The sequence below is a fragment of the Cupriavidus sp. GW821-FHT07C08 genome (assembly GCF_059419025.1).
This window is the reverse complement of the sequence record NZ_JBWKQZ010000016.1, coordinates 1-109669: the sequence shown is the minus strand read 5'-3', so window position 1 is coordinate 109669 and position 109669 is coordinate 1. Positions and strand designations below refer to the sequence as shown.

The 109669-nt window shown below is 66.3% G+C and carries 112 protein-coding genes and 1 tRNA gene; 74 read left to right on the top strand and 39 right to left on the bottom strand.

Going from position 1 to position 109669, the window contains the following annotated elements; all coding sequences use genetic code 11:
- Positions 1-162: 162 nt before the first annotated feature.
- From AC07UK_RS20525 to AC07UK_RS20430, 20 genes are all read left to right on the top strand, one after another.
- Positions 163-1113: an ABC transporter ATP-binding protein gene (locus AC07UK_RS20525; protein WP_114132219.1), complete on the top strand. Its 951-nt coding sequence runs from the start codon at positions 163-165 to the stop codon at positions 1111-1113.
- Positions 1110-1931, top strand: coding sequence for an ABC transporter permease (locus tag AC07UK_RS20520; protein ID WP_371827378.1), 822 nt, complete (start codon positions 1110-1112; stop codon positions 1929-1931). Before AC07UK_RS20525 ends, AC07UK_RS20520 begins: the two co-directional genes overlap by 4 nt.
- Before the next feature lie 40 nt (positions 1932-1971).
- On the top strand, positions 1972-2220 hold the full coding sequence (locus AC07UK_RS20515; RefSeq protein WP_010812335.1) for a BolA family protein: 249 nt from the start codon (positions 1972-1974) through the stop codon (positions 2218-2220).
- 81 nt (positions 2221-2301) lie between these two features.
- On the top strand, positions 2302-3552 hold the full coding sequence (gene murA / locus AC07UK_RS20510) for a UDP-N-acetylglucosamine 1-carboxyvinyltransferase (protein WP_494687189.1): 1251 nt from the start codon (positions 2302-2304) through the stop codon (positions 3550-3552).
- A 9-nt stretch (positions 3553-3561) separates the two neighbouring features.
- Positions 3562-4236, top strand: a complete 675-nt coding sequence (gene hisG / locus AC07UK_RS20505) for an ATP phosphoribosyltransferase (RefSeq protein ID WP_494687190.1) — start codon at positions 3562-3564, stop codon at positions 4234-4236.
- 39 nt (positions 4237-4275) lie between these two features.
- On the top strand, positions 4276-5616 hold the full coding sequence (gene hisD / locus AC07UK_RS20500; protein ID WP_035826019.1) for a histidinol dehydrogenase: 1341 nt from the start codon (positions 4276-4278) through the stop codon (positions 5614-5616).
- Between the two features lie 36 nt (positions 5617-5652).
- A complete protein-coding gene (gene hisC / locus AC07UK_RS20495) occupies positions 5653-6753 on the top strand; it encodes a histidinol-phosphate transaminase (RefSeq protein ID WP_494687191.1) in 1101 nt (366 codons plus the stop codon).
- Between the two features lie 4 nt (positions 6754-6757).
- The gene (hisB, locus tag AC07UK_RS20490) at positions 6758-7345 is read left to right on the top strand and encodes an imidazoleglycerol-phosphate dehydratase HisB (RefSeq protein WP_010812330.1); all 588 of its coding nucleotides are present in this window, start codon (positions 6758-6760) and stop codon (positions 7343-7345) included.
- Between the two features lie 91 nt (positions 7346-7436).
- The gene (locus AC07UK_RS20485; protein ID WP_010812329.1) at positions 7437-8060 is read left to right on the top strand and encodes a YchE family NAAT transporter; all 624 of its coding nucleotides are present in this window, start codon (positions 7437-7439) and stop codon (positions 8058-8060) included.
- Positions 8057-8710: an imidazole glycerol phosphate synthase subunit HisH gene (gene hisH / locus AC07UK_RS20480; RefSeq protein ID WP_316151705.1), complete on the top strand. Its 654-nt coding sequence runs from the start codon at positions 8057-8059 to the stop codon at positions 8708-8710. Before AC07UK_RS20485 ends, hisH begins: the two co-directional genes overlap by 4 nt.
- Positions 8711-8848: 138 nt before the next feature.
- Positions 8849-9595: a 1-(5-phosphoribosyl)-5-[(5-phosphoribosylamino)methylideneamino]imidazole-4-carboxamide isomerase gene (gene hisA / locus AC07UK_RS20475; RefSeq protein WP_494687192.1), complete on the top strand. Its 747-nt coding sequence runs from the start codon at positions 8849-8851 to the stop codon at positions 9593-9595.
- A 60-nt stretch (positions 9596-9655) separates the two neighbouring features.
- On the top strand, positions 9656-10426 hold the full coding sequence (gene hisF, locus AC07UK_RS20470; protein WP_013958201.1) for an imidazole glycerol phosphate synthase subunit HisF: 771 nt from the start codon (positions 9656-9658) through the stop codon (positions 10424-10426).
- Between the two features lie 2 nt (positions 10427-10428).
- Complete coding sequence (hisI, locus tag AC07UK_RS20465) at positions 10429-10833, top strand: phosphoribosyl-AMP cyclohydrolase (RefSeq protein ID WP_013958200.1); 405 nt, start codon at positions 10429-10431, stop codon at positions 10831-10833.
- Positions 10830-11201 carry a phosphoribosyl-ATP diphosphatase gene (locus AC07UK_RS20460; protein WP_494687193.1) on the top strand — a complete coding sequence of 124 codons (372 nt, stop codon included), beginning with the start codon at positions 10830-10832 and terminating at the stop codon, positions 11199-11201. Before hisI ends, AC07UK_RS20460 begins: the two co-directional genes overlap by 4 nt.
- Positions 11202-11261: 60 nt before the next feature.
- Complete coding sequence (locus AC07UK_RS20455) at positions 11262-11654, top strand: DUF4870 family protein (protein ID WP_041228198.1); 393 nt, start codon at positions 11262-11264, stop codon at positions 11652-11654.
- 63 nt (positions 11655-11717) lie between these two features.
- Positions 11718-12074, top strand: coding sequence for a histidine triad nucleotide-binding protein (locus AC07UK_RS20450; RefSeq protein ID WP_494687194.1), 357 nt, complete (start codon positions 11718-11720; stop codon positions 12072-12074).
- A gap of 148 nt (positions 12075-12222) precedes the next feature.
- Complete coding sequence (gene tatA / locus AC07UK_RS20445) at positions 12223-12456, top strand: Sec-independent protein translocase subunit TatA (RefSeq protein ID WP_436222819.1); 234 nt, start codon at positions 12223-12225, stop codon at positions 12454-12456.
- Between the two features lie 95 nt (positions 12457-12551).
- A complete protein-coding gene (tatB, locus tag AC07UK_RS20440) occupies positions 12552-13061 on the top strand; it encodes a Sec-independent protein translocase protein TatB (protein WP_436222818.1) in 510 nt (169 codons plus the stop codon).
- A 140-nt stretch (positions 13062-13201) separates the two neighbouring features.
- A complete protein-coding gene (gene tatC / locus AC07UK_RS20435) occupies positions 13202-13999 on the top strand; it encodes a twin-arginine translocase subunit TatC (protein WP_436222817.1) in 798 nt (265 codons plus the stop codon).
- 244 nt (positions 14000-14243) lie between these two features.
- Complete coding sequence (locus tag AC07UK_RS20430; RefSeq protein WP_436222816.1) at positions 14244-15362, top strand: porin; 1119 nt, start codon at positions 14244-14246, stop codon at positions 15360-15362.
- A 451-nt stretch (positions 15363-15813) separates the two neighbouring features.
- On the opposite strand, the gene AC07UK_RS20425 is transcribed toward AC07UK_RS20430, so the two are convergent.
- Positions 15814-17007, bottom strand: coding sequence for a Do family serine endopeptidase (locus tag AC07UK_RS20425; RefSeq protein ID WP_494687195.1), 1194 nt, complete (start codon positions 17005-17007; stop codon positions 15814-15816).
- 20 nt (positions 17008-17027) lie between these two features.
- On the opposite strand from AC07UK_RS20425, the gene AC07UK_RS20420 reads away from it, so the two are divergent.
- Positions 17028-17774, top strand: a complete 747-nt coding sequence (locus AC07UK_RS20420; protein ID WP_026201232.1) for a Nif3-like dinuclear metal center hexameric protein — start codon at positions 17028-17030, stop codon at positions 17772-17774.
- 72 nt (positions 17775-17846) lie between these two features.
- Here AC07UK_RS20420 and mscL read toward each other — a convergent pair whose 3' ends face one another.
- Positions 17847-18272, bottom strand: a complete 426-nt coding sequence (gene mscL / locus AC07UK_RS20415; RefSeq protein ID WP_436222814.1) for a large conductance mechanosensitive channel protein MscL — start codon at positions 18270-18272, stop codon at positions 17847-17849.
- A gap of 214 nt (positions 18273-18486) precedes the next feature.
- Between mscL and petA the strand changes: the two genes are divergently transcribed.
- The 6 genes from petA to AC07UK_RS20385 all read left to right on the top strand — a co-directional run bounded on the left by petA (position 18487) and on the right by AC07UK_RS20385 (position 22795).
- Positions 18487-19104: a ubiquinol-cytochrome c reductase iron-sulfur subunit gene (gene petA, locus AC07UK_RS20410; protein WP_436222813.1), complete on the top strand. Its 618-nt coding sequence runs from the start codon at positions 18487-18489 to the stop codon at positions 19102-19104.
- Positions 19105-19106: 2 nt separating this feature from the next.
- Complete coding sequence (locus AC07UK_RS20405) at positions 19107-20510, top strand: cytochrome b (RefSeq protein ID WP_436222812.1); 1404 nt, start codon at positions 19107-19109, stop codon at positions 20508-20510.
- A gap of 36 nt (positions 20511-20546) precedes the next feature.
- Positions 20547-21290, top strand: coding sequence for a cytochrome c1 (locus AC07UK_RS20400; protein ID WP_013958187.1), 744 nt, complete (start codon positions 20547-20549; stop codon positions 21288-21290).
- Between the two features lie 219 nt (positions 21291-21509).
- Positions 21510-22121, top strand: a complete 612-nt coding sequence (locus AC07UK_RS20395; protein WP_010812311.1) for a glutathione S-transferase N-terminal domain-containing protein — start codon at positions 21510-21512, stop codon at positions 22119-22121.
- A gap of 57 nt (positions 22122-22178) precedes the next feature.
- Positions 22179-22667 carry a ClpXP protease specificity-enhancing factor gene (locus AC07UK_RS20390; RefSeq protein ID WP_114132232.1) on the top strand — a complete coding sequence of 163 codons (489 nt, stop codon included), beginning with the start codon at positions 22179-22181 and terminating at the stop codon, positions 22665-22667.
- A 52-nt stretch (positions 22668-22719) separates the two neighbouring features.
- Positions 22720-22795 (top strand) — tRNA-Thr (locus AC07UK_RS20385).
- A gap of 129 nt (positions 22796-22924) precedes the next feature.
- On the opposite strand, the gene AC07UK_RS20380 is transcribed toward AC07UK_RS20385, so the two are convergent.
- On the bottom strand, positions 22925-23872 hold the full coding sequence (locus AC07UK_RS20380) for an AraC family transcriptional regulator (RefSeq protein ID WP_494693889.1): 948 nt from the start codon (positions 23870-23872) through the stop codon (positions 22925-22927).
- 418 nt (positions 23873-24290) lie between these two features.
- Here AC07UK_RS20380 and andAc point away from each other — a divergent pair, with 418 nt between their 5' ends.
- The 7 genes from andAc to AC07UK_RS20345 all read left to right on the top strand — a co-directional run bounded on the left by andAc (position 24291) and on the right by AC07UK_RS20345 (position 31920).
- A complete protein-coding gene (gene andAc, locus AC07UK_RS20375) occupies positions 24291-25568 on the top strand; it encodes an anthranilate 1,2-dioxygenase large subunit AndAc (protein WP_494687197.1) in 1278 nt (425 codons plus the stop codon).
- 1 nt (position 25569) lies between these two features.
- Positions 25570-26046: an anthranilate 1,2-dioxygenase small subunit AndAd gene (gene andAd / locus AC07UK_RS20370; protein ID WP_494687198.1), complete on the top strand. Its 477-nt coding sequence runs from the start codon at positions 25570-25572 to the stop codon at positions 26044-26046.
- 11 nt (positions 26047-26057) lie between these two features.
- Positions 26058-26390 (top strand): anthranilate 1,2-dioxygenase ferredoxin subunit AndAb, encoded by a 333-nt coding sequence (gene andAb / locus AC07UK_RS20365; RefSeq protein ID WP_494687199.1) that lies wholly within the window; start codon positions 26058-26060, stop codon positions 26388-26390.
- 15 nt (positions 26391-26405) lie between these two features.
- Positions 26406-27629 carry an NAD(P)/FAD-dependent oxidoreductase gene (locus tag AC07UK_RS20360; RefSeq protein WP_494687200.1) on the top strand — a complete coding sequence of 408 codons (1224 nt, stop codon included), beginning with the start codon at positions 26406-26408 and terminating at the stop codon, positions 27627-27629.
- A 65-nt stretch (positions 27630-27694) separates the two neighbouring features.
- On the top strand, positions 27695-29080 hold the full coding sequence (locus AC07UK_RS20355) for an MFS transporter (protein ID WP_494687201.1): 1386 nt from the start codon (positions 27695-27697) through the stop codon (positions 29078-29080).
- A gap of 14 nt (positions 29081-29094) precedes the next feature.
- Positions 29095-30012: a dioxygenase family protein gene (locus AC07UK_RS20350; protein WP_494687202.1), complete on the top strand. Its 918-nt coding sequence runs from the start codon at positions 29095-29097 to the stop codon at positions 30010-30012.
- A 210-nt stretch (positions 30013-30222) separates the two neighbouring features.
- A complete protein-coding gene (locus AC07UK_RS20345; protein ID WP_494687203.1) occupies positions 30223-31920 on the top strand; it encodes an amidohydrolase in 1698 nt (565 codons plus the stop codon).
- A gap of 310 nt (positions 31921-32230) precedes the next feature.
- Here AC07UK_RS20345 and AC07UK_RS20340 read toward each other — a convergent pair whose 3' ends face one another.
- Positions 32231-34063 (bottom strand): DEAD/DEAH box helicase, encoded by a 1833-nt coding sequence (locus AC07UK_RS20340; protein ID WP_494687204.1) that lies wholly within the window; start codon positions 34061-34063, stop codon positions 32231-32233.
- Between the two features lie 309 nt (positions 34064-34372).
- Here AC07UK_RS20340 and AC07UK_RS20335 point away from each other — a divergent pair, with 309 nt between their 5' ends.
- On the top strand, positions 34373-35287 hold the full coding sequence (locus tag AC07UK_RS20335; RefSeq protein ID WP_494687205.1) for a sensor histidine kinase: 915 nt from the start codon (positions 34373-34375) through the stop codon (positions 35285-35287).
- Between the two features lie 13 nt (positions 35288-35300).
- Entirely contained in the window at positions 35301-36062 is a 762-nt protein-coding gene (locus AC07UK_RS20330) for a LytR/AlgR family response regulator transcription factor (protein WP_494687206.1), read from the top strand.
- Positions 36063-36100: 38 nt separating this feature from the next.
- Here AC07UK_RS20330 and AC07UK_RS20325 read toward each other — a convergent pair whose 3' ends face one another.
- A complete protein-coding gene (locus AC07UK_RS20325; protein ID WP_013958161.1) occupies positions 36101-36424 on the bottom strand; it encodes a 2TM domain-containing protein in 324 nt (107 codons plus the stop codon).
- A gap of 302 nt (positions 36425-36726) precedes the next feature.
- Here AC07UK_RS20325 and AC07UK_RS20320 point away from each other — a divergent pair, with 302 nt between their 5' ends.
- The 7 genes from AC07UK_RS20320 (at position 36727) to AC07UK_RS20290 (ending at position 42019) form a co-directional block, all read left to right on the top strand.
- Complete coding sequence (locus AC07UK_RS20320) at positions 36727-37461, top strand: FadR/GntR family transcriptional regulator (RefSeq protein WP_436222769.1); 735 nt, start codon at positions 36727-36729, stop codon at positions 37459-37461.
- A gap of 107 nt (positions 37462-37568) precedes the next feature.
- The gene (locus AC07UK_RS20315) at positions 37569-38990 is read left to right on the top strand and encodes an amidase family protein (protein ID WP_494687207.1); all 1422 of its coding nucleotides are present in this window, start codon (positions 37569-37571) and stop codon (positions 38988-38990) included.
- 15 nt (positions 38991-39005) lie between these two features.
- Positions 39006-40010 carry a Bug family tripartite tricarboxylate transporter substrate binding protein gene (locus AC07UK_RS20310; RefSeq protein ID WP_494687208.1) on the top strand — a complete coding sequence of 335 codons (1005 nt, stop codon included), beginning with the start codon at positions 39006-39008 and terminating at the stop codon, positions 40008-40010.
- Positions 40011-40273: 263 nt separating this feature from the next.
- A complete protein-coding gene (locus AC07UK_RS20305; protein WP_436222766.1) occupies positions 40274-40681 on the top strand; it encodes a hypothetical protein in 408 nt (135 codons plus the stop codon).
- Positions 40678-41136, top strand: coding sequence for a DUF2846 domain-containing protein (locus tag AC07UK_RS20300; protein WP_436222765.1), 459 nt, complete (start codon positions 40678-40680; stop codon positions 41134-41136). Before AC07UK_RS20305 ends, AC07UK_RS20300 begins: the two co-directional genes overlap by 4 nt.
- A gap of 209 nt (positions 41137-41345) precedes the next feature.
- Positions 41346-41600 (top strand): type II toxin-antitoxin system Phd/YefM family antitoxin, encoded by a 255-nt coding sequence (locus AC07UK_RS20295; protein ID WP_078198072.1) that lies wholly within the window; start codon positions 41346-41348, stop codon positions 41598-41600.
- Entirely contained in the window at positions 41597-42019 is a 423-nt protein-coding gene (locus AC07UK_RS20290; RefSeq protein ID WP_494687209.1) for a type II toxin-antitoxin system VapC family toxin, read from the top strand. The genes AC07UK_RS20295 and AC07UK_RS20290 overlap by 4 nt, the downstream gene beginning before the upstream one ends.
- A gap of 76 nt (positions 42020-42095) precedes the next feature.
- On the opposite strand, the gene AC07UK_RS20285 is transcribed toward AC07UK_RS20290, so the two are convergent.
- The 3 genes from AC07UK_RS20285 to AC07UK_RS20275 all read right to left on the bottom strand — a co-directional run bounded on the left by AC07UK_RS20285 (position 42096) and on the right by AC07UK_RS20275 (position 44978).
- Positions 42096-42284, bottom strand: a complete 189-nt coding sequence (locus tag AC07UK_RS20285) for a hypothetical protein (protein ID WP_494687210.1) — start codon at positions 42282-42284, stop codon at positions 42096-42098.
- Positions 42285-42755: 471 nt separating this feature from the next.
- Positions 42756-43946, bottom strand: a complete 1191-nt coding sequence (locus AC07UK_RS20280; protein ID WP_494687211.1) for a CaiB/BaiF CoA transferase family protein — start codon at positions 43944-43946, stop codon at positions 42756-42758.
- A 129-nt stretch (positions 43947-44075) separates the two neighbouring features.
- Entirely contained in the window at positions 44076-44978 is a 903-nt protein-coding gene (locus tag AC07UK_RS20275) for a LysR family transcriptional regulator (protein ID WP_494687212.1), read from the bottom strand.
- A 156-nt stretch (positions 44979-45134) separates the two neighbouring features.
- Between AC07UK_RS20275 and AC07UK_RS20270 the strand changes: the two genes are divergently transcribed.
- The 3 genes from AC07UK_RS20270 to AC07UK_RS20260 all read left to right on the top strand — a co-directional run bounded on the left by AC07UK_RS20270 (position 45135) and on the right by AC07UK_RS20260 (position 47932).
- On the top strand, positions 45135-46118 hold the full coding sequence (locus tag AC07UK_RS20270; RefSeq protein ID WP_494687213.1) for a tripartite tricarboxylate transporter substrate binding protein: 984 nt from the start codon (positions 45135-45137) through the stop codon (positions 46116-46118).
- Between the two features lie 54 nt (positions 46119-46172).
- Positions 46173-46661 (top strand): MaoC family dehydratase, encoded by a 489-nt coding sequence (locus AC07UK_RS20265; RefSeq protein WP_436222761.1) that lies wholly within the window; start codon positions 46173-46175, stop codon positions 46659-46661.
- A gap of 374 nt (positions 46662-47035) precedes the next feature.
- Positions 47036-47932, top strand: a complete 897-nt coding sequence (locus tag AC07UK_RS20260; RefSeq protein WP_436222760.1) for an endo alpha-1,4 polygalactosaminidase — start codon at positions 47036-47038, stop codon at positions 47930-47932.
- Here AC07UK_RS20260 and AC07UK_RS20255 read toward each other — a convergent pair.
- Together AC07UK_RS20255 and AC07UK_RS20250 are read right to left on the bottom strand one after the other, a co-directional pair.
- On the bottom strand, positions 47917-48450 hold the full coding sequence (locus AC07UK_RS20255; protein WP_436223119.1) for a YgjP-like metallopeptidase domain-containing protein: 534 nt from the start codon (positions 48448-48450) through the stop codon (positions 47917-47919). The genes AC07UK_RS20260 and AC07UK_RS20255 overlap by 16 nt on opposite strands.
- Positions 48451-48499: 49 nt before the next feature.
- Complete coding sequence (locus AC07UK_RS20250) at positions 48500-48724, bottom strand: hypothetical protein (protein WP_010812270.1); 225 nt, start codon at positions 48722-48724, stop codon at positions 48500-48502.
- Positions 48725-48862: 138 nt separating this feature from the next.
- Here AC07UK_RS20250 and ettA point away from each other — a divergent pair, with 138 nt between their 5' ends.
- A complete protein-coding gene (gene ettA, locus AC07UK_RS20245) occupies positions 48863-50530 on the top strand; it encodes an energy-dependent translational throttle protein EttA (protein ID WP_494687801.1) in 1668 nt (555 codons plus the stop codon).
- A gap of 96 nt (positions 50531-50626) precedes the next feature.
- On the opposite strand, the gene AC07UK_RS20240 is transcribed toward ettA, so the two are convergent.
- Complete coding sequence (locus AC07UK_RS20240; protein ID WP_436222759.1) at positions 50627-50917, bottom strand: hypothetical protein; 291 nt, start codon at positions 50915-50917, stop codon at positions 50627-50629.
- 138 nt (positions 50918-51055) lie between these two features.
- On the bottom strand, positions 51056-52204 hold the full coding sequence (locus AC07UK_RS20235; RefSeq protein ID WP_436222758.1) for a metallophosphoesterase: 1149 nt from the start codon (positions 52202-52204) through the stop codon (positions 51056-51058).
- Between the two features lie 349 nt (positions 52205-52553).
- Between AC07UK_RS20235 and AC07UK_RS20230 the strand changes: the two genes are divergently transcribed.
- The 4 genes from AC07UK_RS20230 to AC07UK_RS20215 all read left to right on the top strand — a co-directional run bounded on the left by AC07UK_RS20230 (position 52554) and on the right by AC07UK_RS20215 (position 61005).
- Positions 52554-54950, top strand: a complete 2397-nt coding sequence (locus AC07UK_RS20230) for a carbohydrate-binding family V/XII (protein ID WP_494687802.1) — start codon at positions 52554-52556, stop codon at positions 54948-54950.
- Between the two features lie 219 nt (positions 54951-55169).
- The gene (locus AC07UK_RS20225; protein WP_494687803.1) at positions 55170-56405 is read left to right on the top strand and encodes an efflux RND transporter periplasmic adaptor subunit; all 1236 of its coding nucleotides are present in this window, start codon (positions 55170-55172) and stop codon (positions 56403-56405) included.
- Positions 56402-59560: an efflux RND transporter permease subunit gene (locus AC07UK_RS20220; protein WP_494687804.1), complete on the top strand. Its 3159-nt coding sequence runs from the start codon at positions 56402-56404 to the stop codon at positions 59558-59560. The genes AC07UK_RS20225 and AC07UK_RS20220 overlap by 4 nt, the downstream gene beginning before the upstream one ends.
- The gene (locus tag AC07UK_RS20215) at positions 59557-61005 is read left to right on the top strand and encodes an efflux transporter outer membrane subunit (RefSeq protein WP_494687805.1); all 1449 of its coding nucleotides are present in this window, start codon (positions 59557-59559) and stop codon (positions 61003-61005) included. Before AC07UK_RS20220 ends, AC07UK_RS20215 begins: the two co-directional genes overlap by 4 nt.
- A 34-nt stretch (positions 61006-61039) precedes the next feature.
- On the opposite strand, the gene AC07UK_RS20210 is transcribed toward AC07UK_RS20215, so the two are convergent.
- The 3 genes from AC07UK_RS20210 to AC07UK_RS20200 form a co-directional block, all read right to left on the bottom strand.
- Positions 61040-62398 (bottom strand): MATE family efflux transporter, encoded by a 1359-nt coding sequence (locus AC07UK_RS20210; protein ID WP_494687806.1) that lies wholly within the window; start codon positions 62396-62398, stop codon positions 61040-61042.
- Complete coding sequence (locus AC07UK_RS20205) at positions 62391-62906, bottom strand: winged helix-turn-helix transcriptional regulator (protein ID WP_494687807.1); 516 nt, start codon at positions 62904-62906, stop codon at positions 62391-62393. The genes AC07UK_RS20210 and AC07UK_RS20205 overlap by 8 nt, the downstream gene beginning before the upstream one ends.
- Positions 62907-63043: 137 nt before the next feature.
- Positions 63044-63958: a LysR family transcriptional regulator gene (locus AC07UK_RS20200; protein WP_494687808.1), complete on the bottom strand. Its 915-nt coding sequence runs from the start codon at positions 63956-63958 to the stop codon at positions 63044-63046.
- Positions 63959-64085: 127 nt separating this feature from the next.
- Between AC07UK_RS20200 and AC07UK_RS20195 the strand changes: the two genes are divergently transcribed.
- From AC07UK_RS20195 to AC07UK_RS20185, 3 genes are all read left to right on the top strand, one after another.
- Positions 64086-65579: an acyl-CoA synthetase gene (locus AC07UK_RS20195; RefSeq protein WP_494687809.1), complete on the top strand. Its 1494-nt coding sequence runs from the start codon at positions 64086-64088 to the stop codon at positions 65577-65579.
- A 52-nt stretch (positions 65580-65631) separates the two neighbouring features.
- Positions 65632-66630: a Bug family tripartite tricarboxylate transporter substrate binding protein gene (locus AC07UK_RS20190; protein WP_436222749.1), complete on the top strand. Its 999-nt coding sequence runs from the start codon at positions 65632-65634 to the stop codon at positions 66628-66630.
- A gap of 154 nt (positions 66631-66784) precedes the next feature.
- Positions 66785-67561, top strand: coding sequence for a hypothetical protein (locus AC07UK_RS20185; protein WP_494687810.1), 777 nt, complete (start codon positions 66785-66787; stop codon positions 67559-67561).
- A 40-nt stretch (positions 67562-67601) separates the two neighbouring features.
- On the opposite strand, the gene dapB is transcribed toward AC07UK_RS20185, so the two are convergent.
- Positions 67602-68411, bottom strand: a complete 810-nt coding sequence (gene dapB, locus AC07UK_RS20180) for a 4-hydroxy-tetrahydrodipicolinate reductase (protein WP_013958141.1) — start codon at positions 68409-68411, stop codon at positions 67602-67604.
- A gap of 44 nt (positions 68412-68455) precedes the next feature.
- The gene (locus AC07UK_RS20175; protein ID WP_010809873.1) at positions 68456-68905 is read right to left on the bottom strand and encodes an Lrp/AsnC family transcriptional regulator; all 450 of its coding nucleotides are present in this window, start codon (positions 68903-68905) and stop codon (positions 68456-68458) included.
- 128 nt (positions 68906-69033) lie between these two features.
- Between AC07UK_RS20175 and AC07UK_RS20170 the strand changes: the two genes are divergently transcribed.
- The 3 genes from AC07UK_RS20170 (at position 69034) to AC07UK_RS20160 (ending at position 72065) form a co-directional block, all read left to right on the top strand.
- A complete protein-coding gene (locus AC07UK_RS20170; protein WP_013958140.1) occupies positions 69034-70215 on the top strand; it encodes a saccharopine dehydrogenase family protein in 1182 nt (393 codons plus the stop codon).
- Positions 70212-71729 carry an L-piperidine-6-carboxylate dehydrogenase gene (amaB, locus tag AC07UK_RS20165; protein ID WP_494687811.1) on the top strand — a complete coding sequence of 506 codons (1518 nt, stop codon included), beginning with the start codon at positions 70212-70214 and terminating at the stop codon, positions 71727-71729. Before AC07UK_RS20170 ends, amaB begins: the two co-directional genes overlap by 4 nt.
- Before the next feature lie 141 nt (positions 71730-71870).
- The gene (locus AC07UK_RS20160) at positions 71871-72065 is read left to right on the top strand and encodes a hypothetical protein (RefSeq protein WP_013958138.1); all 195 of its coding nucleotides are present in this window, start codon (positions 71871-71873) and stop codon (positions 72063-72065) included.
- A gap of 69 nt (positions 72066-72134) precedes the next feature.
- On the opposite strand, the gene AC07UK_RS20155 is transcribed toward AC07UK_RS20160, so the two are convergent.
- The 6 genes from AC07UK_RS20155 to hemA form a co-directional block, all read right to left on the bottom strand.
- A complete protein-coding gene (locus AC07UK_RS20155; protein WP_494687812.1) occupies positions 72135-72758 on the bottom strand; it encodes a UbiX family flavin prenyltransferase in 624 nt (207 codons plus the stop codon).
- A gap of 8 nt (positions 72759-72766) precedes the next feature.
- On the bottom strand, positions 72767-73078 hold the full coding sequence (grxD, locus tag AC07UK_RS20150; RefSeq protein WP_041228169.1) for a Grx4 family monothiol glutaredoxin: 312 nt from the start codon (positions 73076-73078) through the stop codon (positions 72767-72769).
- 120 nt (positions 73079-73198) lie between these two features.
- Positions 73199-74092: a peptide chain release factor N(5)-glutamine methyltransferase gene (prmC, locus tag AC07UK_RS20145; protein WP_494687813.1), complete on the bottom strand. Its 894-nt coding sequence runs from the start codon at positions 74090-74092 to the stop codon at positions 73199-73201.
- Between the two features lie 144 nt (positions 74093-74236).
- Positions 74237-74566 carry a hypothetical protein gene (locus AC07UK_RS20140; protein WP_436222745.1) on the bottom strand — a complete coding sequence of 110 codons (330 nt, stop codon included), beginning with the start codon at positions 74564-74566 and terminating at the stop codon, positions 74237-74239.
- 191 nt (positions 74567-74757) lie between these two features.
- On the bottom strand, positions 74758-75840 hold the full coding sequence (prfA, locus tag AC07UK_RS20135) for a peptide chain release factor 1 (RefSeq protein ID WP_013958133.1): 1083 nt from the start codon (positions 75838-75840) through the stop codon (positions 74758-74760).
- Positions 75841-75938: 98 nt separating this feature from the next.
- Positions 75939-77243 (bottom strand): glutamyl-tRNA reductase, encoded by a 1305-nt coding sequence (gene hemA / locus AC07UK_RS20130; RefSeq protein ID WP_010809882.1) that lies wholly within the window; start codon positions 77241-77243, stop codon positions 75939-75941.
- A gap of 146 nt (positions 77244-77389) precedes the next feature.
- Between hemA and AC07UK_RS20125 the strand changes: the two genes are divergently transcribed.
- The gene (locus AC07UK_RS20125; protein ID WP_494687814.1) at positions 77390-77635 is read left to right on the top strand and encodes a hypothetical protein; all 246 of its coding nucleotides are present in this window, start codon (positions 77390-77392) and stop codon (positions 77633-77635) included.
- A gap of 49 nt (positions 77636-77684) precedes the next feature.
- On the opposite strand, the gene AC07UK_RS20120 is transcribed toward AC07UK_RS20125, so the two are convergent.
- Positions 77685-78485, bottom strand: a complete 801-nt coding sequence (locus AC07UK_RS20120) for a 5'-methylthioadenosine/adenosylhomocysteine nucleosidase (protein WP_436222743.1) — start codon at positions 78483-78485, stop codon at positions 77685-77687.
- 161 nt (positions 78486-78646) lie between these two features.
- Between AC07UK_RS20120 and AC07UK_RS20115 the strand changes: the two genes are divergently transcribed.
- Genes AC07UK_RS20115 through AC07UK_RS20105 form a run of 3 tightly spaced genes read left to right on the top strand, consistent with a single transcriptional unit; the run spans position 78647 to position 81284 of the window.
- Positions 78647-79672, top strand: coding sequence for a DUF2157 domain-containing protein (locus AC07UK_RS20115; protein WP_494687815.1), 1026 nt, complete (start codon positions 78647-78649; stop codon positions 79670-79672).
- Complete coding sequence (locus AC07UK_RS20110; RefSeq protein ID WP_436222741.1) at positions 79669-80784, top strand: DUF4401 domain-containing protein; 1116 nt, start codon at positions 79669-79671, stop codon at positions 80782-80784. Before AC07UK_RS20115 ends, AC07UK_RS20110 begins: the two co-directional genes overlap by 4 nt.
- A complete protein-coding gene (locus AC07UK_RS20105) occupies positions 80781-81284 on the top strand; it encodes a GDYXXLXY domain-containing protein (protein ID WP_436222740.1) in 504 nt (167 codons plus the stop codon). Before AC07UK_RS20110 ends, AC07UK_RS20105 begins: the two co-directional genes overlap by 4 nt.
- A 73-nt stretch (positions 81285-81357) precedes the next feature.
- Here the strand turns inward: AC07UK_RS20105 and ychF are convergent, their stop codons facing one another.
- Positions 81358-82449 (bottom strand): redox-regulated ATPase YchF, encoded by a 1092-nt coding sequence (ychF, locus tag AC07UK_RS20100; RefSeq protein WP_436222739.1) that lies wholly within the window; start codon positions 82447-82449, stop codon positions 81358-81360.
- A gap of 112 nt (positions 82450-82561) precedes the next feature.
- Between ychF and AC07UK_RS20095 the strand changes: the two genes are divergently transcribed.
- The 5 genes from AC07UK_RS20095 (at position 82562) to AC07UK_RS20075 (ending at position 90113) form a co-directional block, all read left to right on the top strand.
- Complete coding sequence (locus tag AC07UK_RS20095) at positions 82562-83857, top strand: UbiH/UbiF family hydroxylase (protein WP_494687816.1); 1296 nt, start codon at positions 82562-82564, stop codon at positions 83855-83857.
- 51 nt (positions 83858-83908) lie between these two features.
- Positions 83909-84667: a DsbC family protein gene (locus AC07UK_RS20090; protein WP_436222737.1), complete on the top strand. Its 759-nt coding sequence runs from the start codon at positions 83909-83911 to the stop codon at positions 84665-84667.
- Between the two features lie 112 nt (positions 84668-84779).
- Entirely contained in the window at positions 84780-85784 is a 1005-nt protein-coding gene (gene acuI, locus AC07UK_RS20085) for an acrylyl-CoA reductase (NADPH) (protein ID WP_436222736.1), read from the top strand.
- A 76-nt stretch (positions 85785-85860) separates the two neighbouring features.
- Positions 85861-87675, top strand: a complete 1815-nt coding sequence (locus AC07UK_RS20080) for a M61 family metallopeptidase (RefSeq protein ID WP_436222735.1) — start codon at positions 85861-85863, stop codon at positions 87673-87675.
- Positions 87676-87716: 41 nt separating this feature from the next.
- Entirely contained in the window at positions 87717-90113 is a 2397-nt protein-coding gene (locus tag AC07UK_RS20075; protein WP_436222734.1) for an FUSC family protein, read from the top strand.
- A 40-nt stretch (positions 90114-90153) separates the two neighbouring features.
- On the opposite strand, the gene AC07UK_RS20070 is transcribed toward AC07UK_RS20075, so the two are convergent.
- Entirely contained in the window at positions 90154-91491 is a 1338-nt protein-coding gene (locus AC07UK_RS20070; RefSeq protein ID WP_436222733.1) for an ABC transporter ATP-binding protein, read from the bottom strand.
- A gap of 7 nt (positions 91492-91498) precedes the next feature.
- Positions 91499-93250: an ABC transporter permease gene (locus tag AC07UK_RS20065; RefSeq protein ID WP_494687817.1), complete on the bottom strand. Its 1752-nt coding sequence runs from the start codon at positions 93248-93250 to the stop codon at positions 91499-91501.
- Positions 93251-93461: 211 nt separating this feature from the next.
- Between AC07UK_RS20065 and AC07UK_RS20060 the strand changes: the two genes are divergently transcribed.
- A complete protein-coding gene (locus tag AC07UK_RS20060; protein WP_436222731.1) occupies positions 93462-93740 on the top strand; it encodes an acylphosphatase in 279 nt (92 codons plus the stop codon).
- A 4-nt stretch (positions 93741-93744) separates the two neighbouring features.
- Here AC07UK_RS20060 and AC07UK_RS20055 read toward each other — a convergent pair whose 3' ends face one another.
- The 8 genes from AC07UK_RS20055 to rpe all read right to left on the bottom strand — a co-directional run bounded on the left by AC07UK_RS20055 (position 93745) and on the right by rpe (position 101059).
- Positions 93745-94521: a uracil-DNA glycosylase gene (locus AC07UK_RS20055; RefSeq protein WP_494687818.1), complete on the bottom strand. Its 777-nt coding sequence runs from the start codon at positions 94519-94521 to the stop codon at positions 93745-93747.
- 31 nt (positions 94522-94552) lie between these two features.
- Positions 94553-95182, bottom strand: coding sequence for a CYTH domain-containing protein (locus AC07UK_RS20050; RefSeq protein ID WP_436222729.1), 630 nt, complete (start codon positions 95180-95182; stop codon positions 94553-94555).
- A gap of 3 nt (positions 95183-95185) precedes the next feature.
- The gene (trpC, locus tag AC07UK_RS20045; RefSeq protein ID WP_494687819.1) at positions 95186-95989 is read right to left on the bottom strand and encodes an indole-3-glycerol phosphate synthase TrpC; all 804 of its coding nucleotides are present in this window, start codon (positions 95987-95989) and stop codon (positions 95186-95188) included.
- Positions 95990-96000: 11 nt separating this feature from the next.
- On the bottom strand, positions 96001-97026 hold the full coding sequence (gene trpD, locus AC07UK_RS20040) for an anthranilate phosphoribosyltransferase (protein ID WP_436223118.1): 1026 nt from the start codon (positions 97024-97026) through the stop codon (positions 96001-96003).
- A gap of 62 nt (positions 97027-97088) precedes the next feature.
- The gene (locus AC07UK_RS20035) at positions 97089-97658 is read right to left on the bottom strand and encodes an aminodeoxychorismate/anthranilate synthase component II (protein ID WP_035819767.1); all 570 of its coding nucleotides are present in this window, start codon (positions 97656-97658) and stop codon (positions 97089-97091) included.
- A 20-nt stretch (positions 97659-97678) separates the two neighbouring features.
- The gene (gene trpE, locus AC07UK_RS20030; protein ID WP_494687820.1) at positions 97679-99196 is read right to left on the bottom strand and encodes an anthranilate synthase component I; all 1518 of its coding nucleotides are present in this window, start codon (positions 99194-99196) and stop codon (positions 97679-97681) included.
- A 421-nt stretch (positions 99197-99617) separates the two neighbouring features.
- Entirely contained in the window at positions 99618-100361 is a 744-nt protein-coding gene (gph, locus tag AC07UK_RS20025; RefSeq protein ID WP_494687821.1) for a phosphoglycolate phosphatase, read from the bottom strand.
- A complete protein-coding gene (gene rpe / locus AC07UK_RS20020; protein ID WP_010809904.1) occupies positions 100358-101059 on the bottom strand; it encodes a ribulose-phosphate 3-epimerase in 702 nt (233 codons plus the stop codon). The genes gph and rpe overlap by 4 nt, the downstream gene beginning before the upstream one ends.
- Before the next feature lie 237 nt (positions 101060-101296).
- Between rpe and apaG the strand changes: the two genes are divergently transcribed.
- A complete protein-coding gene (apaG, locus tag AC07UK_RS20015) occupies positions 101297-101671 on the top strand; it encodes a Co2+/Mg2+ efflux facilitator ApaG/CorD (protein WP_010809905.1) in 375 nt (124 codons plus the stop codon).
- A gap of 13 nt (positions 101672-101684) precedes the next feature.
- On the opposite strand, the gene AC07UK_RS20010 is transcribed toward apaG, so the two are convergent.
- Complete coding sequence (locus tag AC07UK_RS20010; protein WP_041228161.1) at positions 101685-101900, bottom strand: hypothetical protein; 216 nt, start codon at positions 101898-101900, stop codon at positions 101685-101687.
- Positions 101901-102014: 114 nt separating this feature from the next.
- Here AC07UK_RS20010 and mltA point away from each other — a divergent pair, with 114 nt between their 5' ends.
- Entirely contained in the window at positions 102015-103145 is a 1131-nt protein-coding gene (gene mltA, locus AC07UK_RS20005) for a murein transglycosylase A (RefSeq protein WP_436222725.1), read from the top strand.
- Between the two features lie 63 nt (positions 103146-103208).
- Here the strand turns inward: mltA and paaK are convergent, their stop codons facing one another.
- The 3 genes from paaK to paaG are packed head-to-tail and all read right to left on the bottom strand — an operon-like array spanning position 103209 to position 105880.
- Complete coding sequence (paaK, locus tag AC07UK_RS20000; protein WP_436222724.1) at positions 103209-104513, bottom strand: phenylacetate--CoA ligase PaaK; 1305 nt, start codon at positions 104511-104513, stop codon at positions 103209-103211.
- Between the two features lie 49 nt (positions 104514-104562).
- Positions 104563-105015, bottom strand: a complete 453-nt coding sequence (paaI, locus tag AC07UK_RS19995; RefSeq protein ID WP_436222723.1) for a hydroxyphenylacetyl-CoA thioesterase PaaI — start codon at positions 105013-105015, stop codon at positions 104563-104565.
- Positions 105016-105055: 40 nt separating this feature from the next.
- Entirely contained in the window at positions 105056-105880 is an 825-nt protein-coding gene (gene paaG, locus AC07UK_RS19990) for a 2-(1,2-epoxy-1,2-dihydrophenyl)acetyl-CoA isomerase PaaG (protein ID WP_494687822.1), read from the bottom strand.
- Positions 105881-106145: 265 nt separating this feature from the next.
- On the opposite strand from paaG, the gene AC07UK_RS19985 reads away from it, so the two are divergent.
- The 5 genes from AC07UK_RS19985 to AC07UK_RS19965 all read left to right on the top strand — a co-directional run.
- Positions 106146-106931 (top strand): amino acid ABC transporter substrate-binding protein, encoded by a 786-nt coding sequence (locus tag AC07UK_RS19985; protein WP_494687823.1) that lies wholly within the window; start codon positions 106146-106148, stop codon positions 106929-106931.
- Between the two features lie 110 nt (positions 106932-107041).
- Positions 107042-107695: an amino acid ABC transporter permease gene (locus tag AC07UK_RS19980; RefSeq protein WP_013958103.1), complete on the top strand. Its 654-nt coding sequence runs from the start codon at positions 107042-107044 to the stop codon at positions 107693-107695.
- Between the two features lie 37 nt (positions 107696-107732).
- Entirely contained in the window at positions 107733-108485 is a 753-nt protein-coding gene (locus AC07UK_RS19975; protein ID WP_494687826.1) for an amino acid ABC transporter ATP-binding protein, read from the top strand.
- Positions 108486-108578: 93 nt separating this feature from the next.
- The gene (locus AC07UK_RS19970) at positions 108579-109355 is read left to right on the top strand and encodes an enoyl-CoA hydratase (RefSeq protein WP_494687824.1); all 777 of its coding nucleotides are present in this window, start codon (positions 108579-108581) and stop codon (positions 109353-109355) included.
- A gap of 128 nt (positions 109356-109483) precedes the next feature.
- Positions 109484-109669, top strand: a 186-nt coding sequence (locus AC07UK_RS19965) for a hypothetical protein (protein ID WP_494687825.1), incomplete at its 3' end; no start/stop codon positions are given.

Sequence of the window (109669 nt, the reverse complement as noted above, 5' to 3'; positions counted from 1 at the left end):
GCGGGACCCTCCCCGCATCCCCTATAATTCCGGGTTGTTCGCCCATCCCCCCGCCTGTTACCGGTTCATGCCACGCCGGGCCAGGAAGTCCGGGCACGCAGTTGCTCCCCAATTCCCGGCGGCCGGCCCCGAAAAAGCCGGACCCGCCACAAACAATCGGCCATGAAAGCCATTGAAATCCACGACGTTCGCAAGCGCTACCGCAACCTGCAGGCGCTCAAGGGCGTCAGCTTTACCGTCGAACGCGGCGAATTCTTCGGCCTGCTCGGGCCCAACGGCGCCGGCAAGACCACGCTGATCTCGATCCTCGCCGGCCTGAACCGCGCCGATTCCGGCCGCGTCAGTGTGCTGGGTCACGATGTCGTCGCCGACTACCGAATGGCCCGGCGTATGCTGGGCGTGGTGCCGCAGGAGCTGGTGTTCGATCCGTTCTTCACGGTGCGCGAGACGCTGCGGCTGCAGTCGGGCTACTTTGGCCTGACCCGCAACGACGACTGGATCGACGAGATCATGGCCAACCTGGACCTGACCGGGAAAGCCGACGCCAATATGCGCCAGCTCTCGGGCGGCATGAAGCGGCGCGTGCTGGTGGCGCAGGCGCTGGTGCACCGCCCGCCGGTGATCGTGCTGGACGAGCCCACCGCCGGTGTGGACGTGGAACTGCGCCAGACGCTGTGGAAATTCATCTCGCGCCTGAACCGGGAAGGGCACACCATCATCCTGACCACGCACTATCTGGAAGAGGCCGAGGCCCTGTGCGACCGCATCGCCATGCTCAAGTTCGGCGAAGTGGTGACGCTGGACCGCACCAGCAACCTGCTGACGCAGTTTGCCGGCCTGCAGCTGGTGCTGACCTTTGCGCGCGGCAGCCTGCCGCCGGCGCTGGAGGCGCTGCGCATGCCGGACAACCCCGGCGAGCGCGCGGTGCGCCTGCGGTTGTCGGGCTACCAGGCGGTTGAACCGATCCTGGCCGCCTGCCGCGAAGCGGGCTGTGACATCGAAGACATGGAAATCAACAAGGCCGACCTCGAGGACGTATTTGTGCAGATCATGCGCCGCGAGGGGCATATGCCCGGTGCGCTGCCCGATCCGGCGATGGAGGCCGTGGCATGAAGCAGCCTGGCGATATCGAGGTCCTGGACGACACCGGCCTTGGGCCGATGGCCGTGGGCGGCCTGGTGGGTTTCCGCACCCTGCTGTACAAGGAAGTGCTGCGTTTCTGGAAGGTGAGCTTCCAGACCGTGGCCGCGCCGGTGCTGACCGCGGTGCTGTACCTGCTGATCTTCGGCCATGTGCTGGAAGACCGGGTCAAGGTCTATGACCAGATCAGCTACACCGCCTTCCTGGTGCCCGGCCTGGTGATGATGAGCGTGCTGCAGAACGCGTTTGCCAACAGCTCGTCATCGCTGATCCAGTCCAAGATCACCGGCAACCTGGTGTTCGTGCTGCTGCCGCCCTTGTCGCACTGGGAGATGTTCGGCGCCTATGTGGTGGCCTCGGTGATCCGCGGGCTGACCGTGGGCCTGGGCGTGTTGCTGGTGACGGCGTGGTTTGCCAATCTGCATTTTGCCTATGTGGCCTGGATCCTCGTCTTTGCACTGCTGGGTGCGGGCATCCTCGGCACACTGGGCCTGATCGCCGGCATCTGGGCCGAGAAATTCGACCAGCTGGCCGCGTTCCAGAACTTCCTGATCATGCCGGCGACCTTCCTGTCCGGTGTGTTCTATTCGATCCATTCGCTGCCCGCCTTCTGGCAGGCGGTGTCCCATGCCAATCCGTTCTTCTACATGATCGACGGCTTCCGCTATGGCTTCTTCGGCGTCTCGGACGTGTCGCCGCTGTTCAGCCTGGCAGTGGTCGGATCGGCGTTCGTGGTGCTGGCCGCGCTGGCGCTGCGCTTGCTGAAGTCCGGATACAAGCTGCGCCACTGAACTGTGGCCGGCCATACTGAATCACGCTGAAGAGAACCCCATGCTGCCTACACCGGAACAAGTCAGGGATTACATTGCCCAAGGACTGCCCTGCGAACATCTGCAAGTCGAGGGCGATGGCCAGCACTTCTTTGCCACCATCGTCAGCGCCGAATTTGAAGGCAAGCGGCTGATCCAGCGCCACCAGCGCGTCTATGCCGCGCTGGGCGACCGCATGCGTGCCGAGATCCACGCGCTGTCGATGAAGACGCTGACGCCTGCCGAGTGGCAGGCGGGCGAAGGCAAGTAAGCCCCGCCAATATGCGCCGCGCCACCCGCGCGGCCCCAGAACCATGACGCCGGGCGCGTGCCCGGCTCCAGACGACAGAACATGGACAAATTCCAGATCCACGGCAACGGCCCGCTGAAGGGCGAAATCCGCGTGTCGGGCGCCAAGAACGCCGCCCTCCCGATCCTGTGCGCGGGCCTGCTGACGGCGGATACCGTCTCGCTGGACAACGTGCCGAACCTGCAGGACGTGCGCACCACCCTCAAGCTGCTGCGCCAGATGGGCATGCAGGCCGAGCTGGACGGCGCCCGCGTGACCCTGAACGGCGCCGACGTCAACGTGCTCGAGGCCCCGTATGAGCTGGTCAAGACCATGCGCGCCTCGATCCTGGTGCTGGGCCCGCTGGTGGCCCGCTTCGGCGAGGCCCGCGTGTCGCTGCCCGGCGGCTGCGGCATCGGCGCGCGCCCGGTCGACCAGCACATCAAGGGCCTGCAGGCGATGGGCGCCGAGATCAGCATCGAACACGGCTTTATCCATGCCCGCGCCAAGCGCCTGAAGGGCGCGCGCGTGGTCACCGACATGATCACCGTGACCGGCACCGAGAACCTGCTGATGGCCGCCACGCTGGCCGAAGGCGAGACCGTGCTGGAAAATGCCGCGCGCGAGCCCGAGGTGACCGACCTGGCCCACCTGCTGGTCAAGATGGGCGCGAAGATCGAAGGCATCGGCACCGACCGCCTGGTGGTGCAGGGCGTTGAGCGCCTGCATGGCGCCAGCCACAGCGTGATCGCCGACCGCATCGAGGCCGGCACCTTCCTGTGCGCCGCCGCCGCGACGCTGGGCGACCTGGTGCTGCGCAACGTGCAGCCGGACATCCTCGACACCGTGCTCGACAAGCTGCGCGAAGCCGGCGCAAAGCTCGAGACCGGCGCCGACTGGATCCGCCTGGCGATGCCGCAGCGCGCGAAGGCCGTGAGCTTCCGCACCTCGGAGTACCCGGCCTTCCCGACCGACATGCAGGCCCAGTTCATGGCCCTCAATGCCGTGGCCGAAGGCACCGCGCGCGTGACCGAGACCATCTTCGAAAACCGCTTCATGCACGTGCAGGAACTGAACCGCCTGGGCGCGGACATCGCGGTCGAAGGCAATACCGCGGTGGTCAACGGCGTGCCGCGCCTGTCGGGCGCCAACGTGATGGCGACCGACCTGCGCGCCTCGGCCAGCCTGGTGATCGCCGGCCTGGTGGCCGATGGCGAGACCGTGATCGACCGCATCTACCACCTGGACCGCGGCTACGACCGCATGGAAGACAAGCTGTCGGCAGTGGGCGCGAAGATCCGCCGCATTGCCTGAGGAAGTCCGATGAGCCCCACTTTCAACGCATCGCCCAACCAGCTGACGCTGGCGCTGTCCAAGGGCCGCATCTTCACCGAGACGCTGCCGCTCCTGGAAGCCGCCGGCATCCGCGTCACCGAGGACCCCGAGACCTCGCGCAAGCTGATCCTGCCGACCTCTGACCCGGCAGTGCGCGTGGTGATCGTGCGCGCCTCGGACGTGCCGACCTACGTCCAATATGGCGCCGCCGACTTCGGCGTTGCCGGCAAGGACGTGCTGATGGAAAGCGGCATGGCCGGCCTGTACGCGCCGATCGACCTGAACATCGCGCGCTGCCGCATGTCGGTGGCGGTGCCGGCCGGGTTTGACTATGCCAACGCGGTGCGCCAGGGCGCGCGCCTGGCCGTGGCCACCAAGTACGTGCAGACCGCGCGCGAGCATTTTGCGAAAAAGGGCGTTCACGTCGACCTGATCAAGCTGTACGGTTCGATGGAGCTGGCCCCGCTGGTGGGCCTGTCCGACGCCATCGTCGACCTGGTCAGCACTGGCAGCACGCTGCGCGCCAACAACCTGGTCGAAGTCGAAGAGATCGTGCAGATCTCGTCGCGGCTGGTGGTGAACCAGGCCGCGCTCAAACTCAAGCGCGAGCGGCTTGCGCCGATTCTCGACGCATTCGAACGAGCTTCGGCGGCGCTGGCGTAAGGCCACACCAGGCCCGCGCCGACTGAGAGGAAAGTAGTCATGAACGCAACCGAAATGGAAAACCTGCCGATCCGCCGGCTCGATTCCAGCAAGCCTGGCTTTGCCGAGGCGCTGCGCCAGGTGCTGGCCTTCGAGGCTGGCGAGGACGAGGCCATCGATCGCGCTGCGGCGCAGATCCTGGCCGACGTGAAGGCGCGCGGGGATGCCGCGGTGCTGGAATACACCAAGCGCTTCGACCGCGTGGAAGCGTCGTCGATGGGCGCGCTGGAGGTGTCGCAGCAGCAGCTCGAAGCCGCGCTCGAAGACCTCGAGCCCAAGCGCCGCGCCGCGCTGGAGGCCGCCGCCGCGCGCGTGCGCGCCTACCACGAGAAGCAGAAGATCGAATGCGGCAGCCACAGCTGGGAATACACCGAGGCCGACGGCACCATGCTCGGCCAGAAGGTGACGCCGCTGGACCGCGTCGGCATCTACGTGCCGGGCGGCAAGGCCGCGTATCCGTCGTCGGTGCTGATGAACGCGATCCCGGCGCGCGTGGCGGGCGTGAAGGAAATCATCATGGTCGTGCCCACGCCGGGTGGCGTGCGCAATGAGCTGGTGCTGGCCGCCGCGCAGATCGCCGGCGTGGACCGCGTGTTCACCATCGGCGGCGCCCAGGCGATTGGCGCGCTGGCCTACGGCACGGCGACGCTGCCGCAGGTCGACAAGATCGTCGGCCCGGGCAATGCCTATGTGGCCGCGGCCAAGCGGCGCGTGTTCGGCACCGTCGGCATCGACATGATTGCCGGCCCGTCCGAGATCCTGGTGATCTGCGACGGCACCACCGACCCCGACTGGGTGGCGATGGACCTGTTCTCGCAGGCCGAGCACGACGAACTCGCGCAGTCGATCCTGCTGTGCCCGGACGCTGGCTATATCGCCCGCGTCGAAGCCAGCATCCAGCGCCAGCTCGGCACCATGCCGCGGCGCGAGGTGATTGCCGCGTCGATCTCCGGCCGTGGCGCGCTGATCAAGGTGCGCGACATGGAAGAGGCCTGCGAGATCGCCAACGCGATCGCGCCCGAGCACCTGGAGATCTCCGCCGAGAACCCGCGCCAGTGGAGCGAGAAGATCCGCCACGCCGGCGCCATCTTCCTGGGCCCCTATACCAGCGAGTCGCTCGGCGATTACTGCGCGGGCCCGAACCACGTGCTGCCGACCTCGCGCACCGCGCGCTTCTCTTCGCCGCTGGGCGTCTATGACTTCCAGAAGCGTTCGAGCCTGATCGAAGTGAGCGAGGGCGGGGCGCAGATGCTCGGCCAGATCGCCGCCGAGCTGGCCTATGGCGAAGGCCTGCAGGCCCACGCCCGCAGCGCGGAATATCGTTTCACCAAACGCAGTTGATCCACTGAACCCACGCAAGCCCAAACTGGAGTTTCCATGTCAGCCGTAGAGCCCTCCCTGATCGAACGCATCATCCGTGACGACGTGCGCGCCATGGGCGCTTACCACGTGCCGGACTCGCACGGTCTGGTCAAGCTCGACGCCATGGAGAACCCGTACCAGCTGCCGCCCGCGCTGCGCCAGGAACTGGCCGCGCGGCTGGGCGAAGTCGCGTTGAACCGCTACCCCGTGCCCAGCAGCGAGGCGCTGCGCGCCAAGCTGAAGGCCGTGATGCAGGTGCCCGCCGGCATGGACGTGCTGCTGGGGAACGGCTCGGACGAGATCATCAGCATGCTGGCGCTGGCTGCGGCCAAGCCCGGTGCGAAGGTGATGGCGCCGGTGCCGGGCTTTGTCATGTACGCGATGTCGGCGCAGTTTGCCGGCCTGCAGTTCGTGGGCGTGCCGCTGCGCGCCGACTTCACGCTGGACCGTGCCGCCATGCTGGCCGCGATGGCCGAGCAGCAGCCCGCCATCATCTACCTGGCCTATCCCAACAACCCGACCGGCAACCTGTTCGATGCCGCCGACATGGAGGCCATCATCCGCGCCGCCCAGGGCGAGGTCTGCAACAGCCTGGTGGTGGTCGACGAGGCTTACCAGCCGTTCGCGCAGCACAGCTGGATGCCGCGCCTGACGGACTTCGGCAACCTTTTGGTGATGCGCACCGTGTCCAAGCTGGGCCTGGCCGGCATCCGCCTGGGTTACCTGGCCGGCGCGCCGGAATGGCTGTCGCAGCTCGACAAGGTGCGCCCGCCATACAACGTCAACGTGCTGACCGAAGCCGCCGCGCTGTTCGCGCTGGAGCACGTGTCGGTGCTGGACGAGCAGGCCGCGCAACTGCGCGCCGAACGCAGCCGCGTGGCCGACGGCATGGCGGCGCAGGCCGGGGTCACGGTGTTCCCCAGCGCCGCCAACTTCCTGCTGGTGCGCGTGCCGGATGCCGCACAGACGTTCGACCGGCTGCTGGCCCGCAAGGTATTGATCAAGAACGTGAGTAAAATGCACCCGTTGCTGGCCAATTGTCTGCGCGTCACGGTCAGCACCCCCGAAGAAAACGCGCAGTTCCTTGAGGCATTCGCAGCGTCGCTGCAGGATTAACACCATGCGTGTTGCAGAGGTCACCCGCAATACTTCGGAAACGCAAATTCGCGTTTCCCTGAATCTCGACGGCAGCGGCCGCCAGAAACTGGCGTCCGGCGTGCCGTTCCTTGACCACATGCTGGACCAGATCGCCCGGCATGGCATGTTCGACCTGGAGGTCGAAGCCACCGGCGACACGCATATCGACGACCACCACACGGTGGAAGACGTGGGCATCACGCTCGGCCAGGCGGTTGCCAGGGCCATCGGCGACAAGAAGGGCATCACCCGCTACGGCCACAGCTATGTGCCGCTGGACGAATGCCTGTCGCGCGTGGTGATCGACTTCTCCGGCCGCCCCGGCCTGGAATTCCACGTGCCGTTCACGCGTGCGCGCGTGGGCAGCTTCGATGTGGACCTGACCATCGAGTTCTTCCGCGGCTTCGTCAACCATGCGGGCGTGACCCTGCATATCGACAACCTGCGCGGCATCAATGCCCACCATCAGTGCGAAACCGTGTTCAAGGCCTTTGGCCGGGCATTGCGCATGGCGGTGGAGCTGGACCCGCGCGCGGCGAACACGATCCCGTCGACCAAGGGTACGCTCTGACCTTTCCACCACGGTAGGCGTGCCGGCTGGTTGCGGCGCCCGCTGACCTTCCAAGCCTGAACCTGGCCAGCGATGCTGGCGACCGCAACCGATGGATACGCTCAAGTCGTTTATTTCGCTGCTGGCGCTGATCAACCCGATCGGGGCGATCCCGTTCTTCATCAGCCTGACCAGCCTGCAGACGGAAGCGGAAAAGCTGCGTACCATCAAGATTGCATCGGTTTCAGTGGCGATCGTGGTGGCGGTGTCGGCCTTGCTGGGGCAGCAGATCATCGAGTTCTTCAATATCTCGGTGGCGTCGCTGCAGGTGGGCGGCGGGCTCATCATGATCATGATGGCCATGAACATGCTGAACGCGCAGACCAGCCGCACCAAGGCCACGCCGGAAGAAGAGGACGAGGCCGAGGTAAAGTCCAGCATTGCGGTGGTGCCGCTGGCGCTGCCGCTGCTGACCGGGCCGGGCTCGATCAGCACGGTGATCGTCTATGCCGGCAAGACCCAGCACTGGTACCAGTTGCTGATCCTGGTCGGCCTGGGCGTGGTGATCGGTGCGGTGGTGTACCTGGTGTTTCGCGCGGCCGACCCGATCGCCCGGGTCATCGGCCGCACCGGCATCAATATCGGCACGCGCCTGATGGGGCTGATCCTGTCGGCGCTGGCCGTGGAATTCATTGTGGACGGGCTGAAGACATTGTTGCCTGTTTTGAAATCATGACTACCATAGCAATTGTGGATTACGGCATGGGCAACCTGCGCTCGGTGGCGCAGGCGCTGCGTGCCGCGGCGCCGGAAGCGGATGTGCGCGTAGTGGATGCCCCCGAAGGCATCCGCTCGGCCGACCGCGTGGTGCTGCCCGGCCAGGGCGCGATGCCCGACTGCATGTCGGCGCTGGGTGCGTCCGGGCTGCAGGAGGCGGTGGTGCAGGCCGCCGCCAGCAAGCCGATGCTGGGCGTGTGCGTGGGCGAGCAGATGCTGTTCCAGTTCAGCACCGAAAGCCGGGCCGGCGCGGATCGTACGCCGGCGCTGGGCCTGATGCCCGGCCAGGTGGTGCGCTTTGCGCTGGACGGCATGACGCAGCCCGACGGCTCGCGCTACAAGGTGCCGCAGATGGGTTGGAACCGGGTGCGCCAGGCCAGGCCTCACCCGCTGTGGGACGGTATCCCGGACGACAGCTGGTTCTATTTCGTCCACAGTTACTATGTGCAGGCGCAGGACCCGGCCCATGTTGCCGGTGAAACGGAATACGGAGTCGTATTTACCAGCGCGGTAGCGCGCGATAATATTTTCGCGACGCAGTTCCACCCCGAGAAGAGCGCGGCCCTGGGCCTGCAGCTGTACCGGAACTTCGTCCACTGGAATCCCTGACCCGATTCGTTTTTTTACCGATCATCGACCGCTAACTCGACCCGTCACCCGACCTGTTTCCGATCGACTATCGACCCGACCTGACCGGCAGCGCCGGTCTCGCTCAATCTCTATCACTCAACCACGCTCGTCACGCATATGTTGCTCATTCCGGCCATCGACCTGAAGGACGGTCAGTGTGTACGCCTCAAACAAGGCGACATGGACCAGGCCACCGTCTTTTCCGAAGATCCCGCCGCCATGGCACGGCACTGGGTGGAGCAGGGCGCCCGCCGCCTGCACCTGGTGGACCTGAACGGCGCGTTCGTGGGCAAGCCCCGCAACGAGGAGGCCATCAAGGCCATCATCGCCGAGGTCGGCGACGAGGTCCCGGTGCAGCTGGGGGGCGGCATCCGCGACCTGAACACCATTGAACGCTGGCTGGATGACGGGCTGTCGTACGTCATCATCGGCACGGCCGCGGTGAAAAACCCCGGTTTCCTGAAAGACGCCTGCTCGGCCTTCGGCGGCCATATCATCGTCGGCCTGGATGCCAGGGACGGCAAGGTGGCGACCGACGGCTGGAGCAAGCTGACCGGCCACGAGGTGGCGGACCTGGCACGCAAGTATGAAGACTACGGCGTTGAGGCCATCATCTACACGGATATCGGCCGCGACGGCATGCTGCAGGGGATCAATATCGATGCCACCGTCAAGCTGGCGCAATCGATGTCGATCCCGGTGATCGCCAGCGGCGGGCTGTCCAACCTGGCCGACATCGACAACCTCTGCGCGGTCGAGGGCGAAGGTGTCGAAGGCGTCATTTGCGGCCGCGCGATTTACTCCGGGGATCTCAACTTTGCCGCTGCGCAGGCACTGGCGGACAAGCTGCGCGACGGGCAATAAGGCAACGCGCCGCGGGCGCAGCCGCCGCCAGGCCGGAACTGGCGGCGGACAAGGAATCTCATGCTAGCCAAACGTATCATCCCCTGCCTGGACGTGACCAACGGGCGGGTGGTCAAGGGCGTCAACTTTGTCGAGCTGCGCGACGCGGGCGATCCCGTGGAAATCGCGCGCCGCTACGATGAGCAGGGCGCCGATGAAATCACATTCCTGGACATCACCGCGACCAGCGACGGGCGTGACCTGATGCTGCACATCATCGAGGATGTGGCGTCGCAGGTCTTTATCCCGCTGACGGTGGGCGGCGGCGTGCGCACGGTCGAAGACGTGCGGCGCCTGCTCAATGCCGGCGCGGACAAGATCAGCGTCAACTCGTCAGCCATCGCCAATCCGCAGCTCGTGTCGGACGCGACCGCAAAGTACGGCTCGCAGTGCATCGTGGTGGCGATCGACGCCAAGCGCAGCTCCGCCCCGGGCGAAGCGCCGCGCTGGGAAGTCTTCACCCACGGCGGGCGCAAGGCCACCGGCCTGGACGCGGTTGAATGGGCGCGAGAGATGGCCGCGCGCGGCGCCGGCGAGATCCTGCTGACCAGCATGGACCGCGACGGTACCAAGAGTGGTTTCGACCTGGAACTGACCCGCGCCGTCAGCGACGCCGTGCCGGTGCCGGTGATCGCCTCGGGCGGCGTCGGCGGCCTGCAAGACCTGGCCGACGGCATCACCCAGGGCCGCGCCGACGCGGTGCTGGCCGCGAGCATCTTCCACTACGGGCAACATACCGTGGGCGAAGCCAAGGCATTCATGGCCCGCGAGGGCATTCCCGTGCGGATCTGATCATGGCAAAGAAGTGGCTCAACAAGGTCAAATGGGACGATAACGGCCTGGTGCCGGTGATCGTGCAGGAAGTCGGCTCGAACGACGTGCTGATGTTCGCCTTTATGAACCGCGACGCGCTCCAGCGCACCGTGGAGCTGGGCGAGGCCGTATTCTGGTCGCGCTCGCGCAAGCGTCTGTGGCACAAGGGCGAAGAGTCCGGCCACGTGCAGAAAGTGCATGAGATCCGCCTGGACTGCGATGAGGACGTGGTGCTGCTCAAGGTGACCCAGATCGACAATATCGCCTGCCATACCGGACGCCATTCCTGCTTCTTCCAGAAGTTCGAGGGCGATGTGGAAGCCGGCGACTGGCACACGGTCGAGCCGGTGCTGAAGGACCCTGCCCAGATCTACACCAAGCCATGAGCGACACCCAACTCAGCAGCAATGATGTCCTGGCGCACCTGGCCGAAGTGCTGGAATCGCGCAAGCCCGCCAACGGCGGCGACCCTGACAAGTCCTACGTGGCGCGCCTGTTCAGCAAGGGCGACGATGCCATCCTGAAGAAGATCGGCGAGGAAGCCACCGAGACCGTGATGGCCGCCAAGGACGCGCGCGCCGCCGGGCAGAGCGGCGCCGAGGCCGGCAAGGTGGTCTATGAAGTGGCCGACCTGTGGTTCCACAGCATGGTATTGCTGGCCAGCTTCGGCCTGACCCCGGCGGATGTGGTCAACGAGCTCGCGCGGCGCGAGGGGCTGTCCGGCCTCGAGGAAAAGGCCCGGCGCAAGGACTAGCTGGCGCAGGCGCCGGCCGGTCTTCCGCCTGCCCGCAAGGCAGGTTTCCAACCAAGGGCAATGATGGCGAACGACTACACCGGGCAAGTCACCACTCCAAGCGGCGAGCAGTTGAGCAGCCTGCGCAAGCTGCTACACATCCTGTATGCCCTGTATGCGATCTTCTGGCTGACCGGCGGCATCACCGCGCTGATCGCCATCGTGATCGACTACGTCAAGCGCGACGACGCGCGCGGTTCGCTCTATGCCTCGCACTTCGCCTGGCAGATCCGCTCGTTCTGGTGGTCGGTGGTGTGGGGCGTGCTGGGCGGGGTGCTGTTTGCGACAGTCGTGCTGATACCGCTGGCCTTTGCGGTCTGGGGCGTGCTGTCGCTGTGGATGCTGTATCGTATCGTCAAGGGCTGGCTGTACCTGAATGACAGCAAGCCGATGTACCCGGATCAGCAGTTCTGATGCCGGGCAGGCCGGGCCCGCGAAGGTTACAGCGGGTGCCGCGGCCGTCGCAATGAAATCTTCATGAACGCTCAGGATAATTGCATCTTCTGCAAGATCGTGGTCGGCCAGCTACCGTCGCGCAAGGTCTATGAAGACGACGACATGGTGGCCTTCCACGATATCCATCCCAAGGCCCCGGTACACTTTCTGGTCATTCCCAGGTTGCATGTCGACTCGCTGGCCGATTGCGGCGCCGGCGAAGGGGCGGTGCTTGCTAGAATGATGCTGAAGGTGCCTGAACTGGCGCGCGCGGCAGGCTGTGCCAACGGATTCCGGACGGTGATCAATACCGGCCCGGACGGTGGGCAAGAGGTCTACCACCTGCACCTGCATGTGCTGGGTGGGCCGCGCCACGCGTGGAAGGCACCGCTGCCCTGACCGGGCAGCCTTGGCATGGGAGCGCCCGCGGCGGCAACGCCCCGGGCAGAAGCTACGCCGGCAACCGTCGCCCGGCGCGGCCATAACGGGACGGAACAACGGGTCCGGGCATATCTGATTGCGCCCGCGGCTTCATCAGGAGCAAGAAATGGGTTCGTTTAGCATTTGGCACTGGCTGATCGTGCTGGTGATCGTCATGCTCGTGTTCGGCACCAAGAAACTGCGCAATATCGGCCAGGACCTGGGCGGCGCGGTCAAGGGCTTCAAGGATGGCATGAAGGAAGGCGAAAATAAGGCGGCCGCCGATCCTGCCCAGTCCAAGGAATTGCGCGACTCCACCACCATCGACGTCGAAGCCAAGGAAAAGACCCGCCAGCAGTAATCCGGCGGTGTGCCATTCCTTCTACGCAAACCTCGCTGCCTGCGTGTCGTCCCGCGCCTGCGCTTTTCCGCATGTTGTCCGCATGATGTGTCCGCATGATTGATCTCGGCATTTCCAAGCTGGCGCTGATCGGCGCCGTGGCACTGATCGTGATCGGTCCCGAACGGCTGCCCAAGGTTGCACGCACGGTGGGCGCCCTGGTCGGCCGGGCGCAGCGCTACATCAACGACGTCAAGGCCGAAGTCAGCCGCGAGGTTGAACTGGAAGAACTGCGCAAGATGCGCACGGAATTCGAGGACGCCGCGCGCGATGTCGAGCGCACCATCCACAAGGAAGTCAGCGAGCAGACCCAGGCGCTGAACGAAGCCCTGGGCGGTGCCGAGGGAACCAGCGGCGGCACCGCCGACGCCAGTGGCGGCTTCGTGCCAAGCTGGGATGCGGCCCACAAGGCGCACAACGGGCGCAAGAGCTGGCGCGTCAAGCAGGGCGCCCGCCCGCTCTGGTTCAAGCGCCAGCACAATGTCCGCGTCTGGGTGCAGTCAGGCGCGGCGCGCGTCAAGCGCCACCGGCCGGTCACCCGGCCATCCCGATCCTTCTTCGAGTGAGCATGCGCCGCGGCAACACCTTGCCGGCCGTCGTTCCGGCCGCTGCCGTCGTGGCCGCAGTCCTGGTCGCACTCGCGCGCCGCCGCGTTGCGGCCCCATCGATCCACCTTGCCAGCCCCCGCGGCTGAGCGGTTCACGCCATGAGCGACACCCGGTCCCCAGATCCCCAAGACCCGCAAGACGAGTCGCAGCAGGAAACCTTTATTTCCCACCTGGTCGAGCTGCGCCAACGCCTGGTCAAGGCGGTGGCCGGCATCATCCTGGTCTTCGTCAGCCTGGTCTACTGGGCGCCGCTCATCTTCAACCTGTTTGCCGCGCCGCTGATGGAGTCGCTGCCCAAGGGCGGCAAGATGATCGTGACTGACGTCACCGGCTCGTTCTTCGTGCCGATGAAAGTCACCTTGCTAGTGGCCTTCCTGATCGCGCTGCCGTGGGTGCTGTACCAGATCTGGCAGTTTGTCGCACCCGGCCTGTACCAGCATGAGAAGCGCCTGATCCTGCCGCTGGTATCGAGCAGCTATTTCCTGTTCCTGTGCGGCGTGGCGTTCGCGTATTTCCTGGTGTTCCCCACGGTGTTCCATTTCATGGCGCACTACAACGCCCCGCTGGGGGCGGAGATGTCGACCGACATCGACAAGTACCTCAGCTTTGCCATGACCACTTTCCTGGCCTTCGGCATTACCTTCGAAGTGCCGGTGGTGGTGATCGTGCTGGTGCGCTTTGGCGTGGTGGAACTGGATAAGCTCAAGCAGATCCGCCCCTATGTGATCGTGGGGGCGTTCATCATCGCGGCCATCGTGACCCCGCCCGATGTGCTGTCGCAGCTGCTGCTGGCCGTGCCGCTGGTGGCGCTTTATGAACTGGGGCTACTGCTGGCGCGCTTTGTGGGCCGCCCGGCACCTGAAGCCACCGCTTCCGGGGAAACGCAGCCGGACTAATTCGGCTGAGGTAGGAGATCTTGTCGGCCTGCCATCCCTGTTTTGCACCAAAACGGGGATTTTTCTACCCATTCCTGTTGCTCCCCGACAACAAAAACCGCCAGTGGGCATGGTTTACGCCGAAAAAGCCTTCTGACGGCCGGGGGGGCTGGCACATAATACGCAACAGACGTGAACGTTAATGCGTCGCCCAAGTACTTGGGCAACCAAGATTTCCCAATCAGTTGACAAGGAAAGTGTCGATATGAAGATGAAACTGTTTGCTGCTGCCGTCGCCGCTCTGGCCGCTGGTGGCGCCTATGCCCAATCGAGCGTAACCCTGTACGGCGTGGTCGATGCCGGTATTGAATACCAGCAAAACCAACCGAATGGCCACGACGTGGTTCGCATGACCTCGGGTAACCTGTCGGGCAGCCGTTGGGGCCTGCGTGGCGTGGAAGACCTGGGCGGCGGCCTGAAGGGCGTCTTCGTGCTGGAAAGCGGTTTCAACCTGGACGACGGCAAGTCGGGTAACGACAACCGCCTGTTCGGCCGCCAAGCCTACGTCGGTCTGGCTAGCCAATATGGCCAGCTGAGCCTGGGTCGTCACCAGACCCCGTTCTATGACTTCGGTCTGCAGTTCGACCCGATGGCCATTTCGAACAAGTACTCGATCACCGCTCAGGACGCCGCTTTCGCCAGCCGTGCTGACAACTCGGTCAAGTACATCGGCACGTTCGGTGGCCTGACCGCCAGCGCCCTGTACAGCGCTGGTGCAAACACCGGCGCCGGCGCCCTGGGCGAAGTCCCGGGTTCGGCCAAGCTCGGCCGTGAATTCGGCGCGAACCTGACCTACGCTGCCGGTCCGTTCGCGGTCGGTGCTGCCTATGACGAAGTCAACCTGGCTTCGGCAAACGCCGTGGGCACGGTCGTGAACCCGGACGCTACGATCCGCCGCGCTTCGGTGGCTGGCTCGTACGGCTTCGGCCCGGCCAAGGTCTACGCTGGCTACCGTTGGGCAAAGGGTGTGGATCTGGGCGCGCTGCCGTTCCAGGGCCAGAACATCCAGGCTATCACCGGTGCCAAGGCATCGTCGAACCTGTACTGGCTGGGCGTTGGCTACCAAGTGACCCCGGCTCTGTCGCTGACCGGCGCTGCTTACTACCAAGACTTCCGCGGCCAGAAGGGCGATCCGTGGAGCTTCGTGGCTTCGGCTGACTACGCTTTCTCGAAGCGTACCGACGCCTACCTGAGCCTGGGTTATGTTCTGAACAAGAACAACTCCAACCTGGGCCTGGACGGCTTCGGCAAGGTTAGCACCAACGCCAACGGCGAAGGTGACAACCAGTTCGGCGCCGTGGTTGGTCTGCGCCACAAGTTCTAATCTGACGCGAGCGTAAGCTCGCTTAGGATTGGCTTGAACCAAGAGGCCGGCATCCGTAAGGATGCCGGCCTCTTGTCTTGTGGGGCCGCCAAGAGCAGGCACAGGCCGGGTTGTGCTTGTTGCCGTGCTTCACCTGTCATGTTGCGCATCGGCAGCCGGGCAGGGCGGGTGGCTCGCGGCGCGCAGGGACTTCTGCTTCGCGATGCCGACGATAGGGATGGCGTTGTGGCGGCCCACCAACATGTTGGACAAGGATCGAGGCGCTGCCCCCTGCCCACGACCGCCGCGGGCATTGCCGTGGGCCGCCATGCCATCGAGGCGCGGTGTCTGCCGCTCAGGTCCGTTGTTTCCTGTCGCATCACCGTGACGCGGCGGGCTGCCTGGCCCACCGGGCACAAAAAAACCCCGCCTAAGGCGGGGTTCTTTCTTCAGGGCCGTGTCGCGCCGCCCCTCATTCTTCCTCTTCAAACGGCAGCGCGCGGCGCGGCGGCGGAGGCCGTTTGCCGATCGTCACCGTCAGGTCCGTTGCCTTGCCGCGGCGGATCACCGTCATCTTGATGTCCACGCCTGGCTTGAGCTGGGCAATCGCATTGAGCAGCGCGGTCGTGTCCGTGATCGATGAGCCATCCACCTTGGCCAGCACATCGCCGGGCTTCACGCCCGCCTTGTCGGCCGGCCCACCCTGGACCACCGCGGCGATCAGTGCGCCTTCCTTGGCATCGAGGCCGAACGATTCGGCGATCTCGGGCGTCATGTCCTGCGGCTCGACCCCGATCCAGCCGCGCGTCACGCTGCCGGTGGAGATGATCGATTCCATCACCTGCTTGGCGGTCGACACGGGAATGGCAAAGCCGATCCCCAGCGAGCCGCCCGAACGCGAGTAGATCGCCGTATTGATGCCCAGCAGGTTGCCCTGCGCATCCACCAGCGCTCCGCCCGAGTTGCCAGGGTTGATGGCCGCGTCGGTCTGGATGAAGTTCTCGAAGGTGTTGATGCCCAGGTGGCTGCGGCCCAGCGCCGAGACAATGCCCATCGTCACCGTCTGGCCGACGCCGAACGGGTTGCCGATGGCCAGCACCACGTCGCCGACCTTCACGTTCTCAAGCCGGCCCAGCGTGATCGCGGGCAGGTCCTTGAGCGTCACCTTGAGCACGGCCAGGTCGGTTTCCGGGTCGGAGCCCACCACCTTGGCGTTGGCCTTGCGGCCGTCGGTCAGCGCGATCTCGATTTCATCGGCGCCGTCGACTACGTGGTGGTTGGTTAGAATGTAACCCTCGGCGCTGACAATGACGCCAGACCCCAGGCTGGAGACCGGCTCCTGCCGCTCAGGCAGGCGGTCGCCAAAGAAGAAGCGGAACCACGGATCCTCGGCCTGCGGGTTGGGCGAGCGCTTGTTGCCGTTCTTGCTGGTAAAGATATTGACCACCGCCGGCATGGCCACCTGGGCGGCTTCGCTGTAAGACCCTTCGGCCGCAGGACCGGACACGTTGGGCACGACTTCCTTGAGCGCCACGATGGGCGAACCAGACTGGACCGCGACGCGCCCCCTCTGCAGCCAATCAGGCTTGAGCGTTGCCACGACGAACCAGACCGCCAGTACGACGGTGACAGCCTGGGCAAAGAACAGCCAAAAGCGCCGCAACATATTGGAGTTTTGAGCAGAAAATGAAAACAAAAGAGCTTGAATTGTACTTGAACGACCTGTTGGAAGTTTCCCGCTACAAGGACTATTGTCCCAACGGGCTGCAAGTGCAAGGTCGCCCGGAGGTCACACACGTCGTGACGGGAGTGACGGCAAGCCTGGCATTGGTCGATGCCGCGATCGAAGCGGGGGCCGACGCCATCCTCGTCCATCACGGCTACTTCTGGAAAAACGAAGATGCGCGCGTGGTCGGGCAGAAGCACGCGCGTCTGAAGCGCCTGCTTGGCGCGGACGTCAACCTGTTCGCCTTCCACCTGCCCCTGGACAACCACCCGGAGTTCGGCAACAACGCCCAACTCGGCCTGCAGCTCGGCTTTACCCCGACCGGCCGCTTCAGCGACGACCAGCTCGGCTGGACCGGCACGCTGCCCGCGCCGATGCCGCTCTCTGCGCTGGCCGCGCACGTTGGTGGCGTGCTGGGGCGCGAGCCGCTGGCTATCGGTGAGCCGGACCAGATGATCCGTACCGTCGGCTGGTGCACGGGCGGGGCACAAGGTTATTTCGATGCCGCGGTGGCCGCGGGTGTCGATGCTTATTTGAGCGGCGAAGTCTCGGAGCAGACCACGCATCTGGCGCGCGAAAGCGGCGTGGCGTATCTTGCCGCCGGCCATCACGCCACCGAGCGTTACGGTATCCGCTCGCTGGGCGAGCATGTGGCCGAACGCTTTGGCCTGCGCCATACGTTTATCGATATTCCTAATCCCGTCTGATCTGACGAAAAACAAAACGGCCCCATCGGGGCCGTTTTATCTTCCGGGGTCGGCGCGCATATGGCGCACCAGTCAGCGGGTCTTCAGGCTGTCGCGGATTTCACGCAGCAGCATGACTTCCTCAGGCGGTGCGGCGGGCGCTGCTTCCGGTTCCGCGGCGCGCATCCTGTTAAAGGCACGCACCATCAGGAAGATGATGAAGGCCAGGATCAGGAAGTTGACAACGATGGTCAGGAAATTGCCGTAGGCAAACACGGGCACGCCGGCCTTTTTCAAGGCATCGAGCGTAGTGGGTGTTCCCGGTGGGGGATCCGCCAGCACGATGAACATGCTGGAGAAGTCCAGCTTGCCGATAACTCGGCCTACCAACGGCATGATGAGGTCGTTGACCACTGAATCCACGATCTTGCCGAATGCCGCGCCGATGATCACACCGACCGCGAGGTCGATGACGTTGCCGCGTACGGCGAAGGTTCTGAATTCCGAGATCATGCCCATGGGGGGTTCTCCTTCTTGTCACTAGCGATGAACGGTTTCAAGCTCGAAGCCTGCCGCATCACTCACCGGAAAGCAAGCACCGAAGCCGCTTTCCGGGTTGCACGTCCGATAATCGCGCATGGCCGTGGCATTTTCTGCCTATCTAGTGCGCTGGTGTCTAAGGTACACTTTATGGTTGACGCAAAATCTAAATTGACTTCCCCTGGGGTTTGGAATGAGTGACCAGCAAGACGTGAAGAGCGTGGATAAAGGTCGCCGCAATTGGTTGATCGCGACATCCGTCGCTGGCGGCGTCGGAGGCGTAGCGGTAGCGGTTCCTTTCGTCAGTACTTTTGCACCATCGGAGAAGGCCAAAGCCGCGGGTGCTCCAGTCGAGGCGGATATTGGCGCGCTGAAGCCAGGCGAGATGATGACTGTCGAATGGCGCGGCAAGCCGGTCTGGATCATGCGGCGCACGGACGAACAACTGGCGTCGCTGAAGAAGACGGATGGCGAGGTGGCTGATCCCACTTCCGATGTGCCATTCACCATGCAGACGCCTGAGTACTGCAAGAACGAAACCCGTTCGCGCGCAGACCACAAGGACGTCCTGGTCGTGGTGGGTATCTGTTCCCACCTGGGCTGCTCGCCGTCGGGCCCCTTCGCCCCCGGCGCCAATTCTCAGCTCGGCACCGATCCCGGTTTCCTTTGCCCCTGCCACGGGTCGACCTTTGACCTCGCCGGGCGCGTCTTCAAGAACAAGCCGGCTCCGCAGAATCTCGATGTTCCCCCCTACCAGTTCCTGACCGACAGCAAGATCGTGATCGGCAAGGACGAGAAAGGAGAAGCCTGATCATGGCGGCCGAAAAACAAGTCAAGACGACCGGCCTGCTGGGCTGGATCGACGCCCGCTTCCCCGCAACCCAACTGTGGGAAGACCACCTCTCCAAGTACTACGCGCCGAAGAACTTCAACTTCTGGTACTTCTTCGGTTCGCTGGCGCTGCTGGTGCTGGTGATCCAGATCGTCACCGGCATCTTCCTGGTGATGAACTACAAGCCCGACGCCACGCTGAACGCGGCCGGCATTCCCGTGGCCTTCGCCAGCGTGGAATACATCATGCGCGAAGTCCCCTGGGGCTGGCTGGTGCGCTACATGCACTCGACCGGCGCCTCGGCCTTCTTCGTGGTGGTCTACCTGCATATGTTCCGGGGCCTGCTGTACGGTTCGTACCGCAAGCCGCGCGAGCTGGTCTGGATCTTCGGCTGCCTGATCTTCCTGTGCCTGATGGCGGAAGCCTTCATGGGCTACCTGTTGCCATGGGGCCAGATGTCATACTGGGGCGCCCAGGTGATCGTGAACCTGTTCTCGGCGATTCCCGTGATCGGCCAGGACCTGTCGCTGTTCATCCGCGGTGACTACGTGGTGAGCGACGCCACGCTGAACCGCTTCTTCTCGTTCCACGTCATCGCCGTGCCGCTGGTGCTGCTGGCGCTGGTCATCGCCCACATCATCGCGCTGCACGAAGTGGGTTCGAACAACCCGGACGGCGTCGAGATCAAGGCCAAGAAGGATGAGAATGGCGTCCCGCTGGACGGCATCCCGTTCCACCCCTACTACTCGGTGCACGACACGCTGGGCGTTGCCGGCTTCCTGCTGCTCTTCTCGGCCGTGATCTTCTTCTTCCCGGAAGTGGGCGGCTATTTCCTGGAGCACAACAACTTCTTCCCGGCTGACCCGCTGAAGACGCCGCCGCATATCGCGCCGGTGTGGTACTTCACGCCGTTTTACTCGATGCTGCGCGCCACCACGTCGAACTTCCTGCCGATCCTGTGGGTGTTCTTCGCGCTGCTGCTCGGCATGGTGTTCCTGCGCAGCAAGGATGCGCGAGTGAAGGTCGGCGCCATCGCCATCGCGGTGATCCTGGCCGTGGGCTTCTACTTCATCGACGCCAAGTTCTGGGGCGTGCTGGTGATGGGCGGCTCGGTGGTGATCCTGTTCTTCATGCCGTGGCTGGACTGCTCGCCGGTCAAGTCCATCCGCTATCGTCCTGCCTTCCACAAGACCATCCTGACCGTCTTCGTGGTGGTGTTCCTGGTGCTCGGCTATCTTGGCGTGCAACCGCCGTCGCCGGTCGGTGAGAAGGTGTCGCAGCTCGGTACGCTGCTGTACTTCGCCTTCTTCCTGACCATGCCGCTGTGGAGCCGTGTCGGCGAGTTCAAGCCGGTCCCGGAGCGTGTCACGTTCCACCCGCACTGAGCGAAGCGAACCCCGACAAGAGCACAAGGACACAAGATGAAAAAGCTGCTTTCGATCCTCGCGCTGGCCGGCGCCTGCTTTGCCGGCGCGCCTGCCATGGCATCCGAGGGGGGCTTCCCCCTTGAGCCGGCACCGGTGAACACCGCTGACCTGTCGTCGCTGCAGCGCGGCGCCAAGGTGTTCGTCAACTACTGCCTGAACTGTCACGGCGCATCGATGATGCGTTACAACCGGCTCAAGGACATCGGCCTGACCGACGACCAGATCCGCGAAAACCTGCTGTTCAGCGCGGACAAGGTTGGCGAGACCATGACCATCGCCATGCAGCCGAAGGAAGCCAAGGCCTTCTTCGGTGCGCAGCCGCCGGACCTGTCGGTGATCGCCCGCGCCCGCGGCGACGACTGGCTCTACACCTACCTGCGCACGTTCTACCGTGACGACAGCCGCGCCACCGGCTGGAACAACCTGGTGTTCCCGAGCGTCGGCATGCCGCACGTGCTGTGGGAACTGCAGGGCCAGCGCGCCGCCAAGTTCACGGAAGTGGAAGAGCACGGCGAGAAGGTGCACAAGTTCGCCGGCTTCGAGCAGCTGAGCCAGGGCAAGCTGAGCAAGGTCGAGTACGACCAGGCCACCGCCGACCTGGTAGGCTTCCTGGACTGGATGGCCGAGCCCGCGCAGAACCACCGCAAGCGCCTCGGTGTCTGGGTGCTGCTGTTCCTGGGTGTGTTCACCGTCTTTGCCTGGCGCCTCAACGCCGCGTACTGGAAAGACGTGAAGTAAGGCATGCCAGGGGCCCGAATCCGGGCCCGGACAGGACAAAGGCCAGGGGTGGCCGCTGCGAAAGCAGCACCGCCCCTGGCCTTTTCTCTTGGAAAGCCTGCAGAAGCGCACCAGCAAAGTGCGCCATTTGCCACTAATTTGCTTTCTGGTGGCCGACTTTGGCAGAATGTCAGACCTTACTGTCCGACCCTGCTTCGGCTAAGCCCAAGGAATCCAACCATGATGGTGTTGTATTCGGGTACGACTTGCCCGTTTTCCCAACGTTGCCGCCTTGTCCTGTTTGAAAAGGGCATGGATTTTGAAATCCGCGACGTCGACCTGTTCAACAAGCCCGAAGATATTTCGGTGATGAACCCGTACGGCCAGGTGCCCATCCTGGTCGAGCGCGACCTCATTCTGTATGAGTCGAACATCATCAACGAATACATCGACGAGCGCTTCCCGCACCCGCAGCTGATGCCGGCTGACCCGGTGCAGCGTGCCCGCGCCCGCCTGTTCCTCTTCAACTTCGAAAAGGAACTGTTCACCCACGTCTACACGCTGGAGAACGAAAAGGGCAAGGCCGCGGAGAAGAACCACGAACGCGCCCGCGCCGCGATCCGCGACCGCCTGACGCAGCTTGCGCCGATCTTCGTCAAGAACAAGTACATGCTGGGCGAAGAGTTCTCGATGCTCGACGTCGCCATCGCGCCGCTGCTGTGGCGCCTGGATCACTACGGCATTGAGCTGTCGAAGAACGCCGCGCCGCTGCTGAAGTATGCTGAACGCATTTTCAGCCGTCCCGCGTACATCGAAGCGCTCACCCCGTCCGAAAAGGTGATGCGCCGCTAACCGGCACCGGCCCGAAGGCATCCGCCCTCGGGCCACCACGGCGCCATTGGAAGCACAATGCCTGAAACCTCCACCAAGCCCTACCTGATCCGCGCCATCTATGAATGGTGCACGGATAACGGCTTCACGCCGTATATCGCCGTCTTCGTCGACGCCAACACCAGCGTGCCGCGCGAGTTCGTCAAGAACAACGAGATCGTGCTCAACGTCAGCTTCGACGCCACCAGCGGCCTGGACATGGGCAACGAGTGGATCACCTTCAGCGCACGCTTCGGCGGCGTTTCGCGCAAGATCGACGTCCCGGTCGAGAACGTGCTGGCTATCTACGCCCGTGAGAACGGGCAGGGCATGGCCTTCCCGGTCGAACGCAGCGTGCCGGAAACCCAGGCCGCCACCGAGCGCGAAAACAACCCGCCGCCCAAGCTGGCCCCGGTGGAAGCCGAGACCTCGGCAACTACCGCCGACACCGGCCCCGGCGACGACGACACGCCGCCCCCGGTGCCCCGCATCGGCAGCAAGAAGCCCGCACTGAAAGTGGTGAAGTAAGCCATCCCAAAGCGGACCGCAATGCAGTAGAATCGCGGTCTGCACCAGACATGCCGGCTTAGCTCATCAGGTAGAGCAGTTGATTTGTAATCATCAGGTGGCGGGTTCGAGTCCTGCAGCCGGCACCAGCATTTGAAAACGGGCTACGCAATCTTGCGTAGCCCGTTTTGCTTTTGGGGGCGAGGAAATTACCGCTTGGCCCGGTCAACTCCCTACGCGGATGGGAGCCATCGCTCCATCCCAGGGGATCCGGTCAACTAAGTCCGCCGCTTCTGCGTGTCACTGGGCAACTCATTGAAGCGTGCCGCGTAATAGGCGGCGAAGCGGCCAAGATGGCCGAAGCCGAGTGCCAGCGCGGTTTCAGTAATGCTGGCGCCGGGGTCGAGCAGCAGGCGAGTGCGTACCGCGTCCAGGCGGATATTGCGCAGCAGTTCCATCGGCGAGATGCCATGGTGGCGGTGGCAAACCGCATTCAGCGTGCGGAAGCTGACGCCCGCGGCGCGCGCCAGGTCCTCGAGCGAGACCGGCGCGCAAAGATGGGACTCGATGTAGGCCATCACGGCGTCCATCTGCCGCATGCCCCGGCCGGCGGGTGTGGCTGCGGCTTGCCCCGGCACCGAAGCAAGCTGCAGCGGCAAGGGCAGGGTGGCAGTACCCACGGGCTGGTGCAAGAACAGAAACAGGGCCAGGCTCCGCTCCAGATGATCGACCCAATTGGCATGCACTGCAGAGTCGTGCGAGCACGACAGCACATTCAATAGCGATTGCGCGATCAGGTCCCATTGCGGCTCGAGCACGCGAGGCAGCAGGACACCGGGGGCGAGGTCGACGTGGTCCATGCCTTCGCGCCCCATGGCCTCGTGCAGCAGCGTGTGCGGCACCCTGACGATCATCTGCTGGTTGCCGGGGCACCAGCGCAGGCGAATCCGTTCCTTCGGCGCGAGCACCGCAGTGCGGCCCTCGGCTACCCACAGTCGGTGGCCGTCACATTCGATCTCGGCGCCGCCTCCAAGCGATGTATGGACGAGGGAAAAGTCCTCGAATGGGCGAGCGGATATCTCGACTTCGGCGCCATAGCGCAGCGCATAGATCTTCAGGCGATTGAGCTCGCCCTTGAACATCGCCGCATCGGGCGCGCCAGGCTTCCAGCGCAGTACATGGTCGGTGAGTTCACGAGCGACGTGATCATGCGCCTCCACGCGCACATCGGATCGGAACAGCGGATTGCTATAGAGCGCGGAGAGGGCGGGGGTCCGCGGAGAAAGTGGCATTTATTGTCCCCGTTTCTGGCCTAGCGGTGGTTTCACTGCGCCGCTGCACTGAAACTGCCTGGAAAGGCACGGACTGATCTGCGGGAGGGCTGATTGCCCTTTTTCTTTTTCTGCGATCCATCTTGCCATAGTGCGCGCGGCATGAGTAGCGCCGCACGGCTGTCGCAACACCTGTCTTGCCGAAAGCGGATAGCAAATCGGGGAGGCCTTGCCATTTCCGGATAGCCCCCGCCTGAGCGGCAAAAAACGGATCGCTGCGCGGCGCGGGTTCGCCAGTTTCGGATAGTGCGGCTGGCAGTGAATTCCTACACTCAGCCCATTCCCCTACCCACATAATTTCGCGGAGACAGCGATGTCAGACTCCCCACGGATGGCCGGGAGCGCCAGCGACCGGAAAGTGTTCTTTCCCCAGGCCGACGGCTCATGCGTTCCCTACAGTGTGTTCAGCTCGCAAGAGGTCTACGACCGGGAGCAGGAGCGCATCCATCGCGGGCCATATTGGAGCTTCGTAGCCCTCGCCTGCGAGATTCCCAATCTCAACGATTTCAAGAGCACGTTCGTCGGCGACACCCCGGTGGTGGTAACGCGCACGGCCAACGGCTTTGCCTGCTGGGTCAACCGCTGCGCGCACCGCGGCGCGATGGTGTGCCGCGAGAAATATGGCAATGCGGAGTCGCATACCTGCGTGTACCACCAGTGGAATTACTCTTGCGAAGGTGACCTGCAGGGTGTGCCGTTCCGTCGCGGACAAAAGCAGGGCACCATCACCCTGACCGGGATGGCCAAGGCCTTCGATCCGTCGCAGCACGGACTGCAGAAGCTGCGCGTGCAGGAGTACAAGGGGCTGCTGTTTGCCACCTTCAGCGACGAGGCGCCGCCGCTGGCCGACTACATCGGCCCCGAGATGCGCCCCTGGGTGGACCGCGTCTTCCACAAGCCGATCGTCTATCTGGGCTGCACCCGCCAGTACTCGAAATCGAACTGGAAGCTCTACTTCGAGAACGTGAAGGATCCCTATCACGCCAGCCTGCTGCACCTGTTCCATACCACCTTCAACATCTTCCGCGTCGGCATGAGCGCGCGCTCCGTCCCGGATGCCACCCATGGCCTGCACAGCCTCATCACGGTGACCAAGCCGAAGCAGGACACCAACACCGCAGCGGCCTACACGGACCAGAAGATCCGCTCGATGCAGGACGGCTTCGCGCTGGAGGATCCCTACGTGCTGGGGCAGATTTCCGAGTTCGAGGAGGATTGCACCAACCACATCCAGCCAATCTTCCCGCAACTGGTCATCCAGCAGATCCACAACACCCTGGTGGCGCGCCAGTTGCTGCCCAAGGGGCCGAACAACTTCGAACTGGTGTTCCACTTCTTCGGCTACGAGGACGACACTCCGGAGCTGCGCGAGCTGCGCCTGCTGCAGGCCAACCTGGTGGGACCGGCCGGCTACATCTCGATGGAAGACACCGAGGCCACCGAGCTGGTGCAGCGCGGCACCGTGCGCGACGGCGACAAGACGTCCTACATGGGCATGGGCCTGGATGCGCCCGAGCAGACCAACAGCAATATCACCGAAAACCTGATTCGCCGCTTCTGGGCCGGATATCAGCACGCGATGGGGTACTGAGATGAAGAATGACCTGCAGCTCTGGATGGAGCTGAGTGCGCTGCAAAACCGCTATGTGCACGCCATCGACAACAACCTGCTCGAGACCTGGCCGGCCTTCTTCACCGAGGACGGCACGTACACCATCATTTCGCGTGAGAACGCCGAGCGTGGCCTGCCTGCGCCGATCATCCACTGCCGCAACCAGAAGATGATGCGCGACCGCATCGTCGCGCTGCGCCACGCCAACATCTATGAAGCGCACGGCTATCGCCATGCACTCGGTGGGCTGGTGATCGAAGCAGCAACGGACGAAGAAGTGCGCACGGTGTCGAGCTATATCGTGGTCAACACCGGCGCGGCGGGGGACTCCGTCGTGTACCAGGCCGGCGTGTACCGCGACACCGTTGTCAGGCAGGACGGCGCATGGCGCTACAAGGAAAAGCGGGTCGTCTACGACACCTCTCGGGTCCAGACCCTTCTCGCCACGCCGATCTAGGAACGCATCAAATGAGTACATGGCATGACGTCGGCGCCGCCGACGAATTCATCGAAGACGAACCGCGCGCCGTCGAGGCGGCTGGGGTATCGATTGCTGTTTTCCGCGTGGGCGATGAGCTGTTCGCGCTGCATGACTTGTGCACGCATGAGCGCGTGCCGTTGTCCGAGGGCTTCGTCGAAGATGGCTGCGTTGAGTGTCCGCTGCACCAGGGCTTGTTCGACCTTCGCACCGGCGCGGCGCGCAAGGCGCCTTGCGTGACGCCGGTCCAGACCTATCCGGTGCAGGTGGCAGAGGGCCGCGTGCGGATCCAGGTGCTGCCGCAAGTGGTCGCATTGTCTTGAACGCAGGGAGCTGTCATGAGTACGGATCCAAGGACGATCGTCATCATCGGCGCCGGCCAGGCCGGCGGCTGGGCCGCACGCACGCTGCGCAATGAGGGCTTCGACGGCAGGGTAGTGCTGATCGGCGACGAGGCTCACCCGCCGTATGAACGCCCGCCGCTCTCCAAAGCGGTGCTGGCTGGCGAGGCGGCGCCTGAAAGCGTGCATCTGCTCGACGCAGCGACGCTGGCGTCCATGTCTGTTGAATGGCTGGCGAGCGCGCGCGTGGCGCGGCTCGACCGCGCGGGCAGGCATGTTCAGCTCGCCGGCGGCGACGCGATCGCTTACGACAAGTTGATCCTCTGCACAGGCGGGCGCGCACGCATGCTCGACGTGCCGGGGGCTGACCTGCCCGGCGTGCACACGTTGCGCACCATCGACGACGCGCAGCGCCTGGGCCCGGCGTTGCGGCCCGGCGCGCGCGTGGCGGTGGTGGGCGGGGGCTGGATCGGCCTGGAAGTGGCAGCCACCGCGCGCAAGCGCGGCGCCGAGGTCACGGTGATCGAGGCCATGCGCAGGCTGTGCGAGCGCAGCGTACCGGCAGCGCTGTCCGCGCACCTGCTCGAACTGCATGCCGCCCGAGGCACCGAGGTGCTGCTCGAGACCGGCGTGGCGAGCATTGCAGCCACCGCGTCAGGCGGACTCGGCATGGTGCTGGCCAATGGCCGCGAGATTGCCTGCGACGCAGCGGTAGTGGGCATTGGCCTCGTACCGAACGACGAACTGGCGCGTGCGGCGGGGCTGGATTGCGATGGTGGCGTGCTGGTCGACGCGCAGTGCCGCACGTCCGATCCGGACATCTTCGCTGCCGGCGACGTGGCGGTCGCGCGCAATGGCTGGGCCGGGCGCCGCATGCGGCTCGAGTCGTGGCAGAACGCGCAGGAGCAGGGCATTGCCGCGGCAAAGTCCGCGCTCGGACGCGAGGTCCATTACGACCCGCTGCCGTGGTTCTGGTCCGACCAGCACGGCACGAACCTGCAGATCTACGGCGTGCCACAGCCATCCCAACAGATGGTGGCGCGCGGCGATCCGGCAAGCGGCAGCTTTGTCTTCTTCTACCTCGAAGGCGAATGCGTAACGGCCGCACTGGGCGGCAATGCCGCGCGCGAGCTGCGCTTCGCGCGCCGCCTGATCGAGAACCGCACGCCGGTCAGGCCGCAAGACCTGGCCGACCCAGGCATATCGCTGGCCAAGCTTTAGTGGCCCGCACCACGTAGCCAATGCCACAAAGACGGCATTCAAGACATAGAGAAACGGAGGAGACCATGCGGCAAATCGACATCCAGAGAATGGCCGGCGAGGCCAGGCTCAATGCCTTCCACTACCGCGTGCTGATCTGGTGCGCACTGATTATCATCTTCGATGGCTACGACCTGGCCGTGGCCGGCATCGCGCTGCCGTCGATCATCAAGGAGATGGGGGTCGGCCCGACGCAGGCCGGGTTCCTGGTCAGCACCGCGCTGTTCGGCATGATGTTCGGCAACATTGTGCTGGGCACCATTGCCGACAAGATCGGCCGGCGCCGGGCCATTGCGGCCTGCATCGCACTGTTCAGCGTATTTACCGCCGCCGCGGGGCTATGCAAGGACCCGCTGCTGTTCGGTGCGGCGCGCTTCCTGGCCGGGATCGGTATCGGCGGCGTGATGCCAAACGTCATCGCGCAGATGACCGAATATGCGCCGCAGCGCGTGCGCAGCACGATGGTGACGCTGATGTTCAGTGGCTACTCGGTTGGCGGCATGCTGGCGGCCATGCTGGGCAAGAGTCTGATCGAGAGCTACGGCTGGCAATCGGTGTTTATCGCCGCGGGCCTGCCGCTGCTGCTGATCCCGCTGGTCCTGAAGTCGATGCCGGAATCCGTGCCGTTCCTGATCCGGCGCGGCCGCACCGACGAACTCAAGCGCCTGGCGGGCAGCATTGATCCGGCCTACCGGCCGGGCGCCGACGACCGCTTCGTAATCGCCGGCGCCAGCGGTTCTGCGAGCGCGCCGTTCCGCCAGCTGTTCCAGCAAGGCCGTGGCCTGAGCACGCTGATGTTCTGGCTGTCGTGCTTCATGTGCCTGTTCATGGTCTACGCGCTCAGCTCCTGGCTGGCCAAGCTGATGGCCAGCGCCGGCTACAGCCTGGGCTCGGCGCTGACCTTCGTGCTGGTGCTCAACCTCGGCGGCATGATCGGGGCCATCGGCGGCGGCTGGCTGGCGGACAAGCTGCATATCAAGTACGTGCTGATCGGCATGTACCTGATGGCCGCGGTGTCGATCACCCTGCTGGGCCATCCCATGCCGACCGGCTGGCTGTACCTGCTGGTCGGCCTCGCCGGCGCCTCCACCATTGGCACGCAGATCGTCGGCTGTGCCTATGCAGGGCAATTCTACCCCATCGGCATCCGCGCCGCTGGCATCGGCTGGACCCTGGGCATGGGCCGTGGCGGTGCCATCCTGGCACCGATCGTGATCGGGGTGCTGGTCGGCATGGGATTGCCGCTCGAGCAGAACTTCATGGCCATCGCGGTGCCCGGGATGGCAGCGGCGCTGGCTGTGCTGATGATCCAGCACGCACGCTCGGCCTCGGTCGCGGCTGACCCGCGCAAGGCCACGACCAGCGGCGAGATGATCGATATTCCGCAACGTCCCGCAAATTCCAACACTTAAGGAGACCACTCATCATGGCCGAATACACCCCTTCTGAACTCCTCGCGCTGGTAAACGCCAGCCAGGTCAGCGCAGGCGATGAGCGCGTGCGCGCCATCACCGCGCGCATCGTTGCCGATCTGTTCCACACCATTGAGGCGTTCCAGGTCACGCCGAATGAATTCTGGTCGACCATGCAATGGCTGACGCGCCTGGGCCAGGCCGATATGGTTGGCCTGGTCACAGCTGGTCTTGGCTTCGACCGCCTGCTCGATATCCTCGAAGAAGAGGCCGACCAGTCCGCCGCACGCGCCCAAGGCACGCCGCGTGCCATTGAAGGCCCGCTCTACGTCGCAGGCGCGCCGTCGGCCCAGCGCGAAGTGCGCCTGGATGAAGGCAATGAGGGCAAGGGTGAAGTACTGGTGATGGAAGGCCGCGTGCTGGACCTGGACGGCAAGCCGGTGCCGCACGCGAGCGTCGACGTCTGGCATTGCAACGAACTGGGCCGCTACTCGCACTTCGACCCGGCGCAGCCCGACTACAACCTGCGCCGCCGCATCGAGACGGACGCCGATGGCAACTACCGCTTCCGCAGCTTCCTGCCGCCGGGCTATGCGATTCCGCCCGACAGCCCGGTGTCGGAACTGTTTGCGCTGCTGGGGCGCCACGGCAACCGCCCGGCCCACATCCACTTCCTGGTATCGGGCAGCGGAAAGCGTGCGCTGACCACGCAAGTTAACATCCCGGGCGACACCTTCCTGGACGACGATTTCGCCTTCGCCACTCGCGATGGCCTGATCGTGTCGCTGGAAAAGGTGGAGCGCTCGACCGAGTATGCCTCGCTCGGAGTGACTGGCCCGTTCACCCATGTGCGCTTCGACTTCGTGCTCCAGGATGCGCTGAACGAAGCAGAAGCGGTCGCCGCCAGCCGCTACGCCACAGCGGCGGCCTGAGCGCGCATCAAGCGAGGCGATGCCACGAGCCCGGTCCAACTAGCCGCGGAAATATTTGAAATATAAATAATCGTAACCTAAATTAGCCAACAAAGGGCTATCCCACGGGACGGCCCTTTGTACCGGCTGTTCCATGGCGCCGCCGGAATTGCACACACCAACAAGAAAGAAATGAGGGAGCAAATAATGAGAATCAACAGGAGCAGGGGCGTGTCAGCCTGGCTCGGTCTTGCGGCCGTCGTGCTGCCGCTTGCAGGATGCGGGGGCTCATCCGACCCCGTCGCCGACACGGTCTACACCAACGCGAAAGTCCTGACCGTCGATGCCGGCAACGCCGTTGAGCAGGGATTTGCCGTCAAGGACGGAAAATTCCTGGCGATCGGAACGGCAAGTGCATTGGGCAAGCATATCGGGCCGGCCACGCGTGTCGTCGACATGGGCGGGCGCACCATTGTTCCTGGTCTCAGCGACGGCCACCTGCACGGCGCGGGCGGCGGCCCTGGTGTCGACCTGTCGCGCACGCGCAGGATCGAAGATGTCCTGGCTGCAATTCGCAATGCCGTTGCCAGTCATGCACCGGGCGAACTGCTGCAGAGCAACTCCGACTGGCATGAGGCCCAACTGAAAGAGGTCCGCCTGCCTACCCGGGCCGAGCTGGATGCGGTGGCGCCGAACAATCCGCTGGTGCTGCATCGCGGCGGCCTGACGGCGATGCTCAACAGCGCGGCGCTGGCCAACTGGAATATCACCGAGAGCACAGTGTCGCCCGCGGGCGGCATTATCCAGAAAGACAGCAACGGTCAGTTGACCGGTGTTCTGATCAATAACGCGCGCTCGCTGATGACGCTACCCGCGCCGCCCAGGTTTGACGCCGCGTCCCTGGAAGAAATGCAGCGCAAGCTCAATGCGCTGGGGCTGACCAGCGTGCGTGTGCCGGGCATGTTCACCGGCACCGACGTGCCGTCGGCCTATGCCGTCATCCGGCAACTTCAGGCTGCAGGCAAGCTGAGCCTGCGTTTTCAGCTGCTACTCAACGCGATGGCGCCCGTTAGCACCGCAGAGCAGGTCAAGGCCATTATTGGCTCGGCCCAGCTGCCGCCAGGCACTGGCGACGAATGGGTGCGCATCTGGGGTGCGAAGACCTCGGTCGATGGCGGGTTTGAAGGCGGCTATATGAGCCAGCCTTACAACGAGCCCTTCGGCAAGGGCGGCACGTTCTACGGGCTGCCGCTGGTTTCCGGCCAGGCGTACCAGGATGTTGTCGCGGAGCTGGCCCGCAATAAGTACCGCGTGGCCGTGCACGTGGTTGGCGATGCGGCACTGGACCAGGTCCTGGCGGCGTGGGAGAGTCTCGACAAGGCCAGCCCGGGCGCCGTCAAGGGCTGGACCATCGAGCATGCATTCGTGGTCCGCAAAGAGCAGCTAGAGCGCGTGCGTGCCCTGGGCGCCAGGCTGTCCGTGCAGTCCCACCTCTACGTTGCGGCACCTGTGCTGTCCAGGTACTGGGGGCACGACCGGGCCGAACACGTGACACCCGTGAAGACCTTCATGGATTTTGGCTTCCAGCTGGTAGGCGGCACCGATTCGGCAAACATGCCGGTCAATCCGTTCTGGGCGATGTATCACTTCATTACCCGCGACACGATTACCGACGGCGTATATGGGCCGGACGAGCGCGTGGGACGCAACGACGTGCTGCGCATGTTCACCATCAACTATGCCGACCTGAACGGCGAGGCCGATACCAAGGGCTCGATCGAGAAGGGCAAGCTGGCCGACTTCGTGGTCTTGTCGGGAGACTATCTGACGGTGCCTGAAGTCGACATCCAGAATCTCCATGCCGTTGCCACCTATGTCGGAGGCCGGCAGGTCTACCGCGACGCGGCCACTTCGGTTCCGGCTCTCTGACCTTTGTCCCGGATCGGCTAGTCTCGGTTGTTCTGCCACGCCGCCGGTATGGGAGCGAAGGTGGCGGGTTCGAGTCCTGCAGCCGGCACCAAGAGAATCAAGGGGGGTACGCGATTTTTGCGTGGCCCCTTTTTGCTTTTGTGGGAACAGTCGCCTCGCGCCAGGAGGCAGAGCAAGCGGGGCAGGGCCACTGCGACCCGGGCTATGTCATCCGCTCATTGTCACGGATCATGGCAAGCCCAGACTCGAGGTGAGTCCCTATCGCGGGCTGGAGCGTGACCCCATGAAGACGCCTCGCTTGTGTGACAAGCTACTGCTGCGGGCGCCCAACCGCGTCCCGCAGCTTCCCGGCCAGCCTCGACCTGTCCCCAAACGTCATCACCAATTGCCGCGTAGCCCGCGTCATCGCCACATACATCAGCCGCGCTTCGTCTTCATCCGCCTCATCATGCTTATGCGGCATCCCCGTGGCCGGAATGCACACCAGCGGAAACTCAAGCCCCTTGCTGCTATGCATGGTGATCACCTTGACGCTGTCCGCGCCGGGCGTAAATCGCTTGGTGATTTGGGGACATTCGAACGGAATGCCCTTGCGCGTCAGCGCGCTGGTGACGTGTCCGACAGTGTCCCAATGGCGATAGAGCACCGCCATCTCTGACCAGGGCGTACCAGCCCGGTTCTCATCAGTCAGGATCTGCGCAATGCGCTCAGCTTCCGCCTCTACGTTTGGCAATTCGATCAGCAGCGGCTTGTTGCCGCGGCGGCCAGCACCGACAGGTTGCACGGTAGGCGCTTCGTCTTCGGCTGCCTCAGTCGGCCGCAGCAACTCATCCGCAAAGCTGCGTGCGACGGCCAGTATCTCCTGCGTATTGCGGTAGTTCAGCTTGAGGATGGTCGTACGGCCCCGGGCCTGGATGCCCACGCTGGCAAAGGTCATCCCGCGCTTCCTGGCGCCGCCGTAAATGGACTGCGCATCGTCGTAGAGCACCAACAGGGAATTGCTCTCCGGATTCACCATCTGCACGACCAGCTTGAACCACCCCGGCCGGAAGTCATGCCCCTCATCGATCAGTACGGCGTCGTATTGGCCGGCCGGGATCGCTTTTCGGTCCACACCCTGGATGACCCGATTCACCATTTCCTCAAACAGCGCATCACTGGGGCGGCCCTTGGGGCGGTCAATGTTGTAAGTCTCCAACTGCCGCGAGCACCACGCGTGGAAGTTATAGACGTGGACCTTCTCTTCGATGCCTTTCTCGATCATCGTCGCCGCGAGCTTGGCGGCGAGGGTCTTGTTGTAGCAAAGCACGAGGACCGGCCGTGTGACGATCTTTGCCAGATGCTCAGCGCGGTAGCCGAGGATCATCGTCTTGCCAGAGCCGGCGACGCCATGAATGACCCGGTGGCCTTCGCCGAGACTGCGTGCCAGCTGCTCCTGCTGGAGATCCATGACGCGAAGGATGTCAGGCATATCCAACGGCTCAGCGGCATCCTCCGGAAAGAGCGCGCGTTGCTCCGGCATGCGGATCTGCGGGAACAGGTGCCAGCGAATCCGCTCGATCTGCGGCAGGGAAAGCTTGAAGGTGAACTTGACCGGGAACATCTCCCACAGGCGCTGCTGGAAGTGTTCTGCGTCGACCGTCTCATACATCTCGTCCTGGCAGATCACCAGGTGCGGCGGCAGGACGTCCCCGAGGTTGGTCTTGTCGAACTGGGCACGCGTGATGTTGGACAGGACGACGCCGCAGCCATAGGGAAAGAAGGGCTTGCCTTTCAGTGAGCCGCTGGGCCAGACCAGTTGCGGATCACGCTGCAGCAGGTTGGTGACATAGAACATGTACTGCCGGGCTTGCTCGAGGGGATTCATCTCCCGCACCAGCCCGCGATCCGTCAGCAGCGTGACATCGCGCTGGTCGATTTCCCGGATGGTATCCAGCCGCCAGTCCTTGACCTCCAGCACCAGCAGACCCCGGCTGGGATGGAGGACGATGAAATCCGGATGCCTGGTCTTTTCGCCGATGGCGACGTCATACCAGCACAGGTAGTCGTCCTCCAGCTTTGTCTCCAGACGCTCGGCGAAGCGTCTCTCTCCACTGGTCATGCGCGAAGTGACCGAACCCAGCGCGGGAATCAGCGTGGCCATGCGTTGTTGCTCTTCTTATTGCCCGTTCAGGAACTGCGCTGACCACGGATTGTGTCGCGGACCCGGTGCGACGGTGGTCAGGCAGGTTTCTTATGGGGTAATTGTAGGCACAAAACGGTAACGGTGGCTATTTCGGTAGTTTTGGTGATTTTCTGGTTGGCGAGCCGGCGGCTCCGGCGGGGCAGCCAAGCGGTCTGCGCCTGCTTTCCGGCGATCCGCGCCGCCGTTCCGTCGATTCCCGCCACCCCCATATCAGAGCCCGGATCGCAGTGGTAACCTCCCGCTATCTCCGCCCCCCACCACCCGCCCGTGCATACCCCAGACTCCCGCATCTGGCGATCCGCCCCCGAGCAGCGCGCCTACGAAGACGCCCGCCGCCGCGTCCGCGCGCTGCGCTTCTTCTATATGCACGCCATGGTCTACGTGGCGGTCAATGCATTGATGATCGGCTTCCATCTGGTGGGATCGCCGCATCGCCCATGGTCCGGCGGACCGCTCATGGGCTGGGGCATTGGCCTGGCGATACACGGCGTGATGACCTGGGGTCGCGTCGGCCTGCTCGGGCGGCAGTGGGAAGAACGCAAGATCGCGGAATACATGGCGCAGGAACAGGTGCGCACGCTGTCGACGGAGAAGCAGCTGGTCGAAGCCCGCATGCGCCTGCTGCAGGCCCAGATCGAACCGCACTTCCTCTTCAACACGCTGGCCAACGTGGTCAGCCTGATCGAGCCCGCGCCGCAGAAGGCCACGCTGATGCTGGAGCATTTCATCGCCTACCTGCGTGCATCGCTCGCAGCCAGCCGCGCCACGCAAGGCACCGTGGCGCAGGAGGCGAAGCTGCTGCGCGACTATCTGGCGCTGATCCGCATCCGCATGGGGGACCGGCTGCACTACTCGGTCGATGTCGACCCCGAACTCGAATCGATGCCGCTGGCGCCGATGCTGCTGCAACCCGTGGTCGAGAATGCGATCAAGCATGGGCTTGAGCCGAAGATCGAAGGCGGGCGGCTGTTAGTCCGGCTGGAGCGGCGCGGCCCGCGCATGCTGGCGACCATCGAGGATGATGGCATGGGCTTTCGCCCCTCGGCCGGCGCCGGCGTCGGGCTTTCGAACCTGCGTGAACGGCTGGCTGTGCTGTATGACGGCGACGCCCACGTACGGATTGAAGAACGCTCGCCCGGCACCGCCGTGCTGATCGAAATCCCGCTGCCGCGTGCATCCTGAAACGGAGACGCCCATGACGCCCACCGCCCTGATTGCCGACGACGAAGAGCACCTGCGCGGATACCTGCGCAGCAAGCTGGAACGCCTTTGGCCGGAACTGCAGATCGTTGCCGAGGCGACCAACGGCATCGAAGCTGCCGACGCCATCGCACGGTTGTCGCCTAGCGTAGCCTTCCTCGACATCAAGATGCCCGGCCTGTCCGGCCTGGAGGTGGCGCAAGGGATTGAAACCGATACGCGGCTGGTGTTCGTCACGGCCTATGACGAATTCGTGCTCGATGCGTTCGAGCGCGCGGCCGTTGATTACCTGGTCAAGCCGGTCAGCGAGGAACGGCTCGGCCGCACCATCGAGCGGCTGCGCAAGGCGTTGCAGGAATCGGCGCCTTTGCCGGAACTGGCACAGCTACTGAACCAGCTCACACGCGCCCAGCCGCGCGCGGAAAGCGGCGGCCAGTTGCGCTGGGTACGCGCCAGCCGCGGCAACACCACCAGCCACGTGCCGATCCAGGAGGTGATGTACTTCCAGAGCGACGACAAGTACGTGGTCGTGCATACCCGCGATGGCGAGCACCTGATCCGCACGCCGCTGGCGGAGTTGATTGCCGGCCTCGATCCCGAGGTGTTCTGGCAGATCCACCGCTCGTCCATCGTCAACATGGAATACGTGGCCGGCACGCGCCGCGATGAGGCTGGGCGGCTTTTTGTCCGGATGCGCGACAGCGAAGCCGAACTGCCGGTATCGCGCGCCTACATGCACCGGTTCCGGCAGATGTAGGGCGGCCGGCGGCGCCACTGCGCCGCCGGCTGCGGGATTCACTGGCGATCCATGAATTCCTGGATCTTGCGCTGTTCCCAGTCACGTCCGCGGCGCGACAGCCGCGTCCAGACCAGCAACCCATGCACCGCCAGCGCCAGGCCCCAGGCCAGGGTGGTGGTCAGCGGCCACGGCCAGCCGGTGCTGGCGTAGTGCGACCACCGCGGCGAGGGAAAGTAGAAGAAGCGGAACCACAGCCAGCCATTGACGACAGCGTAGACCAGCAGGTGGATATACCAGCCGCGCAGGGCGCGCACCATGCGGCGCGCGCGCCAGTAGGCCATGGCGTTGGGGTCGTCGTTGGGCGGGAGGGCGTGGTGCATGGGATACCTCATGATCAAGATGTTGGCTTGCCTCAGGTATAGGCCACTGTAAAGCGCCGCTCCAGGCCCATGGGCCGAATCGACGGATTTCGTTCGCCGGTGCGCGCGCGGATAGCGCGAATGTCGGCGGGTCCGACCCCTCCATGACCCCGACATGTTGCGACCTGATCAGCTTTTCGCCCTGCCGCCGGGAATACCCGCATAGGAAAAGCCCAGCCCTTCACCATAATCATAGTAATTATGATCATAAATACGAAGCGATGGACTTCAAGCCCACTCCTCAGATAGAGGGCAGCAGACGCGTGAAGCGTTCGGACCAGGTGGTCAACGATATCAAGCGCTGGATAGTGCAGACGCACCAGAAGGTCGGAGACAAGCTGCCGCAGGAAGCAGCGTTGATCGAACAGATGGGCGTCGCACGCGGGACGGTGCGTGAGGCGCTTGCATCGCTGCAGGCACAGGGGCTGATCAAGGTCAGCACGGGGCCGAACGGCGGCGCCACGCTGACGCAGCCGCCTTATGAGCGATGTCTGGAGGCAGTGTCCAACTTCCTGTACTTCCAGTCGGTCGACATCGTCACGCTGTACGCCCTGCGCCGCGCGGTTGAGCCGGAACTGGCCGCCAACGCCGCCTTGCGCCTGACCGATGCCGATATCGCCGATCTCGAAGCCCTGGTCGGGCTGAGCCACCCGGAACATGGCGGCAGCACGGACTGGAACGAGCGGCGCGAAGCCGACCTGCTGTTCCACGACCGCCTGGCCGACGCCTGCAGCAGCCCGATGCTGGCGTTGTTCTGCCGCCTGCTCAACGACATCATTCGCCGCGTTATCGTGGTCCGTAATGCGCAGGATGATTTCGACGACTTTGATGAAGAGATCTTCCACAGCCACAACGCGCTGATCGAAGCCTTCCGGTCGCGCGACCCGGAGCGTGCGCGTGCCCTGATGCAGGAGCACATGGAGCATGCCGAATCCCTGGCCCTGGAGGCCGAATCCCGGGTGGACCGTGGGAGCTTGCTGATGAGCCCGGTCGACTGATCCCCTGACGCGCTAGCGTCCCCCCTTTTTTCTGCACACCCAACCGCCATCGTCGCATCCGACACGGCGGGTGGGATTCCTATTGCCTGAATCCTGGGAGCCTTGACGTGAAACCTGCTGAATTGCTTTGGCGCTGGAGCGCTGTCGATATTGCCGATGCCGTGCGGCGGCGCGAGATTTCCTGCCGCGAGGTCACGGCCAGCGTGCTGGCGCGCATCGACGCCCTTAACCCTCGTCTGAATGCATTGCCGGAGGTGCTGGCAGAAGAGGCACTGGCCAGTGCGGATGCCGCGGACCGCCAGGTTGCCGAGGGCGCAGAGCTGGGGCCGCTCCATGGTGTGCCGGTCACGATCAAGATCAATGTCGACCAGGCGGGCCATGCCACCACCAACGGCGTGATCCCGCTGAAGCACAACATCGCGCGTGAGGACGCCCCCGTGGTCGCGAACTTGCGCAGTGCCGGGGCCATCATCGTCGGGCGCAGCAATACGGCTACCTATTCCTCGCGCTGGTTTACCGACAACGGCCTGCACGGGCGCACGCTGAACCCGTGGGATGCGGATATCACCCCCGGCGGCTCCAGCGGCGGTGCCGCGTCCGCGGTCGCTTCCGGCATGGGGGCGCTGGCGCATGGCAATGACATCGGCGGCTCCATTCGCTATCCGGCCTATGCCTGCGGTGTCGCCGGCTTGCGGCCGACGACGGGGCGGGTGCCCGCATACAACCCGTCGGCCACTGCCGAGCGCAGCATCACGCCACAGCTCATGTCCGTGCAGGGGCCGCTTGCGCGCAGCATTGCCGACCTGCGGCTCGGCTACCACGCCATGGCCCGTTATGACGGGCGCGACCCGGCCTGGGTGCCGGTGCCGCTGGAACTGCCGCTGCCGCCGGGGCCGATACGCGTGGCGCTGTTCCGGCGTTGTCCGGGCATTCCCGTCGACCCCGCGGTCAGCGCAGCGCTGGACAGTGCCGCGCAATGGTTGCAGCAAGCGGGCTACGCCGTCGAGGAAGCCAGCCTGCCTGACTTCCTGGAAGCGGCAGCGCTGTGGCGCACGCTGACGGTCGACGACAGCCGCCGCAACATCATCGCAGGCGTTGACCAGCATGGCGACGAGGCCATGCGGCAAAGCCAGCGCAACATGCTGGACGGGATGCAGGAGACCGATCGCGATGGCTTTCTCGATGCCCTGGCACGACGCCAGGCGATCGCACGCAACTGGTCGCTGTTCATGCAAACGTATCCGCTGGTGCTGATGCCGGTGTCGTGGCAACGCCCGAGCGTGCAAGACGCGGATATCCGCACGCCAGAAGAGAACCGGGCCTTGCTGGACGCACAGAGCCCCATGCTGGCAACGGCGATGCTCGGCATGCCGGGGCTGTCCGTGCCGACGGGCATGGCCGGCGGCGTGCCGGTCGGCGTGCAGCTGATGGCATGGCGCTTCCGGGAAGACCTGTTGCTGCGCGCCGGCCAGGCCATTGAAGACGCGGCGCGCTTTACCCCTTACACCGACGTGCAAACCGGCATCTAGACCCAGGAGCTTCCCATGAACGATCGCAAACCTGCTTACGCCCCACGGCTCTCCCGCCGCGCCATGCTGGCCGGCACCGCCGCCGCCCTGTGTACCGGTGGCCTGCTCTCCAGGGCCGCATGGGGGCAGACCGTATCGCGCATCATCGTGCCGTTCCCGCCGGGAGGGCCGGCCGATTACATGGGCCGCCTGCTGTCCGAGAAGCTGAAAGACACAATGGGCCGCACCGTCATCGTCGACAACCGGCCCGGTGCCGGGACGCGCGTGGCGGCCGAACTCCTGAAGAACGCCCCGGCCGACGGCAATACCGTGCTGTTGGCACCGGTCGATCCGATGTTCATCGGGCCGCTGATCTACAGCAATATGCGCTTCAACCCTGCCACCGATTTCACGGCGATCACCGATGTGACGGGCGTCCAGTTCGGTATCGCGGTCAGCGCCAGCTCACCCATCAAGACACTGGCCGACTTCGTCAAGGCCGCCAGGGCCAAGCCGGCCGACTATTCGATCGGCATCAGCACGGTTGGCTCGCTGCTGCATTTCCTTGCCGTGGAGTTCGTCAGCCAGTCCCGCACCGGCAGCACGCTGGTGCCGTATCGCGGTGGCGCGGCGATGGTGACGGAAATAATGGGTAACCAGGTCGCCGCGGGAATGGACGCCATCACGACCTTCACCGAGCTGCATCGCGGCGGCAAGCTCCGCGTGCTGGCCGTGGCAGGGGAAAAGCGCGCCGATGCCTTGCCAGATGTGCCTACTTTTGCGGAGTCTGGTTTCCCCAACCTGGTGACGTCGTCGCGCTACCTGCTTTATGTCCGCGCCAACACGCCGCCCGACGTGACCACGCAGTGGTATCAGGCCGTGCGCAAGGTGCTGGCCATGCCGGACGTGCGCGAGAAGCTCGCGCGCGCTGGCTATGACATCTTGCCGGGCGGCACTTCTGATGAGGTTGCCAGGTATGCGAGCGCGCTCTCGGCACGGTGGACCCCGGTGATCAAGGCGTCGGCTTTCAAGGGGGATTGAGAGGAATTTCGTAGCCGCGGCCAAACTCGGCTGGAGACGATCTCTATTTGTGTCAGCTTGCTGGAGAATTCCCGCGGCACCCTCCTCCTGTAGGGTGCCGCGTTGTATTAAGGATGACCGCCCCAGTGTCGTAATTAGCCTCAGAAGACAACCTGGGCGGCGCCAAGGGAAAGTGCCAATGGCGCCGCATCGTGCCGCCTGGCGCAATTGCTGTGGGGCGCAGCCACACAGGCTGCGAGCCATACACCCGAGGGTATCCAGCCATGACCTCCTTCTCTTTCCGCGCCCGCCGCCTGTGGCTCGCCACAGGCTTTAGCCTGGCACTCTCCGCCTGCGCCCCAATGATCGCGACCACCCCGGCAACGGTGGAGCTCATGCAGCCAGCCGCCACGGCCAAGCGCGTTCAGCTTCTGGCGCCAGCCCAGGTCAAGCTCGACACCGGCTATTCCCGAGACCTCGCCGCCAGGTCGACCTGGTCGCAGGTCGGGCGCCTTCCGCAAGGCGATGTCTACCGCCCCGTCGGCACCATTCTCACAATCGAGGGCCGCCACGTTCACGAGGCCTACCTGGTCGTTCGCAACAAGACGCTGGTGGGCTTCTATCTGCCTGGGGAGCAGAACTACTCCCCGCTAACGACAGCAGTACCTTTGAACTTGGGAGAATCGGAATGAAACGGATTGCGCGCATGCTGATCGCCGGACTGGCAGTGTCGTCGCTGCTGGCGGGATGCGCTTCGGGCGTGAAGCACGCCGAGATGGCGGCATCGATGCCCACGCTGAAGCCGGGCGAGGGTCGGATTTATTTCCTGCGTTCGGCGTCGATGTTCGGGGCGGCTATCCAGCCGGATATTCGCCTGAATAGCCAGGTTGTTGGCGAATCCAAGCCCGGCGGTTTCTTCTTCGTGGACCGCACGGCTGGCAAGTATGTCGCGGCGGCCTCGACCGAAACCGAGAAGACGCTCAGCTTCATGCTGGATGCCGGCGAGACGAAGTACGTGCGCAGCTCCCCGTCGCTGGGGCTGATGGTGGGCCGCGTGGTGCTGGAGCTGGAAACGCCGGAGAAGGCGAAGGAAGAGCTGGCGTCGCTGAGCTATACCGGGGAACAGGTGAAGGCTGCGGCGAAGTAAGTGGATTGCCCCAGCCACGTTACAGGCTGAGTCGCGTTGACGACGCCGGTGCGTCGTCAATTGACGCATCGGAATTCCGCATGGCTTGCGGCTCAGCGCGGGCACATCAACGTAGGCGGGGCACCTCCTCGTGATGTTGGCAAAGCAGGGTTGCGCCACCCTTTTCAATGTAGTAACGTAACTACATTGAAGTTGATGGGAGTGCCATCATGACGATCACAACCCTATCGAGCCGAGAACTCAATCAGGACGTGACAAGAGCCAAGAAGGCGACGAAGGACGGTCCGGTCTTCATCACGGACCGCGGCAAACCGGCGCATGTGCTGTTGAGCTTCGAGGAATATCAGAGGCTCACCCAGCAGCGTCGCAATATTGCAGACGCACTCGCGATGCCCGGCGTTGAGGACATCGAGTTCAATCCGCCACGTGCCAACATCAAATTCCGCCCCGCTGATCTCACATGATGTTCGTGCTCGATACCAATGTCGTTTCCGAACTGCGCAAGGTCCGAGCCGATAAGGCTGATGCAAACGTTGCAGCGTGGTCTGCCAGCGTTGATGCAGCTTGGCTCTTTGTGTCGGCCGTCACCATCATGGAACTGGAAACCGGTGTCTTGCAAATCGAGCGGCGGGATGCCCGCCAGGGCGCGCTGCTGCGGGCGTGGCTGGACCACCATGTATTGCCCGAATTCGCAGGCCGCGTTTTGCCCATTGATACCGCCGTGGCCCTGCGTTGCGCTCGGCTGCACGTACCAGACCGGCAATCGGAGCGGGATGCGTTGATTGCCGCCACAGCAATCGTGCACGGTATGACCGTCGTTACACGAAATGTCGCCGACTTCATGGCAACTGGCGTCAGCATCCTGAACCCTTGGGACGCCTGATCGTGAGCCGCCGTCTTTTCCCAAGTGGCTTCCCGACGTCACAGTCATCCATGCCTTTGCCGGGAAGCCGTACCTGTTAATACGCAGGCAACTCATCTGCCAACACACTCTCCAGCTGCGCCTTCACCAACCCCAACAAACAAAACGCACTAAAGCAGGCCTCCGACTGCTCGCTATGCTGTTCCAGCAGCACAAGCACCCCTTCCATACCTGCTGCCACCGTCTCAATACTGTACCGCGCCGTGGATAGATCAATTTCCGACATAGGACCTCCTACCGTTGGATGAAGGTCCGCCGCGCGACATAAGAGGAGGGCGGCGGGCCTGACGGCGAGGGTGGAAAACCGGTGCCAAAGCCAATGCCGGTCAGCCTTGCGGCTACCTCGCCCGGCCCGCCATGGCAGGATGGCTTGCTCGTATGGGCGGGACCGATCGTCAAGTACGACCGGTCCGGCTTTGGCATTCGAGTTTCCACACTCGGTCACCGTTGTTCGATGACAGCCCCAGTCTCCCGCGTCACGGCGCTCGACTCGATAGGACACTTCGCATTCCCACACGGACGCCGCATCCTGCCCGACCTCCGCCCGCCAGCAAATAGCCAAACGCCGAAACCCTCCCTCAATCCACCAGCATTGCCAATGCCTCCCGCGCCTCCCAGCGCAGTTTCTCCAGATCCAGCCCTCCGTTGCCCAGAACCCTCAGGCTGCCGGCGCCACCAGCAGGCAGACCTTCAGCTCTCAGATCGTGCCCGCGGCCGCCAGGGCTTCGATCTCTGCCTCGCTCATGCCGAGTGACTTCAGGACAGAAGCAGAGTGCTCGCCGACTGCCGGCACATTCCCCATGGAAGCCGGTACGCCCGACAGCGTAGCCGGCGGCAGAAGTGCCTGGATGGCGCCACCCGGCGTCTGGACTTCCCGCCAGCGATTGCGTGCGGCGAATTGCGCGTGCTGCCACACATCATGCATGTCGTTCAGGGGCGAGTTGGCAATGCCCCCACGATCGAGCCGCTTGACCAGTTGCTCCCGGGTCATGGAGCGGAGATGACTGGCGATCTCCCGGTCCAACGCCGCGCGATTGGCGACGCGTTGGAGATTGGAGTTGAAGCGGGCATCCGCCGCCAGCGCCGGGTCCTCCAGCACCTCAGTGCAGAAGCGCTGCCATTCCCGTTCGTTTTGCAGCCCGAAGATGACGCTGGCCCCATCGCCGGTCTGGTACTGGCCATAGGGGGCGATACCCGGATGCGCAACGCCGTTGCGTGCCGGCGGCGTGCCGCCATAGTGAGCGAAGTTCAGGGGATATGACATCCATTCGCTCAACGCCTCGAGCATGGTGACTTCAACCCGGAGGCCGGTGCCAGTCCGTGCGCGTTGCAGCAAGGCGGACAGGATGCCGGTATAGGCGTACATGCCAGCGGCAATGTCCGCGATGGAAATGCCGGTGCGCGACGGCGCAGCTTCCGTACCGCTTACCGAGATCAGGCCCGCAGCGGCCTGGATCAACAGGTCATAGGCCTTCTTGTCGCGGTATGGCCCGCTGTCACCATACCCTGAGATATCGCAGACGATCAGCTCAGGATAGTCAGCATGCAATGACTCGAAGTCCAGTCCCATGCGTTGGGCGGCTCCCGGCGCCAGGTTCTGGATGAACACGTCCGCTTCGGCGAGCAGCTTGTGCACGATCGCCTTGGCCTCGGGCTTCTTGAGATCCAGCGTGAGGCTTTCCTTGCCGCGATTTGCCCAGACAAAGAAAGACGACTGGCCGTGGACCGAATGGTCATAGTCGCGGGCGAAATCGCCGACGACCGGGCGTTCCACCTTGATGACGCGGGCGCCAAGATCGGCGAGCTGGCGGCTGGCAAAGGGCGCCGCTACAGCGTGCTCAAGCGCCAGAACGGTGGTGCCATCAAGGGGGCGTAGGCTGGGTTTCATGGAGGGGGAGTGAAGGACCTGGCGGCACGCGGGCCGGACGACAAAGTATAGGAACGGTCCTCTTCCCCCGAACAGTCGAGAATTCCTAAGGCGGCTTCGAAGTCTTCGAAACTGGCCGCATGCCTGCCCTTACTGCGCAGCGTCCGGCGCACCCCATTCCGCGACATACCGGATAAAGTCCCGCGTATAGGCCGGGAGCGCCTTCTGGCTCCGCACGACTATCCGCTGCTCGCGCTGGGCCCATGGCTCATCCAGGGTGACCCCTTCCACCACCCCTTGCTCAATCAGGGGACCCGCTACGGAACGTGGCACGAGCGAGATACCGGCGCCTTCCTGTACGCAACGCATGGCCGCGGCAAAGTCGGGGGCATGCACGCGAACGCGTGGCTTGATGCCGGCACGCGCGGCCATGTCATTGAGGAAGAGGAAATTACTGCTCTTGCTGCCGACGGATACCAGGTCGTACGCCAACGCCTGTGCAAGGGACATCTTGTCGAGCAACCCTGACGGGTGGCGTGCCGGCACCACGAACATCAGCTCATCGACGCCATATCGAATGAACTCCAGGCCCCGCATGTCGATCGCGCCGGCCACCAGTCCGACGTCGGCACGGTCCTCGATCACGGCCCGCACGCTGTCCTCGCTGAGGTGCTCCTCCAGGTCGACATTGACATTCGGGTACGCCGCCAGGAACCTGCTAAGCGCCGCGGGCAGGCTGGCCATGGTGCTGCTGTTCGCGTAGACGCGGATATGCCCTTCAATACCGTCGGTATGGCGCCGCATCTCCAGCTGCAAGCGTTCGACGTTCTCCATGATCGCCTCGGCATAGTGCTGTACGGTCTCGCCCGCCGACGTCAGGGCCATGCCCTTCTGCGTCCTGTTGAACAACGGGACGCCCATCGCCTGTTCGAGGTTCTTGAGACGGTAGCTGGCCGATGGAGCCGTCAAATGCATATCCGACGCTCCTGCCGTCACGCTCTTGGCCTGCGCAATGGCGAGGAATACTCGCAGATCGGTGAGTTCGAAACGCACGCTTGTCTCCGTTGGCCGACCGTTCCCGGGGGTGTTTAGAAGAATTCTAACGACACCCCAGGAGCTTTCGACTGGTGTCCTTGTAGGGTCCGATTCTATATTTCGGCTCGTCACCGCAGCTACCGCTGTGCTACGCAAAAAAAATCGGAGACCAACATGACCATACTCTTGCGCAAGATCGCCAGCGCGCTGGGCAGCGCCGCGACACTCCTGGCCTGCGCGTCCCCGTCAGTGGCGCAGACAGACTACCCTGTGCGGCCTGTTCGACTTATCGTTCCGTATGCCGCTGGCGGGCCGACGGACACGTTCGCCCGATCGCTGGCTGCAAGCTGGGGCCGCAAGCTGAACACCTCGATGGTCGTCGAGAACAAGTCGGGGGCCGGCACGATAGTTGGCACCGAGGTCGCCGCGAAGGCCGCACCGGACGGTTACACCTTGCTGCTGACCACTGTCGCGCATGCCGTGAACCCAAGCATTCACGCCAGCCTGCCGTATCGCACGATCGAGGACTTTGCGCCAGTCGGGCTGGCGGCTCGTGCGCCCCTGGTGCTGGTCGTGAACAAGGGCGTTCCGGCGAAGACACTGCCGGAATTCATCGCTTATCTGAAGTCGCGTCCCGGTCAGGTCAACTATGGCTCAGCCGGAGTTGGCAGTGCCCCGCATCTCGCCGGGGAACTGCTGAACTACACGGCAGGAACGAAAGCGGTCCATGTCCCGTATCGGGGGAGCGCGCCTGCCATGGCCGATCTGATCGGTGGCCATGTCGAATTCATGATCGACAGCGCACCGACAGGGCTCGCGCAGGTGCGGGCAGGAGCGGTGCGATTGCTGGGAACGTCGATGGAAAAACGCCTGCCGCAGACCAAGGAGACGCCGGCGATTGCGGAAGCCGTGTCAGGCTATGAGGCGTACACCTGGAATGCGGTATTCGTGCCAGCCCGAACACCGTCGGCAGTTGTCCAGAAGCTGGTCTCGACCCTTGGCGATGCACTCAGCGATCCCGCCCTGCAAAGCAAAGCCTTCGAACTCGGATTGCAGCTGGAGACCCAGCCTACACCAGCTGGGCTCGACAAATTCCTGCGGGCGGAACTGGAGAAGTGGAAGCGGGTGGCCGTCGCCACGAATATGAAAGCCGACTGAGCGAAACCCGCGCAGGCCAGCGCCGGAACCAACTATCAGGAACACGGAGTAGCCATGAACGCCTATCAACTTTGCCCGCAACGCTACTTTGAGGATTTCGAACTCGGAGAGCACTTCAATCTGCCGTCCCGCACCATGACCGACGCGCTGTTCGCGGCGTTCCAGCTGGCAAGCGGGGACAATCATCCGGTTCACTACGACGTTGAGTACTGCCGTGCTCACGGCATGCCGCACATGCTGGCACACGGCTTCCAGGTCGTGATACAGACTGCCGCGGGGGCAGGCCTGTTCCCCCATATGGTCGAGGAGTCCCTGAAAGGCTTTATCGAGCAGAGCAGCCGCTTCCTCGCGCCTGTCTATGTCGGAGATACGTTGTACTGCCGCCTCACCGTCACCGAGCTGGTTCCCGGTCGTACGACCGGCGTGCTGGCGATGCGGTCGGAGGTGCGAAACCAGAACGACGTTTGCGTCATGGAGGGTACGCAAAAGTATTTGCTGCGCAAGCGCGTGCCGGCGCCAGTCGAACACGTCCGATCATCGTAGCCCATGGCTACGTGGACAACTGAGCCGGGCAGCAGCGGGGGCTGACGGGAAGTCAGCCCCCGCTGCTGTCAGGACAGTCAGACTGCCTGGGCCACGGGCAGGCAGACCTTCAGCAGCGTCTGCAAGCGCAGCTTATCGGTGCCAGCCGATAAACACGAATTTGCTTTGCGCGGCTTCCGATCCCTAGGCGTCGGCGGGATGGAAATCCATCAGCCCATGTGTTGCGCCGCACGAACAGCGGGCGCACGTGCATTCCAACCATGGTACGAATCCGCTACATTGCATAAACCGCGGTGGCAGGCCAGCCGGCGCGGGGCAGGGAGAACTCGGGCCGATTGCTTTGAACGGGGTTTATCACGGGGAAGGGGGAAATCATGCACGGCAAATATGCAGCCATGGCGGGGGCCATGCTGTCTGTTGCGCTGTCAATGGCGCTGGGCGGCTGCGGCGGTGACGGAGACGCGACGGAGATGGCGTCGCCGGCCGCAGCAACGGCAACGGAAGCCACAAAGTACGGCACCACGGCTACCACTGTCACCAGCACAACCACGCGCTGGATGCCCGCGATCACCGACACCTGGCAGATCCAGCTCACCGGCAAGCTCAATACCAGCTACCCGGTCGCGATGTACAACTTCGACCTGTTCGACACGCCGCAGGCCACCATCGACGCGCTGCACGCCAAGGGCCAGCGCGTGGTCTGCTATTTCTCGGCCGGCAGCGCGGAAGACTGGCGTCCGGACTACAGCCAGTTCACCGCGAGCGATCTGGGCAGCCCGCTGTCGGGCTGGGCCGGCGAGCGCTGGGTGGATACGCGCTCGGCCAACGTGCGCCGGATCATGCAGGCGCGCATGAACCTGGCCATGTCCAAGCGCTGCGATGGCGTGGATGCGGACAATGTCGACGGCTATACCAACAGCACGGGTCTGCCACTGACGGCCGACACGCAGCTGGACTACAACCGCTTCCTGGCGACCGAGGCGCATGCGCGCGGCCTTGCCATCGGCCTGAAAAACGATATCGACCAGGTCGGGCAGCTGGCGGCGGACTTTGATTTCGCCGTCAACGAGCAGTGTTTCCAGTACCAGGAGTGCGGCGCCTATTCGGCGTTCACCGGCCAGGGCAAGGCGGTCTTCAACATCGAGTACAAGTCGAGGTACAAGACCGTGTCCCAGCGCAATGCGCTGTGTGCCGCGGCCAGGGCAGCGAACCTGCGCACGCTGGTGATGCCGGCCAACCTGGACGGCAGCTCGCGCTACGCCTGCGACTGAGTAATTGCCGGGGCGGAGGCGGGCGCCGTCCCCGCCTTGTCTAGTTCGCGCCACGCCAGCCACAGGCGGGTGTCGAACTCCAGCTGGTGGTAGCGCGGCTCCATGTGTTCACAGAGCCGGTAGAAGGCCTTGTCGTGATCGCTCTCCTTCAGGTGGGAGAGCTCGTGCACGACGATCATGCGCAGGAATTCCGGCGGCGCTTCCTTGAACAGCGACGCCACGCGGATTTCCTTCTTGGCCTTGAGCTTGCCGCCCTGCACGCGCGAGATCGCGGTGTGCAGGCCCAGCGCACGCTGGGCCGAATCGAGGCGCGCATCGAAGCCGACCTTGTGCAGCGGCGGCGCGCTGCGCAGGTATTCCTGCTTGATATCCGTGGTGTACTCGTACAGCGCGCGGTCGGTCTGCACGGTATGGCGCCCGGGGTAGCGCCGGGCGATATGGTCCCCGAGCCGGCCGGCGGCGATCAGCTCGCGCACCTGCTCCAGCACGCCGGGCGGGTAGCCGCCCAGGAAGCGCATCGGGTCCTTGCCGGCGGGGCGCCAGGTTTCAATCACGGCAGTGGCCTGCTCAGTGGTGGTGGTGATGGTGGTGCATCCAGCTGTTGTCCAGCGAGTTGACGAAGGACTCGACCGCGTCCTTGTCGCCGGTGGCGTGGCGCATCATCTCGCCGCACTTGCAGAAGCCCTGGTACGGGGTGATGTGCGAGCAGGCCGACGTCTTCTGCAGGTACAGCGTGACGGGTTTGGTGCACTTCTTGCACTTGAACTTCAGGGTCAGGGCGGGTTTGCTCATGGCGATGGCTCGGGAAATCGGCGAAAAATCGAACCTGTCATTGTACCGGCCAGGGCGGCATCGAGCAGGAGCGCCTCAGCGCGCCGCGCCTGCCTGATACACTCCCGCCATTCCCGAACAACCCTCCAACACGCACCCATGGCACAGTACGTTTTCACCATGAACCGCGTGGGCAAGATCGTCCCGCCCAAGCGTCACATCCTGAAGGACATCTCGCTGTCGTTCTTTCCCGGCGCCAAGATCGGCGTGCTGGGCCTGAACGGCTCGGGCAAGTCCACGGTACTCAAGATCATGGCCGGCCTCGACAAGGAAATCGAGGGCGAAGCCACGCCGATGCCGAACCTGAACATCGGCTACCTGCCGCAGGAACCGCAGCTCAATCCCGAGCAGACCGTGCGCGAATCGGTGGAAGAGGCGCTGGGCGGCGTGTTCGAGGCGCGCAAGAAGCTCGACGAGATCTACGCGGCCTATGCCGAGCCGGACGCCGACTTCGACGCACTGGCCGCCGACCAGGCCAAGTACGAAGCCATCCTGGCGGCCAGCGACGGCAACAACGTCGAACTGCAGCTGGAAATCGCCGCCGACGCGCTGCGCCTGCCGCCGTGGGACGCCAAGATCGAGCATCTCTCCGGCGGTGAAAAGCGCCGCGTGGCGCTGTGCCGCCTGCTGCTGTCGCGTCCCGACATGCTGCTGCTGGACGAGCCGACCAACCACCTGGATGCGGAATCGGTGGAATGGCTGGAACAATTCCTGACGCGCTTCCCGGGCACCGTGGTGGCCGTGACCCACGACCGCTACTTCCTCGACAACGCCGCCGAATGGATCCTGGAACTGGACCGCGGCCAGGGCATCCCCTGGAAGGGCAACTACAGCTCGTGGCTGGACCAGAAGGAAGCGCGCCTGAAGCAGGAAGAGGCCAGCGAATCGGCCCGCCAGAAGGCGCTGCACAAGGAACTGGAGTGGGTGCGCCAGAACCCCAAGGGCCGCCAGGCCAAGTCCAAGGCGCGTCTGGCGCGCTTTGACGAGCTCAACAGCCAGGACTACCAGAAGCGTAACGAAACCCAGGAAATCTTCATCCCCGTGGGTGAGCGCCTGGGCAACGAGGTGATCGAGTTCGACGGCGTGAGCAAGGGCTACGGCGACCGCCTGCTGATTGACAACCTCAGCTTCAAGGTGCCGCCGGGCGCCATCGTCGGCATCATCGGCCCGAACGGCGCCGGCAAGTCGACCTTCTTCCGCATGCTGACCGGCAAGGAACAGCCCGACAGCGGCGAGATCAAGATCGGGCCGACCGTGAAGATGGCCTTTGTCGACCAGAGCCGCGACGCGCTCGATGGCGCCAAGACCGTGTTCGAAGAGATCTCGGGCGGCTCCGACATCCTGACGGTGGGCAGGTACGAAACGCCGTCGCGCGCCTATATCGGCCGCTTCAACTTCAAGGGCGGCGACCAGCAGAAGCAGGTCGGCACGCTGTCGGGCGGCGAACGCGGGCGCCTGCACATGGCCAAGACCCTGATCGCCGGCGGCAATGTGCTGCTGCTGGATGAGCCTTCCAACGACCTTGACGTGGAAACGCTGCGGGCGCTGGAAGATGCGCTGCTGGAATTCGCTGGCTGCGTGATGGTGATCTCGCACGATCGCTGGTTCCTGGATCGGATTGCTACGCACATCCTGGCGTTCGAGGGCGACTCGCATGTGGAGTTCTTCCCGGGCAACTACCAGGAGTACGAGGCGGACAAGAAGCGCCGTCTGGGTGAGGAAGGGGCCAAGCCCAAGCGGATTCGGTATAAGCCGATTGTGCGGTGATGGGTTGTTGCGTGAGATAGAGAACCAGGTCTTCGGGCCTGGTTTTTTTATGGGCCTCTCAAACGACCACCACCTACAATCCCGCGAGGAACTTATTTATGGGGTGCTGTAGCGTAAGGAAATGGTTGGCGTAATCGTGCTGGTAAGCGCGCCACTCTGGTAAATTGATGTCCCGGTAAGGCAATACATCCGCTGGAAAGGAGGCATGGTGATGAAGTCCGCAAGATCTTCGGCATTGCCACCAACGTCCTCACCGCGGATGAAGCGGGTTGCCTCATCGGTTTCCGTATATCTGACGAAATCCGAAGTCGCCGAGCTAAGGCGGAACAAGAAACGCATCTCAGACTTGGCTCGAAAGGCATTCAGCTCGATGAACTTGAAGGGCAAGTAAAGCCCAAAGGCCCCGAGCGGCGCCGGCGGTGAGCAGACAGCATTCGTGCCATGAGCAAAAGCCCCGACTCAAATGAGCGGGGCTTTTTGCTGCGCAATCCCTGCGACTATTCTTCGGCCTTCTACGGCAATCTCCTAGCCCGCTTTCACCAGCCTAACCCGCGTAATTTCCGACGGCGCTCCAAACCGCTTCGGCGGCCCCCAATACCCGGTGCCACGGCTGATATAGATCCACAGCGAGCCATGCCGAACCAGTCCGGCGGTGTACGGCTGCTGCATCGGCACGAACAGGTTCCACGGCCAGAACTGGCCGCCGTGGGTATGGCCGGACAACTGCAGGTCGAAACCGGCTTCCGCCGCGGCGGAAGCGGTGCGTGGCTGGTGCGCCAGCAGCACGCGCGCCCCGGCGTGTGCCGGGGCGCCGGCGATGGCGCGGTGCGGGTCGCTGCGGTGGCTTTCGTGGAAGCGGCCGGCGGAGTAGTCGGTCACGCCGCCGAGTACCAGCGCGTCGCCGTCGTGCTGCAGCACCACGTGTTCGTTCATCAGCACGCGCACGCCCAGCCGGCGCAGCTCATTGATCCACGGTTCCGCGCCGGAGTAGTACTCATGGTTGCCGGTGACGAAGTAGGTGCCGTGGCGCGCCTGCAGCCGGGCCAGCGGCGCGGTGTGGGCGGACAGTTCGCGCACGGTGCCGTCGACCAGGTCGCCGGTGATGGCGACGGCGTCGGCCTGCAGGCTGTTGACGCGGTCGACGATGCGGTCGAGGTAGGGCCGCTTGATGGTGGGCCCGACATGGATGTCACTGATCTGGGCGATGGTGAAACCATGCAGGGCGTCAGGCAGGCCGGCCACGGGCACGTCGACTTCGACCACGCGCGCCAGCCGGCGGGCATTGATATAGCCGGCCAGCGTGACCAGCAGCGCCAGCAGCGGCACTGCCGCGGCACTGCCCGCGGACAGGCCGGGCGCGTGCCAGCCGAGGAGCCGTTCCGCCAGCCAGGCGGCGGCCAGTGCCACGTCGCGTACCAGCGTCAGCACCAGCAGGGATGAGAAGAATCCCATTGCCAGCATGCCGATCCAGGAAACCAGGTCCGACCAGGGCTGGCTGACGCGCCGCGCCAGCAGCCCGGCCGGCAGCAGGGCGCAGGACAGGGCCAGCCAGGCGACGGCCAATGCCTTGACCGCCATCGGCACCGGCATCGCCGGCAGCAGGCGCAGCCCGATATAGCCGTGCAGCAGGGCTGTCACGAGGGCGGCGGTCAGGATGGTGGTGCGTGGAGGCATGGGGGCGGGGCCAGGGGGGAGTCTTTGAAGATGAGGCCGCGGGGGGCGGCTTCAAGGGGCGATGGGGTGGCATTAGGCCAAGCAAGATGCACACCCGCCGCGCCTGCGCGCGTCGCAACGGCGCATTGCGGCTTGACATGGCGGCCCGCCGCCCCGACTCCTTTCTTGTACGAAGGCCGCTGTCGAGGCCGGCTGATCTGTCTTTTTTCTGGCAGATCCTGAATGTTTTCGAATCAGATTGTTCGCCTTTGCGGCCTAATTTAGATTCGCGGGATGGGCCGCCTGTTGTGCAGCATCGTGCCCGCGGTGCCGGCCCGACGGCGCAGGCGGCTTCCTCCCGGAGAAACCCATGTCTTTTCGCCTGAAGCAGACCAGCGCCCTGATCGCCGCGGCGTGGCTTGCATTCGCCCCGCTCAGCCCGCAGGCCGCCACGCCGCCCACGCCAACCGCGGCTGCCCTGGGCTGGCCGCGCAATTTTGACGCCGCCACCGATCATGTGGAGCTGTACCAGCCCCAGATCGAGACCTGGGACGGCAACCGGCTGTCCGGGCGCGCGGCGGTGGCGGTGGGCGAGAAGTCGGGTTCGCCGACCTACGGCGTGGTGCATTTCTCGGCCACCGGCGATATCGACAAGCCTTCCGGGCTGGTGCAGCTGACCCGGATCACGGTGGACAGCGTTGAAGTCCCGACCCGGCCCGACGCCGCCGACCGGGTGCGCCAGGCGCTGGTGTCGCGCCTGCCGGCCAACGGGCTGACGGTGCCGCTGGACCAGCTGCAGGCCAGCTACGCGGTATCGCAGCAACTGGCCAGGGCTGGCCGCGTGGCGGTGCGCAATGATGTGCCCCAGATCCTTTTTTCCACCACGCCGACGCTGCTGGTGCTGGTCGACGGCGACCCGGCCTGGCGCGCCGTGCCGGCCACGCAGTACGAACGGGCGCTGAACAGCCGCGCCCTGCTGCTGCGCGAATCCGGTGGCGAGCTGCACCTGAAGGCGGCCGGCTACTGGTATCGCTCCGAATCGGCCGGCGGCGCCTGGGAAGTGATGACAACGGTGCCCAAGGCGCTGGAGAGCGCGGCCACCAAGGCGGCGGCCGGCATGAAGCCCGATACGATGCTGCCGGCCGACGGCAAGCGGCCGGCCAGGGCGCCGGCGATCCTCTTTGCCACGCAGCCGACCGAGCTGGTCATGACCAGCGGCGCGCCACAGATGACGCCGGTCAGCGGCGTCGGCCTGCTGACCATGTCCAATGCCGACCATGCGGTCTTTGTCGATCCGGCCGCCAACCAGTATTACGTGCTGGTCTCGGGCCGCTGGTTCCGCGCGCCGATGCTGACCGGGCCGTGGGAGTACGTGCCCGGCAGCCAGCTGCCGGCGGATTTCGCCAAAATCCCGGCGACCGACCCCAAGGCCAATGTGCTGGTCTCGGTGCCCGGCACGCCGCAGGCACGCGAGGCTGAGATCGCCGCGGCCATCCCGCAGACCGCCACGGTGTCGCGCAGCAAGGCCAGCCTGGCAGTGGCGTATGACGGCGCGCCGCGCTTCACGCCGATCACCGGCACTTCGCTCAGCTACGCGGTCAACAGCGGCACCCCGGTGATCGAGGTCGACAGCAGCCACTACTACGCGGTCGCCAACGGCGTCTGGTTCACGGCGCCGGCGCCGTCCGGCCCGTGGCATGTGGCCACCGAGGTGCCGTCGGCGATCTACACCATCCCGCCGACTTCGCCGGTCTACTACGTGACCTACGTGCGCATCTACTCGGTCACGCCGGAGACCGTGGTGGTGGGCTACACCCCTGGCTATATGGGCGTGGTGGTCAGCGCCGACGGCACGGTCGTGTACGGCACCGGCTATGTCTATCCGCCCTATGTGGGCGCGGTCTACTACGGCTACCCGGCCACCTATGGCTACGGCGCCGGCTTTGGCCTCGGCATGGCCGAGGGCTTTGCCTTCGGCTTCGCCGCGGGCGCGTTCTGGGGGGCGGCGTCGCCGTACTGGGGCCCTTATTGGTGGGGCGGGGCGTACAACTGGAACTACGTCAACGTCAACCAGGCCAATTTCTACGGCCGCTGGGGCCAGGGCACCGTGACCCACGCCCAGGGCTGGAACGCCTGGACCGGCACCGAATGGCGCGGCACCGCCGGCGCCGGCTATAACCCGGCCACCGGGGCGCGCTACCAGGGCAGCCGCGGTGCGGCGTTCAATCCCTATTCCGGCAACTATGCGGCGGGCCGCCAGGGCTCGTTCGCCAATCCATCGACCGGGCGCGAGGGCGCGGCGCGCGGCGGCGCGGCCGGCAACACCTACACCGGCAACTATGCCGCCGGCCGCCAGGCGGCGGGCTACAACGCGCAGACCGGCCGCGTCGGCGCGGCCGAGGCGGGCATTGCCGGGAATACTCAGACCGGCCAGCACACCGCCGGCAGCCGTGGCTTTGTCGCCAATCCGGACAAGAACAATGCGGTGGTGTGGAACAACGGCAACGTGTATGCCGGCCACGACGGCTCGGTGTACCAGCACACCGACGACGGCTGGCAGAAGCACACCCCCAGTGGCTGGCAGCCGGTGCAGGCCAGCAACGACGCCACCGCACGCCTGGAGCAGCAGCGCCAGGCGCGCGAGGTAGGCCAGCAGCGCTTCCAGGGCACGGCCCAGCAGTGGCAGGGGCGCGGCGGTGGTGGCGGCTTTGGCGGCCGTGCCGGTGGTTTCCGCGGGGGCGGCTTCCATGGCGGCTTCCGCCGCTGAGCCTGGGCCCTTGCAGCCCGTGCAGGCAACTGCGCGGGTGCGGTCGAAAGCAAGTCGAAAGCAGTAAAGACGCCTACAAAAGAATTGAATTGGCGCCTGCAGGGCCGAGCCTTACCCTGCCGGTAAAGAGGCGAGTGCGGCCACCGGTCCGGCGCGACGGAAGGTCGCCGGCGTGCGCGCGCGGTAATCGCGTGCATAACCATGGCGGGAGAGGGATCCGTGAACACTGCATTCCATTGGCGCGGCGCGCTCTGGCTGGTCTGCGCGATGACGCTGGCCGCCTGCGGCAAGGACAAACCGGCGCCCAGTGCACCGCCCGCGGCCGAGGTCGGCACGATGACGGTGACGCTGCGCGATGTGCCGATCGTCTATGACTTCGTCGGCCAGACCCAGAGCTCGCAGCAGGTAGAGATCCGCGCGCGCGTCAATGGCTTCCTGGACCGGCGCGTCTATACCGAGGGCGCGGTGGTCAAGGCCGGCGAGACCATGTTCCTGATGGATCCCAAGCCGTTCGCTGCGGCGCTGGATGCGGCCAATGCCGAAATGGCGCAGCAGGTGGCGCGGCTCAAGACCGCCAATGCCGACCTGGCGCGGGTGCGCCCGCTGGCCGAGCGCAACGCGCTGAGCCAGCGCGACCTGGACGACGCCGTTGGCAAGCAGCAGGCCGCCGCGGCCGCGGTCGAGGGGGCCCGGGCCAATGTCACCAATGCCAGGCTGAACCTGGGCTATACCACGATCAAGTCACCGGTCACCGGCGTGTCGAGCTTTGCCAAGAAGCAGGCCGGCAGCTATATCGATCCGTCGAACAGCCTGCTGACCTACGTGGCCAAGCTCGACCCGATGTGGGTCAACTTCAGCCTGTCCGAGAACGAGGTGCTGTCGTCACGCTCGGAGCAGGAGTCCGGCGCGCTCAAGTTCCCGCCCAAGGGCGCCTTTGACGTGGTGATCGTGATGGCCGATGGCAGCCAGTTCCCGCATCACGGCAAGATCACCTTTGCCGATGCCTCGTTCAGTGCCGAGACCGGCACCTACATGATCCGCGCCGAGGTTGCCAACCCTGACGGCACGCTGCGCCCCGGCCAGTTCGTGCGCGTGAAGCTGCATGGCGCCGAGCGCACCAAGGCCGTGGCGGTGCCGCAGGAAGCCGTCATCCAGGGCCCGCGCGGGCAGATGGTGTGGGTGGTCGGCGCGGACAACAAGGCCCAGCAGCGCGTGGTCGACGTGGGCCAGTGGACCGGTGACAACTGGGTGATCCGCTCCGGGCTGAAGGCCGGCGAGCGCGTGGTCGTCAGCGGCGGGCTGCGGCTGACGCCCGACGCGCCGGTCAAGGCCGTCGAGGCTGTGCCCGGACAGAAGCCCCCGGCAGGTGCGGCCGCCGCCAGCGCGCCAGGTGCGCCAGGCGCGTCATCGCCCGCCCAGGCCAAGGGCACGCAGAGCTCAGGGAGCAAGCCATGAAGCTTGCCCACTTCTTTATCGACCGGCCCATCTTTGCGTCGGTTCTGTCGATCATTATCGTGGTGGGTGGCCTGGTCGCGCTGACCAAACTGCCGATTGCCCAGTTCCCGGACGTCACGCCGCCGTCGATCACGGTGACGACGCGATACCCGGGAGCCAGCGCGGAAGTGGTCGCGCAGAACGTCGCGGCGCCGATCGAGCAGCAGGTCAACGGCGCGGACCGGATGATGTATATGAACTCGACGAGTTCCTCGACGGGTGACCTGACTCTGACGGTGTATTTCGAGATCGGGACTGATCCGCAACTGGCGCAGGTAGACGTGCAGAACCGCGTCAACCTGGCGCTGCCGACCCTGCCTGAAGCGGTCACGGCCCAGGGCGTTTCCGTGCAGAAGCGCTCGTCCGCGTTCATGATGGTGATCGCCATCTTTTCGCCGGACAACAGCTACGACCAGACCTTTGTCGGCAACTACGCCAACATCTATGTGCTGGATGCGCTCAAGCGCATTCCCGGCGCCAACCAGTCGGCGATCTTCGGCAATCCGGACTACGCCATGCGGATCTGGCTGCGGCCGGACCGGATGGCGTCGCTGGGCATTACCACGGAAGACGTCAAGAACGCTGTCAGCGCGCAGAACCAGCAGTTCTCGGCCGGCCGTATCGGACAATCGCCGACCACGGGCACGGTCCTGCAGACATTCCCGATCGCGACCAAGGGCCAGATGACCGAGCCCGCCGAGTTCGAGAACATGATCCTGCGCGCGCAGTCGGGCGACGCCGCGCTGGTACGGCTCAAGGACATCGGCAGGGCAGAGCTAGGCATCAAGGACTATTCGCTGCGCAGCCGCTACAAGGGCAAGACCGCCACGCTGCTGGCGGTCTACCAGCAGCCGGGCGCCAATGCGCTGGACGTGGCCAAGCAGGTGCGAAGCACGCTGGCGGAACTGAAGAAGTCGTTCCCGCCGGGGCTGGAATATGAGGTCGCGCTCGACACCACCGAGTTTGTGAACGAGTCGATCAACGAGGTGGTGCACACGCTGCGCGATGCGGTGATCCTCGTGATCCTGGTCGTCTATCTGTTCCTGCAGAGCCTGCGCGCGACGATCGTGCCGATCCTTGCCGTGCCGGTGTCGATCATCGGCGCCTTCGTCGGCATGAGCATGTTCGGCTTCTCGGTCAACATGCTGACCTTGTTCGGGATGGTGCTGGCCATCGGCATTGTGGTTGACGACGCGATCGTGGTGATCGAGAACGTCGAGCGCAACATGGTGGAGTTCAAGCTGCCCCCGAAGGAGGCGGCCAAGCGTGCCATGGACGAGGTGAGCGGCCCCGTGGTTGCGATCGTGCTGGTGCTGCTGGCGGTATTCATCCCGGTGGCGTTCCTGTCCGGCATTACCGGCCAGCTCTACAAGCAGTTTGCCGTCACCATCGCGGTGTCGGTGGTGCTGTCCGGGGTGGTGGCACTGACATTGTCCCCGGCGCTTGCGGCAATCCTGCTCAAGCCCGGCGAGCACAAGAAGAACCGCTTCTTCCAGTGGTTCAACAATTCGTTCGATCGCATGATCCAGGGGTATGACAAGTCGCTGCAGCTCGTGATCAGGCGGACGGTGATCTCCATCGTCATCATCCTTGTCATGATCGGGGTGAGCGTGCTGATGTTCGTGCGGATACCGTCGTCGTTCCTGCCGGTGGAGGACCAGGGCTATCTGTTCGGTGCCGTGGTGATGCCGGATGCGGCCAGCCTGGACCGCACCGGCAACCTCTCCTCCCGTGCCGAGGCCTGGTACGCCAAGCAGCCCGGCGTCAGCTCGGTGGCGTCCGTGGACGGGTACAGCCTGATCGATTCGCAGAACAAGGCCAATGCTTCCACCTTGTTCATCACGCTGAAGGGCTTCCATGACCGCAAGGAAGGCGAGAGCGCGGCGGACCTGATCGCCAAGGCGAAGAAGGAGTTTGCGAGCTACCAGGACGGTGTGACCATTCCGATCAACCCGCCCTCGATCCCGGGCCTGGGAACGACCGGTGGTTTTGAGTTCTGGCTCCAGAGCACGGCGGACGGCACCTACCAGCAACTGGAGGAGCGGGTGCATGCCTTTATCGCCAAGGCCCGGCAGCGGCCAGAGCTGACCGGGATCAATTCCACCATCAACACGCGCTCGCGCCAGTTGCTGGTGGAGGTGGATCGCGAACGCTCCGAAACCCAGGGCGTGCCCGTCGAGCAGGTCTATTCCGCGCTGCAGACCATGTTCGGTTCGCTCTTCGTCAGCCAGTTCCCGAAGAACAGCCGGCTGTTCCAGGTGATCCTGCAGGCCGAGGCCGACTACCGCTCGCGTCCGGAGGATCTCGACAAGGTCTACGTGCGCAACCGCAACGGCGAAATGGTGCCGATCAAGGCGGTGACGACATCCCGCTATGTCCCGGGCGCCGATATCGTGACCCGCTTCAACAATTTCCCGGCCGCCAAGATCATGGGCGATGCCGCGCCGGGCTACAGCTCTGGCCAGGCGCTTGCGGCCATGGAGGACGTGGCGCGGGAAGTGCTTGGCCAGGGCTACAGTTTTGCCTGGAGCGGACAGGCGTACGAGGAGAAGACCGCCGGATCGACGGCAGCGATGGTCTTTGCCTTTGCCTTGCTGATGGTGTTCCTGATCCTCGCGGCGCAGTACGAAAAATGGTCGCTGCCGTTCGGTGTCCTGCTGGCGGTACCGTTCGCGCTGTTCGGTGCACTGGTTGCCATCCTGTTGCGCGGCATGCAGAACGACGTCTACTTCCAGATCGGGCTGACGGTGCTGATTGCGCTGGCGGCGAAGAATGCCATCCTGATCTTCGAGTTCGCGGTGGAAATCCGGCACAAGGAAGGCCTCAGTGCCTACGATGCCGCCTTGCATGCGGCCAAGCTGCGCCTGCGCCCGATCATCATGACCTCGCTCGCCTTTATCCTCGGCTGCGTGCCGCTGGCGATCGCAAGCGGCGCGTCGGCGGCCAGCCGGCAGTCGCTGGGCACCGGCGTGATCGGCGGGATGCTCGGCGCCACGGTCATTGCGCTGTTCTTCATTCCGATGTTCTTCTGGGGGCTGGAGGTGATGTCCGAGCGCAAGCCGAAGCCCAAGGCCGGGGCCGCGCCCACCACGCCACCGGCCGGAGAACCGTCATGAGCGCGCGCCACCGGCTGGCCGGCGCCTGCCTGGCCGCGGCGCTGGGCGGCTGCGCCATCGGCCCCAACTACGAGCGCCCGGCCACGCCCGAGCCGGCCGAGTACCGCATCGATACCGGCGTGCTGTCCGTTGCCGCGGACAGCGCCTGGTGGGACAGCTTCGACGACCCGGTGCTGAACACGCTGGTCGAGACCGCGCTGCGCAACAGCTACGACGTGCGCATTGCCGCGGCCCGCATCGATGAGTTCCGCGGCCAGCTGATGGTGGTGCGCTCGGGATTCTTCCCCCAGGTGAACCTGTCGGCGGCGGCCACGCGCCAGCGCGCCGGCACCTTCAACGGCACGCCGTTCGCGTCGCTCGATGGCCCGCGCAATTCCTACCAGCTGCTCGCCAATGCCAGCTGGGAGATCGACCTGTGGGGCCGCATCCGGCGCCAGGCGGAGTCCGCCGAGGCCAGCCTGTGGAACGCCGAGTACGCGCGCCGTGGCGTGGTGCTGTCACTGGCGGCATCGGTGGTGCAGGGCTACGCCACGCTGCGCGGGCTGGACGCGCAGCTGGAGATCGCGCAGCAGACGCTGAAGGCGCGCGGGGCTGGGCTGGATATCTTCCGGCAGCGCTATGAGGGCGGGGTCATCTCGCAGGTCGAGCTGTCGCAGGCAGAGAACGACTTCTACGTGACCGAGGCGACGATCCCGGTGCTGCGCAGCGGCATCGCGCAGACCGAGAACGCGCTGTCGGTGCTGCTGGGCCGCGAGCCCGGGCCGATCGAGCGCGGCAAACCGGTCAATGAACTGCAGCCGCCGCCGGTGGGTGCGGACCTGCCAGCCGCGCTGCTGTCGCGCCGGCCGGACGTGCTGCAGGCCGAGCAGTCCGCCATTGCCGCCAACGCGCAACTGGGCGCGGCACAGGCTCTCTACCTGCCGGCCGTCAACCTGAGTGGCCTGTTCGGCGCCATCGCCAGTTCGCCGGCGGGGCTGTGGCATAGCGCCTCGCAGGTGTGGGGTTTCGGCGCGGGCCTGACCCAGCCGATCTTCCAGGGCGGCGCCATCCGCGGCCAGGTGCAGACCGCCTCGGCGCAGCGCGAGCAGGCCATGCTGGCCTACCAGGGCACCGTGCTGTCGGCCTTGGCCGACGTCAACAGTGCATTGTCCAACGGCATCGAGACGCGCAACCGGCTGGTGAGCCTGCGCCAGCAGGAGAAGAGCCTGGTGGTCTATGCCGACCAGTCGAGCGCGCGCTACGAAGGCGGTTACTCCAGCTACCTGGAGGTGACCACGGCGCAGGAGAAGCTGTTCGCCGCGCAGCTTTCAGCGGTGCAAGGACAGGTGGATGTGCTGACCAGCACCGCGGCGCTGTACAAGTCGCTCGGCGGCGGCTGGCCGTCGGTGCCGCAGGATGTGCGCGACGCGGGGATGCAGGGGGATGCGAAGGTGTTGAGGCGGTAGCAGGGGCGACCGGCGCCTGCCAGCCGCATCGCACTTACCGCGCCGACCATTCCCCTTGCCGCACCCCCAGTGCCGTGACCACGCCATAGGCCGTAATTCCCAGCGCCACCCCCAGGAAGTGGCCGTCCAGCCCCATCCCGAACACGTTCGCCAGCAGCCAGCCGCCGCCCACCGCCAGCGCGATCCGGCACAGCCCCGCGGCCACCGGCCAGCGCATGCGGCCCGCGCCCATCGAGGCAAAGTACAGCGCCATGCCCAGGCCGAAGCCGCCGAAGGCCGGCCCTACCCATGACAGGGCGCGCGCGGCGATGGCGATCACTTCGGCGTCGTTGGTGAACAGGCTGGCAAAGCGTACCGGCGCCAGGCCCACGGCAATGCCGGCGGTGCCGGCGATGACCAGCGCCAGGAACGCGCCGACCCATGCCGTGCGGCGCGCGGTATGCCAGTCGCCGGCGCCCACGGCGCGGCCGACCAGCGCGGTCAGCGCCGAGCCCACGCCAAAGGCCAGCGGGATCATCAGGAATTCCAGCCGCGCCGAGATGCCATAGGCCGCCACCGCCGCGGTGCCGTGGTGGCGCAGCTGCGCGGTGACCAGGATGGTGGTCAGGTTGGCCACCGAGGCCAGCGCGCACGCCACCAGGCCCACCGACAGGATGCGCGCGAACAGCTCCCACGACGGCCGCACCCGCAACACCGGCACGAAGCCCGCGCCGCCGCGCGCCACCACGATCGCCATGGCCAGCGCCGCGGCCCACGACACCGCCGCCAGCGCGGCGCCGATGCCGGCCAGCCCCATGCCGGCAGGCTCGGCCAGCAGCCACGACAGCACCGGGAAGGCGATCCACATCAGCGCCAGCACCCGTGCGGCCAGCGCATGGCGGCCGCCGCCGCGCAGCACCGAGGCCAGCGTATTGGCCAGCCACGCCGGAATGGCGCCGGCACCGAACAGCCAGATCGCATAGTTGGCAGCGGCCTCCGCCGCCGTGGCGCCGGCCACCGCGCCCAGCACGCCGCGCGGGAAGCCCGCCAGCACCACCGCAAAGGCCAGCCCCGCGGTCACTGCGATCAGCAGCGCGTGCATCACCAGCGATGACGCTTCCTCGCGCTTGTTGGCGCCGAGCGCGCGGGCGATGGCCGCGACCACGCCGCCGCCCATCGCTCCGGCCGACATCTGCTGCAGCAGCAGCGCAAACGGCAGCACCACCGCCCAGCCGGCCAGCGCCGCCGTGCCCTGGCGCGCGGCCAGCCAGGTTTCGATCAACTGGGCCGCGGCCTGCAGCACGGCGATCAGCGCGGTCGGTCCGGCCAGCCTGCCGATGCGGCGCGCAATTTCAGTGGCCGGTAGCGCCTCGGCGGGCAGGGCGCCCGCAGGCAATGCGCGCGTGTCACTCATGGCGGGCCTCCCCTTGCTCGCCAGCGGTATCGGCCTCGCCAAAGCGCTGCCGCAGGGAGCGGCCGGCGCCCGGGCCGGGCAAGACGCGCACGTCGTCCAGCGTGATCGCGCTGCCGTCGGCTCGCGCCAGCGCCGACTCGGCAATCTCGGCGCCGGTGCGGCGGTCCTGCAGCAGCGTCAGCGGACCCTTTTCATCGGTCATCCAGCGGTCGGCCCAGGCCTTGAGCGCGACATAGGCCGGGAAGAAGTCGCGGCCCTTGTCGGTCAGCTGGTAGACGTGGCGAGCGCCGCCATCGGGCGTGACGCGGGCCAGCAGCCCGTGCGCCACCAGCGTCTTCAGGCGCGCGCTGAGGATGTTGGGGGCGATGCCAAGGTTGCGTTCGAACTCGTCGAAGCGCGTGCTGCCATAGAAGGCCTCGCGCAGCACAAGGATGGCCCAGCGTTCGCCCAGCACGGCCATGGAGCGGGCCACGGGGCAGGGCATCGAGGTGAAATCGGTAGGGGGCATGGTCTGTGCCGTTCTGGTCCTGTCGGCTTGCTTGCAAAGTGCAAGTTTTCCGGAGCATAGCTTGCAAAACGAAAGTTTGCAGGGCGGGCTGCGACCCTGGGTCCGGAAAGTGTTCGTTCACCGGCCAGCGGTGCCGGCTACGCCACCGCGTCGCGGAACACCTCAAGCTTGTCCAGTTCCTCGCGCAGGAACCCGATCAGCGCGCGGGTGGCCATCGACGGGTGCAGGTTGGGCGTGGTGATGATGAAGAGCTTGTTGCCCAGCCCCTCCGGGCGCCAGTCGGGCAGCACCGGCACCAGCCGGCCGGCGCGCACTTCGTCCCAGCCGATGTAGACCGGCAGCATGCCGATCCCGTGGCCCTCGCGCACGGCGCGCGCCAGGAACAGCAAGTTTTCGGACTGCAGCTTTGGCGTCAGCGCCACATCCACGCGCTGGCCGTCGCGGTAGAGCGACAGCGGGAACTGCCGCGGCGGGTACGGCGGGCACAGGAAGTCGCAGCCGGTCAGGTCGGGCGGCACTTGTACCGGCGGGATGCCTGCGAGGTATTCCGGCGATGCATACAGTTGCCAGCGGATGTCGCAGATTTCACGCGCCACATGATCCAGCGGCGGCGCCGAGGTGACCTTCAGCGCGACATCGATCTCGGCCGCGATCAGGTCGTTGACGCGGTTGGCGAAGAACACGCGCAGCGTGATGCCGGGGTGCTTCTGCGCAAACTGCAGCAGCAGCGGCGCGATATAGGCATCGCCCAGCCCGGTAGGCACGCTCACGCGCACATGGCCGCGCAGGGTCCGGCCCAGACTGTCGATCTCGGCCTGCGCCGAGGCCACTTCCTGCAGGATGCGCACGCCGTGCTGGTACAGCGCATGGCCGGGCCCGGTCAGTTCCAGCCGGCGCGTGGTCCGGCGCAGCAGCTGGGCGCCGGCCTGGTGCTCCAGCTCACGCAGCTGGCGGCTGACCTGTGAGCGCGTAACGCCGCGGCGCCGGCCGGCTTCGGCCAGGTTGCCCGCATCGACGATGTCGACGAAGGCCTGGATCAGGTTGAGGTCCATCGGGGATTGCCTGCAGGATTGTCGCGTCTGGTGCAACATTGTGATTCCGATGCGCGTGATTGTCGATCCACGGCTACCTCGATACAGTGGTCGGCTGACAGAATGGATCGCATACAGGAGACAACGGATGGCCACGGACCTCTGGTTTGAAGACATGCACCGCAGCGGCGAAGAACTGCTGGCGCGCGGCGCCCGCCTGGCCGGTGGCCTGCGCGCGCTGGGCGTGCAGGAGGGCGACGTGGTCGCCGTGCTGCTGCGCAACGATCCGGCCTATGCCGACGTGGTCCATGCCTGCCGCACCGCGGGCTGCTACTACTGCCCGATCAACTGGCACTTCACTGCCGAGGAGGTGCGCTTCCTGCTGACCGACAGCGGCGCCAGGGTGCTGCTGGTGCAGGCCGACCTGCTGCCCGCCGTGCGCGACGCCGTGCCGGCCGGCATGACGGTGCTGTCGGTGGGCGGCCCCGCGCAAGGCGCCATCGACTATGAAAGCTGGCTGGCGCAGCAGCCGGCCTACGACGGCCCGCGCGTGGCGCCGCGCGGCCATATGGCCTACACCTCCGGCACCACCGGCCGGCCCAAGGGTGTGGTGCGCCAGGCGCTGCCGCTGGACCGGCTGGAGGAGCAGCTCGCGCGCATGCGCTCGGTGGTACGGCAGACCTACGGTATCGAGCCGGGCTGCCGCACGCTGATGTCGGCGCCGCTGTACCACAGCGCGCCGGGCTCGTTTATCCAGAACGCGCTGCAGATGGCCGAACGCCTGGTGCTCACGCCGCGCTTTGACGCCGAACAGGTGCTGGCGCTGGTGGAGAAGCACCGCATCGACGTGCTCTACCTGGTGCCGATCATGTACGTGCGCCTGCTCAAGCTCCCGCCCGAGGTGCGTGCCAAGTACGACCTGTCGTCGATCCGCTTCGTCGCCTCCACCGGCTCGCCGTGCTCGCCCGACGTGAAGCGCGCGATGCTGGAATGGCTGGGCCCGGTCATCCATGAGACCTACGCCTCCAGCGAAGCCGGCATGATCACCGTGGCCACGCCGGCCGATGCCGCCGCGCGCCCGGGGACCGCAGGCAAGCCGGTCGATGACGCGCAGCTGCGCATCCTCGACGAGAACGGCCGCCAGTGCGCGCCGGGCGAGATCGGCCTGGTCTACGTGCGCCAGCCGGCTTACCCCGACTTCAGCTACCGCAACAACGACGCCGCGCGCGCCGCTATCGACCGCGACGGGCTGGTGACGCTGGGCGACATGGGCTATGTCGATGCCGACGGCTACCTGTTTATCTGCGACCGCGCCTCGGACATGGTGATCTCCGGCGGCGTGAACATCTACCCGGCCGAGATCGAGCACGAGCTGGTGCGCTACCCCGGCGTGGCCGACTGCGTGGTGTTCGGCATCCCCGACGACGAATACGGCGAGCGCCTGCTGGGCATGGTGCAGCCGATGCCGGGCGTGGAGATCCGCGAGGCCGAGGTGATCGACTGGCTGCGCCAGCGGCTGTCGGGCTTCAAGGTGCCGCGCAGCATCGTGATCGACGCGCAGCTGCCGCGCGATGAAACCGGCAAGCTCGCCAAGCGCCGGCTGCGTGATCGATACTGGGAAGGCCGCCAGCGCCGCGTCTGAGCGCCTGCCCGGCCTGCATGGATCACGACCGATAACAACAGGAGGAGACGCGATGCAGAACCAACCGAGCGGACGGCGCGCCTGGCTCGCCGCGATGGCAGCCGGCGCGGGGTGCGCGCTGGCCATGTGGGGCGGGGCCGCGCAGGCCGCCTATCCCGATCGCCCGATCAAGCTTGTGGTGCCCTACACGCCCGGCGGCTCGACCGACCAGTTCGGCCGCGCGCTGGCCGACGGCATGTCGCGCCAGCTGGGCCAGACCGTTGTTGTGGAAAACCGCCCCGGCGCTGCCACCATGATCGGCACCACCAGCGTGGCGCGTGCGCCCGCAGACGGCTACACCATGGTGCTGGCCACCAACGGCAGCATGGTGCTCAACCCGATGCTGTACAAGAAGATCAACTACGATCCGCCCAAGGACTTCAGGATCTTCAGCATCGGCGCCGAGGTGCCGCTGGTGGTGGTGACCAACAGCAAGGTGCCGGCCAGCAATATCCGCGAGTTCGCGGCCTACGCCAAGGCCGCGGGTGGCAAGCTCAACTATGGCTCGGTCGGCCTGGGCAACGCGCTCCAGCTGGCCACCGAAATGCTCAAGACCGAGCTGGGCATCAGCGTCACCCACGTGCCCTACAACGGCAGCGCCCCGGCGCTGTCGGCGCTGCTGGCCAACGACGTGCAGCTGATGGTGGATGTGGTCAGCACCTCGCTGCCGCATATCAAGGCAGGCAAGCTCAAGGCCCTGGCGGTCACCGGCCGCACCCGGCTGGACGTACTGCCCAACGTGCCGACCGTGGCGGAAAGCGGCTATCCCAACTTCCAGGCCGCCACCTGGTTCGGCCTGGCCGTGCCCGCGCAGACGCCGCCCGACGCGGTGGCCAGGCTGCAGGCCGCCGCTGCCCACGTACTGAAGGACGCGCAGTTCCGTTCCACCTTCAGCGCGCTGGGACTGGTCGTGCAGGCCCCGCGCACGCAGGCCGAGATCGACCGCTATATCGAAGCCGACCGCGAGCACTGGGGCAAGGTCATCAAGGCCAATAACATTTCGTTGGACTGACTGGAAGTGCCGGAGCCGCCAGGGCCATGGGGTAAGCTACTGCTCGCCCCTGGCCCGGCAGGCCGGCGGTGACTTTCCCATCACCGCCCGCGCCAATCAGGAACAACCCGGCCGGGGCGGGCTCCAACCCGGAGCCGTTCATCAGGAGTCCGATTTGAAATTCCCCGTTGCCGGGCTGGCGCTTGCCGGCCTGCTGGGCGCCGCCGCCGGCGCCATTGCCGCCCCTGCTTCCGCGCCTGCCGCCAAGCCAGCCCCCGCACCGGCCAAGGCCCAGGCCCAGGCCCAGGCCCAGGCCCAGGCCCAGGCCCAGGCCCAGGCCCAGGCCGAGAACAGCGCGCTGTCGCCGCTGCTGGCCATGCTGGAAATCGGCAACCCGCTGCCGGCCTTGCCGGATTGCGCCGACAAGCGCACGCCCGATGGCCGCGATGTCACCGGATTCTGTGTCGAACTGAAGGGCGATGGCCTGATGCGCCAGGTCGGCGTGCCGCGCGCGCAGCGCCCGTCCTTCATGGACGGCCCCTTTGTGCTGGCCTTTGTCGACCGCAACGCGCTGGTCGGCCTGGTGGTGCCGACCGCCGGCGCCAACTCGCAGCAGGCCGCGGCAGACAGCGTCAGCGCGCTGTACGGCAAGCCGTTCCGGCAGGAGCAGGTCGACATGCCCGACAAGGCTGGCAAGAGCGTCAAGACGCTGCACGCCGGCTGGATGCACAAGCCGCTGACGGTTGAGCTCTACGCCATGCCGGAAGACCCCAACACCGGCACCATCGAAATGCTGCTGCCGCAGGCGCGCGTGCTGATGGCGGACAAGGATGCCGAGGTGGACAAGCAGCTCAATCCGGCCTCGGCGCCCGCGGCCAAGGGCGGCAAGGCAGCCGCCGCCAAGCCTGCGCCGAAGCCAGCCGCAAAGCCGGAGAAGCCTGGCAGCTGGTAACACTCCACAGCAGGCGGCCTGCCCGCCTGCTGACCTGGCCTCAGAGCCCTTCCATCACCTTGTCCAGCCCCCGCACCACGCCGCGCACGGTGTGGACCTTGCGGATCGCCAGCAGCGCGCCGGCGACATAGGGCGTGGAGCCGTCGCCGGCCTCGTGCTTCAGGTGCAGGCGCTGGCCGTCGGCGCCGAAGATCACTTCCACGCCAAGCTGGTAGCCCGGCAGCCGCACCGCGTGCACCTGCGTGCCCGACATGGTGGCGCCACGGGTTTCCTTCGGGCCGTTGACCTGGTCGACCGGCACCGCCTGCGCGGCGGCCTTGACCTGGCCGAGCCGGTAGGCCAGCTCGCGCACGGTGCCAGAGGGCACATCGATCTTGCCGGCCTTGGCGTAGTCGATGATCTCCCAGTGCTCCAGGTGGCGCGCGGCCATCTCGGCAAACTTCTGCAGCAGCACCACGGTGATGGCGAAATTGCCGCAGGCGAGCACGCCGCGGTCGGCCTGGCGCGCGGCCGCGTCGATCTCCGCATAGTCCTCGTCGGTCAGCCCCGAGGTGCCCACCACCACGTGCGCGCCATGCGCCAGCGCCTGCAGGATGTTGTGCTTGGCGATGCCCGGCTTGGTGTATTCGACATAGACGTCGTAGGGCGTTGCCCCCAGGGTCTCGATGCTGGCGGCCGCCACGCCCGGCGTATCGGCATGGCCGGTCAGCTGCGCCAGAGGCTGCCCGGCGGCGCCGCGCGACAGGCCGGCGACCAGGGTCATGTCGGCCGCATGGGCCACGCCGCGCGCCAGTTCGCCGCCGGCCCAGCCGGTCACGCCGCCAACGGCGACACGGATCGGATTGTTCATCTTTTTGCTCCGCAAACGCTTGATCGGGTTGGCAGCATACCGCGTCAGCCGGCGGCGCGCCGGCGGTCGAGCTTGCGCGCCAGCACGATCGAGGTGGTGGTGTGGTTGACGCCGTCGAGCATGCCGATCTCGTCGAGCAGCCGGTCCAGGCGGTCGTGCGTGTCGCAGCGGATCGCCACCAGGTAGTCGACCGGGCCGCTGACGGAATTGACCTCTTCGATCTCGGGCAGGCGCTGCAGCGCGCGCAGGATGGCGGGCGCGGCCTTGGGCTGCACTGACAGGCCGCAGTAGGCCAGGATGGCGTTGTCTTCCATGCGCTGCCCCAGCCGCACGCCGTAGCCGGCAATCACCCCGCTGCGCTCCAGCCGCGCGATGCGCGCGACCACGGTGGTGCGGGCGATACCCAGGTGCCGGGCGAGGTTGGCGGCGCTTTCGCGGGCATTGGCCTGCAGCAGCGACAGCAGGTGCCGGTCGGTGGTGTCGAGCTCGGTCATTGCGTCGGGATGGTTCGTCGTTTCGTTCGATTATGGCGGGTTTTCGTCGTTCTTGTGGCTTCATTGTGTCGCGCGGGCTATCCATACTCCAGTCAACAGGACAACCTATTCTTGTGGACGGAGACACCATGCAAGCCTCGAACCTGGGCCGGCAGGCCCCGCGCGACCTGCCCAAGGCGACCCGCCCGCTGCACGTGGTGGTGCTGGGTGCGGGCAAGATCGGGCGCACCATTGCCAGCATGCTGCATGACACTGGCGACTACCGCGTCAGCGTGGTCGACCATGATGCACGCCGCCTCGACGGCCTGCCGCGGGGCGTGCTGGCGCGTGCCGGCGACCCCACCGAGCCCGGCACCTGCGCCGCGCTGCTGGCCGGCGCCGATGCCGTGCTCAACGCGCTGCCCTTCCACGCCGCCATCAGCGTGGCTTCGGTGGCGGCGCGCCTGGGCGTGCATTACTTCGACCTGACCGAGGATGTGGCCGCGACCCAGGCCATCCGCCAGCTGGCGCAAAGCGCGCGCTCGGTGCTGATGCCTCAGTGCGGGCTGGCGCCGGGCTTTATCGGCGTGGTCGGGCATGACCTGGCGCAGCGCTTCCTGCGCGGCGGGGGGGAACTGCTGGACCTGCAGATGCGGGTCGGCGCGCTGCCGCGCTACCCCAGCAATGCGCTCAAGTACAACCTGACCTGGAGTACCGAGGGACTGATCAACGAGTACTGCAACCCGTGCGAGGCCATCGTCGACGGCCGCCGCGTGGAACTGACGGCGCTGGAGGGGCTGGAAAGCTTTGCGCTGGACGGCATCGAGTACGAAGCCTTTAATACATCTGGCGGCCTGGGCACGCTGCCCGAGACGCTGGCCGGCCGCGCGCGCCATGTCGACTACAAATCCATCCGCTATCCCGGCCATTGCGCGCTGATGAAACTGCTGCTCAACGACCTGCGCCTGCGCGAACGCCGCGAATGGCTGCGCGATATCTTCGACCGCGCCATCCCGGTGACCGACCAGGACGTGGTGATCGTGTTCGCCACCGCCACCGGCTACCCCGCCGGGGGCGAACGCGGGCGCGGGCCGCTGACGCAGGCTTCGTTCTCGGCGCGCATCGGCGGGGTGGATGGCAAGGGTGGCCATGTCAACGCCATCCAGCTGACCACCGCCGCGGGCATCTGCACCGCGCTGGACATGGTGGCCACCGGCGCGCTGCCGCAATCCGGCTTCGTGCGGCAGGAGTCGATGCCGCTGGATGCCTTCCTTGCCAATCGCTTCGGCCGCCATTACACGCAGCATCCGCTCCAGGAGACCGTCATATGAAAGCGCAAGAGTTCGCTGCCTGCTGGGATTCGCTGGGCCTGCCGCGGCCGTGGCGGGAGGGCGCGCCGGCCGGTACCGTGACGGTCCGCTCGCCGGTCGATGGCGAGGCCATCGGCCATGTCCCGGCCTGCACGCCGGCGCAGGCGGATGCGCTGATCGCCCGCGCTCACGCGGCGCAGACCACCTGGGCGCTGCTGCCCGCGCCCGCGCGCGGCGAGATCGTGCGGCGCTTCGGCGAGGTGCTGCGCGAACACAAGCCGGCGCTGGGCCGGCTGGTCTCGCTGGAGTCCGGCAAGATCCTGCAGGAAGGCCTGGGCGAGGTGCAGGAGATGATCGACATCTGCGACTTCGCGGTCGGGCTGTCGCGCCAGCTGCACGGGCTGACCATTGCCTCCGAGCGCCCGCAGCATGCGATGCGCGAGACCTGGCATCCGTATGGGCTGTGCGGCGTGATCTCGGCCTTCAACTTCCCGGTGGCGGTGTGGGCGTGGAATGCGGCGCTCGCGCTGGTGTGCGGCAACGGCGTGATCTGGAAACCCTCGGAAAAAGTCACCCTGTGCGCGCTGGCCGCGCATGGCCTGCTGGAGCGCGTGCTGGCGGCCGCGGCGCCGCAGCACACCGGCATCTCGGCGGTGCTGCCGGGCGGGCGCATGCTGGGCACCCACCTGGTGTCGCACACGGCGGTGCGGCTGGTCAGCGCCACCGGCTCGACCCGCATGGGCCGCGAGGTCGGCATTGCCTGCGCGGGGCACTTCAAGCGCAGCATCCTGGAGCTGGGCGGCAACAATGCCGCCATCGTCGCGCCTTCGGCCGACATCGAGCTGGCGGTGCGGGCCATCACCTTTGCCGCGGCCGGCACGGCGGGCCAGCGTTGCACCACGCTGCGCCGCTGCTTTATCCACGCCGACCTGATGGACACCATGGCGAGCCGGCTGATCACGGTGTTCGACCGCCTGCCCGTCGGCGACCCGCTCGCCGACGGCACCCTGGTCGGCCCGCTGATCGACACCGCCGCGGGCGATGCCATGGCCAATGCGCTGGCCGCCTGCCGCGCGCAGGGCAATATCGTCACCGGCGGCGAACGGTTGCTGGCTGACCGCTACCCGCATGCCTATTACGTGCGGCCCGCGCTGGTGATGACCGACGCCCAGCATGACACCATGCTGACCGAGACCTTCGCGCCGATCCTGTACCTGATGCCGTACACCACGCTGGACGAGGCCATCGCGCTGAACAATGCCGCGGCGCACGGGCTATCGTCGTGCATCTTCACGGAATCGATGCGCGAGGCCGAGCGCTTCCTGTCCTCGGCAGGCAGCGACTGCGGCATCGCCAACGTCAACATCGGCACCAGCGGCGCGGAGATCGGCGGCGCCTTCGGTGGGGAAAAGGCGACGGGCGGGGGCCGCGAGTCGGGATCGGATGCTTGGAAGGGCTATATGCGCCGCGCCACCAACACCATCAACTATGGCGATTCGCTGCCGCTGGCGCAGGGGATACGGTTCGAGATCTGACGGCATCTCTGGATGTGTTACAAGGCGCGTAGGGAACGGTAACAAGCCTTACACGCCTTTGACGCCGTATTACGGTTTCTGCCCGTATAACGTCAGCAGGGCAGGCACATGCCCGTTCCGACCCAAGGACAAATCATGAGAATGCTGACGATTGGACTGGCTGCCGCAGCGGCATCCGTCACCCTGCTGGGCGGCTGCGCCGTCTATCCCACTCCCGCCGGCCCCGCGGTCGGCCCTGCGCCGGTGTACGTGGCCCCGGCGCCGGTAGTGGTGGCACCGCGACCGTACTATTACGGTGGCTATGGCTACTACGGCCGGGGATACCGCCACTGGTAAAGGCAGCCGTTGGCAGGATGATGCAGGAGGATGCCGGCGCGTAGAGAGAGGCTGCGCGCCGGTGGCATTTCAGTTGCCGGCGGCGTCGCCAGCCCGGCTATTCAGCCCGCCCCAGCTGGGCGCGAGCGTCTGGCCGATCTCCGGCAAATCCACCAGGTCGAGCACGCGCCCGACCGTATGGTCGACCAGTTCGGCAATGCTCTGTGGCTTCTGGTAGAAACCCGGCACCGGCGGGAACACGATCCCGCCCATTTCCGTCACCGCCGTCATATTGCGCAGGTGCGCAAGGTTCAGCGGCGTTTCCCGCACCATCAGCACCAGCTTGCGCCGCTCCTTGAGCGTGACGTCGGCGGCGCGCGTGATCAGGTTGTCGGACAGGCCGTGCGCAATCGCCGCCAGCGTGCGCATGGAACAGGGGGCCACCACCATCGCCTGTGCGCGGAACGAGCCGCTGGCGATGGTCGCACCGATGTCGCGCACGTTATGCACGACGCTGGCCAGCGCCTCCACCTCGGCACGGCTGATGTCCAGCTCGTGCTGCAGGTTCATCACGCCAGCCGGCGAAATCAGCAGATGGGCTTCCACCGAAGGCGCCGCGCGCAGCACCTGCAGCAGGCGCACCCCGTAGATGGCGCCGGTGGCGCCCGTGATGGCGACGATCAGCCGTTTGGGTGTGCCGCCAGTCACGGACATAGAGGAACTCAGCCCTTCAGCAGGGTTTGCAGTTCGCCGTTCTGGTACATCTCCATCATGATGTCCGAGCCGCCGATGAACTCGCCGTTCACATAGAGCTGCGGGATGGTCGGCCAGTTGGCGTATTCCTTGATGCCCTGGCGCACGCCTTCGTCATCCAGAACGTTGACCGTGGTGGGCGCGTCCACGCCGCAGGCCTTCAGGATCTGAATGGCGCGGCCCGAGAAGCCGCACATCGGGAATTGCGCGGTGCCCTTCATGAACAGGACTACCGGGTTGCCCTTGACGATCTGATCGATCTTTTGCTGCACGTCGCTCATGGTTTGCTTTTCAGTGGGGCGATGCCGTGTCGCGGGCGCCGCCTGGGGGGAATGGGACACCACGCGGCCTGGCCGGTGGCGGGGATCTGACGACGATTTTACCGGAATCGCCGCCGGGCTTCAGTGAGCGGCAGTGATGCCGCCGGGCTGAGCGCCTGGCCAGCGCCCGCCGGTGCAGCGTTCCAGGCCGGCCAGGTCGCGGGCGGTGAAGACCCCGGTGAAACCGGCGTCCTCCAGCAGCTGGCGGGTGGCCTGCGCCTGGTCGTAGCCATGCTCCATCAGCAGCCAGCCGCCAGGCAGCAGCCGGCCGCCGGCACCGGCGACGATGACCCGCAGGTCGGACAGGCCGTCGTCGTGGTCGGTCAGCGCGTCGATCGGTTCGAAGCGCAGGTCGCCTTCGGCCAAGTGCGGGTCGCCCTCGGCAATATAGGGCGGATTACTGACGATCAGGTGAAAGCGCAGGCCCGCCGGCAGCGCCGCGTACCAGTCAGATACCAGGAAGTGGATGCGGTCGGCGCCGAGCGCGCTGGCGTTGTCCTGCGCCACCATCAGCGCGCCGGGCGAAATGTCGGTGGCCCAGACTTGCGCATCGCGGCGCTCGCGCGCCAGCGTCACTGCCAGGACGCCCGATCCCGTGCCCAGGTCCAGCACGATCGGCTGCGGCACCTCGGCCAGCCGCGCCAGCGAGGCTTCGGCGGCGACCTCGGTATCGGGCCGCGGGATCAGCACGTCAGGCGTGACCCGGAACTTGCGGCCGAAGAATTCGCGCTCGCCGATCAGGTAGGCCATCGGCTCGCCCGCCAGCCGCCGCGCCAGCAGCGTGGCAAAGGCGTCGCGCTGGGCGATGGTGAGGGTGTCGGTGTCACGCGTGATCAGCTGGGTGCGGCTCAGGCCGGTGACATGCGTCAGCAGCATGCGCACTTCCAGGGCAGGCAGCCCGGCCATGGCGGCGAGGGTCTGGGCTTCGCGCAGCGTGGGGGTCGCCGGCAGCGCGGCAGAGTTTGGGGAAGACATCGAAAGGGAGGGGACGGTTCTTTTGCCGGCTACAAAAAACCCCACCGGCGCAAAGGCCTGGCGGGGCTTTGGGGCGGGACTTCCAGCTTGGCGCCAGTGTACCGCTCATCGACAGCGGGCGGCGCAATGCCCCCGCCGGGACGATTACTTATTGACGGCGTCCTTGGCCTTATCAGCACCGGCGTTGACGGCGTCCTTGGCGGCCTGCTTGGCGTCTGCCATGGCGCTGCCGGCTTCTGCCTTGGCCTTGTCGGCGGCGGCCGAGACGTCGGCTGCGGCACCGCTGGCGGCGGCCTTGGCGGCGTCAGCGGCGTTGCTGGCGGCAGCGGCGGCATCGCTCGCGGCGGCCTTGGCGGATTCAGCGGCGCTTTGCATAGCGCTCTCGGCGTTCGAGGCGGCAGGCGGGGCTTCTTCCTTCTTGCTGCAAGCGGCCATGGCCGCGGTGATCATCAACAGCGCGAGCAGTTTTTTCATGATTTCGTCCTAGGTATGTTCTCGGGAGAGACTACGCCGGCACCATTCTCCGTTTGCCGGTCGAAATCGATTATAGACAGCCGCCTAACCCCTACCAGTGCTGTTTCAAGCATTTACAAGAAATACAAAGATATCGGCGACTTTACGCGGTGTTCGTGGCGGAAGCCTTTTGCGGATGGGTTTAGTGGCGCTTACGCACCTTCGCCAAGCGCTGCCAGCTGATCAGCCTGATGCTCGGAGGCCAGCGCCGACAGCAGTTCATCCATGTCGCCGTCCATGATCATGTCGATCTTGTACAGCGTCAGGTTGATGCGGTGGTCGGTCACCCGCCCCTGCGGGAAGTTGTAGGTGCGGATGCGGTCGCTGCGGTCGCCCGAGCCGATCAGGTTGCGCCGCGTGCTGGCCTCCTTGGCCTGGGCGGCGCGCGTCTGCATGTCCTTGATGCGGGCCGCCAGCACCTTCATCGCCTTGTCCTTGTTGCGGTGCTGGCTGCGGTCGTCCTGGCACTCGACCACGATGCCGGTCGGCAGGTGGGTCAGGCGCACCGCGGAATCGGTCTTGTTGACGTGCTGGCCGCCCGCGCCCGAGGCGCGGAAGGTGTCGATGCGCAGGTCGGCCGGGTTGATCTCGACCTCGCCCACTTCATCGGCTTCGGGCATCACCGCGACCGTGCAGGCCGAGGTATGGATGCGCCCCTGCGCCTCGGTCGCCGGCACGCGCTGCACGCGGTGGCCGCCGGATTCGAATTTCAGCCTGGAAAACGCTGCATCGCCGGCGATGCGCACGATCACTTCCTTGTAGCCGCCCAGGTCTGATTCCGACTCGCTCATCACTTCGACCTGCCAGCGCTGGCGTTCGGCATAGCGCGTGTACATGCGCAGCAGGTCGCCGGCGAACAGCGCGCTTTCCTCGCCGCCGGTGCCGGCGCGGATTTCCAGCAGCAGGTTGCGGTCGTCGTTGGGATCCTTGGGCAGCAGCAGGCGCTGCAGGCTCGCTTCCAGGGCTTCCAGCCGTGCGCGCGCGCTGGCGATCTCGTCGGCGGCAAAGTCCTTCATCTCCGGATCGTCCAGCAGCGCCTGCGCGGTGGCCAGGTCGTCCTGCGCCTGGCGGTACTGGCCGTATTGCTCGGCCACCGGCGACAACTCGGCATGTTCGCGGCTGAGCTTGCGGTACTGGTCGATCTTGGCGGTCGCGTCTTCGCGCGCGAGCAGGGCGTTGACTTCATCGAGTCGCTCGGCCAGTTGGTCGAGCTTGGCAAGCATGCTGGCTTTCATCGGATGCGGGGGAAAGAGGTGGGCCAGGGGCCGGGGCTACCCGTAGACGGGCGGCGGCGTGCCGGCGCGGCAGGGCGCGCGGCGCAAGGGCAGAGCGGCTAGCGCTCGGAGTGGCTGCTGTGGCGGAACAGGCCCGGCACCAGGCGCAGCAGCGCCTCGCGGTCTTCGCCCTGGGTATGGTTCAGCGCGTGGGTGGGGCCGTGCAGGAACTTGCGGGTCAGCGCGCCGGAGAGGGCCTCCAACACGGCTTCAGGGTCGTCGCCGCGTGCCAGCATGCGGCGCGCGCGTTCCAGTTCAGCCTGGCGGATGGCTTCGCCGCTGGTCTGCAGTTCGCGGATGACCGGCACCACGCTGCGGGTTTCCAGCCAGTGCATGAAGTTCTGCACCCGGCTTTCGATGATGGCTTCGGCCTGCGCGACCGCGGCCTGGCGCATCGCATTGCCTTCACGCACGATCGCGCCGAGATCGTCGACGGTGTACAGGAAGACGTCGTCCAGGCGCGCGACTTCGGGCTCCACGTCGCGCGGCACGGCCAGGTCGACCATCATGATGGGGCGGTGCTTGCGGCGCTTGACCGCGCGCTCCACCGCGCCCAGGCCGATGATCGGCAGCGAGCTGGCGGTGCAGGACACCACGATATCGAACTCATGCAGGCGCTCGCCCAGGTCGGTCAGGCGGATCGCGTTGGCGGTCAGGCCCTGGCCGGAGAGCTGCTCGGCCAGTTTCTCGCCGCGCTCGACGGTGCGGTTGGCCACCACGATCTGGCGCGGCTGCTGCGCGGCGAAGTGCGTGGCGCACAGTTCGATCATCTCGCCCGCGCCGATAAACAGCACGCGCTGGGTCGAAACGCTTTCAAAGATCCGCTGCGCCAGCCGCACCGCGGCCGCGGCCATCGACACCGAATGCGCGCCGATCTCGGTCTGGCCGCGCACTTCCTTGGCCACCGCGAAGGTGCGCTGGAACAGCTGGTTCAGGTACGTGCCCAGCGAGCCGGCTTCGCCGGCGGTGCGCACGGCGTCCTTGAGCTGGCCCAGGATCTGGGTCTCGCCCAGCACCATCGAATCCAGGCCGCTGGCCACGCGGAAGGCATGGCGCACGGCTTCGGACTGCGGCAGCGCGTACAGGTGTGGGGCCAGTTCGCCGGCCGGCACGTTGTGATGCTGCGACAGCCAGCGCAGGGTGTGCTCGAAACCATCCGTGCCCGGCGTCAGGACGTCGGTCGCGCAGTAGATCTCGGTGCGGTTGCAGGTGGACAGGATGGCGGCTTCGGTGCCGCTGCGCCCCGACAGGTGGGAGCGCAGCGCACCCAGCGCGGGCTTGATCTGCTCAAGCGGAAACGCCACCCGCTCGCGCAGCGAGACGGGTGCCGTTGTGTGATTGATGCCGATCGCGAGCAGTTGCATTTGTAGGGGACAGGTACGGTCCGGCGCGTGGCCGGACCGGATGCCATTATACCGCCGGGATCGCTAATTGCAGGCGCGGGGCCGGATTGCAGTATCGTTACGCCGCAGCCCTTGTGGCTGTGATGCTAACAACACAGGAGAAGCGGATGCTGGGTACCTTGATCGTGGGTTTGCTGGTGGGGCTGGCAGCACGCCGGCTGCATCCGGCAGGGCGCGTGGTGACCCTGCCGGCCGCGCTGGTGCTGGGTGCGGCGGGTGCGGGGGGCGCTTTCTACTGCGGCCGGGCCTTGCACCTGTTTATCGACGGGCAGCTCAGCAGTTGGCTGGCGGTGATCGCCGGCTCGGCGCTGCTGGTCGGGGCCTGGGGCGCGGTGCGGCCGCGCGGGCGGTAAGAACAGAACTGATCGCGGCGGCGGGAATCCGCTCGCCGATTGATCGCGATCAGAAGCGGACCGGCGTTTGGGCAGTGTCGGCCTTGGCTCTTCCCGCCAGCAGGCGGCGCAGCACGCCGCTGGAATAGTGACTGGCCACATCCTTCAGGAATGCCGCGAAGTCCACATGGGCGCTATCGTCGGCCCGGTCCGAAATGGTCCGCATCACGGCATACGGCACGCCGTATTCGTGGCAGACCTGCGCCACCGCGGCGCCTTCCATTTCCACCGCCAGCAATCCGGGCAGCCGCTCACGCAACTCCGTCACCGCCGCCGGTGAGCCGATGAACTGGTCGCCGCTGGCGATCATTCCGTGGTGCAGCGCCGGCGCGGCCACGCCGAATCGTTCCAGCACCTCGCGTGGCACCTCGGCAGGCAGATCCAGCTGCAGAAATTCGCGCGCGGCGGCTTCCAGCTCGGCGGTCAGCGCCGGGTCGGCCGGGAACTCGGCACGGTCCAGCAGCGGCACTTCATGGCGGCCGAAGAACGGACGTGCGTCGAGGTCATGCTGGATGGTGCGGTCGGCGATGACGATGTCGCCGACATTGGTGCCGGCGCCGATGCCCCCGGCCAGCCCGGTGAAGACGATCTGCGTCGCGCCGAACTCGCGGATCAGCGTGACGGTGGTCGCCGACGCCGCCACCTTGCCCATGCGCGCCAGCACCAGCACGCACGGCTGCCCGAACAGCTGGCCGGCATAGTAGTCGCGCATGCCGATCGTGCGCACCGTGGCGCGGCTGTCGTCATGGCGCATGGCGGCCACCAGGCCATCGACTTCATCATGGATGGCGGCAAGGATTCCGAGAGTCATGGAACGGGCGAAGGACGAGAAAACCACAGCATACCGGCCCGCGCCGGCCGGGCATAGATTAGAGCGCGACCGCACCGCACCCTCCCACGGAACAGGTGCGGCCCCCGCGCCGCTTTGCTAAAGTCCCCGTCATCTCAGCACGCAAGGGCTAGTGTACTTACATGCAAGGCACACCCACCGTAGCCAACGGCGAACGGCGCGCCATCCGCCGGGCACTGGCCGACTGGCGCGCACTGGGGCGCCTGGACGCGGCTGGCGTCCCTGCGCCGTGGGGGCGCACCGAACCCGTCGCCACCGACTGGCGCCGCTGGCTGGACATGGCGCTGATGGCGCTGGGCACCGCGCTGCTGTGCGCGGGCGTGATCGTGTTCTTCGCCTTCAACTGGCAGGACCTCCACAAGTTTTCCAAGTTCGGCCTGCTGGCCGGCGCGCTCACGCTGCTTGCCGCTATTGCCTGGCTGCGCCCGGCTGGCGATACCGCGGGCCGGGCCGCGCTGGGCGGCGCGCAGGTCGTCGCCGGCGTGCTGCTCGCGGTGATCGGGCAGACCTACCAGACCGGCGCCGACGCCTGGCAGCTGTTTGCGCTGTGGGCGTTGCTGGCGGTGCCCTGGGCGCTGGCGGCGCGCGCCGCACCGCACTGGTGGCTGGTGATCGTGGTCGGCAACGTGGCGTTGCTGCGCTATTTCAGCATCCGCTTCGGTGTCGAAGGCGTGTTCGCGCTGCTGTTCGATACGCGTCATATGCGCACCGCCACGCTGGCGCTGCTGGGCGCAGTGGTGCTGCAACTGGTGCTGTGGCAGCTGCTGTGCGCCCGGGCGCCCGCGCTGGGCCTCCGCGGGCAGACCGGCAGCCGCATGCTGGCCGCGCTGGCCTGTGTACACGCCGGCTCGCTCGGGCTGGCCAGCCTGCTGGACAGCCACTTCGACGGCGCCGCATTCGCGCTGGCGGTAGTGGTTCTGGCCGCCCTGGTCTGGTGGTTCCGCCAGCGCGCCTTCGACATCGTGGTGCTGAGCCTGGCCTGCCTGACCGGCATCGTGCTGGCGGTGGCCGCGATCGCCAAGGTGCTGTTCGAGGGCAAGGACGATTTCGGCGCCTTCCTGCTGCTCGGGCTGGTGACCATCGGCCTTGCCGCCGGCGCGGCCGCCTGGCTGATGCGTGCCTGGCGCGGCCAACTGGAGCAGGCATGACGACCGAACTGCAGACCGAGCAACGGCTCTGGCAGGACCTCGCCGCACGCGGCGAGGTCCAAGGCGAGCGGCCCGACCACACCCACACCCCCTGGGCCGTGCGCTGCCTGATGGGCGCGGCGGGCTGGCTCGGGGCCTTGTTCTTCCAGCTCTTCCTGGTCGGCACGGTTTTCGTCGCCGCGCGCGAGAACGGCATCGCCATGGCGGTGACCGGCCTGGCCATGATCGCGCTGGCCGCGCTGCTGTACTGGCGTGGCGGCGGCATTGCCGCGGGGCAATTCGCGCTGGCCGTGAGCCTGAGCGGGCAGGGCATGGCCGTGTTCGGGCTGGCCGAGGCCCTGGGCTTCACGCGCGTCACCGAGAGCGCAGGCTTCTGGGCCGGACTGGCACTGTTCGAGGCAGCGCTCGCCTTGCTGGTCCCCAACCGGCTGCACCGGCTGCTGTGCGCGGTGGGCGCATGGATCGGGCTGGCAGGCGCCGTGCATCTCGTCCTGGCCGGCAGCGAGCCGAAGGACTGGCTGTTGCTGACGTGGTCCCTCGGCTGGCTGGTGCCGCTTGGCTGCTTGCTGGTGACGGGTTTCGCGCTGGCCGAAGCACGCCTGTGCGCGGCCGGCCGCCACACGCTGCTGGAACCGCTGGCCGACGCGACGCTGCTGTTCACGCTGGCCGTCGCACTGGTCGTCACCGGCATGAGCCATCCGCTGGCCTGGCTGGGCGGTCCGGAAGCCGGACGCATCCCGCTGGCGCACTGGGTCGCTGGCGGGCTGGCCACGCTCGTGCTGGCCGGCTTCGCGCTCGCCGAATGCCGCCGGCTGGCACTCAGCCCCGCCATGCAGGGCGCCGTCCTTGCCGGCGTGGTGGCCTTCGGCGCGCTGATGGCGGCCGCGCCCGCAGTCGTGGCAGGGGTTCTCGCGCTCGGCCTGGCGCTGCGCCGCGCGTCGATGCCGTGGCTGGGCCTGGGCATCGCCAGCATCGCTATCGGCTTTATCTGGTACTACAGCGCGCTGCACTGGACCCTGCTGGCCAAGTCCGCCACGCTTGCCGCGGCCGGCGTGCTGCTGCTGGCAGGCCGCTACTGGCTGCTGGGCCGCACCAAGATGGAGGCCGCATGAAACGCTGGATCCTGATCGCCTGGGCCCTGACGCTGGCACTGGCCGCCGCCGGCATCGCCGGCAAGGAGCGCCTGCTGGCGCGCGGTGAGACGGTCTACCTCAAGCTCGCCCCGGTCGACCCGCGCTCGCTGATGCAGGGCGACTACATGGCGCTGAACTTCGAGATCGGCAACATGATCCGCGCCGCTCAGACGCGGAAGCAGGACGAACGGCCTCCCCGCGATGGCGTGGCGGTGATCCGCCGTGACGAACAGGGCGTGGCCAGCTTCGTACGCGTGCACGGTGGCGAGCCGCTGGCAGCAGGGGAGCAGCTGCTGCGCTACCAGGTCGCCCGCTCGCGCTGGGGCGGCATGCAGGTGCAGGTGTCGACCGATGCGTATTTCTTCCAGGAGGGGCAGGGCGAGCGGTTCGCGCAGGCGCAGTATGGGGAATTCCGCGTGGGGGCGGACGGGCAGGCGTTGCTGGTGGGGTTGCGGGGGAAGGGGATGGAGAAGTTGTGAGGCGAAAGCGATATCGCCCGGCCCAAAGAAAATAGCCACCGCATGCGGTGGCTATTTCATGAGGTCTGCCGGTCTAGACGTTAAACAGAAAGTTCATCACATCCCCATCCTTCACCACATACTCCTTCCCTTCCGCCCGCATCTTGCCGGCTTCCTTCGCGCCGGTCTCACCCTTGAAGCTGATGAAATCTTCATAGGAGATGGTCTGCGCGCGGATAAAGCCGCGTTCGAAGTCGGTGTGGATCACGCCGGCTGCCTTGGGGGCGGTGTCGCCGACGTGGATGGTCCAGGCGCGCACTTCCTTGACGCCGGCGGTGAAGTAGGTCTGCAGGCCAAGCAGCTTGAAGCCGGCGCGGATCACACGGTCCAGGCCGGGTTCTTCCATGCCCAGGTCGGCCAGGAATTCGGCCTTGTCGGCGTCGTCCAGGTCGGCGATCTCGGCTTCGATGGCGGCGCAGACGGACACCACGGGGGAATCGGTCAGCTTGGCGTGCTCGCGCACGGCGTCCAGGTGCGGGTTGTTCTCGAAGCCGTCTTCACGCACGTTGGCGACGTACATGGTCGGCTTGGCGGTGATCAGGCAGAACGGGCGGATGGCTTCCCACTCTTCGGGCGCCAGGTCCAGGGTGCGCACGGCCTTGGCCTGGTCCAGCACGGCTTGCGCCTTTTCCAGCACGGCGACCAGGCGCAGGGCTTCCTTGTCGCCGGCGCGGGCCGGCTTGATATAGCGGGCCAGGGCCTTCTCGACGGTGGCCAGGTCGGCCAGCGCGAGTTCGGTGTTGATCACTTCGATGTCCGACAGCGGGTCCACCTTGCCGGCCACGTGGATCACGTTGTCGTCCTCGAAGCAGCGCACCACGTGGGTGATGGCGTCACATTCGCGGATATTGGCCAGGAACTGGTTGCCCAGGCCTTCACCCTTGGAGGCGCCCGCCACCAGGCCGGCGATATCGACGAACTCGACCACGGCCGGCAGAACGCGCTCCGGCTTGACGATCTCCGCCAGCTTGGCGAGCCTCGGATCCGGCACTTCGACCACGCCCACATTGGGTTCGATGGTGCAGAACGGGTAGTTTTCGGCGGCGATGCCGGCCTTGGTCAGGGCATTGAACAGCGTGGACTTGCCGACGTTGGGCAGGCCGACGATGCCGCATTGGAGGCTCATGGTAGAAGGCGGGAAATTGCAAAACCCGTATTCTAGCGGATGGGGGCCTCGCCATCGGCCGGGTTGAGCCGGCGTGGGGCAAGGCCAGGAGTGACGTGGCTATAATCCAGCCATGACCCGATCCCACGCGTCCGCGCGCTCGTCTGCGCGCAACTCCTCCGCTTTCCAGGTTGCTGTCGTCGGCGGCGGCATCGTCGGCAAGTCCTGCGCACTGCTGCTGGCCCAGCAGGGCATGGACGTGGCGCTGGTCGCGCCCAGGCCGCCCCGCGCCAGCGGCCGCGCGCCGGCCGGGCCGGATGACTGGGACAGCCGCATCTATGCCTTCTCGGCCAGCTCGCACGCGCTGCTGGATCGCATGCGCGTCTGGGAAGCGCTGGACCCGGCGCGGATCCAGCCGGTGCGTGACATGCGCGTGTTCGGCGATGTCAGCGCCGCCGAGACTTCGCCCAGCCTGGACGGGGACCTGCATTTCTCGGCCTACGCGGCCGCGGTGCCGCAGCTGGCGTGGATCATCGAATCCAGCCACGTCGAGCGCGCGCTCGACACGGCGCTGGGCTTTCAGCATCAAGTGACCTGGCACGACGCCACGGCGAGCGCGTTCGAGCGCGACCTGGACGGTGTCACGCTGACCCTGGGCAATGGCGAGAAGCTGCGCACGGCCTGCGTGGTCGGCGCCGACGGCGCGCGCTCCTGGCTGCGCCAGCAATGCCATATCGGCGTCAGCACGCGCAAGTACCGCCAGCTGGGCGTGGTCGCCAATTTCGCCTGTGAGCGGTCGCACCACGAAACCGCGTGGCAGTGGTTCCTGGGCGCGCCCGAAAAGCTGATGGCCGACGAGGAACCCGCCAACGGCGAAGTGCTGGCGATACTGCCGCTGCCGGACAACCATGTGTCGATGGTCTGGTCCGCCGACGAGGCCCACGCCCACGAACTGCTGGCGCTGTCGCCCGAGGCCCTGGCCGCCACGGTGATGCAGGGCGCCAGCGGCGCGATCGGCGCGCAGTTCGGCGCGCTGCGCTGCGTGACCCCGGCGCAGGGCTTCCCGCTGGTGCTGCAGCGTGCCGACCACTTCGTGCAGCCGCACGTAGCGCTGGTGGGCGACGCCGCCCACGTGGTGCATCCGCTGGCCGGCCAGGGCATGAACCTGGGCCTGCGCGACGTGGCGGAACTTGGCCGCGTGATGGCCGACAAAGAACCTTTCCGCAGCGAGGGCGACCTGCGCCTGCTGCGCCGTTACGAGCGCGCCCGCGCCACCGACCTGTTGTCGCTGACCGCGGCCACCGACGGCCTGCACCGGCTGTTCTCGCTGCCGGGCGGCGTGGCGCGCGTGGTGCGCAACACCGGCATGCGCGCGGTCGGCGGACAGTCCTTGCTCAAGCGCTTCCTGATCGCGCGCGCGCTCGGCTGACCGCGGCCGCACCCACGTGCTGATCCCTTTACCGAATACTCTGGAGCCCACATGTTCTCATTCCTGCGCCGCCGCCCCGCCATCAGCGCCGCGATCACCGCCATCGTTGGCGGGCTGGCCGCGGCGGGTTTTGCGCTGCATGCCATGGCTGCGGGCGAGCCCGGCACCGACCGCATCAAGGAGTCGCTGCAGAAAGTGCTGGGCGGCCGCGCCGAAGTGAAGAGCGTGAGCAAGACCCCGGTGCCGGGCCTGTTCGAGGCCAATATCGGCGGGCAGGTGGTCTACACCGACGCCTCGGGCCGCTACATCCTGAACGGCGAGATGATCGACACCCGCACCGGCGCCAACCTGACCGAAGAGCGGCTGGCCGAGATCAACCGCATCAAGTGGTCGGACCTGCCGCTGGCGCGCGCGATCAAGTGGACCAAGGGCGATGGCAGCCGCCAGGTGGCGGTGTTCTCCGACCCCAACTGCGGCTACTGCAAGCGCATCGAGCAGACCTTCCAGCAGATGGACAACATCACCGTGTACACCTTCCTGTACCCGGTGCTGTCGCCGGATTCCGAAGCCAAGGCCAAGCAGGTCTGGTGCGCGTCTGACCGCACCAAGGCCTGGCGCGACTGGATGCTCAAGCAGGTGGCGCTGAGCGGCAACGGCAGCTGCAAGACCCCGCTGGAAGAGAACCTGGCATTGGGCCACAGCCTGAACGTGACCGGCACGCCGGCGGTGTTCTTCACCGACGGCACCCGCATCCCGGGCGCGGCGGACGTCGCCACGCTGGAACGCAAGCTCGCCAGCATCAAGAAATAAGCGCGCGCCGGACCTGTCCCGGCCAGATCGACGGCCGGACTTGTCCGGCCGTTCTGCTTTCTGCCTTTCCCCTGACTTCATGCGATCGCCGGCAGGCGACAAAGGAGACACCATGACCTTCCAGGCATTGCTGCTGACCCAGGCCGACGGCGCCACGCAGGCCAGTATCGCCACGCTCGACGAGGCGCAGCTGCCCGCCGACGGCGACGTGCTGGTTGCCGTCGATTACTCCACCATCAACTTCAAGGACGGGCTTGCGATCACGGGCCGCTCGCCGGTGGTGCGCAAGTGGCCGATGGTGGCGGGCATCGACGGCGCCGGCACGGTGCTGGAATCCGCGCACCCGCGCTGGAAGGCTGGTGACAAGGTGGTGCTCAATGGCTATGGCGTGGGCGAGACGCATTGGGGCTGCCTGGCGCAGCGCGCGCGCCTGAAGGGCGACTGGCTGGTGCGCCTGCCCGACGCCTTCACCACGCGCCAGGCCATGGCGATCGGCACCGCGGGCTATACCGCGATGCTGTCGGTGCTGGCGCTGGAACGCGGCGGCGTCAACGGCCCGGTGCGCCCGGGCGACGGCGAGGTGCTGGTGACCGGCGCCTCGGGCGGGGTGGGGACGGTGGCGATCTCGCTGCTGAGCAAGCTTGGCTACAAGGTGGTGGCCTCGACCGGCAAGACCAGGGAAACGGACTTCCTGAAGGCGCTGGGCGCCGATGACGTGATCGACCGCGCCGAACTGGGCGTGCCCGGCAAGCCGCTGCAGAAAGAGCGCTGGGCCGCGGTGGTCGACTCGGTCGGCTCGCACACGCTGGTCAATGCCTGCGCCCAGGTGCGCTACGGCGGCGTGGTGACGGCGTGCGGGTTGGCGCAGGGCCTGGACTTCCCGGGGTCGGTGGCGCCGTTCATCCTGCGCGGCATCACCTTGCACGGCATCGACAGCGTAATGGCGGCGATGCCGCTGCGCGAGCAGGCCTGGCAGCGCCTAGCCAGCGACCTGGAGCCGGACCGGCTCAATGCGCTGACGCGCGAGATCGGCCTGGGCGATGCGATCGAGACGGGCCGCAAGATCATGGAAGGCGGCATGCGCGGGCGCGTGGTGGTGGATGTGAATCGCGGCTGATCGCGCACCGTCGCCCTGATGCACCACCGCGTCGGCGCTGCCTCCGTGTCCTAGCGCCGACGTTACAATCCTGCCCATGACGCCGATCCGCTACGCCATTGCCCCGCTTCAGCCTGAAGCGCACCTGTTTGCCGTCACCGTTACCGTGAGCGAGCCCGACCCCGCCGGCCAGTGTTTCTCGCTGCCGGCCTGGATCCCGGGCAGTTACATGATCCGGGACTTCGCGCGCAATATCGTGCGCATCCGCGCCGACGCGGGCGGGCGCGAGGTCAGCCTGACCAAGCTCGACAAGCAGCGCTGGCAGGCCGCGCCGGTCAGCCTGGCCGACGGCCCGCTGACGCTCAGCTACGAGGTCTACGCCTGGGACCTGTCGGTGCGCGCGGCGCACCTGGACACCACCCACGGCTTCTTCAACGGCAGCTCTGTGTTCCTGTGCGTGGACGGGCAGGCCGAGCGGCCATGCACCGTCGATATCCATGCGCCCGCCGGCGAGGCCTATCGCGGCTGGCGCGTGGCCACCGCCATGCGCGAAGCGCCGGGCCGCGCAGGCGCGAAGCGCTACGGCTTCGGCCGCTATCAGGTGGCCGACTACGATGAGCTGGTCGACCATCCGGTCGAGATGGGCACCTTCCAGCTGGCCAGCTTCCGTGCCTGCGGCGCGCAGCACGACGTGGTCTTCACCGGCCGCGTGCCGCAGCTTGACCTCGAGCGCGTGTGCCGCGACCTGAAGCGCATCTGCGAAACGCAGATCCGGCTGTTCGAACCCAAGACCGCGCAGGCGCCGTTCCTGGACAGCAACCGCCGCTACGTCTTCATGACGATGGTCACCACCGACGGCTACGGCGGCCTGGAACACCGCGCCAGCACCGCGCTGATATGCGCGCGCAATGACCTGCCGGTGCGCGGCGACAGCGATACCAGCGAGGGCTACCGCACCTTCCTCGGGCTGTGCAGCCACGAGTATTTCCACACCTGGAACGTCAAGCGCATCAAGCCGGCCGCGTTCGTGCCGTACCGGCTGGCCGAGGAAACCCATACCCCGCTGCTGTGGTTGTTCGAGGGCTTCACCAGCTACTACGACGACCTGGTGCTGGTGCGCTCGGGCTGCATTACCGACGAGCAATACGTCGAGATGCTGGCCAAGACCTGGAACGGCGTGCTGCGCGGCAGCGGCCGCACCAAGCAGAGCGTGGCGGAAAGCTCCTTCGATGCCTGGACCAAGTACTACCGCCAGGACGAGAACGCCCCCAACGCCATCGTCAGCTACTACACCAAGGGCTCGCTGGTGGCGCTGGCGCTGGACCTGACCATCCGCGACAAGACCCGCGGGCGACGCTCGCTGGACGATGTCATGCGCGCGCTGTGGCGCCGCTACGGCCGCGGCTTCTACGCGCCGGGCGCGGTGCAGCGCGGCGTGACCGAGGCCGAGGTCCATGCGCTGTTCGATGAAGTCACCGGCCTGCGCATGGGGCCGCTGCTGCGCTCGCTGACCGAAGGCACGGGTGAGCTGCCGCTGCCGGCGCTGTTCAGGACCTTCGGCGTCAAGGCCGAGGCGCAGAAGCCGGCGCGCACCGCGGCGCTGGGCATCAAGGTCAAGACCGAGGACGGCTGGGTGCGCGTCACCCAGGTGCTGGACGGCGGCGCGGCGCAGGCCGCGGGCCTGTCCGCGGGCGACCTGCTGGTGGCCCTCGACGGCCTGCGCGTGGCGCCCGGCCAGCTCGACAAGCTGCTGGCGCGCTACCGCACCGGCGACCGCATTGAGCTGCACGCCTTCCGCCGCGACGAGCTGCAGGCGCGGCCGGTGACGCTGGCGCGCGAGCCGGCCGCGCAGTTCAAGGTGAAGCTGGAGAGCGGACGGCACGCGGCGCGCTCGCGCTGGCTGGGCCAGTGAACTAGTCTTCCGCCGCCACCGCACTCCATCGCCCCCGCTGCATGCAATACGCGCACGATCCCCGCACCTTCCTGTATTCGCACTACGTCTACCGGGGGCTGCGCTCGGCCACCGGGGTGATCGGCGCCACGCTGATCGCGCTGCACTTCAGCGACCTGCCCACCGCGATGGTGGTGTCGATGGGGGCGCTGTGCACCAGCCTGATGGACCTGCCCAGCCCGCTGAACCACAAGTTCAACGAGATGCTGGCCAGCGTGCTGCTGTGCAGCGTGGTCACGCTGGTGGTGGCGCTGGCCACGCCGTTCCCGCGCGTGATGCCGTTCCTGCTGGTGCTGGTGACGTTCCTGGCCGGCATGATGACGGTGTACGGCAACAAGACGCTGCCGCTGCAGTTCGCGGCGCTGTTCGTGATGACGCTGACCATCAACGAAGACTTCCTGGTGCGGCGCGCGCTGGAGCACGCGGCGCTGTTCAGCATCGGCGCGGTCGCTTATCTCGGCTATGCGATGCTGGTGAGCTGGATCACCGAGCGCCGCACCAAGCAGCAGGTGCTGGCCGAATCGTTGTATGAGCTGGCCGGCTATCTTGAGATCAAGGCCGGCTTCTACGACGCCGGCAACGACTACGAGGCCCAGTTCAACCAGCTGGTGCGCCAGCAGATCGTGGTGGCCGAGCGCCAGCAGGCCGCGCGCGACCTGGTGCTGCGCGGCAACCGCACCCCGCACGACGGGCTGCTGGTGCAGGTGCACATGCGCATGCTCGACCTGTACGAGTACATCCTGTCGACCAACACCGACTATCCGCTGCTGCGCCAGACGTTTGCCGGCACGCCGGTGCTGGACCACCTGCGCGGGCTGGTGCTGCAGATGTGCAAGGACGTGGAAGAGATTGCCTACGAGGTCACGCGCGGCCGCGCCTCGTACGCCACGGTGGAATACCGCCCGGGCCTGCGCGCGGTCGAGGCCGAGATCGCGCAGCTGCGCCACCACCATATCAACCCGGCGGCGATGACGGCGCTGGTTGAAACGCTCGACATGATGCGCGGCGCGATCACGCTGGTCGGCCAGCTGCACGAAGCGTCGCGCACGCCGGTGGAGCCGGCCAGGGTGCTGCCCGGCTCGGACATGACGCCGTTCCTGACGCGCCAGAAGTATGAGTTCAGCGTGCTGCGCGACAACCTGAAGTGGAGTTCGCCGGCGTTCCGTTTCTCGCTGCGGATCTCGATGGCGGTGTCGCTGGGGCTGTGGATCGCCGAGCACGTGCCCTATGTATCGCACAGCTACTGGATCCTGCTGACCATCATCGTCATCCTGAAGCCCAACTTCAGCATGACCAAGCAGCGCTACAACGACCGCGTGATCGGCACGCTGATCGGCTGCGTGGTCTCGGTCGCGATCCTGAAGGTGGTGCACCAGCCGCTGATCCTGCTGGGCGTGCTGTTCCTGTCATTGGTGGCCAGCGCCGCGTTCGTGACCATCAAGTACCGCTATACCGCGATCGCCGCCTGCATCCAGGTGCTGATCCAGATCCACCTGCTGATGCCGGGGAGTCCCACCGTGGCGGGCGAGCGGCTGGTGGATACGGTGATCGGCGGCATCATCGCCTCGCTGTTCAGCTTTGTGCTGCCGAGCTGGGAGTACCGCGCCATCCCCAAGCTGGTGGAAGGCGTGCTACAGGCCAACCGCCGCTATATCGGCGCCACGCGTGACCTGCTGCTGCGCCGGACCAAGGATGACTTTGCCTACCGCGTGCAGCGCAAGCAGTTCATGGACAACCTGTCGGCGCTGATCTCGTCGTTCCAGCGCATGCTGGACGAGCCCAAGAGCCGGCACCGCGCGGTGGACAACCTGAACCGCTTTATCGTGCAGAACTACCTGGTGGCGGCGCATGTGGCGTCGGCGCGCATCCAGGTGCGCCAGCACTATGACGAGCTCGATATTCCGGCCGCGGAAGCCGCGATCGAGCAGGCCACCGAGGCCGCCAGCCACAGCCTGCAGGTGGCCAGCGAGCGGCTGCATGCCGATGAGCGGGGCGGCGGTCGTGGCGCGGGCTTTATCCGCAGCGGGAAAACGCCGGTGGAACGCAAGGCGGCAGCGCCTGCGGTTGTGGACAAGGCGGACGAAACCCCCGCTGAAGCTGCCGCCGGTGCCGAACCGGCAGCGGCCACCGTCAGCACCGAAGTCGCCGAGGCCGCCGAGGATGCCGTCGCCGAACGCCGCGCCCGCCTGGCCGATTCGGCCGACAAGCGCCGCACCGACGTGCTGGTGCACGCGGCCGCCGCCGGCGAATCCAGCCATGAGGCCGGTCCCACCGCCAGCTCCACCGGCCGTCCGGCCAATGCGGTGCTGGAGCGCCGCCTGCGCGCGTTGCGCGAGGACGCGGCCAAGATCGCGCTGCGCACCGGTGCGATCGGCCGCGCCATGCGGGCGCGCGCTTAGCAGCGCGATTGAAGACCGTGGGTGTGGCTTGAGCCTGGGCTTAAGCCCCTTGCCCCTGCGGCAGCTCCTCCTCGGGCAGTGTCAGCATGCCGCTGTTGTAGCTGTACTCAAAGATCTCGCCATAGCGCCCCCAGCCGATCGCCACGCTCAGCACGCGTTCGGCCTCGGCCGCCTTCAGGAACTGCTCGAGCTCGTTCAGCACCTGTTCCTCGCGGATCTCGCCGGCTTCGCTGGCCACCAGCTCGCGGCGGATGTGCGCGGCCAGCGCCACGTTGCCGAGCAGTTGCTGGCCAAAGATCGTCTTGCGCTGCTGCGGCTCGGCGGCATAGTAGGTGCGGCCGGCCTCGGTGGCGGTGATATCGCCGCGCTCGATCGCCACCAGCTTCACCAGTTGCAGCGCTTCGCACGCGGGCAGCAGTTCGTCGTCGGTGAGGCCGGCTTCGTCGGCCAGGTGGGGCAGGTCGGCGCGGCCGTCGAAGGGCGCCTCGCACAGCAGGTCGAGGATGGCTTCCATCTGGCTGATGTCGGCATCCGGCAGGCGGTAGCCGATCTGGCGCGCGGGGGCTTGCGCGGGCACGCGTGCCTCGGCCGCGGGGGCGGTCATCAGCGCGTAGATCTCGTCGACCAGCGCGCGCACCTGCGCGCTGTCGCGGTTGCGCGGGCGCGGCAGCGCAACCGGCACTTCGGCGCGGATGCGGCCCGGGTCGCTCGACAGGATCACGATGCGGTCGGCCATCATCACCGCCTCTTCGATATTGTGCGAGACGATCAGGATGCTCCGGATATTGGCGCGCCCGCTTTCCCACAGCGCCAGCATCTCGTCGCGCAGCGTCTCGCCGGTCAGCACGTCCAGGGCGGAGAAGGCTTCGTCCATCAGCAGCAGGTCCGGCTCGGTCACCAGCGCGCGCGCAATGCCCACGCGCTGGCGCATGCCGCCCGACAGCTCGCGCGGCAGCGCGCTGTTGAAGCCGGCCAGCCCGATCATGTCGATCGCGGCCTCGGCGCGGCGCTCGCGCTCGGCCCTGGGCACGCCCTGGGCTTCGAGCCCCAGCTCAACGTTCTGCTGCACCGTCAGCCACGGGAACAGCGCGAACGACTGGAACACCATGGCGATGCCCTCGGCGGTGCCGGCCAGCCGCTCGCCGCGAAAATGCACCTCGCCGCGGTCGGCGCCGACCAGCCCGGCCATGATGCGCAACAGCGTGGACTTGCCCGAGCCGGACTTGCCCAGCATGGCGACGATCTCGCCCTCGCGCAGCGTCAGGTCCACGCCTTCGAGCACGGCGCGATCGCTCTGGCTGGCGGTGCGGAAGATCTTGCCGACGCCGCGCAGCTCGATCACGGCGGGGGCGGCGGTGGATGCAATGTTCTCTGCCATCGTTGCCTTACAAGCGGGTGCGCTCTTGCGCGAGTTGATACAGGCGGTTCCACAGCAGCCGGTTGAAGCCGACCACGAACAGCGCCATCACGACTATGCCCAGCGCAATGCGCGGGAAGTCGCCGCGCGCGGTGGTCTCGGCGATATAGCTGCCGAGCCCGGTGGCGACGATGGTGCGGTCGCCCCAGGTCACGTACTCGGACACGATGCTCGCGTTCCATGAGCCGCCGGCGGCCGTCACCAGCCCGGTCAGCAGGCTGGGAAAGACCGCGGGGATCAGGAAGCGCTTCCACAGCAGCCAGCCACGCAGGCCGAAATTGCGCGCGGCGAGCTTCAGTTCGGTGGGAATGCCCGACGCCCCCGCCACCACGTTGAACAGGATGTACCACTGCGTGCCGAAGATCAGCAGCGGGCTCAGCCAGATCTCCGGGTTCAGCCCGAAGCGCACGATCAGCATCACCGCCAGCGGGAACATCAGGTTGGCCGGGAAGGCGGCCAGGAACTGCGCAATCGGCTGGGCAATGCGCGCCAGCTCCGGGTTCAGGCCGATGCGGATGCCGATCGGCACCCACACCAGCGCCGCCAGCGCGATCAGCACCACCACGCGCACCATCGTAATCGTGCCGAGCCACAGCACATGCCCGACTTCGGCCCAGCCCACTTCGCTGTGCACGAAGTAGCCCACGCGCAGCAACGCGGCCAATGCCACCAGCACGATCACGGCGTCGCGCAGCCGGCCGAGCCACAGCGCGCGCCGCGGATTGTCCGACTGCGCCGGGGCCTGCCCGCGGCGTGCGCCCCACGCCAGCGTGCGCCCGGCCAGCGCCGCCGTCTGCGCCAGCATCGCACCCACCCACGCCGAGCGGCGCAGCAGGTCCAGCAGCCACGACTGCGGCAGCTTGTCCTGCGCCAGCGTCTCGAAGCGGAAGCGGTCGGCCCATGCCACCAGCGGGCGGAACAGCAGCTGGTCGTACAGCAGGATGCCCACCAGCATCGCCAGGATGGCCCAGCCGATCGCGGCCAGGTCCTGCTGCTGGATCGCCAGCGCGATATAGGAGCCGATGCCGGGCAGGCGGATATCGTGGCCGGATACCGAGATCGCCTCGGACGCCACCACGAAGAACCAGCCACCGGACATCGACATCATCATGTTCCACAGCAGCCCCGGCATGGCGAACGGCACTTCCAGCCGCCAGAAGCGCTGCCACGGCGACAGCCGGAACATGGCCGCCGCTTCCAGCAAGTCGCCCGGGATGGTGCGGAACGACTGGTACAGGCTGAACGCCATGTTCCACGCCTGCGAGGTGAAGATGGCGAAGATCGCCGCGCACTCCACCCCTGCGATATTGCCGGGAAAGAGGGCGATAAAGCCGGTCACGGTGATCGACAGGAAGCCCAGCACGGGTATCGACTGCAGGATGTCCAGCGCCGGCACCAGCACCTTCTCGGCCGTGCGGCTCTTTGACGCCAGCGCGGCAAAGGCCAGCGAGAACAGCAGCGACGCCGCCAGCGCCGCCAGCATGCGGATGCTGGTGCGCATCAGGTAGTAGGGCAGGTAGGCCACGTCCAGGTGCACCGCCAGCTGCTGGTCGGGCTGGAACGGGGCGTTCATCTGCTGCGCGGCGAACGCGACCATCACGATCACGGCCAGGATGATCGGCAGCAGCGCGAGGTCGAAGCGGTTGGGCGGGGCGCGCAGCAGCTGGCTGTCAAAGCCAGGGGCGGGTTGGGCCGCGCGGCGGTCGGCGGGTGGCATCATGGGCGCTTCTCGGGGTGTATCGAGCTTGGATGGCAGGGCTTGTGGCCCGGCCCTGGTTCGCGGCCCCGGCGGACAATGGCAAAGCCCGCATGCCGCCGGCTTCACGCCGGGCGGCGCGCATCCCTTTGTAACGCCCGGCATGGCGGTCTAGTTTACTTGGTGTGGATGACAGATCGCGCACGCTGCCGGCGTGCGCTCAAAGAGAAAAGCCATGAAGAAGGAAACCTGGCGCCTGGTCGCACATGGGCGCGTGCAGGGCGTGGGCTACCGCGCCGCCTGCGCCGACGCGGCGGACGACCTGGGGCTTGGCGGCTGGGTGCGAAACCGGGTCGACGGCACCGTCGAGGTGATGGCGCACGGCACGGTCAAGCAGCTCGAAGCCCTGCAGGCGTGGATGGAACAGGGCCCGCCGGCGGCGCAGGTGACGCTGGTCGAGGTCGGGCCTGGGGAAGGGGAGTTTGGCGGCTTCGAGTTCCGGCCGACGATCTGATGGACTAGGCGGCGGTCCAGTCGACCGGCGTGCGGCCGTTCGCTTCCAGCCAGCGGTTGGCCTCGCGGAAATGCCCGCAGCCCAGGAAGCCCCGGTGCGCCGACAGCGGCGACGGATGCGGCGCTTCCAGCACGCAGTGGCCGGCGCCCAGCAGCGGCTTCTTGGCCTGCGCGTGGCTGCCCCACAGCATGAACACAAGATTCGGGCGGCTGGCGGCGAGGTTCTGGATCAGGCAATCGGTGACGGCTTCCCAGCCGCGCCGCGCGTGGCTGGCGGCCTGGCCCTGTTCCACCGTCAGCACGGTGTTGAGCAGCAGCACGCCCTGGCGCGCCCAGCCTTCCAGGTTGCCGGAGGTGCGCGGCGCGCCGTTGCCGTTGGCGCCGAACTCGGCGGCGATTTCCTTGAAGATGTTGCGCAGGCTGGGGGGCACCTTGATGCCCTCCGGCACCGAGAACGCCAGCCCGTGCGCCTGCGGCAGCTCCACGCCGCCGACCGTGCCGGTGCCGTGGTAGGGATCCTGGCCCAGGATCACCACCTTGACCGCGTCGGGCGGGGTCAGGTGCAGCGCGTGGAAGACATGGTGCGGGAACACCGGCTTGCCAGCGGCACGTTCGCAGTCGACAAAGGCGGCCAGTTCCTGCCACGCCGGCACGCGGATGCACGGGTCCATCAATGTGCGCCAGGCGGCGGGCAGGGCGTCGGCCTGGACCTGCAGGCTGGCCGCAGGGGACGGTTCGCCGGGGGCGCGGGGGGCTTCGGCGGCGAAGAGATCGGCTTGCATGGGTGAGGAAAGCTTGGCGGGAAAACCGCGATTATGAGGCCTTGCCTTCGGCGATTCCCGCCAGGCGGTAGCCGCGCGCGGCTTTGCTGAGGTCCGAGGGTGCCAGCGCGGCAACGGTGGTCAGCCGCGCGGCAAAGGCGCGCAGGGCATCGGCCGCGTGCGCGGCGTCGCCGTCGAGCCATTCCAGTTCGAGTTCCTGGATGGGTTCCTGCGCGGTGGCGGCCGGCGCGGTGATGGTGCCGGAGTCGAGCGCGGCCTCGATGCGCGCGCCGTCCTGCGTGACCAGCCAGGTGCGGCGGACGAAGTCGGTGCGGAACACCGGCGCCAGCCGGCCGATCAGTGGCGCGAGCACGGTTTGCGCTTCCGCGGGGAAGGTTTGCAGCTCGATGGCCTCGCCGGCGATCTCTGCCTCCCATTCATGGCGCGTGGCAAGGCCGCCCTGACTGCTGCCGGCGGTCTTCAGTGTCTGCAGCCATTGCTCGCCCTTGCGGCGCAACCGCAGCGCGGCACGCGCCTGCGCCAGGTCGCGCTCCGGGGTATCGAGGTAGACGTTGAGCAGCGTGGCCTCGCCCTGCGGCGCGCCGTTGGCGTCGAGCCAGGCGGCCAGCGGGGCCAGCGCGTCGTCGGGGACGGCCAGCTTGAGTTCGATTTCCTGGGCCATGGCTCAGGCAAACAGCCGCGCCAGCTCCACGCCCGGATCCGGCGCCCGCATGAACGCCTCACCGACCAGGAAGGCATGCACGTTGGCATCGCGCATGCGCTTCACATCTGCCGGGCCGAGGATGCCGGACTCGGTCACCACCAGCTTGTCGGCCGGCATGTGCGGCAGCAGGTCCAGGGTGTTGTCCAGCGACACCTCGAAGGTGCGCAGGTTGCGGTTGTTCACGCCGAGCAGCGGGGTCTTCAGGCGCAGTGCCGCGTCGAGCTCGTCGTCGCCGTGCACTTCCACCAGCACATCCATGCCGAGCTCGAGCGCACAGGCTTCCAGGTCGGCCATCAGGCCCGGGTCCAGCGCGGCGACGATCAGCAGGATGCAGTCGGCGCCCCAGGTGCGCGCTTCATAGACCTGGTACAGGTCGACCATGAAGTCCTTGCGCAGGGCCGGTAGCGGACAGGCGCCGCGGGCGCGCTTCAGGTAGTCGGCGTGTCCCTGGAAGAAGTTCACGTCGGTCAGCACCGATAAACAAGCAGCGCCATGGCTGGCGTAGCTTTCGGCAATCGACTCGGGCACGAAGTGCTCGCGCAGCACGCCCTTGGATGGCGATGCCTTCTTGACCTCGGCGATCACGCCGGCCTGGCCGGCGGCGATCTTCTCGCGCAGCGCGCGCTCAAAGCCGCGCGGTGCCAGGCCCGGTTCAGTGCGCAGGCTTTCGGCCTCTGCGCGCAGGCTGGGCAGGTCGCGCTTCTTGCGCGCAGCGGCGACTTCGTCGGCCTTCACGGCCAGGATTCTTTGCAGGATGTCGGACATAGTCGCGTCTCTTACTTGAACTGCTGGGTGGCGCGCACGAACTGGTCGAGCTTCTCGCGCGCCGCGCCGCTGGCAATCGCCTCGCGCGCGCGGCGGATGCCGTCTTCGACGGAGTCGGCCACGTTGGCGGCATACAGCGCGGTGCCGGCGTTCAGCGACACGATCTCGCGCGGGGTGCCCGCCACGTTGGTCAGCGCTTCAAGCAGCATTTCCTTCGACTCCATCGCATCGGCCACCTTCAGGCCGCGATTGGAGATCATCTGCAGGCCGAAGTCCTCGGGGTGGATCTCATACTCGCGCACTTCGCCGTCCTTCAGTTCGCCCACCAGGGTGGCGGCGCCCAGCGAGACCTCGTCCATGCCGTCCTTGCCGTACACGACGATGGCGTGCTTCGCGCCCAGGCGCTGCATCACGCGCACCTGGATGCCGACCAGGTCGGGGTGGAACACGCCCATCAGGATGTTGGGCGCGTCGGCCGGATTGGTCAGCGGGCCCAGGATATTGAAGATGGTGCGCACGCCCATCTCCTTGCGGATCGGGGCGACGTTCTTCATCGCCGGGTGGTGCGTGGGCGCGAACATGAAGCCGATGCCGGTCTCTTCGATGCACTGGCCGACCTGCTCGGGCGTCAGCATGATGTTCACGCCCAGCGCTTCCAGCACGTCCGCGCTGCCCGACTTGGAGCTGACGCCACGGTTGCCATGCTTGGCGATCTTGGCGCCGGCAGCGGCCGCGACGAACATCGACGCGGTGGAGATATTGAAGGTGTGCGAGCCGTCGCCGCCGGTGCCGACGATATCGACGAAGTTCTCGCGATCGGCCACCGACACCTTGTTGGCGAACTCGCGCATCACCTGCGCGGCGGCGGAGATCTCGCCGATGGTTTCCTTCTTGACGCGCAGGCCGGTCAGGATCGCGGCGGCCATCACCGGCGAGATCTGCCCCTGCATGATCTGCCGCATCAGGTGCAGCATCTCGTCATGGAAGATTTCGCGGTGCTCGATGCAGCGCGTCAGGGCTTCTTGCGGCGTGATCATGGCGTTCTCGTTGACAGTCTGGATGGCGTGGTGCGGGCTGGAAGGTGCGGAATCGAGCAGTCTCATCGCGGCGCCTTGACGAAGTTGGCCAGCAGCGCATGGCCATGCTCGGACAGGATCGACTCGGGATGGAACTGCACGCCTTCTACGGCGAGCGTCTTGTGGCGCACGCCCATGATCTCGCCGTCCGGGGTCCAGGCGGTGATCTCCAGGCAATCGGGCAGGGTTTCGCGCTCGATTGCCAGTGAATGATAGCGCGTCACGTCGAAGTGCTTGGGCAGCCCGGCGAACACGCCTTGCTGCGTAGTCTCGATGGTGCTGACCTTGCCGTGCATGACCTGCTTGGCGCGGATCACCTTGCCGCCAAAGGCTTCGCCGATGGCCTGGTGGCCCAGGCACACGCCCAGCAGCGGGATCTTGCCGGCAAAGTGCTGCAGCGCCGCCACCGAGATGCCGGCCTCCTTCGGGCTGCACGGGCCGGGCGAGACGCAGATGTGGTCCGGCTTGAGCGCCTCGATCTCCTCGATGGTGATCTCGTCGTTGCGGTAGGTGCGCACGTCTTCGCCCAGTTCGCCGAAATACTGGACCAGGTTATAGGTGAACGAATCGTAGTTGTCGATCATCAGCAGCATGGCGTCTGTCTCCTGTTCTCTCAGATGTCGGAGTCCAGGCCATCCTGGACCTGCTCGGCGGCGCGGATCACGGCGCGCGCCTTGGCTTCGGTTTCCCTCCATTCGGCTTCGGGGTCCGAATCGGCAACGATGCCGGCGGCGGCCTGCACATAGAGGTTCCCGTCCTTGACGATGCCGGTGCGGATCGCAATTGCCAGGTCCATCTCGCCGCCGAACGACAGGTAGCCCACCGCGCCGCCATAGATGCCGCGCTTGCGCGGCTCCAGCTCGTCGATGATTTCCATCGCGTGGACCTTGGGCGCGCCCGACAGCGTGCCGGCCGGGAAGGTCGCGCGCAGCACGTCCAGGTTGCTGATGCCTTCGCGCAGCGTGCCTTCGACCGAGCTGACGATGTGCTGCACGTGCGAGTACTTCTCGATCACCATCTTGTCGGTGACCTTGACCGAACCGGTCTCGGCGATGCGGCCGATATCGTTGCGCGCCAGGTCGATCAGCATCACGTGCTCGGCGATCTCCTTGGGATCCTGCAGCAGCTCGGTGGCGAGCTGGGCGTCCTTCTCCGGCGTGTTGCCGCGCGGGCGCGTGCCGGCCAGCGGGCGGATGGTGACGATGTGCTCGCTGCGCATGTCGCCGTTGGTGCCGACCTTGCGCTCTTCCTGGCGCACCAGGATCTCCGGCGAGGCGCCCACCACCTGGAAGTCGCCGAAGTTGTAGAAGTACATGTACGGCGACGGGTTCAGCGAGCGCAGCGCGCGGTACAGCGACAGCGGTGCGTCGCGGTAGGGCTTGACCAGGCGCTGGCCGATCTGCACCTGCATCATGTCGCCGGCCATGATGTATTCCTTGGCCTTGTGCACCGCGGCCAGATAGTCGGCCTTGGCGAATTCGCGGTAGACCTCGGTCTGCACCGACGGGCTGGTGACCGGCACGTCCACCGGCTGGCGCAGCTTCATGCGCAGCTCGCGCAGGCGCTGGCGGGCGCGGGGGTAGGCCTCGGGCGTGGTCGGGTCGGCGTAGACGATCAGGTAGAGCTTGCCCGACAGGTTGTCGATGACGGCCAGTTCCTCGCACAGCAGCAACTGGATGTCCGGCAGGTTCAGGTCGTCGGGCTTCTGCGTGTCGGCGAGCTTCTTCTCGATATAGCGCACGGCGTCGTAGCCGAAGTAGCCGGCCAGGCCGCCGCAGAAGCGCGGCAGTCCGGGGCGCAGCGCCACCTTGAAGCGCTGTTCGAACTCGGCGATGAAATCGAGCGGGTTGCCTTCGTGGGTTTCCACCACCTTGCCGTCGGTCACCACCTCGGTGCGGTTGCCGAAGGCGCGCAGCAGCGTGCGGGCATGCAGGCCGATAAACGAAAAGCGCCCGAAGCGCTCGCCGCCCACCACCGATTCCAGCAGGAAGGTGTTGACGCCGCGGGTCTGCGACTGGGCCAGCTTCAGGTACAGCGACAGCGGCGTTTCCAGGTCGGCAAAGGCCTCGGCGATCAGCGGGATGCGGTTGTAGCCCTGGTCGGCCAGCGATTTGAATTCCAGTTCGGTCATGTCGGTCCTCTTGTGCGGCGCGCGCTGCGCGGTGGAGGGGCGCGGCGCCGCTTATCGGCAATCAGGCTGGAGCGAATGGATACCCGCCCCGTTGGCGGGCCGTGGTGCAAGCGGCTTGCGGACAAGACTGCACACGGCCGGGGAAGGGCGTGCGGCGCGTTCTTGAGCTAAACGTAGCACACGAATATAGCGGCTACGCTGGCTTGCGGCGGGTTTTGGTGGGAATGCCCGGCAGCTAGGCCGGTGTGGCGAGGCCCTCGGGTCGAGGGCTCGTCAGCAAACTCGCGAACGCACTTTACGCCTGTTGGGAGGCGCGCCAGCGACGCCAGGGCCAAGCCTGCCGATCACTGCCAGAAGAGATGCGTTTGCGGTTGAGAAACATGAAATGTTTGGGATTTGGTCGGGATCGACGAAATTCGGACTATCGATGACCTGCCCAGTGTGCCGCAAACAGCGCTGCGGCGTGGGCAATGGAGTTGACTATACCATCGGCGTCAACGGCTTGTACAGGGTTGCCATGGTTGTAGCCATAGGGCACCAGCAGCACGCCCATGCCGGCCGCGCGGGCCGCCTGCGCGTCGTTTTCCGAGTCGCCCAGCGCCGCCATGGCCGACGGCTCCAGCCCGAAGGCGTCGGCTACTTTCAGCAGCGGGAAGGGATCGGGCTTGCGCAGCGGGAAGGCGTCGCCGCCGTAGACCAGCTCGAAGTACTGGGTCAGCCCGGTCTTGGCCAGCAGCGGCTCGGTGAAGCTGTAGGGCTTGTTGGTCACGCAGGCCAGCCGCAGCCCGGCCGCCTTCATCGCCGCCAGGCCTTCGCGCACGCCGGGGTAGACCTGCGAGAACTGGCCGTTGATGCGGATGTACTCGCGGTCGTACAGCGCATAGGCGTCGGCGAACAGGCCGTTGGCATGCAGCGGCGAGAAGCGCGCGTCCAGCACGCGCCGGATCAGGTTTTCCGAGCCCTTGCCGACATAGCTGACGATCTCCGCTTCGGACATCGGCGCCGCCGGGCCCAGGTTGGGGTGCTGGCGGCCCAGCGCCAGCAGCATGGCGTTGATCGAGGCGTGGAAGTCGCCCGCGGTGTCGACCATGGTGCCGTCGAGGTCGACGATCACGCCTTCGATGCCGCGCCAGTCAGTGCGGCGCAGGAACACGCCTTCCGTCATTGGCCGGCCTTGGCCAGTTCGCCGCGCAGGGCCGAGATGATGCCGCGGTAGCCGCCGTCCGCATCCGGCTTGCCAAACACGGCCGAGCCCGCCACGAAGGTGTCGGCGCCGGCCGCGGCGATCTCGGCGATGTTGTCCACCTTCACGCCGCCGTCCACTTCCAGCAGGATGGTGCGGCCGGTGCGGGCGGTGTATTCATCGATGCGCTGGCGCACGGCGCGCAGCTTGTTGAGGGTTTCCGGGATGAACGACTGGCCGCCGAAGCCCGGGTTGACCGACATCAGCAGGATCACGTCGAGGCGGTCCATCACGTGGTCCAGGTGGTGCAGCGGCGTGGCCGGGTTGAACACCAGGCCGGCCTGGCAGCCGTGGTCGCGGATCAGCGCGAGCGAGCGGTCCACGTGCTCGCTGGCTTCCGGGTGGAAGGTGATGATATTGGCGCCCGCCTTGGCAAAGTCCGGGATGATCCGGTCCACCGGGCGCACCATCAGGTGCACGTCGATCGGCGCGGTCACGTGCGGGCGGATCGCCTCGCACACCAGCGGGCCCACGGTCAGGTTGGGCACGTAATGGTTGTCCATCACGTCGAAGTGGATCCAGTCGGCGCCAGCCTCGGTCACGCGGCGCACTTCCTCGCCCAGGCGGGCAAAGTCGGCGGACAGGATGGACGGGGCGATGCGGTAGGTGGGCGTGCTCATGTCGGCGGCTAGGAGGTGGGGTGCTGGGGAATGCTGTTTGCGTCTCCGGCGCGCCCAGGGGCGGGCGCCAGAGGGGATCAGGCGGGGCGTCCGGCCCGGCCCGGCCCTGAAAGGGCTATATTCTACCGCTGCCCGGCGCGCGGTGATCTTGCCGGTGCTCTTGCCCGTGCCGCGGCCATCCCGCACAATGCGGCTACCCACTTCCCTGCCTGGCGCCTCACGCCGGCCCTGCCCACGATGAGCGAGTACGCTTTCTCCGTCTCGGTACGCACCCAGTACCTCCCGGACCAGTCAGAACCTGAGCGCGGGCGCCATGCCTTCGCCTACACCATCACCATCCACAATACCGGCGAGGTGGCGGCGCAGCTGATCTCGCGCCACTGGGTCATTACCGACAGCGACAACGGCACGCAGGAAGTGGCGGGCCTGGGCGTGGTCGGCCACCAGCCACTGCTCAAGCCGGGCGAGCATTTCGAATACACCAGCTGGGCCACCATCTCGACTCCGGTGGGCTCGATGAAGGGCGAATACTTCTGCGTGGCCGAGGACGGCCACCGCTTCGAGGTGCCGATCCCTGAATTCGCGCTGGTGCTGCCGCGCATGCTGCACTGACCCTGCGGGGAACCTATTGGCGCGATGCGCTGTCCTGATCCTGCGGCGGCGCTTCAGCGCTGCCCTGCGCCGGTTGGCGCGACGGATGCTCGGACGGGGCGCGCGTGGGACGCGGGTTCTTTTTCGCCGTGCCCATGGTCCAGACCACGATAAAGATCAGCAGGAACAGCGCCACGCCGGCTTCGAGGGCGAACAGCAGCATGGGATGGGCTTCGAAGAACTTGCTCATGGCGGGTGCAGCGCGGGCCCGCGGGGCCGCAGGCGATGGTTGAAGGATGACGGTGGGATTGTAGGGGCAATCGGCCCCGCAAGCTGCGCCGCCCGGACTTTGAACAATAGCAAGATGGCATACGCAGACTCTTTCCCGATTTTCCCAGTTTCTCCCTGGCGCTCGCTGCGCGTTCGCGGCTGGCTGGCGCTGTCCGGCGCGGCCGTGCTGCTGGCCGGCTGCATGAGCGGCCCGCCGCCGCGCATCGAGACCGGCCCGGCCACGCCGCCGACGGCCTCGTCGCAGAAGGGCAGTCTGCAGGCCGCCAACTGGGCCGAGATCGGCGGCTGGGCCCAGGACGACGTGCGCGCCGCCTGGCCCGCGTTGCAGGCCAGCTGCCAGGCGCTGAAGAAGCGCGCCGAGTGGAGCCGCGCCTGTGCCGCCGGCATGATGGTCGATGCCGGCGACCTCAACGCCATGCGCGCCTATTTCGAAAGCAACTTCCAGCCTTACCGCGTGCTCAACGGCGACGGCACCGACAACGGCCTGATCACCGGCTACTACGAACCGATCCTGCACGGCTCGCGCACGCGCCAGGGCAAGTTCCAGGTGCCGCTGTACCGCAAGCCGGCGCAGTTCGGCAACCGCCCGCTGCCGGCCCGCGCCGAGCTGCTGCAGAACCCGGCCATGCGCGGCAGCGAGCTGGTCTGGGTAGATGACGCAGTCGAGGCCGCCTTCCTGCAGATCCAGGGCTCGGGCCGCATCCGCATGGCCGACGGCAGCATCATGCGGGTGGGCTTCGGCGGCACCAACGACCAGCCGTTCCGCTCGTTCGGCAAATGGCTGCTGGACCGCGGCGAGATCACGCCGGCGCAGGCCACCATGCAGGGCATCAAGGCCTGGGCGCGCGCCAACCCCGGCCGCGTCGACGAGATGCTCAACATCAACCCGCGCTTTGTCTTCTTCCGCGAGCTGCCGGCCAGCAACGACGGCCCGGTGGGCGCGCTGGGCGTGCCGCTGACGGCGGAGCGCTCGATCGCGGTCGACCCGGCCACCATTCCGCTGGGGGTGCCGGTGTTTCTGTCGACCACGCGTCCGCTCTCGACCGAGCCGATCCAGCGGCTGATGTTCGCGCAGGACACCGGCAGCGCCATCAAGGGCGGGGTACGCGCGGACTTCTTCTGGGGCGCGGGCGACGCCGCCGGCGAGACCGCGGGCCGCATGAAGCAAGGCGGCCGCATGTGGGTGCTGATGCCGCGCAGCTGAGCGTAGCAGCCGGCAACGAAAAAGGGCGCCATCGCGGCGCCCTTTCTTCATGGTGGACGGCCCTCAGCGCGGGCGCTGGTCGACGATCCGCCGCGCCTTGCCCACCGAGCGCTCGACGCCGCCCTCAGGCAGCACCTCGATGCCGGCGGTGACGCCGATATAGGCCTTGATCTCCTGCGCCAGCCGCTCGCGCGCGCCTTGCGCCAGCGCGGGCTCGCTGCCGTGCGCGCATTCCACGCGCACCGTCAGCGTGTCCATGTGGCCGTCCTTGGTCAGCACGCACTGGTAGTGCGGCGCCAGCTCGGCGTGCTTGAGGATGAGTTCCTCGATCTGCGACGGGAACACGTTGACCCCGCGCACGATCATCATGTCGTCGGTGCGGCCGGTGACCTTCTCCATGCGGCGGAATGCCGCACGCGCCGTGCCCGGCAGCAGCCGGGTCAGGTCGCGGGTGCGGTAGCGCACCACCGGCATCGCCTCCTTGGTCAGCGAGGTGAACACCAGCTCCCCGAACTCCCCGTCGGGCAGCACTGCGCCGGTGTCGGGATCGATGATCTCGGGGTAGAAATGGTCTTCCCAGATGGTCGGGCCGTCCTTGGTCTCGGCGCACTCATTGGCCACGCCCGGGCCCATCACCTCTGACAGGCCGTAGATATCGACTGCCGAGATGCCCATGCGCTTCTCGATCGCCAGCCGCATTTCCGGCGTCCACGGCTCCGCGCCGAAGATGCCCACGCGCAGCGAACTGCTGGCCGGGTCGATGCCCTGGCGCTCGAACTCGTCGGCGATCGCCAGCATATAGCTGGGGGTCACCATGATGACTTCGGGCTTGAAGTCCTGGATCAGCTGCACCTGGCGCTCGGTCTGCCCGCCGCCGAAGGGGATCGCGGTCAGGCCGGCCTTCTCCACGCCGTAGTGCGCGCCCAGGCCGCCGGTGAAGAGGCCGTAGCCGTAGCTGATGTGCACCTTGTCGCCGCGCCGCGCGCCCGAGGCGCGGATCGAGCGCGCCATTACCGTGGCCCAGTTGTCAATGTCCTGGAGCGTGTAGCCGACCACGGTGGGCTTGCCGGTGGTGCCGGACGAGGCGTGGATGCGCGCCACCCGGTCCTGCGGCACGGCGAACATGCCGAACGGGTAGTTGTCGCGCAGGTCCTGCTTGCTGGTGAACGGGAAGCGCGCCAGGTCGGCCAGCGAACGCAGCTGGTCGGGGTGGACCCCGGCTTCGTCGAACTTGCGGCGGTACACCGGCGAATTGGCGTAGGCGTGGTTGAGCGACCATCTCAGCCGCTCCAGCTGCAAGGCCTGCAGCTCGGCGCGGCTGGCGGTCTCGATCGCATCCAGGGGCAGATCGGTCAGGCGCGTGCTCATGTCGTCTCCTGCACGGGGGCGTTGGTCTTAAGTATCTTGCCGGAATTGCTCAGGCGCCTTCTGTCCCTTCAGGCGGCGGCACCACGTGTCCCTTGATCTGCGCCGACTTGCCGCGGAACATCGCCACCACCTGGCCCGCGGCGTTGGTCACGCGGATATCGTAGATGCCGTGCCGGCCGGACAGGACCTGCTCGGTGGCCTCGGCGGTCAGCACGTCGCCGCCGTGCACGGGCTTGAGGAATTCGATGCTGCAGCCCGCCGCCACGGTGTTGATGTTATGGCTGTTGCAGGCAAAAGCGAAGGTCGAATCGGCCAGCGTGAACATCAGGCCGCCGTGGCAGATGCCGTGGCCGTTGAGGAATTCCTTGCGCACCGGCATGGTCAGCCGGGCGTAGCCGGGCCGCACGGCCGCGACCGTGATGCCCAGCCAGCGGCTGCAGGTGTCGGCTTCATACATGGCGGCGGCGGCCGCTTCGGCGAGGGCCTGGGGGTCCTGTTTCAAGCTGGTCTCCTATATAGAGGGGCGGGCAGGCCCGCGCGGCTTACTTGCCGGTGAAGTGCGGTGCGCGCTTTTCGAGGAAGGCGTTGACGCCCTCCGCATAGTCGGCCGACTGGCCGAGCTCGCGCTGCAGGTCGCGCTCCAGGTCCAGCTGGGTGTCCAGCGTGGCGGTGGCGCTGGCATACATGGCGCGCTTGATCGCGGCCAGCGCGCGGGTCGGCTGCCCGGCCAGGTGCGTGGCCAGCGCCAGCGCCTGTTCCGGCAGCAGCGGGTCGTCCATGGTCTCCCAGACCAGGCCCCATTTCTCGGCCTCTTCGGCGCTCAGCCGCTCGCCGGTCATGGCCAGGCCCAGTGCGCGCGCCATGCCGATGCGCTTCGGCAGCAGCCAGGTGCCGCCCGAATCCGGCACCAGCCCGATCTTGACGAAGGCCTGGATAAAGCTGGCCGAGCGCGCCGCCAGCACCATGTCGCAGGCCAGCGCCAGGTTGGCCCCGGCGCCCGCCGCGGTGCCGTTGACCGCCGCCACCACCGGCAGCGGCAGTGCCTGCAGCCGGCGGATCAGCGGGTTGAACCAGGTATCGATCAGCTCGCCCAGGTCGGTCATGTGCCCGGGCGTGAAATCCAGGTCGGCCAGGTCCTGGCCGGCGCAGAAGCCGCGGCCCGCCCCGGTCAAAAGCAGGGCGCGCGCGCCGCCGGCCTCGACATGGTCGAGCGCCTGCTGCAGCGCCTGGTGCATCGCGCGGGTGAAGCTGTTGAGCTTGTCGGGGCGGTTCAGGGTGATCACGGCCACCGGGCCCTGCCATTGCAGCAAGACCGGGCCGGCATCGATGCTGACCGGCTGGCCAGCGGAGGTGGACATCGGGGGCATTGGATTGTCTCCTGCCGGATATTGTCGCGGTCGGCGCGGGCGGCTGTTGTCGACGGCGCCTCTTAAATAAACCGACCAGTCGGTCGGCAAATGTTAGCACTAATTTTCGGCTGCGGGTTGGCGCGTGCCTTCCAATGCAAGCAGGGTCCGCAATGGCGGTCGCGGGCGTCGCTCTATAATCGCGCTGCCAACAACAATCTGAAACCTGCCGGCCGACATCTGTGTGCGGATACCGGCATGCTCGCCTATTCGCATTGGAAATCCTATGAAGAAGATCGCTGCATTACTCCTGATTTCGTCCGTGGCGCTGTTTGCGGCGTGCGGCAAGAAAGAAGCGGCCCCTGCTGCCGGCGCCGACACGGCCACCAAGATCATTGTCGGCCTGGACGACAACTTCCCGCCCATGGGTTTTCGCGATGACAAGAATGAGCTCGTCGGCTTCGATATCGATATGGCCAAGGAGGCCAGCCGCCGTCTCGGCATGACGGTCGAATTCAAGCCGATCGACTGGAGCGCCAAGGAGGCGGAACTCAACGGCAAGCGCGTGGATGTGCTGTGGAACGGGCTGACCATCACCGAAGAGCGCAAGAAGAACATCAGCTTCACCGCGCCCTATATGACCAACCACCAGATCGTCATCGTCGGTGCCAGCTCGCCGGTGAAGGCCAAGGCCGACCTGGCCGGCCGCATCGTCGGCGCGCAGGACGGCAGCAGCGCGGTCGATGCGATCAAGAAGGAAAGCCAGGTCGCCGCGGGCCTGAAGGAACTCAAGACCTTCGGCGATAACGTCACGGCCTTGATGGACCTGTCGACCGGCCGCCTCGATGCAATTGTGGTGGATGAAGTGGTGGGCCGCTACCTGATCAGCAAGCGTGCCGGCGAATACAAGGTGCTGGAGGAAAACTTCGGCACGGAAGAATATGGCGTCGGCGTACGCAAGGATGACGCCGAGCTGCTCGGCAAGCTCGACAAGACCCTGGCTTCCATGAAGCAGGATGGCACGGCGGCCCGCATAGCCACCCAGTGGTTTGGCACTGACATCACCAAGTAATCCAGACGCTGCGTGACGCCCTGCGCCGTTCCGGCAGGGCGCCGCGCCACATCCGGACTCACGCGCCGGCCCGGCGCCTGGGATCCCACCTCCTTCTGTTTCGCGCGAGCATGGACTACGTCTTATCTCTTCTGGCGCCATTGGCGCAGGGTGCGCAAGTCACGCTCACACTATTCGCCATCACGCTTGCCCTGTCGGTGCCGCTGGGGCTTGCGCTGGCGCTGGCACGCATCTCGTCATGGCCGTGGCTGAGCGGCCTGGTCAATGGCTATATCTGGCTGATGCGCGGCACGCCGCTGATGCTGCAGATGCTGTTTATCTATTTCGCGCTGCCGTTCGTGCCGGTCATCGGCGTGCGCCTGCCTGACTTTCCCGCCGCAGTGGTGGCCTTCGCCCTGAACTACGCTGCCTATTTCGCAGAAATCTTCCGCGCCGGGATCAAGTCCGTCGATCGCGGCCAGTATGAAGCCAGCAAGGCGCTGGGCATGAACTATTTCCAGACGATGCGGCGGGTCGTGCTGCCGCAGATGGTCAGCCGGGTGTTGCCGCCGGTCAGCAATGAAACCATTACGCTGATCAAGGACACGTCCCTGATCTACGTGCTGGCCCTCAACGATATTCTTCGCACCGCGCGCGGCATCGTGCAGCGTGATTTCACCACCACGCCTTTCCTGGTCGCCGCGCTCTTCTATCTGGTGATGACGCTGATTCTGACCTGGTTCTTCCAGAATCTCGAAAAACGCTATGCCAAACATGATGACTAATCCGACCGGCGCCAATTCCCACAATGCGCCCGGCATCATGATCGCGGCGCGGGACCTCTTCAAATCGTTCGGGCCATTGGAGGTCTTGCGCGGCGTCTCCCTGACCTTGCGCAAGGGGGATGTCACTGCGGTGATCGGGCCCTCGGGCTCGGGCAAGAGTACTTTGCTGCGCTGCCTGAATCATCTTGAGGTGATCGACCGCGGCACCCTTGAAATCGAAGGCGAGGCGCTGGCGGCCGCCGGCCCTGACGGCGCAGCCAGATATGTGGCGGACGCGGAAGTGCGCCGCATCTGCCGGAAGATGGGCATGGTGTTCCAGTCGTTCAACCTGTTTCCGCACATGACGGTGCTGCAGAACATTATCGAAGCCCCCATGACCGTCAAGGGACTGGCGCGCGATGCGGTCGTGCCCAAGGCCGAGGAGCTGCTGCGCAAGGTTGGCCTGCTGGCCAAGCGGGACAGCTACCCGGCTCGCCTGTCAGGCGGCCAGAAGCAACGGGTGGCGATTGCGCGGGCGCTGGCCATGGAGCCCGACATCATGCTGTTCGACGAGCCGACCTCCGCGCTGGACCCGGAGCTGACCGGGGAGGTGCTGCGCACCATGCGGCAACTGGCTGAAGAACATATGACCATGCTGGTTGTCACGCATGAGATGGGGTTTGCGCGGGAAGTGGCAAACCACGTCGTGTTCATGGATGAGGGCAGGATCCTGGAGGAAGGGCTGCCTGAGGAAGTGTTCGGGGCACCAGCTCACGCGCGCACCCGCGAATTCCTGGCGCACATGCTCTAGGCGGCGCCTGCGCCGCCACGCCGCAACCGGTGGCAGAATAGCCCGCAGCCGGTGGCGACGGTGCCATCCGCCTGCAAATACATAGGAGAAGACATGCCGTACGAAAACATCCTGGTCGAGACCCGTGCCCGTGTTGGCCTGGTCACGCTGAACCGCCCGAAGGCCCTGAACGCGCTCAATGACGCGCTGATGGACGAGCTTGGCGCCGCGCTGACCGCCTTCGACCAGGATGAGGGCATCGGCGCCATCGTCATTACCGGCAGCGAGCGCGCCTTTGCCGCCGGCGCCGATATCGGCATGATGGCCAAGTATTCCTTCATGGACGTGTACAAGGGCGATTACATCACCCGCAACTGGGAAACCATCCGCAAGATCCGCAAGCCGGTGATCGCCGGCGTGGCCGGCTATGCGCTGGGCGGCGGCTGCGAGCTGGCGATGATGTGCGACATCATCATTGCGGCAGATTCGGCCAGGTTCGGCCAGCCCGAGGTGAAGCTGGGCACCATGCCCGGCGCCGGCGGCACCCAGCGCCTGCCGCGCGCGGTGTCCAAGGCCAAGGCCATGGACCTGTGCCTGACCTCGCGCATGATGGATGCCGCCGAAGCCGAGCGCTCGGGCCTGGTGTCGCGCGTGGTGCCGGCCGACAAGCTGCTGGACGAAGTGCTGGCGGCCGCCGAGACCATCGCCGGGTTCTCGCTGCCGGTGGTCATGATGATCAAGGAGTCGGTCAACGCTGCCTACGAGACCACGCTGGCCGAAGGCGTGCACTTCGAGCGCCGGCTGTTCCATGCCACCTTCGCCAGCGAAGACCAGAAGGAAGGCATGGCCGCTTTCGTCGAGAAGCGCAGCCCGAATTTCCAGCATCGCTAAGGCCCGGATCAGGGAATACCCGAGGGCAGTGCGGGGGTATTATGTTTCTCCCGCACTCGTCATTTCGGGGATTTCCTTTGCTACTCAACGGCTTACGACATAATCCCCGGAACCCCTAGCGGATCGTTGTGACAAAGTTGTTGCAAGGTGCGCGAATCCGGCCTAATATTCGCCCCCTCGCAACACACAACGCGGCGCTGCAAAGCAGACGCAGCAAGGGTTGCGGGGTCGACCGGAAGGTTGGCGCAGCGAAGTTTGCAGCGCTGACCGCAGCGAAAAAAGTTGCTGAAACGGTTGACGAAACGAAGAAAGCT

What these genes read in the sequence shown, in the direction of transcription:
- AC07UK_RS20525 (WP_114132219.1), top strand. Translation starts at nt 163, where the DNA reads ATGAAAGCCATTGAAATCCACGACGTTCGCAAGCGCTACCGCAACCTG.
- AC07UK_RS20520 (WP_371827378.1), top strand. Translation starts at nt 1,110, where the DNA reads ATGAAGCAGCCTGGCGATATCGAGGTCCTGGACGACACCGGCCTTGGG.
- AC07UK_RS20515 (WP_010812335.1), top strand. Translation starts at nt 1,972, where the DNA reads ATGCTGCCTACACCGGAACAAGTCAGGGATTACATTGCCCAAGGACTG.
- murA (WP_494687189.1), top strand. Translation starts at nt 2,302, where the DNA reads ATGGACAAATTCCAGATCCACGGCAACGGCCCGCTGAAGGGCGAAATC.
- hisG (WP_494687190.1), top strand. Translation starts at nt 3,562, where the DNA reads ATGAGCCCCACTTTCAACGCATCGCCCAACCAGCTGACGCTGGCGCTG.
- hisD (WP_035826019.1), top strand. Translation starts at nt 4,276, where the DNA reads ATGAACGCAACCGAAATGGAAAACCTGCCGATCCGCCGGCTCGATTCC.
- hisC (WP_494687191.1), top strand. Translation starts at nt 5,653, where the DNA reads ATGTCAGCCGTAGAGCCCTCCCTGATCGAACGCATCATCCGTGACGAC.
- hisB (WP_010812330.1), top strand. Translation starts at nt 6,758, where the DNA reads ATGCGTGTTGCAGAGGTCACCCGCAATACTTCGGAAACGCAAATTCGC.
- AC07UK_RS20485 (WP_010812329.1), top strand. Translation starts at nt 7,437, where the DNA reads ATGGATACGCTCAAGTCGTTTATTTCGCTGCTGGCGCTGATCAACCCG.
- hisH (WP_316151705.1), top strand. Translation starts at nt 8,057, where the DNA reads ATGACTACCATAGCAATTGTGGATTACGGCATGGGCAACCTGCGCTCG.
- hisA (WP_494687192.1), top strand. Translation starts at nt 8,849, where the DNA reads ATGTTGCTCATTCCGGCCATCGACCTGAAGGACGGTCAGTGTGTACGC.
- hisF (WP_013958201.1), top strand. Translation starts at nt 9,656, where the DNA reads ATGCTAGCCAAACGTATCATCCCCTGCCTGGACGTGACCAACGGGCGG.
- hisI (WP_013958200.1), top strand. Translation starts at nt 10,429, where the DNA reads ATGGCAAAGAAGTGGCTCAACAAGGTCAAATGGGACGATAACGGCCTG.
- AC07UK_RS20460 (WP_494687193.1), top strand. Translation starts at nt 10,830, where the DNA reads ATGAGCGACACCCAACTCAGCAGCAATGATGTCCTGGCGCACCTGGCC.
- AC07UK_RS20455 (WP_041228198.1), top strand. Translation starts at nt 11,262, where the DNA reads ATGATGGCGAACGACTACACCGGGCAAGTCACCACTCCAAGCGGCGAG.
- AC07UK_RS20450 (WP_494687194.1), top strand. Translation starts at nt 11,718, where the DNA reads ATGAACGCTCAGGATAATTGCATCTTCTGCAAGATCGTGGTCGGCCAG.
- tatA (WP_436222819.1), top strand. Translation starts at nt 12,223, where the DNA reads ATGGGTTCGTTTAGCATTTGGCACTGGCTGATCGTGCTGGTGATCGTC.
- tatB (WP_436222818.1), top strand. Translation starts at nt 12,552, where the DNA reads ATGATTGATCTCGGCATTTCCAAGCTGGCGCTGATCGGCGCCGTGGCA.
- tatC (WP_436222817.1), top strand. Translation starts at nt 13,202, where the DNA reads ATGAGCGACACCCGGTCCCCAGATCCCCAAGACCCGCAAGACGAGTCG.
- AC07UK_RS20430 (WP_436222816.1), top strand. Translation starts at nt 14,244, where the DNA reads ATGAAGATGAAACTGTTTGCTGCTGCCGTCGCCGCTCTGGCCGCTGGT.
- AC07UK_RS20425 (WP_494687195.1), bottom strand. Translation starts at nt 17,007, where the DNA reads ATGTTGCGGCGCTTTTGGCTGTTCTTTGCCCAGGCTGTCACCGTCGTA.
- AC07UK_RS20420 (WP_026201232.1), top strand. Translation starts at nt 17,028, where the DNA reads ATGAAAACAAAAGAGCTTGAATTGTACTTGAACGACCTGTTGGAAGTT.
- mscL (WP_436222814.1), bottom strand. Translation starts at nt 18,272, where the DNA reads ATGGGCATGATCTCGGAATTCAGAACCTTCGCCGTACGCGGCAACGTC.
- petA (WP_436222813.1), top strand. Translation starts at nt 18,487, where the DNA reads ATGAGTGACCAGCAAGACGTGAAGAGCGTGGATAAAGGTCGCCGCAAT.
- AC07UK_RS20405 (WP_436222812.1), top strand. Translation starts at nt 19,107, where the DNA reads ATGGCGGCCGAAAAACAAGTCAAGACGACCGGCCTGCTGGGCTGGATC.
- AC07UK_RS20400 (WP_013958187.1), top strand. Translation starts at nt 20,547, where the DNA reads ATGAAAAAGCTGCTTTCGATCCTCGCGCTGGCCGGCGCCTGCTTTGCC.
- AC07UK_RS20395 (WP_010812311.1), top strand. Translation starts at nt 21,510, where the DNA reads ATGATGGTGTTGTATTCGGGTACGACTTGCCCGTTTTCCCAACGTTGC.
- AC07UK_RS20390 (WP_114132232.1), top strand. Translation starts at nt 22,179, where the DNA reads ATGCCTGAAACCTCCACCAAGCCCTACCTGATCCGCGCCATCTATGAA.
- andAc (WP_494687197.1), top strand. Translation starts at nt 24,291, where the DNA reads ATGTCAGACTCCCCACGGATGGCCGGGAGCGCCAGCGACCGGAAAGTG.
- andAd (WP_494687198.1), top strand. Translation starts at nt 25,570, where the DNA reads ATGAAGAATGACCTGCAGCTCTGGATGGAGCTGAGTGCGCTGCAAAAC.
- andAb (WP_494687199.1), top strand. Translation starts at nt 26,058, where the DNA reads ATGAGTACATGGCATGACGTCGGCGCCGCCGACGAATTCATCGAAGAC.
- AC07UK_RS20360 (WP_494687200.1), top strand. Translation starts at nt 26,406, where the DNA reads ATGAGTACGGATCCAAGGACGATCGTCATCATCGGCGCCGGCCAGGCC.
- AC07UK_RS20355 (WP_494687201.1), top strand. Translation starts at nt 27,695, where the DNA reads ATGCGGCAAATCGACATCCAGAGAATGGCCGGCGAGGCCAGGCTCAAT.
- AC07UK_RS20350 (WP_494687202.1), top strand. Translation starts at nt 29,095, where the DNA reads ATGGCCGAATACACCCCTTCTGAACTCCTCGCGCTGGTAAACGCCAGC.
- AC07UK_RS20340 (WP_494687204.1), bottom strand. Translation starts at nt 34,063, where the DNA reads ATGGCCACGCTGATTCCCGCGCTGGGTTCGGTCACTTCGCGCATGACC.
- AC07UK_RS20330 (WP_494687206.1), top strand. Translation starts at nt 35,301, where the DNA reads ATGACGCCCACCGCCCTGATTGCCGACGACGAAGAGCACCTGCGCGGA.
- AC07UK_RS20325 (WP_013958161.1), bottom strand. Translation starts at nt 36,424, where the DNA reads ATGCACCACGCCCTCCCGCCCAACGACGACCCCAACGCCATGGCCTAC.
- AC07UK_RS20310 (WP_494687208.1), top strand. Translation starts at nt 39,006, where the DNA reads ATGAACGATCGCAAACCTGCTTACGCCCCACGGCTCTCCCGCCGCGCC.
- AC07UK_RS20305 (WP_436222766.1), top strand. Translation starts at nt 40,274, where the DNA reads ATGACCTCCTTCTCTTTCCGCGCCCGCCGCCTGTGGCTCGCCACAGGC.
- AC07UK_RS20300 (WP_436222765.1), top strand. Translation starts at nt 40,678, where the DNA reads ATGAAACGGATTGCGCGCATGCTGATCGCCGGACTGGCAGTGTCGTCG.
- AC07UK_RS20295 (WP_078198072.1), top strand. Translation starts at nt 41,346, where the DNA reads ATGACGATCACAACCCTATCGAGCCGAGAACTCAATCAGGACGTGACA.
- AC07UK_RS20290 (WP_494687209.1), top strand. Translation starts at nt 41,597, where the DNA reads ATGATGTTCGTGCTCGATACCAATGTCGTTTCCGAACTGCGCAAGGTC.
- AC07UK_RS20285 (WP_494687210.1), bottom strand. Translation starts at nt 42,284, where the DNA reads ATGTCGGAAATTGATCTATCCACGGCGCGGTACAGTATTGAGACGGTG.
- AC07UK_RS20280 (WP_494687211.1), bottom strand. Translation starts at nt 43,946, where the DNA reads ATGAAACCCAGCCTACGCCCCCTTGATGGCACCACCGTTCTGGCGCTT.
- AC07UK_RS20270 (WP_494687213.1), top strand. Translation starts at nt 45,135, where the DNA reads ATGACCATACTCTTGCGCAAGATCGCCAGCGCGCTGGGCAGCGCCGCG.
- AC07UK_RS20265 (WP_436222761.1), top strand. Translation starts at nt 46,173, where the DNA reads ATGAACGCCTATCAACTTTGCCCGCAACGCTACTTTGAGGATTTCGAA.
- AC07UK_RS20260 (WP_436222760.1), top strand. Translation starts at nt 47,036, where the DNA reads ATGCACGGCAAATATGCAGCCATGGCGGGGGCCATGCTGTCTGTTGCG.
- AC07UK_RS20255 (WP_436223119.1), bottom strand. Translation starts at nt 48,450, where the DNA reads ATGCGCTTCCTGGGCGGCTACCCGCCCGGCGTGCTGGAGCAGGTGCGC.
- AC07UK_RS20250 (WP_010812270.1), bottom strand. Translation starts at nt 48,724, where the DNA reads ATGAGCAAACCCGCCCTGACCCTGAAGTTCAAGTGCAAGAAGTGCACC.
- ettA (WP_494687801.1), top strand. Translation starts at nt 48,863, where the DNA reads ATGGCACAGTACGTTTTCACCATGAACCGCGTGGGCAAGATCGTCCCG.
- AC07UK_RS20235 (WP_436222758.1), bottom strand. Translation starts at nt 52,204, where the DNA reads ATGCCTCCACGCACCACCATCCTGACCGCCGCCCTCGTGACAGCCCTG.
- AC07UK_RS20230 (WP_494687802.1), top strand. Translation starts at nt 52,554, where the DNA reads ATGTCTTTTCGCCTGAAGCAGACCAGCGCCCTGATCGCCGCGGCGTGG.
- AC07UK_RS20220 (WP_494687804.1), top strand. Translation starts at nt 56,402, where the DNA reads ATGAAGCTTGCCCACTTCTTTATCGACCGGCCCATCTTTGCGTCGGTT.
- AC07UK_RS20215 (WP_494687805.1), top strand. Translation starts at nt 59,557, where the DNA reads ATGAGCGCGCGCCACCGGCTGGCCGGCGCCTGCCTGGCCGCGGCGCTG.
- AC07UK_RS20210 (WP_494687806.1), bottom strand. Translation starts at nt 62,398, where the DNA reads ATGAGTGACACGCGCGCATTGCCTGCGGGCGCCCTGCCCGCCGAGGCG.
- AC07UK_RS20205 (WP_494687807.1), bottom strand. Translation starts at nt 62,906, where the DNA reads ATGCCCCCTACCGATTTCACCTCGATGCCCTGCCCCGTGGCCCGCTCC.
- AC07UK_RS20200 (WP_494687808.1), bottom strand. Translation starts at nt 63,958, where the DNA reads ATGGACCTCAACCTGATCCAGGCCTTCGTCGACATCGTCGATGCGGGC.
- AC07UK_RS20195 (WP_494687809.1), top strand. Translation starts at nt 64,086, where the DNA reads ATGGCCACGGACCTCTGGTTTGAAGACATGCACCGCAGCGGCGAAGAA.
- AC07UK_RS20190 (WP_436222749.1), top strand. Translation starts at nt 65,632, where the DNA reads ATGCAGAACCAACCGAGCGGACGGCGCGCCTGGCTCGCCGCGATGGCA.
- dapB (WP_013958141.1), bottom strand. Translation starts at nt 68,411, where the DNA reads ATGAACAATCCGATCCGTGTCGCCGTTGGCGGCGTGACCGGCTGGGCC.
- AC07UK_RS20175 (WP_010809873.1), bottom strand. Translation starts at nt 68,905, where the DNA reads ATGACCGAGCTCGACACCACCGACCGGCACCTGCTGTCGCTGCTGCAG.
- AC07UK_RS20170 (WP_013958140.1), top strand. Translation starts at nt 69,034, where the DNA reads ATGCAAGCCTCGAACCTGGGCCGGCAGGCCCCGCGCGACCTGCCCAAG.
- amaB (WP_494687811.1), top strand. Translation starts at nt 70,212, where the DNA reads ATGAAAGCGCAAGAGTTCGCTGCCTGCTGGGATTCGCTGGGCCTGCCG.
- AC07UK_RS20160 (WP_013958138.1), top strand. Translation starts at nt 71,871, where the DNA reads ATGCTGACGATTGGACTGGCTGCCGCAGCGGCATCCGTCACCCTGCTG.
- AC07UK_RS20155 (WP_494687812.1), bottom strand. Translation starts at nt 72,758, where the DNA reads ATGTCCGTGACTGGCGGCACACCCAAACGGCTGATCGTCGCCATCACG.
- grxD (WP_041228169.1), bottom strand. Translation starts at nt 73,078, where the DNA reads ATGAGCGACGTGCAGCAAAAGATCGATCAGATCGTCAAGGGCAACCCG.
- prmC (WP_494687813.1), bottom strand. Translation starts at nt 74,092, where the DNA reads ATGTCTTCCCCAAACTCTGCCGCGCTGCCGGCGACCCCCACGCTGCGC.
- AC07UK_RS20140 (WP_436222745.1), bottom strand. Translation starts at nt 74,566, where the DNA reads ATGAAAAAACTGCTCGCGCTGTTGATGATCACCGCGGCCATGGCCGCT.
- prfA (WP_013958133.1), bottom strand. Translation starts at nt 75,840, where the DNA reads ATGAAAGCCAGCATGCTTGCCAAGCTCGACCAACTGGCCGAGCGACTC.
- hemA (WP_010809882.1), bottom strand. Translation starts at nt 77,243, where the DNA reads ATGCAACTGCTCGCGATCGGCATCAATCACACAACGGCACCCGTCTCG.
- AC07UK_RS20125 (WP_494687814.1), top strand. Translation starts at nt 77,390, where the DNA reads ATGCTGGGTACCTTGATCGTGGGTTTGCTGGTGGGGCTGGCAGCACGC.
- AC07UK_RS20120 (WP_436222743.1), bottom strand. Translation starts at nt 78,485, where the DNA reads ATGACTCTCGGAATCCTTGCCGCCATCCATGATGAAGTCGATGGCCTG.
- AC07UK_RS20115 (WP_494687815.1), top strand. Translation starts at nt 78,647, where the DNA reads ATGCAAGGCACACCCACCGTAGCCAACGGCGAACGGCGCGCCATCCGC.
- AC07UK_RS20110 (WP_436222741.1), top strand. Translation starts at nt 79,669, where the DNA reads ATGACGACCGAACTGCAGACCGAGCAACGGCTCTGGCAGGACCTCGCC.
- AC07UK_RS20105 (WP_436222740.1), top strand. Translation starts at nt 80,781, where the DNA reads ATGAAACGCTGGATCCTGATCGCCTGGGCCCTGACGCTGGCACTGGCC.
- ychF (WP_436222739.1), bottom strand. Translation starts at nt 82,449, where the DNA reads ATGAGCCTCCAATGCGGCATCGTCGGCCTGCCCAACGTCGGCAAGTCC.
- AC07UK_RS20095 (WP_494687816.1), top strand. Translation starts at nt 82,562, where the DNA reads ATGACCCGATCCCACGCGTCCGCGCGCTCGTCTGCGCGCAACTCCTCC.
- AC07UK_RS20090 (WP_436222737.1), top strand. Translation starts at nt 83,909, where the DNA reads ATGTTCTCATTCCTGCGCCGCCGCCCCGCCATCAGCGCCGCGATCACC.
- acuI (WP_436222736.1), top strand. Translation starts at nt 84,780, where the DNA reads ATGACCTTCCAGGCATTGCTGCTGACCCAGGCCGACGGCGCCACGCAG.
- AC07UK_RS20080 (WP_436222735.1), top strand. Translation starts at nt 85,861, where the DNA reads ATGACGCCGATCCGCTACGCCATTGCCCCGCTTCAGCCTGAAGCGCAC.
- AC07UK_RS20075 (WP_436222734.1), top strand. Translation starts at nt 87,717, where the DNA reads ATGCAATACGCGCACGATCCCCGCACCTTCCTGTATTCGCACTACGTC.
- AC07UK_RS20070 (WP_436222733.1), bottom strand. Translation starts at nt 91,491, where the DNA reads ATGGCAGAGAACATTGCATCCACCGCCGCCCCCGCCGTGATCGAGCTG.
- AC07UK_RS20065 (WP_494687817.1), bottom strand. Translation starts at nt 93,250, where the DNA reads ATGATGCCACCCGCCGACCGCCGCGCGGCCCAACCCGCCCCTGGCTTT.
- AC07UK_RS20060 (WP_436222731.1), top strand. Translation starts at nt 93,462, where the DNA reads ATGAAGAAGGAAACCTGGCGCCTGGTCGCACATGGGCGCGTGCAGGGC.
- AC07UK_RS20055 (WP_494687818.1), bottom strand. Translation starts at nt 94,521, where the DNA reads ATGCAAGCCGATCTCTTCGCCGCCGAAGCCCCCCGCGCCCCCGGCGAA.
- AC07UK_RS20050 (WP_436222729.1), bottom strand. Translation starts at nt 95,182, where the DNA reads ATGGCCCAGGAAATCGAACTCAAGCTGGCCGTCCCCGACGACGCGCTG.
- trpC (WP_494687819.1), bottom strand. Translation starts at nt 95,989, where the DNA reads ATGTCCGACATCCTGCAAAGAATCCTGGCCGTGAAGGCCGACGAAGTC.
- trpD (WP_436223118.1), bottom strand. Translation starts at nt 97,026, where the DNA reads ATGATCACGCCGCAAGAAGCCCTGACGCGCTGCATCGAGCACCGCGAA.
- AC07UK_RS20035 (WP_035819767.1), bottom strand. Translation starts at nt 97,658, where the DNA reads ATGCTGCTGATGATCGACAACTACGATTCGTTCACCTATAACCTGGTC.
- trpE (WP_494687820.1), bottom strand. Translation starts at nt 99,196, where the DNA reads ATGACCGAACTGGAATTCAAATCGCTGGCCGACCAGGGCTACAACCGC.
- gph (WP_494687821.1), bottom strand. Translation starts at nt 100,361, where the DNA reads ATGACGGAAGGCGTGTTCCTGCGCCGCACTGACTGGCGCGGCATCGAA.
- rpe (WP_010809904.1), bottom strand. Translation starts at nt 101,059, where the DNA reads ATGAGCACGCCCACCTACCGCATCGCCCCGTCCATCCTGTCCGCCGAC.
- apaG (WP_010809905.1), top strand. Translation starts at nt 101,297, where the DNA reads ATGAGCGAGTACGCTTTCTCCGTCTCGGTACGCACCCAGTACCTCCCG.
- AC07UK_RS20010 (WP_041228161.1), bottom strand. Translation starts at nt 101,900, where the DNA reads ATGAGCAAGTTCTTCGAAGCCCATCCCATGCTGCTGTTCGCCCTCGAA.
- mltA (WP_436222725.1), top strand. Translation starts at nt 102,015, where the DNA reads ATGGCATACGCAGACTCTTTCCCGATTTTCCCAGTTTCTCCCTGGCGC.
- paaK (WP_436222724.1), bottom strand. Translation starts at nt 104,513, where the DNA reads ATGAGCACGCGCCTGACCGATCTGCCCCTGGATGCGATCGAGACCGCC.
- paaG (WP_494687822.1), bottom strand. Translation starts at nt 105,880, where the DNA reads ATGCCCCCGATGTCCACCTCCGCTGGCCAGCCGGTCAGCATCGATGCC.
- AC07UK_RS19985 (WP_494687823.1), top strand. Translation starts at nt 106,146, where the DNA reads ATGAAGAAGATCGCTGCATTACTCCTGATTTCGTCCGTGGCGCTGTTT.
- AC07UK_RS19980 (WP_013958103.1), top strand. Translation starts at nt 107,042, where the DNA reads ATGGACTACGTCTTATCTCTTCTGGCGCCATTGGCGCAGGGTGCGCAA.
- AC07UK_RS19975 (WP_494687826.1), top strand. Translation starts at nt 107,733, where the DNA reads ATGATCGCGGCGCGGGACCTCTTCAAATCGTTCGGGCCATTGGAGGTC.
- AC07UK_RS19970 (WP_494687824.1), top strand. Translation starts at nt 108,579, where the DNA reads ATGCCGTACGAAAACATCCTGGTCGAGACCCGTGCCCGTGTTGGCCTG.